This is a genomic window from Cytobacillus gottheilii (assembly GCF_001636345.1).
GTDB lineage: Bacteria > Bacillota > Bacilli > Bacillales > Cytobacillaceae > Cytobacillus > Cytobacillus gottheilii.
The window spans coordinates 1,012,317-1,127,659 of sequence record NZ_KV440945.1 but is presented as its reverse complement, the minus strand read 5'-3'; the positions used below and the strand labels follow the sequence as shown (position 1 = coordinate 1,127,659).

At 39.3% G+C, this 115,343-nt stretch carries 118 protein-coding genes, 2 riboswitches and 1 other annotated feature (1 of these 121 only partly in view); of the genes, 41 read left to right on the top strand and 77 right to left on the bottom strand.

Features of this window, described 5'->3' with window-relative positions; all coding sequences use genetic code 11:
* Positions 1-295: the 5' portion of an EAL domain-containing protein gene (locus A6754_RS05345; RefSeq protein ID WP_066442864.1), read on the bottom strand. 572 nt of this gene lie to the left of the window's left edge; 295 of the gene's 867 nt are visible here — the first part of the coding sequence; the start codon lies at positions 293-295; its stop codon lies off the left edge, out of view.
* 243 nt (positions 296-538) lie between these two features.
* Here A6754_RS05345 and A6754_RS23090 point away from each other — a divergent pair, with 243 nt between their 5' ends.
* Positions 539-2,212: a collagen-like domain-containing protein gene (locus tag A6754_RS23090; RefSeq protein WP_082851614.1), complete on the top strand. Its 1,674-nt coding sequence runs from the start codon at positions 539-541 to the stop codon at positions 2,210-2,212.
* A gap of 223 nt (positions 2,213-2,435) precedes the next feature.
* Here A6754_RS23090 and ribH read toward each other — a convergent pair whose 3' ends face one another.
* From ribH to A6754_RS05315, 5 genes are all read right to left on the bottom strand, one after another.
* Positions 2,436-2,900: a 6,7-dimethyl-8-ribityllumazine synthase gene (gene ribH / locus A6754_RS05335; RefSeq protein WP_066442863.1), complete on the bottom strand. Its 465-nt coding sequence runs from the start codon at positions 2,898-2,900 to the stop codon at positions 2,436-2,438.
* A gap of 46 nt (positions 2,901-2,946) precedes the next feature.
* Entirely contained in the window at positions 2,947-4,134 is a 1,188-nt protein-coding gene (locus tag A6754_RS05330; RefSeq protein WP_066442862.1) for a bifunctional 3,4-dihydroxy-2-butanone-4-phosphate synthase/GTP cyclohydrolase II, read from the bottom strand.
* Positions 4,135-4,150: 16 nt separating this feature from the next.
* Positions 4,151-4,795 (bottom strand): riboflavin synthase, encoded by a 645-nt coding sequence (ribE, locus tag A6754_RS05325; RefSeq protein WP_066442861.1) that lies wholly within the window; start codon positions 4,793-4,795, stop codon positions 4,151-4,153.
* Positions 4,780-5,883 (bottom strand): bifunctional diaminohydroxyphosphoribosylaminopyrimidine deaminase/5-amino-6-(5-phosphoribosylamino)uracil reductase RibD, encoded by a 1,104-nt coding sequence (gene ribD / locus A6754_RS05320; protein ID WP_066442860.1) that lies wholly within the window; start codon positions 5,881-5,883, stop codon positions 4,780-4,782. The genes ribE and ribD overlap by 16 nt, the downstream gene beginning before the upstream one ends.
* A gap of 287 nt (positions 5,884-6,170) precedes the next feature.
* Positions 6,171-6,317, bottom strand: a riboswitch (FMN riboswitch).
* A 162-nt stretch (positions 6,318-6,479) separates the two neighbouring features.
* The gene (locus A6754_RS05315) at positions 6,480-7,340 is read right to left on the bottom strand and encodes a manganese catalase (protein WP_066442859.1); all 861 of its coding nucleotides are present in this window, start codon (positions 7,338-7,340) and stop codon (positions 6,480-6,482) included.
* Positions 7,341-7,603: 263 nt separating this feature from the next.
* Here A6754_RS05315 and A6754_RS22685 point away from each other — a divergent pair, with 263 nt between their 5' ends.
* Positions 7,604-7,750, top strand: a complete 147-nt coding sequence (locus A6754_RS22685) for a hypothetical protein (RefSeq protein WP_156495706.1) — start codon at positions 7,604-7,606, stop codon at positions 7,748-7,750.
* A 107-nt stretch (positions 7,751-7,857) separates the two neighbouring features.
* On the opposite strand, the gene A6754_RS05310 is transcribed toward A6754_RS22685, so the two are convergent.
* The 5 genes from A6754_RS05310 to A6754_RS05290 all read right to left on the bottom strand — a co-directional run bounded on the left by A6754_RS05310 (position 7,858) and on the right by A6754_RS05290 (position 14,316).
* On the bottom strand, positions 7,858-8,700 hold the full coding sequence (locus A6754_RS05310) for a glucosaminidase domain-containing protein (protein WP_066442858.1): 843 nt from the start codon (positions 8,698-8,700) through the stop codon (positions 7,858-7,860).
* Positions 8,701-8,911: 211 nt separating this feature from the next.
* Positions 8,912-10,051 carry a mannitol-1-phosphate 5-dehydrogenase gene (locus A6754_RS05305; protein ID WP_066442857.1) on the bottom strand — a complete coding sequence of 380 codons (1,140 nt, stop codon included), beginning with the start codon at positions 10,049-10,051 and terminating at the stop codon, positions 8,912-8,914.
* A 1-nt stretch (position 10,052) separates the two neighbouring features.
* Positions 10,053-10,487, bottom strand: a complete 435-nt coding sequence (locus A6754_RS05300; RefSeq protein ID WP_066442856.1) for a PTS mannitol transporter subunit IIA — start codon at positions 10,485-10,487, stop codon at positions 10,053-10,055.
* A gap of 23 nt (positions 10,488-10,510) precedes the next feature.
* Positions 10,511-12,610 carry a BglG family transcription antiterminator gene (locus A6754_RS05295; RefSeq protein WP_066442855.1) on the bottom strand — a complete coding sequence of 700 codons (2,100 nt, stop codon included), beginning with the start codon at positions 12,608-12,610 and terminating at the stop codon, positions 10,511-10,513.
* A 269-nt stretch (positions 12,611-12,879) separates the two neighbouring features.
* Positions 12,880-14,316 (bottom strand): PTS mannitol transporter subunit IIBC, encoded by a 1,437-nt coding sequence (locus tag A6754_RS05290; protein ID WP_066442854.1) that lies wholly within the window; start codon positions 14,314-14,316, stop codon positions 12,880-12,882.
* 352 nt (positions 14,317-14,668) lie between these two features.
* On the opposite strand from A6754_RS05290, the gene A6754_RS05285 reads away from it, so the two are divergent.
* Positions 14,669-15,517 (top strand): STAS domain-containing protein, encoded by an 849-nt coding sequence (locus A6754_RS05285; RefSeq protein WP_066442853.1) that lies wholly within the window; start codon positions 14,669-14,671, stop codon positions 15,515-15,517.
* Between the two features lie 93 nt (positions 15,518-15,610).
* Here A6754_RS05285 and A6754_RS05280 read toward each other — a convergent pair whose 3' ends face one another.
* Positions 15,611-16,033, bottom strand: a complete 423-nt coding sequence (locus A6754_RS05280) for a hypothetical protein (protein WP_066442852.1) — start codon at positions 16,031-16,033, stop codon at positions 15,611-15,613.
* Positions 16,034-16,186: 153 nt separating this feature from the next.
* Between A6754_RS05280 and A6754_RS05275 the strand changes: the two genes are divergently transcribed.
* From A6754_RS05275 to A6754_RS05265, 3 genes are all read left to right on the top strand, one after another.
* Positions 16,187-17,548 (top strand): sigma-70 family RNA polymerase sigma factor, encoded by a 1,362-nt coding sequence (locus tag A6754_RS05275; RefSeq protein WP_066442851.1) that lies wholly within the window; start codon positions 16,187-16,189, stop codon positions 17,546-17,548.
* Between the two features lie 264 nt (positions 17,549-17,812).
* Complete coding sequence (locus tag A6754_RS05270) at positions 17,813-19,090, top strand: methyl-accepting chemotaxis protein (RefSeq protein WP_066442850.1); 1,278 nt, start codon at positions 17,813-17,815, stop codon at positions 19,088-19,090.
* 117 nt (positions 19,091-19,207) lie between these two features.
* Complete coding sequence (locus A6754_RS05265; protein ID WP_066442849.1) at positions 19,208-19,999, top strand: formate/nitrite transporter family protein; 792 nt, start codon at positions 19,208-19,210, stop codon at positions 19,997-19,999.
* A 93-nt stretch (positions 20,000-20,092) separates the two neighbouring features.
* On the opposite strand, the gene A6754_RS05260 is transcribed toward A6754_RS05265, so the two are convergent.
* Positions 20,093-20,740, bottom strand: a complete 648-nt coding sequence (locus A6754_RS05260) for an SDR family oxidoreductase (protein WP_066442848.1) — start codon at positions 20,738-20,740, stop codon at positions 20,093-20,095.
* Between the two features lie 167 nt (positions 20,741-20,907).
* On the opposite strand from A6754_RS05260, the gene A6754_RS22680 reads away from it, so the two are divergent.
* Positions 20,908-21,054 (top strand): hypothetical protein, encoded by a 147-nt coding sequence (locus A6754_RS22680; protein ID WP_156495704.1) that lies wholly within the window; start codon positions 20,908-20,910, stop codon positions 21,052-21,054.
* A 132-nt stretch (positions 21,055-21,186) separates the two neighbouring features.
* A complete protein-coding gene (locus tag A6754_RS05255) occupies positions 21,187-22,179 on the top strand; it encodes a potassium channel family protein (RefSeq protein ID WP_066442847.1) in 993 nt (330 codons plus the stop codon).
* Here the strand turns inward: A6754_RS05255 and A6754_RS05250 are convergent.
* The 3 genes from A6754_RS05250 to A6754_RS05235 all read right to left on the bottom strand — a co-directional run bounded on the left by A6754_RS05250 (position 22,176) and on the right by A6754_RS05235 (position 25,511).
* Positions 22,176-22,586, bottom strand: coding sequence for a YugN-like family protein (locus tag A6754_RS05250; RefSeq protein ID WP_066442846.1), 411 nt, complete (start codon positions 22,584-22,586; stop codon positions 22,176-22,178). The two genes, A6754_RS05255 and A6754_RS05250, sit on opposite strands and share 4 nt — an antisense overlap.
* A 219-nt stretch (positions 22,587-22,805) precedes the next feature.
* Positions 22,806-24,152: a glucose-6-phosphate isomerase gene (locus tag A6754_RS05245; protein WP_066442845.1), complete on the bottom strand. Its 1,347-nt coding sequence runs from the start codon at positions 24,150-24,152 to the stop codon at positions 22,806-22,808.
* Between the two features lie 195 nt (positions 24,153-24,347).
* Entirely contained in the window at positions 24,348-25,511 is a 1,164-nt protein-coding gene (locus A6754_RS05235; protein ID WP_066442843.1) for an iron-containing alcohol dehydrogenase, read from the bottom strand.
* A gap of 146 nt (positions 25,512-25,657) precedes the next feature.
* Here A6754_RS05235 and A6754_RS05230 point away from each other — a divergent pair, with 146 nt between their 5' ends.
* Positions 25,658-25,894 carry a DUF378 domain-containing protein gene (locus A6754_RS05230; RefSeq protein WP_066442842.1) on the top strand — a complete coding sequence of 79 codons (237 nt, stop codon included), beginning with the start codon at positions 25,658-25,660 and terminating at the stop codon, positions 25,892-25,894.
* Between the two features lie 85 nt (positions 25,895-25,979).
* Here A6754_RS05230 and ltrA (A6754_RS05225) read toward each other — a convergent pair whose 3' ends face one another.
* The 4 genes from ltrA (A6754_RS05225) to yugI form a co-directional block, all read right to left on the bottom strand.
* Positions 25,980-27,242 (bottom strand): group II intron reverse transcriptase/maturase, encoded by a 1,263-nt coding sequence (ltrA, locus tag A6754_RS05225; protein WP_066441994.1) that lies wholly within the window; start codon positions 27,240-27,242, stop codon positions 25,980-25,982.
* A 583-nt stretch (positions 27,243-27,825) separates the two neighbouring features.
* Positions 27,826-29,028, bottom strand: a complete 1,203-nt coding sequence (locus A6754_RS05220; protein ID WP_371806956.1) for an ornithine--oxo-acid transaminase — start codon at positions 29,026-29,028, stop codon at positions 27,826-27,828.
* A gap of 231 nt (positions 29,029-29,259) precedes the next feature.
* Complete coding sequence (gene ltrA / locus A6754_RS05215; protein ID WP_066442417.1) at positions 29,260-30,522, bottom strand: group II intron reverse transcriptase/maturase; 1,263 nt, start codon at positions 30,520-30,522, stop codon at positions 29,260-29,262.
* 586 nt (positions 30,523-31,108) lie between these two features.
* Positions 31,109-31,510, bottom strand: a complete 402-nt coding sequence (gene yugI, locus A6754_RS05210) for a S1 domain-containing post-transcriptional regulator GSP13 (protein WP_066442841.1) — start codon at positions 31,508-31,510, stop codon at positions 31,109-31,111.
* A 198-nt stretch (positions 31,511-31,708) separates the two neighbouring features.
* On the opposite strand from yugI, the gene A6754_RS05205 reads away from it, so the two are divergent.
* Both A6754_RS05205 and A6754_RS05200 read left to right on the top strand, forming a co-directional pair.
* Positions 31,709-32,071 (top strand): helix-turn-helix domain-containing protein, encoded by a 363-nt coding sequence (locus tag A6754_RS05205; protein ID WP_066442840.1) that lies wholly within the window; start codon positions 31,709-31,711, stop codon positions 32,069-32,071.
* Between the two features lie 213 nt (positions 32,072-32,284).
* Entirely contained in the window at positions 32,285-33,121 is an 837-nt protein-coding gene (locus A6754_RS05200; RefSeq protein ID WP_066442839.1) for an alpha/beta fold hydrolase, read from the top strand.
* Positions 33,122-33,186: 65 nt separating this feature from the next.
* Here A6754_RS05200 and A6754_RS05195 read toward each other — a convergent pair whose 3' ends face one another.
* Positions 33,187-33,456, bottom strand: a complete 270-nt coding sequence (locus tag A6754_RS05195) for a DUF1871 family protein (protein WP_306806915.1) — start codon at positions 33,454-33,456, stop codon at positions 33,187-33,189.
* Between the two features lie 76 nt (positions 33,457-33,532).
* On the opposite strand from A6754_RS05195, the gene A6754_RS05190 reads away from it, so the two are divergent.
* On the top strand, positions 33,533-34,702 hold the full coding sequence (locus A6754_RS05190) for a MalY/PatB family protein (protein ID WP_066442837.1): 1,170 nt from the start codon (positions 33,533-33,535) through the stop codon (positions 34,700-34,702).
* A 75-nt stretch (positions 34,703-34,777) separates the two neighbouring features.
* Here the strand turns inward: A6754_RS05190 and A6754_RS05185 are convergent, their stop codons facing one another.
* The 3 genes from A6754_RS05185 to A6754_RS05175 form a co-directional block, all read right to left on the bottom strand.
* Entirely contained in the window at positions 34,778-35,341 is a 564-nt protein-coding gene (locus A6754_RS05185; RefSeq protein WP_066442836.1) for a superoxide dismutase family protein, read from the bottom strand.
* Between the two features lie 163 nt (positions 35,342-35,504).
* Positions 35,505-35,720 carry a hypothetical protein gene (locus tag A6754_RS05180; protein ID WP_066442835.1) on the bottom strand — a complete coding sequence of 72 codons (216 nt, stop codon included), beginning with the start codon at positions 35,718-35,720 and terminating at the stop codon, positions 35,505-35,507.
* Between the two features lie 123 nt (positions 35,721-35,843).
* On the bottom strand, positions 35,844-36,593 hold the full coding sequence (locus A6754_RS05175) for a peptidylprolyl isomerase (RefSeq protein ID WP_066442834.1): 750 nt from the start codon (positions 36,591-36,593) through the stop codon (positions 35,844-35,846).
* 93 nt (positions 36,594-36,686) lie between these two features.
* Between A6754_RS05175 and kapB the strand changes: the two genes are divergently transcribed.
* Complete coding sequence (gene kapB / locus A6754_RS05170; protein ID WP_066442833.1) at positions 36,687-37,070, top strand: kinase-associated lipoprotein KapB; 384 nt, start codon at positions 36,687-36,689, stop codon at positions 37,068-37,070.
* Between the two features lie 75 nt (positions 37,071-37,145).
* Here the strand turns inward: kapB and kapD are convergent, their stop codons facing one another.
* Complete coding sequence (gene kapD / locus A6754_RS05165; RefSeq protein ID WP_066442832.1) at positions 37,146-37,763, bottom strand: 3'-5' exonuclease KapD; 618 nt, start codon at positions 37,761-37,763, stop codon at positions 37,146-37,148.
* A gap of 200 nt (positions 37,764-37,963) precedes the next feature.
* Positions 37,964-38,194, bottom strand: coding sequence for a hypothetical protein (locus tag A6754_RS05160; protein WP_066442831.1), 231 nt, complete (start codon positions 38,192-38,194; stop codon positions 37,964-37,966).
* Positions 38,195-38,633: 439 nt separating this feature from the next.
* On the opposite strand from A6754_RS05160, the gene A6754_RS05155 reads away from it, so the two are divergent.
* The 7 genes from A6754_RS05155 to mnhG are packed head-to-tail and all read left to right on the top strand — an operon-like array spanning position 38,634 to position 44,387.
* A complete protein-coding gene (locus tag A6754_RS05155) occupies positions 38,634-41,015 on the top strand; it encodes a Na+/H+ antiporter subunit A (RefSeq protein WP_066442830.1) in 2,382 nt (793 codons plus the stop codon).
* A 1-nt stretch (position 41,016) separates the two neighbouring features.
* Complete coding sequence (locus tag A6754_RS05150) at positions 41,017-41,439, top strand: Na(+)/H(+) antiporter subunit B (RefSeq protein WP_066442829.1); 423 nt, start codon at positions 41,017-41,019, stop codon at positions 41,437-41,439.
* Positions 41,439-41,780: a Na(+)/H(+) antiporter subunit C gene (locus A6754_RS05145; protein ID WP_066442828.1), complete on the top strand. Its 342-nt coding sequence runs from the start codon at positions 41,439-41,441 to the stop codon at positions 41,778-41,780. The genes A6754_RS05150 and A6754_RS05145 overlap by 1 nt, the downstream gene beginning before the upstream one ends.
* On the top strand, positions 41,773-43,263 hold the full coding sequence (locus tag A6754_RS05140) for a Na+/H+ antiporter subunit D (RefSeq protein ID WP_066442827.1): 1,491 nt from the start codon (positions 41,773-41,775) through the stop codon (positions 43,261-43,263). The genes A6754_RS05145 and A6754_RS05140 overlap by 8 nt, the downstream gene beginning before the upstream one ends.
* Positions 43,264-43,268: 5 nt before the next feature.
* The gene (locus A6754_RS05135; RefSeq protein WP_066442826.1) at positions 43,269-43,745 is read left to right on the top strand and encodes a Na+/H+ antiporter subunit E; all 477 of its coding nucleotides are present in this window, start codon (positions 43,269-43,271) and stop codon (positions 43,743-43,745) included.
* Positions 43,745-44,029, top strand: coding sequence for a Na(+)/H(+) antiporter subunit F1 (locus tag A6754_RS05130; RefSeq protein WP_066442825.1), 285 nt, complete (start codon positions 43,745-43,747; stop codon positions 44,027-44,029). Before A6754_RS05135 ends, A6754_RS05130 begins: the two co-directional genes overlap by 1 nt.
* On the top strand, positions 44,013-44,387 hold the full coding sequence (gene mnhG, locus A6754_RS05125) for a monovalent cation/H(+) antiporter subunit G (RefSeq protein ID WP_066442824.1): 375 nt from the start codon (positions 44,013-44,015) through the stop codon (positions 44,385-44,387). Before A6754_RS05130 ends, mnhG begins: the two co-directional genes overlap by 17 nt.
* Positions 44,388-44,427: 40 nt before the next feature.
* On the opposite strand, the gene A6754_RS05120 is transcribed toward mnhG, so the two are convergent.
* Together A6754_RS05120 and A6754_RS05115 are read right to left on the bottom strand one after the other, a co-directional pair.
* Positions 44,428-44,814 carry a hotdog fold thioesterase gene (locus A6754_RS05120; RefSeq protein ID WP_066442823.1) on the bottom strand — a complete coding sequence of 129 codons (387 nt, stop codon included), beginning with the start codon at positions 44,812-44,814 and terminating at the stop codon, positions 44,428-44,430.
* 33 nt (positions 44,815-44,847) lie between these two features.
* Positions 44,848-45,453, bottom strand: a complete 606-nt coding sequence (locus tag A6754_RS05115; RefSeq protein WP_066442822.1) for a DedA family protein — start codon at positions 45,451-45,453, stop codon at positions 44,848-44,850.
* 238 nt (positions 45,454-45,691) lie between these two features.
* Between A6754_RS05115 and A6754_RS05110 the strand changes: the two genes are divergently transcribed.
* Positions 45,692-46,099, top strand: coding sequence for a YuzC family spore coat inner layer protein (locus tag A6754_RS05110; RefSeq protein WP_082851613.1), 408 nt, complete (start codon positions 45,692-45,694; stop codon positions 46,097-46,099).
* Positions 46,100-46,157: 58 nt separating this feature from the next.
* Here A6754_RS05110 and A6754_RS05105 read toward each other — a convergent pair whose 3' ends face one another.
* The 7 genes from A6754_RS05105 to A6754_RS05075 all read right to left on the bottom strand — a co-directional run bounded on the left by A6754_RS05105 (position 46,158) and on the right by A6754_RS05075 (position 53,185).
* A complete protein-coding gene (locus tag A6754_RS05105) occupies positions 46,158-46,391 on the bottom strand; it encodes a hypothetical protein (RefSeq protein WP_066442821.1) in 234 nt (77 codons plus the stop codon).
* 239 nt (positions 46,392-46,630) lie between these two features.
* On the bottom strand, positions 46,631-47,215 hold the full coding sequence (gene clpP / locus A6754_RS05100; RefSeq protein ID WP_066442820.1) for an ATP-dependent Clp endopeptidase proteolytic subunit ClpP: 585 nt from the start codon (positions 47,213-47,215) through the stop codon (positions 46,631-46,633).
* A 26-nt stretch (positions 47,216-47,241) separates the two neighbouring features.
* Complete coding sequence (locus A6754_RS05095) at positions 47,242-47,919, bottom strand: sigma-70 family RNA polymerase sigma factor (RefSeq protein WP_066442819.1); 678 nt, start codon at positions 47,917-47,919, stop codon at positions 47,242-47,244.
* A gap of 86 nt (positions 47,920-48,005) precedes the next feature.
* Positions 48,006-49,436: a proline--tRNA ligase gene (proS, locus tag A6754_RS05090; protein WP_066442818.1), complete on the bottom strand. Its 1,431-nt coding sequence runs from the start codon at positions 49,434-49,436 to the stop codon at positions 48,006-48,008.
* Positions 49,437-49,816: 380 nt separating this feature from the next.
* Positions 49,817-50,033, bottom strand: a binding site (T-box leader).
* A gap of 61 nt (positions 50,034-50,094) precedes the next feature.
* Entirely contained in the window at positions 50,095-50,466 is a 372-nt protein-coding gene (locus A6754_RS05085; protein ID WP_066442817.1) for an iron chaperone, read from the bottom strand.
* A gap of 220 nt (positions 50,467-50,686) precedes the next feature.
* Positions 50,687-51,817 (bottom strand): alanine dehydrogenase, encoded by a 1,131-nt coding sequence (gene ald, locus A6754_RS05080; RefSeq protein WP_066442816.1) that lies wholly within the window; start codon positions 51,815-51,817, stop codon positions 50,687-50,689.
* 111 nt (positions 51,818-51,928) lie between these two features.
* Positions 51,929-53,185 carry a PucR family transcriptional regulator gene (locus A6754_RS05075; RefSeq protein WP_066442815.1) on the bottom strand — a complete coding sequence of 419 codons (1,257 nt, stop codon included), beginning with the start codon at positions 53,183-53,185 and terminating at the stop codon, positions 51,929-51,931.
* Between the two features lie 313 nt (positions 53,186-53,498).
* Between A6754_RS05075 and A6754_RS05070 the strand changes: the two genes are divergently transcribed.
* Positions 53,499-54,896: an alanine/glycine:cation symporter family protein gene (locus A6754_RS05070; protein WP_257297415.1), complete on the top strand. Its 1,398-nt coding sequence runs from the start codon at positions 53,499-53,501 to the stop codon at positions 54,894-54,896.
* Positions 54,897-54,951: 55 nt separating this feature from the next.
* On the opposite strand, the gene A6754_RS05065 is transcribed toward A6754_RS05070, so the two are convergent.
* Positions 54,952-55,203 (bottom strand): hypothetical protein, encoded by a 252-nt coding sequence (locus tag A6754_RS05065; RefSeq protein WP_066442814.1) that lies wholly within the window; start codon positions 55,201-55,203, stop codon positions 54,952-54,954.
* Between the two features lie 237 nt (positions 55,204-55,440).
* Between A6754_RS05065 and A6754_RS05060 the strand changes: the two genes are divergently transcribed.
* The 4 genes from A6754_RS05060 to A6754_RS05045 all read left to right on the top strand — a co-directional run bounded on the left by A6754_RS05060 (position 55,441) and on the right by A6754_RS05045 (position 58,479).
* Positions 55,441-56,217 carry a glucose 1-dehydrogenase gene (locus A6754_RS05060; RefSeq protein WP_066442813.1) on the top strand — a complete coding sequence of 259 codons (777 nt, stop codon included), beginning with the start codon at positions 55,441-55,443 and terminating at the stop codon, positions 56,215-56,217.
* Between the two features lie 49 nt (positions 56,218-56,266).
* Complete coding sequence (locus A6754_RS05055; RefSeq protein WP_066442812.1) at positions 56,267-56,623, top strand: hypothetical protein; 357 nt, start codon at positions 56,267-56,269, stop codon at positions 56,621-56,623.
* 1 nt (position 56,624) lies between these two features.
* Complete coding sequence (locus tag A6754_RS05050; RefSeq protein ID WP_257297414.1) at positions 56,625-57,671, top strand: alpha/beta fold hydrolase; 1,047 nt, start codon at positions 56,625-56,627, stop codon at positions 57,669-57,671.
* 283 nt (positions 57,672-57,954) lie between these two features.
* A complete protein-coding gene (locus A6754_RS05045) occupies positions 57,955-58,479 on the top strand; it encodes a MerR family transcriptional regulator (RefSeq protein ID WP_066442811.1) in 525 nt (174 codons plus the stop codon).
* A gap of 110 nt (positions 58,480-58,589) precedes the next feature.
* Here the strand turns inward: A6754_RS05045 and A6754_RS05040 are convergent, their stop codons facing one another.
* From A6754_RS05040 to A6754_RS05025, 4 genes are all read right to left on the bottom strand, one after another.
* Positions 58,590-59,345, bottom strand: a complete 756-nt coding sequence (locus tag A6754_RS05040) for a DeoR/GlpR family DNA-binding transcription regulator (RefSeq protein WP_066442810.1) — start codon at positions 59,343-59,345, stop codon at positions 58,590-58,592.
* A 90-nt stretch (positions 59,346-59,435) separates the two neighbouring features.
* A complete protein-coding gene (locus A6754_RS05035) occupies positions 59,436-60,029 on the bottom strand; it encodes a sulfite oxidase-like oxidoreductase (protein ID WP_066442809.1) in 594 nt (197 codons plus the stop codon).
* Positions 60,030-60,157: 128 nt separating this feature from the next.
* Positions 60,158-61,468, bottom strand: coding sequence for a Na+/H+ antiporter family protein (locus A6754_RS05030; protein ID WP_066442808.1), 1,311 nt, complete (start codon positions 61,466-61,468; stop codon positions 60,158-60,160).
* Positions 61,469-61,660: 192 nt separating this feature from the next.
* Entirely contained in the window at positions 61,661-62,821 is a 1,161-nt protein-coding gene (locus A6754_RS05025; protein WP_066442807.1) for a TIGR04053 family radical SAM/SPASM domain-containing protein, read from the bottom strand.
* A 197-nt stretch (positions 62,822-63,018) separates the two neighbouring features.
* On the opposite strand from A6754_RS05025, the gene A6754_RS05020 reads away from it, so the two are divergent.
* The 3 genes from A6754_RS05020 (at position 63,019) to A6754_RS05010 (ending at position 64,893) form a co-directional block, all read left to right on the top strand.
* Positions 63,019-63,489: a CBO0543 family protein gene (locus A6754_RS05020; protein ID WP_066442806.1), complete on the top strand. Its 471-nt coding sequence runs from the start codon at positions 63,019-63,021 to the stop codon at positions 63,487-63,489.
* Between the two features lie 232 nt (positions 63,490-63,721).
* The gene (locus tag A6754_RS05015) at positions 63,722-64,258 is read left to right on the top strand and encodes a GrpB family protein (RefSeq protein ID WP_066442805.1); all 537 of its coding nucleotides are present in this window, start codon (positions 63,722-63,724) and stop codon (positions 64,256-64,258) included.
* 74 nt (positions 64,259-64,332) lie between these two features.
* On the top strand, positions 64,333-64,893 hold the full coding sequence (locus A6754_RS05010; RefSeq protein ID WP_066442804.1) for a GNAT family N-acetyltransferase: 561 nt from the start codon (positions 64,333-64,335) through the stop codon (positions 64,891-64,893).
* A 39-nt stretch (positions 64,894-64,932) separates the two neighbouring features.
* On the opposite strand, the gene A6754_RS05005 is transcribed toward A6754_RS05010, so the two are convergent.
* Entirely contained in the window at positions 64,933-66,438 is a 1,506-nt protein-coding gene (locus A6754_RS05005; RefSeq protein WP_066442803.1) for a leucyl aminopeptidase, read from the bottom strand.
* 244 nt (positions 66,439-66,682) lie between these two features.
* Between A6754_RS05005 and A6754_RS05000 the strand changes: the two genes are divergently transcribed.
* Positions 66,683-67,162: a divergent PAP2 family protein gene (locus tag A6754_RS05000; RefSeq protein WP_066442802.1), complete on the top strand. Its 480-nt coding sequence runs from the start codon at positions 66,683-66,685 to the stop codon at positions 67,160-67,162.
* 69 nt (positions 67,163-67,231) lie between these two features.
* Here A6754_RS05000 and spsC read toward each other — a convergent pair whose 3' ends face one another.
* The 5 genes from spsC to A6754_RS04980 all read right to left on the bottom strand — a co-directional run bounded on the left by spsC (position 67,232) and on the right by A6754_RS04980 (position 71,132).
* Positions 67,232-67,936, bottom strand: coding sequence for a stationary phase survival protein SpsC (gene spsC, locus A6754_RS04995; RefSeq protein ID WP_066442801.1), 705 nt, complete (start codon positions 67,934-67,936; stop codon positions 67,232-67,234).
* Positions 67,937-68,091: 155 nt separating this feature from the next.
* The gene (locus A6754_RS04990) at positions 68,092-68,415 is read right to left on the bottom strand and encodes a YuiB family protein (protein WP_066442800.1); all 324 of its coding nucleotides are present in this window, start codon (positions 68,413-68,415) and stop codon (positions 68,092-68,094) included.
* A 179-nt stretch (positions 68,416-68,594) separates the two neighbouring features.
* Entirely contained in the window at positions 68,595-68,720 is a 126-nt protein-coding gene (locus tag A6754_RS22900; RefSeq protein ID WP_161598880.1) for a YuiA family protein, read from the bottom strand.
* A 155-nt stretch (positions 68,721-68,875) separates the two neighbouring features.
* Entirely contained in the window at positions 68,876-69,358 is a 483-nt protein-coding gene (locus tag A6754_RS04985; protein WP_066442799.1) for an NUDIX domain-containing protein, read from the bottom strand.
* Between the two features lie 559 nt (positions 69,359-69,917).
* A complete protein-coding gene (locus A6754_RS04980) occupies positions 69,918-71,132 on the bottom strand; it encodes an NAD(P)/FAD-dependent oxidoreductase (RefSeq protein WP_066442798.1) in 1,215 nt (404 codons plus the stop codon).
* A gap of 326 nt (positions 71,133-71,458) precedes the next feature.
* Here A6754_RS04980 and A6754_RS04975 point away from each other — a divergent pair, with 326 nt between their 5' ends.
* Positions 71,459-72,457: an NAD(P)/FAD-dependent oxidoreductase gene (locus A6754_RS04975; protein ID WP_066442797.1), complete on the top strand. Its 999-nt coding sequence runs from the start codon at positions 71,459-71,461 to the stop codon at positions 72,455-72,457.
* 50 nt (positions 72,458-72,507) lie between these two features.
* Here A6754_RS04975 and A6754_RS04970 read toward each other — a convergent pair whose 3' ends face one another.
* On the bottom strand, positions 72,508-72,714 hold the full coding sequence (locus tag A6754_RS04970) for a hypothetical protein (RefSeq protein ID WP_066442796.1): 207 nt from the start codon (positions 72,712-72,714) through the stop codon (positions 72,508-72,510).
* A gap of 107 nt (positions 72,715-72,821) precedes the next feature.
* Positions 72,822-77,990 (bottom strand): AAA family ATPase, encoded by a 5,169-nt coding sequence (locus A6754_RS04965; RefSeq protein WP_066442795.1) that lies wholly within the window; start codon positions 77,988-77,990, stop codon positions 72,822-72,824.
* Between the two features lie 107 nt (positions 77,991-78,097).
* On the opposite strand from A6754_RS04965, the gene A6754_RS22285 reads away from it, so the two are divergent.
* Positions 78,098-78,247: an anti-repressor SinI family protein gene (locus tag A6754_RS22285; protein WP_082851611.1), complete on the top strand. Its 150-nt coding sequence runs from the start codon at positions 78,098-78,100 to the stop codon at positions 78,245-78,247.
* Here the strand turns inward: A6754_RS22285 and A6754_RS04960 are convergent.
* Positions 78,231-78,947 carry a response regulator transcription factor gene (locus A6754_RS04960; protein WP_066442794.1) on the bottom strand — a complete coding sequence of 239 codons (717 nt, stop codon included), beginning with the start codon at positions 78,945-78,947 and terminating at the stop codon, positions 78,231-78,233. The genes A6754_RS22285 and A6754_RS04960 overlap by 17 nt on opposite strands.
* Before the next feature lie 404 nt (positions 78,948-79,351).
* Between A6754_RS04960 and A6754_RS22280 the strand changes: the two genes are divergently transcribed.
* Positions 79,352-80,712 (top strand): IS3 family transposase gene (locus A6754_RS22280; RefSeq protein ID WP_371806953.1). Its coding sequence is split into 2 segments (ribosomal slippage): positions 79,352-79,817 and positions 79,817-80,712, totalling 1,362 coding nucleotides; the frame shifts between segments, so codons are not numbered across the junction.
* 232 nt (positions 80,713-80,944) lie between these two features.
* Here the strand turns inward: A6754_RS22280 and A6754_RS04945 are convergent.
* Positions 80,945-81,307 carry a HesB/IscA family protein gene (locus A6754_RS04945; protein WP_066442793.1) on the bottom strand — a complete coding sequence of 121 codons (363 nt, stop codon included), beginning with the start codon at positions 81,305-81,307 and terminating at the stop codon, positions 80,945-80,947.
* Positions 81,308-81,582: 275 nt separating this feature from the next.
* Here A6754_RS04945 and A6754_RS04940 point away from each other — a divergent pair, with 275 nt between their 5' ends.
* The gene (locus A6754_RS04940) at positions 81,583-82,269 is read left to right on the top strand and encodes a DUF2225 domain-containing protein (protein ID WP_066442792.1); all 687 of its coding nucleotides are present in this window, start codon (positions 81,583-81,585) and stop codon (positions 82,267-82,269) included.
* A 101-nt stretch (positions 82,270-82,370) separates the two neighbouring features.
* Here A6754_RS04940 and A6754_RS04935 read toward each other — a convergent pair whose 3' ends face one another.
* Positions 82,371-82,610, bottom strand: a complete 240-nt coding sequence (locus tag A6754_RS04935) for a YuzB family protein (protein WP_066442791.1) — start codon at positions 82,608-82,610, stop codon at positions 82,371-82,373.
* 377 nt (positions 82,611-82,987) lie between these two features.
* On the opposite strand from A6754_RS04935, the gene A6754_RS04930 reads away from it, so the two are divergent.
* Positions 82,988-84,055: an NAD(P)/FAD-dependent oxidoreductase gene (locus A6754_RS04930; RefSeq protein WP_066442790.1), complete on the top strand. Its 1,068-nt coding sequence runs from the start codon at positions 82,988-82,990 to the stop codon at positions 84,053-84,055.
* 535 nt (positions 84,056-84,590) lie between these two features.
* Here the strand turns inward: A6754_RS04930 and A6754_RS04925 are convergent.
* Complete coding sequence (locus A6754_RS04925) at positions 84,591-85,241, bottom strand: DUF4309 domain-containing protein (RefSeq protein ID WP_066442789.1); 651 nt, start codon at positions 85,239-85,241, stop codon at positions 84,591-84,593.
* A 178-nt stretch (positions 85,242-85,419) separates the two neighbouring features.
* Positions 85,420-85,743, bottom strand: coding sequence for a YuzD family protein (locus A6754_RS04920; protein WP_066442788.1), 324 nt, complete (start codon positions 85,741-85,743; stop codon positions 85,420-85,422).
* A gap of 150 nt (positions 85,744-85,893) precedes the next feature.
* On the opposite strand from A6754_RS04920, the gene A6754_RS04915 reads away from it, so the two are divergent.
* Positions 85,894-86,133, top strand: a complete 240-nt coding sequence (locus A6754_RS04915) for a NifU family protein (protein WP_066442787.1) — start codon at positions 85,894-85,896, stop codon at positions 86,131-86,133.
* Between the two features lie 16 nt (positions 86,134-86,149).
* Here A6754_RS04915 and thrB read toward each other — a convergent pair whose 3' ends face one another.
* From thrB to yutH, 4 genes are all read right to left on the bottom strand, one after another.
* Positions 86,150-87,076 carry a homoserine kinase gene (gene thrB, locus A6754_RS04910; protein ID WP_066442786.1) on the bottom strand — a complete coding sequence of 309 codons (927 nt, stop codon included), beginning with the start codon at positions 87,074-87,076 and terminating at the stop codon, positions 86,150-86,152.
* Positions 87,073-88,134 carry a threonine synthase gene (thrC, locus tag A6754_RS04905; protein WP_066442785.1) on the bottom strand — a complete coding sequence of 354 codons (1,062 nt, stop codon included), beginning with the start codon at positions 88,132-88,134 and terminating at the stop codon, positions 87,073-87,075. Before thrC ends, thrB begins: the two co-directional genes overlap by 4 nt.
* Positions 88,131-89,429: a homoserine dehydrogenase gene (locus A6754_RS04900; RefSeq protein ID WP_066442784.1), complete on the bottom strand. Its 1,299-nt coding sequence runs from the start codon at positions 89,427-89,429 to the stop codon at positions 88,131-88,133. The genes thrC and A6754_RS04900 overlap by 4 nt, the downstream gene beginning before the upstream one ends.
* A gap of 190 nt (positions 89,430-89,619) precedes the next feature.
* A complete protein-coding gene (yutH, locus tag A6754_RS04895; protein WP_066442783.1) occupies positions 89,620-90,627 on the bottom strand; it encodes a spore coat putative kinase YutH in 1,008 nt (335 codons plus the stop codon).
* Positions 90,628-90,825: 198 nt separating this feature from the next.
* Between yutH and A6754_RS04890 the strand changes: the two genes are divergently transcribed.
* The gene (locus A6754_RS04890) at positions 90,826-91,326 is read left to right on the top strand and encodes a phosphatidylglycerophosphatase A family protein (protein ID WP_066442782.1); all 501 of its coding nucleotides are present in this window, start codon (positions 90,826-90,828) and stop codon (positions 91,324-91,326) included.
* 54 nt (positions 91,327-91,380) lie between these two features.
* On the opposite strand, the gene A6754_RS04885 is transcribed toward A6754_RS04890, so the two are convergent.
* From A6754_RS04885 to A6754_RS04875, 3 genes are read right to left on the bottom strand one after another with little or no spacing between them, the layout of a single operon-like run.
* The gene (locus A6754_RS04885; protein ID WP_066442781.1) at positions 91,381-92,145 is read right to left on the bottom strand and encodes a TIGR01457 family HAD-type hydrolase; all 765 of its coding nucleotides are present in this window, start codon (positions 92,143-92,145) and stop codon (positions 91,381-91,383) included.
* Between the two features lie 29 nt (positions 92,146-92,174).
* Positions 92,175-92,612, bottom strand: a complete 438-nt coding sequence (locus tag A6754_RS04880) for a DUF86 domain-containing protein (RefSeq protein WP_066442780.1) — start codon at positions 92,610-92,612, stop codon at positions 92,175-92,177.
* A gap of 17 nt (positions 92,613-92,629) precedes the next feature.
* On the bottom strand, positions 92,630-93,937 hold the full coding sequence (locus A6754_RS04875; protein ID WP_066442779.1) for an EAL domain-containing protein: 1,308 nt from the start codon (positions 93,935-93,937) through the stop codon (positions 92,630-92,632).
* Positions 93,938-94,121: 184 nt separating this feature from the next.
* Here A6754_RS04875 and A6754_RS04870 point away from each other — a divergent pair, with 184 nt between their 5' ends.
* Together A6754_RS04870 and A6754_RS04865 are read left to right on the top strand one after the other, a co-directional pair.
* Positions 94,122-94,388, top strand: coding sequence for a DUF3055 domain-containing protein (locus A6754_RS04870; protein ID WP_066442778.1), 267 nt, complete (start codon positions 94,122-94,124; stop codon positions 94,386-94,388).
* A gap of 80 nt (positions 94,389-94,468) precedes the next feature.
* On the top strand, positions 94,469-94,756 hold the full coding sequence (locus A6754_RS04865; RefSeq protein WP_066451382.1) for a cytosolic protein: 288 nt from the start codon (positions 94,469-94,471) through the stop codon (positions 94,754-94,756).
* Positions 94,757-94,847: 91 nt separating this feature from the next.
* Here A6754_RS04865 and A6754_RS04860 read toward each other — a convergent pair whose 3' ends face one another.
* On the bottom strand, positions 94,848-95,123 hold the full coding sequence (locus tag A6754_RS04860; protein ID WP_066442777.1) for a YutD family protein: 276 nt from the start codon (positions 95,121-95,123) through the stop codon (positions 94,848-94,850).
* Between the two features lie 125 nt (positions 95,124-95,248).
* On the opposite strand from A6754_RS04860, the gene A6754_RS04855 reads away from it, so the two are divergent.
* Positions 95,249-95,869 (top strand): YhcN/YlaJ family sporulation lipoprotein, encoded by a 621-nt coding sequence (locus A6754_RS04855; protein ID WP_066442776.1) that lies wholly within the window; start codon positions 95,249-95,251, stop codon positions 95,867-95,869.
* A gap of 48 nt (positions 95,870-95,917) precedes the next feature.
* On the opposite strand, the gene lipA is transcribed toward A6754_RS04855, so the two are convergent.
* Complete coding sequence (gene lipA / locus A6754_RS04850; protein ID WP_066442775.1) at positions 95,918-96,835, bottom strand: lipoyl synthase; 918 nt, start codon at positions 96,833-96,835, stop codon at positions 95,918-95,920.
* A 254-nt stretch (positions 96,836-97,089) separates the two neighbouring features.
* Between lipA and A6754_RS04845 the strand changes: the two genes are divergently transcribed.
* The gene (locus A6754_RS04845) at positions 97,090-98,016 is read left to right on the top strand and encodes a M23 family metallopeptidase (protein WP_257299086.1); all 927 of its coding nucleotides are present in this window, start codon (positions 97,090-97,092) and stop codon (positions 98,014-98,016) included.
* A gap of 103 nt (positions 98,017-98,119) precedes the next feature.
* On the opposite strand, the gene A6754_RS22675 is transcribed toward A6754_RS04845, so the two are convergent.
* The 15 genes from A6754_RS22675 to ltrA (A6754_RS04780) all read right to left on the bottom strand — a co-directional run bounded on the left by A6754_RS22675 (position 98,120) and on the right by ltrA (A6754_RS04780) (position 115,322).
* Complete coding sequence (locus tag A6754_RS22675) at positions 98,120-98,227, bottom strand: MetS family NSS transporter small subunit (protein ID WP_151574298.1); 108 nt, start codon at positions 98,225-98,227, stop codon at positions 98,120-98,122.
* Positions 98,227-99,738, bottom strand: coding sequence for a sodium-dependent transporter (locus tag A6754_RS04840; protein ID WP_066442774.1), 1,512 nt, complete (start codon positions 99,736-99,738; stop codon positions 98,227-98,229). The genes A6754_RS22675 and A6754_RS04840 overlap by 1 nt, the downstream gene beginning before the upstream one ends.
* Before the next feature lie 333 nt (positions 99,739-100,071).
* Positions 100,072-101,646, bottom strand: coding sequence for a Na+/H+ antiporter NhaC family protein (locus A6754_RS04835; protein WP_066442773.1), 1,575 nt, complete (start codon positions 101,644-101,646; stop codon positions 100,072-100,074).
* 117 nt (positions 101,647-101,763) lie between these two features.
* A riboswitch (Lysine riboswitch) is annotated at positions 101,764-101,985 on the bottom strand.
* A gap of 84 nt (positions 101,986-102,069) precedes the next feature.
* Complete coding sequence (locus tag A6754_RS04830) at positions 102,070-103,161, bottom strand: HD-GYP domain-containing protein (protein WP_066442772.1); 1,092 nt, start codon at positions 103,159-103,161, stop codon at positions 102,070-102,072.
* Between the two features lie 278 nt (positions 103,162-103,439).
* Positions 103,440-103,742: a YunC family protein gene (locus A6754_RS04825; protein WP_066442771.1), complete on the bottom strand. Its 303-nt coding sequence runs from the start codon at positions 103,740-103,742 to the stop codon at positions 103,440-103,442.
* 93 nt (positions 103,743-103,835) lie between these two features.
* Positions 103,836-104,681 carry a DUF72 domain-containing protein gene (locus A6754_RS04820; protein WP_066442770.1) on the bottom strand — a complete coding sequence of 282 codons (846 nt, stop codon included), beginning with the start codon at positions 104,679-104,681 and terminating at the stop codon, positions 103,836-103,838.
* A 186-nt stretch (positions 104,682-104,867) separates the two neighbouring features.
* Positions 104,868-106,994 (bottom strand): heavy metal translocating P-type ATPase, encoded by a 2,127-nt coding sequence (locus A6754_RS04815; RefSeq protein ID WP_156495698.1) that lies wholly within the window; start codon positions 106,992-106,994, stop codon positions 104,868-104,870.
* Positions 106,987-107,355, bottom strand: coding sequence for an ArsR/SmtB family transcription factor (locus A6754_RS04810; RefSeq protein ID WP_066442769.1), 369 nt, complete (start codon positions 107,353-107,355; stop codon positions 106,987-106,989). The genes A6754_RS04815 and A6754_RS04810 overlap by 8 nt, the downstream gene beginning before the upstream one ends.
* Before the next feature lie 291 nt (positions 107,356-107,646).
* Positions 107,647-109,044, bottom strand: a complete 1,398-nt coding sequence (sufB, locus tag A6754_RS04805; protein WP_066442768.1) for a Fe-S cluster assembly protein SufB — start codon at positions 109,042-109,044, stop codon at positions 107,647-107,649.
* A 71-nt stretch (positions 109,045-109,115) separates the two neighbouring features.
* The gene (gene sufU / locus A6754_RS04800) at positions 109,116-109,547 is read right to left on the bottom strand and encodes a Fe-S cluster assembly sulfur transfer protein SufU (RefSeq protein ID WP_066442767.1); all 432 of its coding nucleotides are present in this window, start codon (positions 109,545-109,547) and stop codon (positions 109,116-109,118) included.
* Complete coding sequence (locus tag A6754_RS04795) at positions 109,537-110,766, bottom strand: cysteine desulfurase (RefSeq protein WP_066442766.1); 1,230 nt, start codon at positions 110,764-110,766, stop codon at positions 109,537-109,539. Before A6754_RS04795 ends, sufU begins: the two co-directional genes overlap by 11 nt.
* On the bottom strand, positions 110,766-112,076 hold the full coding sequence (gene sufD / locus A6754_RS04790; protein ID WP_066442765.1) for a Fe-S cluster assembly protein SufD: 1,311 nt from the start codon (positions 112,074-112,076) through the stop codon (positions 110,766-110,768). The genes A6754_RS04795 and sufD overlap by 1 nt, the downstream gene beginning before the upstream one ends.
* A 17-nt stretch (positions 112,077-112,093) precedes the next feature.
* Entirely contained in the window at positions 112,094-112,879 is a 786-nt protein-coding gene (gene sufC / locus A6754_RS04785; RefSeq protein WP_066442764.1) for a Fe-S cluster assembly ATPase SufC, read from the bottom strand.
* Between the two features lie 410 nt (positions 112,880-113,289).
* Complete coding sequence (locus tag A6754_RS22895; protein WP_180320177.1) at positions 113,290-113,430, bottom strand: YuzK family famiily protein; 141 nt, start codon at positions 113,428-113,430, stop codon at positions 113,290-113,292.
* Between the two features lie 629 nt (positions 113,431-114,059).
* Positions 114,060-115,322, bottom strand: coding sequence for a group II intron reverse transcriptase/maturase (gene ltrA / locus A6754_RS04780; protein ID WP_066441994.1), 1,263 nt, complete (start codon positions 115,320-115,322; stop codon positions 114,060-114,062).
* Positions 115,323-115,343: the final 21 nt, after the last annotated feature.

The window sequence follows — 115,343 nt, the reverse complement described above, 5'->3', positions numbered from 1 at the left end:
ACTCAAATAGAAACACTTGATCAGTCTGTCCAATGAATTCGTAAAAACTTTCAGTAGTCGAAAAAAATTTAGATTGTTCTGGACGATTCAGCGTTTCATACCCGATTGTATTTCCTGTTTTCAAATTCAAGATAGGCTGAAAGAAAGTATGTATTAATTCATTGTTATTTAAGAATTTTTTAGACTCCCTAAATCTCCTATAATATAGAACCTCTTTTTTCCATCTGCTATTTACATATTTTAAGTATGAGGATATAGTGCCAGATTCCATTTTAAATAATAATTGCTCATTCATTTGGTGCACCTTCTTTTAATTATAGGAATTATCTCCTATATTAAGCTTCGTTTGTTAAGTAATCGTTAAAAATAGACTAATTTTTTGTAAGGAAGATCTATTTAGTTCTCCTTGATATAGGTCTATTTATCCCTATATAAGGAACGTCAATGTCTTCTCAAGAATAGAGTAAATTGATGAACTTTTATTGATTATACTTTTATTTACTGCTTAATACGTTTATTGAGAAAGGAGTATGGCAAGATGTCTGACTCTAATTCTCCTAATAGACCCCCTAATCAGCCAAAATCATTAGACGATGCAATTGATTTACTAATAACCTCTATTTTAAATGAAGAGATAGGTGATCAGCCCCCTCAAGCCTCTGGAAACTTATCTAATCCTCCATCAACAGCATTTGTTCAGGATATTATTAATATGGCAGAAAGTATTCAAGAACCGCTGAACAGGACAACTAAGCATAATCATTTTTTCATAAAGCAGTTAGATCAACTTCTTCGTTACCGTTTAAATATATATTTTCCGTTTATTGCATTTTTTTCTTTAGGAAGTGTTGGGCCTACAGGTGCTACAGGTAGTATCGGACCTGTTGGACCGACTGGAATTACCGGCGCCACGGGCAGCATTGGACCCATCGGGCCGACTGGGGTTACTGGAGCTACAGGCAGCATCGGACCCGTTGGACCAACCGGGGTTACTGGAGCCACGGGTAGTATTGGGCCCGTCGGACCGACTGGGGTTACCGGCGCTACGGGCAGTATCGGACCTATTGGACATACCGGCAGCACTGGAGCCACAGGCAGCATCGGACCCATTGGACCGACTGGCATCACTGGAGCTACAGGCAGCATCGGACCCATTGGACCGACTGGCATCACTGGAGCTACAGGCAGCAACGGACCCATTGGACCGACTGGGGTCACTGGAGCTACAGGCGGCATCGGCGGCATCGGACCCATTGGGCCAACTGGGGTCACTGGAGCTACAGGTGGAACCGGATCCATTGGGCCGACGGGTGTTACTGGAGCAACGGGTAGTATCGGACCCATTGGACCTACCGGGTTCACCGGAGCTACAGGCAGTATTGGACCCGTTGGACCTGCTGGGGTTACTGGAGCCACAGGAAGCACCGGGCCCGTTGGACCGACTGGGATCACCGGCGCCACGGGCAGCATTGGACCCATTGGACCTACCGGCATTACTGGCCCCACGGGCAGTATCGGACCCGTTGGACCGACTGGCGTCACCGGTGCCACGGGCAGTATTGGAGCTGTTGGACCTACCGGCGTTACTGGCGCCACAGGTAGCATCGGACCCGTCGGACCGACTGGGGTTACCGGCGCTACGGGCAGCATCGGACCTATTGGACCTACCGGCATCACTGGAGCCACAGGCAGCATCGGACCCGTTGGACCGACTGGTGCCACTGGACCAATTCTTGCTACACAAGGCTTTTCAGCTCTCACGTCAGCAACGGGAGTAAACTCTTCAAGGCAGATTGGCAGCTGGACAGTAGCTGCACCTTATTTTGGAGATCCAAATTTCAATCCTGCAACTGGTACTTTCACAGTCCCTGCAACAGGTAGATATTCCATATCAGCTACAATAAATTATCAAACTACAGCTGCACTATCTGTAAGTCTTGGTACAGGGGTTAATCCAGCATTTTCTGTTGTCAGAATTAATACTAGTACCAGCTTGATAACAGGATTATTCCCTATCGTAAACTTAAGCCTAGTGCTACTTTCCATACGTACCATTTTAGGAAACGGCACTGTGACCCTAACAGGAGAAGTACAACTAAACGCGGGTGATACAATTGGATTATTTTATTTAGCAAACGGGTTAACACTGGGATTAAACTTGGGAGAGGCTTCTGGGGCTGGTATTGTCTTCTCAATGATCCGAATTACTTGATTAATACTGTAGAGCATTACTATATTCTATCCTTTGATTACTGCTAAATTCTACTATTTGTGGATATTAAAAGAGCATTGAATAAGCCTTCAATGCTCTTTTTTCTGTAAGTATTACTGGCTAAAACCTGTTATTAATTCCTTCTCTAAAACCAGGTAAATTCAAGAAAAATTGATGTGTTCAATCTTTTAACCTCATTTTCCTTTTTACATCTATTTCTCCCTTAAAAATTCTTCATTAAATTCGCCATTTCAATAGCTGCTGTTGCCGAATCCCATCCTTTATTTCCTGCTTTTGTTCCTGCTCTTTCAATCGCTTGCTCAATGGTATTCGTTGTTAGTACACCAAAAATAACTGGTATGCCCTCTTGCATATTGATTGCAGCAACTCCTTTAGATACCTCACTGCAAACATAATCAAAATGAGGAGTAGCTCCGCGAATAACTGTTCCGAGTGTTACGATGGCATCATATTTCTGAGATGCTGCCATTTTCTTTGCAACCAATGGTATTTCATACGCTCCAGGCACCCATGCCACCTCAATATTATCATCACTTACGCCATGTCTCTTTAAAGCATCTTCAGCTGCTCCCAGCAATTTACTTGTAATAAATTCATTAAACCTAGAAACTACAATTCCTATTTTAAGATCCGTACCTATTAAATTACCTTCATGTATAATTGTCATTTATATTCTCCTCGAATTTTATTTTTTATGTTCAAATATATTATCTTTAAAAAAGATGCCCCATTTTTTCTTTCTTCACTTGCATATAAAATGCATTCTCTTCTCTAACCGGCATCTGAATAGGCATACGGTCCGTTACCTTCAATCCATGCCCTTCAATTCCTGCAATTTTTCTTGGATTATTCGTTAAAAGGCGAATGGATGAAAGTCCTAAATCACGTAAAATTTGAGCACCTATTCCATAGTCGCGCAGATCAGGAGCAAAGCCAAGCTTTTCGTTTGCTTGAACCGTATCATACCCTTCTTCCTGAAGCTTATATGCCTTCATTTTATTGACGAGGCCGATCCCTCTGCCTTCCTGCCTCATATAAAGAAGAACTCCTTGACCCTCCGCTTCAATTTGAGCCATTGCAGCGTGAAGCTGCGGCCCGCAGTCACAGCGAAAAGAGCCAAACACATCACCAGTCAGGCATTCAGAATGTACTCTAACCAGGACATCTGACTTTCCTTTGACCTCTCCTTTGACAAGTGCAATATGCTCTTGGCCAGTCAGAACTTCAGTAAATGTCACCGCTCTGAACAAACCGAAATCGGTTGGCAAAGAAATCTCCACCACTTTTTCAATTAACTGCTCTTTTTGACGGCGATAAGCGATCAATTCTTTAATTGTTAAAATCACCAAATCAAACTTCTCAGCCATATCTTTAAGCTGTGGTCCTCTCGCCATCGTGCCATCACTATTCATAATTTCGCAAATAACACCAACAGGTTCAGAGCCGGCTAATCTGGCTAAATCAACAGCGGCCTCTGTGTGCCCTGCCCGTTTTAATACGCCTCCTGTTTGGGCAATAAGCGGGAAAATATGACCTGGTTTTTTAAAATCTTTCGCCGCAGCAGAGGTTTCCATCATTTTTTGAACAGTTTCAGAACGTTCAAATGCAGAAATGCCTGTATGGCTGGAAGAATGATCAATGCTAATTGTAAAGGCTGTTCCATGAGAATCTGTATTTTGTGCTGTCATTAAAGGCAATTCAAGCTGCTCTGCCTTTTCTTCAGTAATTGGAACACAGATAAGCCCTTTGCCCTCCGTTGCCATAAAATTTATCATTTCAGGTGTTGCAAATTCTCCAAGTGCGATAAAATCACCTTCATTCTCGCGCTGTTCATCGTCCACGACAATGATGGCCTTCCCCTTCTTTAGCTCTTCTATTGCTTTTTCCACTGAAGCATACATGCGTCCGCACTCCTTTTTATAAAAAGCCATTTCTTGTCAGCATTTCAGCTGTCAGATTAGTAGTTGTTGTATTTTCATAACGAAGCAGTTTTTCCGTATATTTGGCTAACATATCACATTCAATATTTACAAGGTCACCCACTTGCTTAGATCCTAATATAGAGTCCATCTGTGTTGTTGGTATAAGGGAAATAACAAAGTGGTCTTCATGCACATCAAATACGGTTAGGGATGTACCGTCAACAGCAACCGAACCTTTTAGTATGAAGTAACGCTGCCATTGTTTTGCAATTCCAATTTCCAAATATAGAGCATTACCTCTGTGATTAATTCTATTAATTTTTCCAGTTGCATCGATATGACCTGATACAATATGACCGCCAAATCGGCTGTTCGCTAGCATTGCTCGTTCGAGATTCACTCTATTGCCATCATATAAGGTATGAAGAGCGGTAGATTTTAACGTTTCAGGCATAAGATCGGCAGTGAAAGAATTGGTTTCATATGACGCAACCGTTAAGCAAACTCCGTTTACGGCAATACTGTCACCAATCTTTACATCTTCAAGCACCTTCTCACATTGAACGGTGAGTTTCATTGCGTCCTCTTCATGATGTATGCCTGAAATTATACCGATTTCTTCTATTATTCCAGTAAACAAGAAGCAGATTCCTCCCTTTGAAACTGTGCATGCAGACGTAAATCTAGTCCGAATGTTTGCATATCCAAAATATGCAAATTCTCACTATCTTTCATCCAGTTTCTTTTTTCGCTGCTAAAAAAGGATATTCCATTCCCAATAAGTTTTGGTGCAAGATATAAGTAAAGTTCGTCCGCCAGGTTTTCATCAATAAAACTTGAATGAACACGGCTTCCCCCTTCTACCAATAATGTCATCACACCAATACCGCCTAAACACTTTAATACTGACGGTAAAAAAGCCTGCGACATCGGAATAACTTCTATATGAACAAAATGAGAGTCGTATTGCTTAATTTGCTTTTCCAAAGGAACTTGCGTAAAAATAATCGTCTTTGCAGCTTCGTCAGTTACGACATTTGCTGTATTTGGCGTCTTTAGGCGCCGGTCTAAAACAATTCGAATGGGATTCTTTCCACCATGGGGCAAACGGGTGGTGAGGAAAGGGTTATCAGCAATAACGGTTTGTGCACCTACTAGGATGGCATCATGGATATGGCGAAGATAATGGACATCTTCCCTAGCTTCTCTGGAAGTGATCCATTTGCTGTCTCCTGATGATGCAGCAATCCGGCCATCGAGAGTGGCGGCTGCTTTTAAGGTGACATATGGAGTACCGTATTGGATATAGTGAAAAAATGCTCGGTTTAAAAATGCTGCCTCTTTTTCTAAAACGCCTGTGACTATTTCAATTCCTGCTTGTTTCAGCTGGGATATTCCTCTTCCTTTTACTAAAGGGTTCGGATCCGTACAGGCAATTACAACACGGCGAATACCACTATTTATAATGAGATTTGTACAAGGAGGTGTTTTGCCTCTATGTGCACACGGTTCAAGGGTGACATAAAGATCTGCTCCTTTTGCACGATCATGCGCCATTGTAATGGCATGGACTTCTGCATGTGGCGTCCCGGCTTTTAGATGCGCACCAGTACCTATAATCTGGCCGTCTTTCACACAAACAGCACCAACAAGAGGGTTTGGAGATGTTTGACCCTCAGCAGCTATCGCTAGTTCAAGCGCTATTCTCATATAATATTCATCATTCAATCGCACCCCTCCTTTTAGAAACGGCAAGCATAAATTAGAACAAGGACATACTGAAGAAACCTCTTGCAGGAAGAATGACACTTCCTTTTCTTCTGCAAAAGATAAACTAATCAGCAAATAGAAACAACTTTTAAAAAAACTTAGAAAGTTGTTTAACTAGTCCCATGATCTCTTGGCCAGCCTCTGCAAATAACATATAGCAAATAAAAACTTGATCTTATATCCATTCGGAAAAGACAAGCTTCTCTAAAAGAGGGCAGATTTCACCTGAGCATTGTACATATAAAAGACAACTTCTCCCATCCAGACTTTCACTGTCGGTGCCGGATTTACACCAGCTCCACCGAATCCAAAGGAATCCGGGTCACGGACTAACGAGGCATGCACGCTCGATCACCGCCGGTAAGGATTTCCACCTTGCCCCGAAGTGTTTTCTATGTACGTTTATAATTTAGCACATATATTCACTAAATCATATTTTTTTACTCACTTTGCTAACTATCAGAATATTCCCTCGCACTTGGGATCTCATCTGAACTTCGAATAATAAATACACAAAAAAACCGCCATCTGCAATTAGGCGGTCATCTCTTACTTTAGATTAAATTTGGCGGAATCTGTTCATCTCTTCCTTTTACAACCGCTGGAGGTGTGTCAAATATATATTCTGGAGCAGGCTTTAACTTTGGTTTATTCGCAAGAGGGACCGGGTTTTCTACATAATTAAATGTTCCAAGTCCATCCATGCTCTTACCGTGTGCCCAACGCCCTGTTGCACTTTCGTTTCCTTCTGAGAAGTTAAATAATGTATAAGCAACTTCCTGCTTTTCTAATTCACGCGGGAATGTACTAGGTACGACAACATTTTCTTTTGCTTCTAATTCTTTAATAGCTGCAATCCATTGATTTTGGTGCATCGTATCACGAGCAATTAACCAGGATAGCATATCTTTAACTCCGCGATCATTCGTAGCAGCATAAAGTCTTGAAACCTGCAGACGGCCTTGAGACTCTGCTGTTAAATTCATTCTAAAGTCAGCCAGTAAGTTACCGCTTGCAATAATATAATTTGCTGTCCAGCGGTTACCCATAGCATCTGCAGGCATGGCACCTAACCCAGAAACGATGGCATGCTGCGGGTTCATACCGCCTAAAATAGCACCAATAACCGGATCTTTGGCAGCAGTTTCTAAATCGCCAACAGGCGCTCCATCCAAAAGGCGTGCGATCATTGTTGCAAGCATTTCAATATGTGCAAGCTCTTCTGCACCAGTATCCATTAATAAGTCTTTATATTTTCCATTACCTCTTAAATTCCATCCCTGAAATAAATATTGCATGGCTACAGAGATTTCACCCCATTGACCGCCTAGCACTTCCTGAAGCTGACGAGCAAAAATCGGATCAGGTCTTTCCGGCTTTGCATGATATTGCAGTTCTTTTTTATGAAAAAACATAGACACACCCCTATTTATTTGTCTTAACAGAAGCAGTATATTGTAGCATTTAAATGGATGTGTATGTCCCGGGGAAACAAACCTTCTGAATCATTCAATTTCTTCATAATTATTCCTAAAGTTATAATTTTATAGAAAAACTGAGTATTTTCGTCATAAGTTGCTGTTTTCCACGAAAATTCGACTTAAACGGCCTCTGCTAATTTTTTTGCAGGAATATAAAATGAATAGAAAGACCTATAAAAGTGGAGGAAATCTTCAATATGACTGTTGAACATGTTGAATACAATGGAGAGAAATACGAGGTACTCTTTAAATATCAATCTGGATACTGGGAACTGCTGGACCACCAGACCGGACAGGTGATCCTTGTTCATCATTCCGAAATAAAAGGAACTCATCTAAAGTGATAAGCTCCGTAAGATTTAATACATTATATATTTTTAAGAAAACAAAAGAATCTGCCCTGTTTCTTGTAAGGTAAAAGCGCGTAAATCGAGTGAGATCAGTTCAGCGATTACTTTATTCTTAATTTTTGCCCTATATAAATGGTATTCACGTTTTTCAGCGTATTCAGAGCACTAATAGCCTGAATAGAAGTTCCATATTTTACAGCAAGTTCTGAAAGTGTTTCACCTGCTGCAACAAGATGATAAACAGCCTGTTTGTCTATAGGTGCATGATCGTTGGGATTAATCCAGGAACCGGGTACCCCTTTTGTCATAGTAATATTAATCATCCCTTGGCTTTCATTAAAAACAATATATGTTCCTTCCTTAATGACCGTCCTTTGACTTGTACGTGATTTGGCATTGTCAGCTGTGAAGTAACCGGGGATAGCTTGTACAACTTTATAATATTTTTGAGATTGTGAAGCTGGCGTCTGAATCTGAGAAGGATGAATGGCAAGGTCATATTTTGTAAGGTTATGAGATTCGATAATGGTAATCAGCTTTTGTGCATAGTCAGGATCTGTAGCATAACCTGCAGATTGAACAGCGTTGGCAGCAGTACGATAATTACTCTCCCCAATAATGAGTTTATATTTATGTCGATCCCAGGATACTCCTTTTAAATAGAGATTGGCCAGATCTTGAAACGACTTATACCAGCTTGGATACTTTCTGAACGCAGCCAGTATTTCTACCTTTTGCCCTTTGACTACTTCCCAAGTTGGCATTTCCACAGACTGGCCGTTGTATGATCCCTTAATGCCGAATAAGTTCTTCCCTTCTTGTGCAAGCTTACTCTTTCCCCACGCGGATTCTAAAATAGCCTGGGAAATCAGCAAAGAAGCTAAGATATTGGATTCCTCTTGTACTCTCTTGGCATACGGAGCAATTTCTGCTATAAATGTCATTCAAAAACCTCCTTTAATTCTATAATATGAAAATTAAGTGAAAACAGACAGGGTAATTAGGAAGGCATTTTGCCTCTTTATATTAAAAAACGAAATGAAACCCTTTCATTTTAATATAATCCTACTTCAAAAGAAAAAGCCGCTTCAAAGCTTAATGAGTTCAGCTTTAAAGCGGCTTATTATTATTTTACAAATTATAGGTATCTCTTTTTTACTTTAAGTTCTTTAATACTAGCTCTACTAACGGATGATCCTTTGATAGACCACATACCTGAACCATTGTTTCTTCATAACCATTTGCTTTGATCTTTTCCTGAAGCTCCACTGCTTCTGGATCTTCCTGAACATCATACTTTAGGGCAGCAGCGATTACTTTCGCTAAGTTTTCAGGATTCTTTTCTAGGTATTGAATATGCTGAACAGCAGGGCTCACAAGTCTGTCATTTCGGCCTAGCTTGCGGAGCGGACCTCTTGCCACACGAGTAATATCATCATTAATATGCGGATTCTTAAATCTGCCCACAATTTTATTGATATATTGCTGGTGTTCTTCAGAGTTGAATCCGTACTTTTCTACTAATACGGCACCAGTTTCCTGAAGCGTGTTTCTTACTGCTTCAAGTACGTGATCGTCTTCCATTGCATCTTTAATTGTTTTTAGACCAGCCTCATATCCTAAATATGCTGCTGCAGCATGACCTGTATTCACAGTAAACAATTTGCGTTCGATATATGGACTTAAATCATCGACAAAGGTAACTCCTTCAATAGCTGGAACCTCTCCGATCATCATCGATTGATCTACAGCCCACTCGTAAAATGGTTCAACAAGCACCATTAGCTTATCTTCATTTGTTTGAATAGGGACAATACGGTCAACAGCCGCATTAGGAAAAGCAAACAATTGATCAAATTTTTCAACTTGATCTGTATTGAGTGATTCATATACCTTCTCTTTTAAGAAGCTGCTGCCGCCAATCATATTCTCACAAGCAATAATGTTTAATGAATTAGAGCCTGCTTCTGCTCTCATTTTTAAACCATCACGAATTAAATTTGCAATAATTCCAAGCACAGTAGGTCCAACTGCCGTTGTCACTAGGTCTGCCTTCGCGATTGCTGAAATAACCTCATCACTGTTTGTTTTGCTATTGATCGCTCTCACATTTTTTACAATCGTTTCTTCGCTTTGATCAGCAGCGAGTACCACTTTGTATTCTCTTTTTTCATTTAAAAGGTCCACTATTTCATCATTAACATCAACGAAAACGACTTCATAGCCTGCATCAGATAAAAGCTTTCCAATAAAGCCGCGTCCAATATTTCCTCCGCCAAAATGTACGGCTAACATATTAGTTCACCTCATCAAATAAGGATAGAATCTCTTCAGCAGATGCAGCTTTAACAATTTTTTCTACGTTTTCTTCTTCAGAACATACAATTGCAATTTGTGAAAGGATTTCAAGATGTGCTCCATCTTTTCCGGCAATTCCAATTAATACTTTCACAATATTTCCGCCACCGAAATCCACACCGTCCGGAACCTGTACAATGGCTAAACCAGAAGTATTGACAGATTTTTTCGCATCGTCTGTACCATGTGGGATTGCAACGAAATTCCCCATAAATGTAGAAGAAAGTTCTTCTCTCTCAAGCATTTTTTCAACATACTCCTGATCGACATATCCTTTGTCTACTAGAATTTGTCCCGTAAATTTAATCGCTTCTTCTTTATTCGTAAATCCTTTGTTTAAAATAATATTGTCTGCAGTTAAAATGTTTGTCATGTTTGACACTCCTTTAAAAATTTCTATACTTGGCTATATTTATTTTCAAAAACAAGCTGCAGTTCATCTGCCAGTAAATTAGCAATATCTAGACTGCTTCCTGTTTGAAACACTGAAATAGAATGTTCATCTCTAATGATTAACGAACTGATTGCACTCAGCAGTTCTAATGCTTCTTCTGATTCATCCAATGGTGAAAGCAAAAGTAAAATGGTATCAGCCTTCATGTCAGAACCATCCATCCCTTTTATAGAGAGTGGCTTTTTTACCCTCCGCACCATAAAACATGGACTTTTTACAAATTCGCTTCTGGTATGATAAAGCGCAAGCTTGGTATCAGGAATTCCAAGTCCGCCTAATTCTTCTCTTTTCAGCAAATCCTCAGTGACTCTTTTAGAGTCTGTAATCACACCTTGCTGAAATAATTCAGTGCATATTTTATGCAGGATGCTTGGAATCACTTGATCTTCATCAATAAAGGATAGAGAAAAATGCTCTAAGAGTAATTCAATTGCTGCCGCACTTCTTTTAACCTTTGAAATTCTGATTCGGAAGTCATCATAAGATTGTCTTTGTTTCAAGCGAATTGATTGCTTTACTTGATGTCCAGCTTCTTGATGAAGGGCAAAGGATTGTTTGATTTTTTCAATATCACTACCTGTTAAAAGGGGGCTGACAAGCAGGTAGTCCCGATTAAAGTTTTTTAACGGAATAGTAGAGATTACAGCATCGAAACCATGTATATCCAGTTGATCCAGATCAAAAATTGATGCATTAATTGTAGACAAGCCAGGGAGCTCCTGTTCCAGTTTTGTTGATAAGATTTTGGAAGTGCCAATCCCGCTGGAGCAAATAACAAGAGCTTTCTTTGGACTAGTTTCTTCACTATTCAGCAAAGCCGAGGCAAAATGCATGACTAGATATCCAATCTCTTCTCTGGGAACCTTCAATTCTGGAAGGACACTCGCCATACCATGCTGCAAAATAATAAACAGTTCCTTATAATCCTGCTCTATTCTTTCCAATAAAGGATTAGAAATACCCATATTTTGTTTGATTCTATGCAGAGCCGGTCTTAAATGCGCAACAAGTCCCTGGAACAGAGAATTATTCGTCGTTAAATCGATATCAAGCTTACGGCTGACAAATGTCATTAAGTTTTGTGCAAGAACCCCTGCATGCAAACTTGTTTCTCCAAGCAAGTCATCATGATCATTTCTCAATTTGGCTCCCATCAGGTGCATTGTAATATACCCGATTTCACCTTGGGAAATGTTTATTTTAAATACTTCTTCTAAACCTAAAACAATTTTTTCGGCTGCCTTGTATTCTCGCGTGCCTTTTAAACTGTTCAGATAGTCCTCTTCAAAATTAATTTCCTCTCCCTGCTGAATTCGTTCGATCGCCAATGCCAGATGAACGACTAATCCGATATAGGCACTGTCAGCTATGGCATAAGGAAGATCCTCTTTAATATCTTCTATTTGTTTTTCTATAATTAGCAGCTTTGTCTTGTCAACTAATCCAAGCAATCGGTCTGTTACCGTATCAACCACTTGTGCTGAGCGTTTTTGAATATTTTCTTTTATTAAAGAAAGGAACTCAAATTCATCAATATTTTCTATGATGATCTTGCTCATAGCCTTTCTTTTAGAATTCTCTGTCCCAATCAATTCAACACCGTAGCCACGCTTTCTTAGCAGTGTTAAATCAAAAGGGGTAAGACGCTCTTCTACTTTATTAAGATCATTACTGACAGTTGCAATAGTGACATTTAAATCATTGGCCAGCGAAACTAATTTAACTGGCTCCGCTGCATCCAAAAGAGCAGATAAAATCATCGTCTGCCGTTCCTCAGGCGTATATTCATTATGAGAAAGGTTAAAAAGAAAGAGACGAAGCATCTCCTTTTTCTCTTCTTCACCATTAACAGCTATGCCGATGCCTGATTTTTTGTTAAGTTCTAACCCGTACTCCTTTAAAATCTCTTCGACTCCTTTTAAGTCGCGATGAATCGTACGAGAACTTACCTCTAATTCTTTTGCTATTTCCTTTACCGTTGTTTCTCCCGGCTGTAATAGCAATAATTCAAGTATTTTTCTTTCCCTCGCTGATATGTACATTCACATCACTCCACAGCATTGGCATTCACCATGACATATTATGAGCAAAGTTTATGACAAATATGAAATACAGCACCCTATTCTTTCATTTTAATAATAAGAAATGATACTCTCAACTAAAGAATAATGTATTTTCGTCATGAAAGTTGTTGCCAGTATTTAATTATCCTAATTTATTTAAAGAAAACCCTAAACATATTCTGCTGGTACATTTTAATTGAAAAACTATAAATAAGACTGGTTCACAAAGGGAACCAGCCTTTTTTTATTTACTTCAGCTTTTCAATCAATTCATCATATTTAGGGCTATTTAAGAAGTTTTCAACCGAAATATGATGTGCAGTAGGCAGTTTGTCTTTCGCACGTGGTGTTAAATCTTTATGTGTAATAACCACGTCTGCATCTGCTGGAAGATTGTTAATCGCTGTGTTAGTAATATCGATATCCAAGCCTGCTTTTTTCGCTTTATTCTTAAGAATGGATGCACCCATTGCACTGGATCCCATTCCTGCGTCACAGGCAAAGATGATTTTGTTAACATTTTCAGGATTGAAGCCTTCAGCAACAGGAACTTTTGATTCAAAGTTGCCTGCTACAGAGCTCTTTTTCCCTTTCATTTCTTGCATTTTTGCTGCTGCTTCTGAAATATCTTCTTCTTCGTTTTTCTTACTTGTTTTTAAGATTAGAGATGCAATTGCGAATGAAACTGCCGTTGCCACAAGAACCCCTAGAATAACACCTAAGTGATTTCCGCCTTTTGGCGTCATAGCCATTAAAGCAAAGATGCTTCCTGGTGATGGCGGTGCTACTAATCCAACATTTAATAAGCTGAATGTGAACATACCACTTACGCCACCAGCGATTGCAGCAAGAATTAACGTTGGTTTCATTAAGATGTACGGGAAGTAGATCTCATGAATTCCTCCGAAGAAATGGATAATCGCTGCTCCTGGTGATGTTTGCTTCGCAGAACCTTTTCCAAAGAACATGAATGCAAGTAAGATTCCAAGTCCTGGTCCAGGGTTTGTTTCAATAAGGAATAGAATTGATTTTCCAGCTTCTGCTGCTTGCTCTGCTCCAAGTGGAGAAAGAATGCCATGGTTAATGGCATTATTTAAGAATAGAATTTTTGCTGGTTCAATCAGGATGTTTACTAATGGAAGTAATCCTGCATTAATAATTGCTTCAACACCTGTTGATAAGATATTCGTTAATCCTTCAACTAATGGCCCAATACCCAGTAATGCTACGATGGCTAAAATAGCTGCAAGAATACCTGCTGAGAAGTTGTTGACAAGCATTTCAAATCCTTGTTTGATTCTTGGCTGAAGTACTCCATCAAGCTTTTTAATAGCCCATCCGGCAAGAGGACCAACGATCATTGCGCCAAGGAACATTGGAATGTCCGATCCGGCAATAACACCCATTGTTGCTACCGCACCGACGATACCTCCGCGGTCTCCTCCATAAATCATTTTACCGCCTGTAAAACCAATTAGGATCGGCAGTAAATAGTTGATCATCGGACCCACTAGCAGAGCTAGATCTTCATTTGGCAGCCAGCCGTCTGGAATGAATAATGCAGTAATAATACCCCAAGCAATAAATGCACCGATGTTTGGCATAATCATGCCGCTTAAACTGCTTCCAAATCTCTGAAGTTTTACACGAAAACCAGATTTTTCAGCCTGTGTAGAATTTGACATGTTATTTTCCCCTTCCTCTGTTTTTATCTTTAAAAGTTATTGTATGACTTTCTATTTTTATAATACGTTCAATGTAAAGCGGTTTCAATTCAAAGAAAAACGCATTTTGTCACTTCTAATGTTGTCATGATTGTAATAACTGTTTTTGCCATGTTTAATATTGGTTTAGGTGTATGTTATCACCTAATAGACATTTTCTACCGCCTGTTTTCAATTCTACTAGTACTTGCCGCCCTTCAGACTGCTTTCAGCCTCGTATGGCAAGGAGTAGGCAGTTTTTCTTTACAAGACTTTTCTGCATATTTCAGTTAAAATATTTATTAATATCAAATTTATATTAGGGGGGATACGATTGCATCGGAATCAAGAGCTTCATACATTTTTAGTAGAAAAAGCAAAGAATTTAACCGAAGAATGGTATAAATCACTTGATAAAAGTGATCCAAAAGGAGTCTATTCTTCAAGCATTCCTGAAGAAATTCAAAAATTGAAGCAGCAAAATTATGATTTTCATTTACATTTATGTAAAGTTTTTGTGCAAGAAGAAAAACAATTTTCGCAGGAATTTGAAGAATGGATTAATCAAATTGCTAAAGATGAGCAACATCTTAATACCCCTGTACAATACATACTGCGGGAGTTTTTTCACGTACAGGAACAATACCTTTGCTATATCGATGAATTTGCTTCTATTCATAAAGGTAAATATTCACACGAGAAGGTTCAGCTTTGGCAAAGAATCATCATTCGAGCCTTTAAAGAAGTTATTCTTAGATTTGTACAGGAAAATCAGATCTACTCAGAGAAGAAGCTGCTGGCACAGCAAGAAATTATCATGGAGCTCAGCTCTCCTGTCATTACAATCAATAAGGGAGCTGCATTGCTTCCCCTTGTCGGCGATATTGACACAACACGGGCAAAATTTATTCTTGAGCATTCTCTAAATGAATGTTCGAACAAGGGGATTAATCACCTTTATATCGACCTTTCAGGCGTGGTCATGATTGATACGATGGTTGCACATCAGATTTTCCAGTTGATCAGCGCCTTAAAAATGATTGGTGTACAAACTACTTTATCAGGTTTAAGGCCTGAAGTTGCTCAAACTACTGTTCAACTTGGACTTTCGTTTGAAGAAGTCGTGATAAGATCAGATTTGGCTGCTGCACTTTCTGCAAATGAAATAGATTCCGTAAAGTAGACTGGGCAATAGTCCCTTTTAAAAGTTCATTCAATATTTGCTGTCATTCTATTAACTTTCCATAATTAAAGGGATCACATCACGTGATCCCTTTTACTGCCCATATAATTCTTTATATGCAACAACTTTTAAAGCCAGGATTTCTTCCTCAGTCAAACTGGCTTCCATTTGTGAGATGACTTGCTCTTTTGATACAGTGCCTTCCTGAGCCTGAACCCGCAAATCATTTAATTCTGTTAAACCAACCTTTTGGATCAGCACTCTTGTCGCTTCTTCCTTAGTAGTAAAAGGCAGGCTTTCTGGGTCTGCTGCCTCAGCTTCAGCAACAAAAGCCATTAATTCCGGGTCACTTTCAATCGCAGACTTAATATTTTCCAATTCCCCGCTATTCTCCAGCTCAGTGGAAATGGTTTCCATTACTTTTTCAGCAGCCATGTTTGTGCCAAAATAGTAAATAGCAAAACCAAGTCCTCCTATAACTACTAGCACAACAATAAGGATTTTAAAAAACTTCACTTTTTCCACTCCCAGAAAATTTCTTTTGTACACATCATACTATAGAAGCTGTCAGAAAGATATACTTACACTATTTGGAAATTATTAAAAATAAACTTATTAAAATGGAACGTCGTCTAATGTATAAAAGTAAAAAAAAGAGGTGAATTCCACTTGCAAAGTCATGAGGTAATTACAGATTTAATGGACCGCCATGGCACATCCATTTTGCAGCTTGCCTATTCATTTGTCCGCAATAAGCAAACTGCTGAAGATCTGACTCAAGAAATATTTATTAAATGTTATGAAAAGCTCGATACCTTTGAAGGAAATTCGAGCATGCATACATGGTTATACAGAATTGCAATCAACCATTGCAAAGATCATGTTAAGAGCTGGAACTATCGAAAAGTTCATGTCAGTCAGCATATCAGCAAATGGTTTACCAGTCACCAAGAAAGTCCAGAATCCAAAATGATTCATAAAAGCGAAAGTGAGCAGCTATTTAATGAAATACTGACACTGCCGCCAAAATACCGTGAAATTATATTTTTATACTATTTCCAGGAACTCCAGTTAAAAGAAATTAGTGAAATCTGCCAGATCAATCTCAGCACAGTAAAATCAAGAATGACGCGGGCCAAACAATTATTAAAAAATGCAATGACAGAAGGGGTGCAGAAGATGGACAACAAACTGATGAAGACGAAAGAAGATCTGTTAAAGGGTGAGATGCAGGGCCTGGTCTTTACCGAAGAAATGAAGAGAAACGTATTAGCAGAAATCAGTCAAAGACCATCCATGTCCAGACAAAAGAAAAAAGCAAAAAACAAAACGGTACCTGCAGCCCTGAGCTTTGCAGCCATGACAGCCTTCGCCATTGGCATGTACTATATTATTTCAAATGGACTATTTGAAGAACCTAATGCTGACAAACCGCCAGAAGAGACAGAGATCATTTCTCCGATTGAGGAAGAAGATGTTAAAGAGAACGACAATGAGATAGAAGAGGAAACGGAAGAAAACCTGCCTGAAGATACGGTGGAAGAGGAACCAGATTCAGACCCTGATAAAGAACAAATAGAGACAGATACAGATCAGGAAATAAATGACGATCAAAAACAAGATGAACCTGTGGTTGTGGAGCCGACGAAGGAGGAATTAGGCGCAATCTTGTTTGAAATTAATGAAATAAGAGAAGATCTAGATGAAATTCTTAAGACCAGATCTGATGAATACACAACAGATGAAATATATAATCATTATACTCACCTTGCAAATCGCGAAACACTAGAATATATATTTACTCATGCTTACGATGATCAGATGGGAACTTATCTTACACCAATAGTTCGTTTTTCTAAATATACTGCTGATGAACCTGCTGAAATAAAGAAGATAAATAATAATCAATATCAATTAATACAAAAACTTTCAATAGACCATTATGGTAATTTTACTAATATCCATACATTTTCAAGGGAAGGGAATAATTGGAAGGTTGTTAATTATGAGCATATTGATCATGGATATTAATATATGGTTCCTAACAATAATGCCTGCTAAAAAGCAGGCATTATTGTTATTTCCAAACTTGAAATAGGTCTTCAAGTTGGAGAATTCACATGAGATGAACACAAGACAGCTGTTGAAACAAGGAAAGAACCAACAGATGAACCTCTTATGAAAGCAAGTGTTCTAAGCAAAAAGAATAAATATGAAATAAATTACTCTAAATAGGTTTTTCATCATAAAAAACGGGTATAAACAACCATCTCTCATACGAAAGGACTATGTAAAATGTCACAAAATACCACAACAAGCCGCTTTATTAGCATCAAAGTCATTCTCGTCATCGCCATTGTGATTTCTAGTCTGATCTCATCACCGATTTCAGGTTTTTTAAACCAGGTTATTGCAGATTTAGGGGTATTGAGTGCAGGTGTCAAAACAGCTGTCACCTTTATCATTAATATTCTCATCAGCCCAATTTTGATTATCCTATTTACACGCTTTTTTATCCTAAAAAAAATAACTCTTATCAATAAGAAGCTTGAAGATATACAGCGCGGAGACTTTAGTTCATTGGATTTTCAGTTGAATGACGAATTCAGCCAAATTGCACATAACATTAACAATTTGTCACAAAGTCTGGAACAATATATTCAAACTGCAAATCAACAGTCTGCCGCGGTGAGTAAACAAAGCAATTACCTATTTCAATCTTTATCAAATGTTTCTCAATCAACTGAAAAGCAAAAGCAGCTGCTTCGAAATGTAGAAGATGAAAATAAGAGAATCGTTACTTCTATAGAAGAATCACATGCAACCTTAACTGAATTGGCTTCATCTATTGACGGGGTCACAAGTGCTACACATACCATTAATGAAAAAACAGCTGAGGCTTCAGGCATCTCAGAGAATGTGAAACAGATGCTCACATTAGTAGATCAAAAGTTTACATATGTTCAGCAAAACTCAGAAGAATCTGTTCAGTCTATTGAGCATTTGAAAGAAAAAGGAGTAGAAATCGGGAATATCATCTCCATTATCACTGGCATTAGCGGGCAAACCAATTTACTGGCTTTAAATGCTACGATTGAAGCTGCACGTGCCGGAGAACACGGAAAGGGATTTGCCGTGGTTGCCTCAGAGGTGCGCAAGCTTGCGGATGAATCTCTGAAAGCAGCCAACGATATTAAGGAAATTATAGATTCATTTACTGAGGATGTTGAAAAGGCAGTTGCCCTCATTTTAAATGGAAAAGAGCATGTTCTGGATGGCCAAAAGTCCTTTAAGGAAGCTGACAGTGAAGTGGATGGCATCGTCCAATCGATTAGGCTGCTGGCAGATGAAGTAAACACCATTTATGCTTCGATGGAAGAAATGAATGCTGGAATTAAAGACATTACCATACAAATCGATCAGACCGTGGAATCAGCCGAGAATAACAATTCACTGCTGGAAACCTATACTCAGCTTCAGTCAGAAATTGATCAAATTATACATAATGAAAAGGACAGCGCTAAGCATTTATCTTCAAGTGCAACTTCTTTAGAGGGGATTTATCAAGGATAGGTTAGCTCTATTGTTTTAGGGTAAAGGAGTTATTGGTATCTTTCTAAAAAGAATCCTTCACATACTTTTTTCACTTCCTGGAAAACTAGTAAAAGAATACAGCAGGAGGAGAGTTGATTGGAAGTAAAACCCTTATTAGAGGTTGAAAAACTGGCACTGAAAAAATATAAAATATATCAAACCAGTGTGCTTCACTATATTTTAAGAGCGGCGCTAGCCAGTATGTTTATTGGCTTCGGAGTCATTGTTGCCTTTAAATCTGGCGGGTATTTTTACAATGTTCACTCTCCTGCAGCATATCCAATGGCTGCTTTTACATTTGGTGCTGCAATTATATTAATTGCTTATGGAGGCGGAGATCTCTTTACTGGAAATACATTCTATTATACGTTTGCTGCACTCCGCAAGAAAATGCAGTGGAGCAGTGTAGTGAAACTCTGGACACTTAGTTATGCCGGCAATATAATCGGTGCCATTGTATTTGCACTGCTCATTTACACCACCCAGCTTTTCTCTGATGCAAGCGTAAATCAATTTCTGCTAAGTGTAGTGGAGCACAAAATGACAGCTCCGACTTTAGAGTTATTTTTCCGGGGGATCTTATGTAACTGGCTTGTTTGTTTAGCATTTTTTATACCAATGACATTAAAGGGTGATGGAGCAAAGCTATTTGTCATGGTTCTCTTTGTTTTTTGTTTCTTTATTTCTGGTTATGAACATAGCATTGCCAATATGTGCACATTTGCGATTGCCATGGTATTAGATCATCCTGGAACCATTTCTTTTAGTGGCATCATTCATAATCTTGTTCCTGTTACGATCGGAAACTTAATTGGAGGAAGTCTTCTGATGGGCTGGATGTACTTTTATGTTAATAAACCTTATTTGGATGAAGAGGATCAAGGGTAAGAATCGCCATGCATTAGTATATAGATTATAAAAAAGTTCACAAACCAAAACGCAGGCTATCCATACCAAATTGGATCACCTGCGTTTTGCCATTTAACCGATATTATTCAGCGCATCCTCAATCGTATCTACACCGCTAATCAAATCAAAAGAACGCTTAATCAATTGATTCTTCTCTAAGGCTGCCACAATGACAGACGCGACATCCTCTCGAGGAATCATTCCTCCATGAATATTTTCCGCAGCCGTGATTTTCCCTGTGGCCTCCTCATTTGTAAGCCCGCCAGGACGAATAATTGTATAGTCCAGCCCGCTCGCCTCCAAATGCTTATCTGCGTAATACTTCGCAACGTAATAAGGCTTTATCTGTTCATTCCAATTCTCGCGATTATGAGCCTGCAGTGCACTCACCATGATAAAACGTTTAATGCCGGCCTTTTCAGCCGCTTCGATTGTTTTCACAGCTCCATCCAAATCAATGAGCAATGTTTGATCGAAGCCTGTTTGTCCACCTGACCCAGCTGTAAATACGATGGCATCACAGCCTTCTGCTGCGTCCGCAATATGTTCGACACTGCCATGCAGACTGGCAAGGACAGGTTCTGCCCCTAGCTTGCTCAGCTCTTCTTTCTGCTCTTCTTTTCTAACCATAGCTTTCACTGAAAAGTTGGGATGTTCTGCTAGCTTCTTCACAACGAATTGTCCAATTTGTCCGTGTGCTCCTACAACTAAAACGTTCATAACCACATTCCCTTCTTTATGAGATACTGTTCATTATTTCAAAATCAAGTTTATATTTCAAATGGTCTGCTTTAACCTAGCAGTATGCCAAAGGAACCATATGGTGGTTTTAAATTGCGATAACTTGGGTATATAATCATTGATCTCAAATCGTAAGGAGCATGATGATGACGAAAGAATTTGAACAGCTTATCTTGACGAAACAATTGTCCTTGATGACTTGGGAATATAAAAGATGTGAAATTAAAGAGGTAAAACAGCAAATTCTAACCGATATAAAATTGCTAATTAAAGCTCTGGATTATTTAATATAAATATAGATTATTCACATTTTCTCCCCAGCCCCCTTAACCTCGGAGCGTTCATATACACCCCTTATGAAACCTATAAAACATGTCCATAATGGAATTAGTACAGCACACTACTTCAAGGGGTGTTTTTATTTTATGCCGCATTTTTTAATGTCTAGATTTATCCGTTTACCGCTTGTTCTTCGAATTTTAACTATTGCACTCTTAGCTATTTTTATTTTTGGCTGGTTAGTTCACATAATTGAACCTCATAACTTTCCCAAATTAGCCGATGGAATCTGGTGGGCGATCATTACAGCATCTACCGTCGGATATGGAGACTTTGTGCCTGAAACTGCTCTTGGCCGTTTTACTGGAGTTGTTTTAATTATGACTGGGGCTGGTTTTCTGGCGAGTTATTTTGTTGCTTTAACAACTGCAGCTGTAACAAGGCAAAATGATTTTCTAGAAGGGAAAGTTGCTTATAAAGGAGCTGACCATATTATTGTGATTGGCTGGAATGAACGGTCTCGGGAAATTTTAAATACGATTTGCAGCAGTAAATCAAATCATTATGTCACGCTGATTGATGAAACTCTCGAATATAATCCTTTACCGCATAAGAATCTCCACTTCATACAAGGGCGCGCTAATCGTGACGATGTATTATTGAAGGCAAATATCCATTCTGCCCGAAAGGTCATTATTACAGCAGATCAAAATAAAAATGAATTACATGCAGACATGAACTCAATTTTGACACTTCTAGCTGTAAAGGGATTAAACCCCAAGCTTCCTTGTATTGTTGAAATCCTTACAGCTGAACAATCTGAGAATGCCAGAAGAGCAGGTGCGGATGAAATCATTCAAACTAACTTGTTAACAAGCTTTGTTATGATCAACAGCATCACCTCTCAGGAACTGGTTAACTCATTCTTAGGATTGCTGAATCAGCTTGATAAGCGAAAATTAACCTTTCAGCCTGCATCAGAGGAAATCATTAATCAGTCATTTCAACACTTAAGTCAGATGTTTATCGTTGAAGGGATTTTACTATTAGGGATAAAAAGGGGAGAAGAAACCATTGTAAATCCTCCCCATCCTTTTATCGTCGCAGGTGAAGATCAGCTCATTGTCATCATGAATTAATCTGGCAATAGATTCGATTCCAGCTCCTGTACAAGTGCTTTTCCTGCAACTACATATTCATCCGGCACCATTCCATCTTTATCCACTGGCTCTGAAAACTGGTCAAATGATGCAGTGAAATTTGATGTGTATGCATGATCATCTAAACCGATTTGATAGATGTGCGACAGGATAAACGGATTGCCGCATTCAACAGTGCAATTTCGCGAATCAAGCTGGCCATCAATGGCTTTAATGGGAATGCGCAAAAAATGGTACCCTTTGTTTTCAGCATCCATTTTATAATCAAAGTAGCCATGATCATAATCCCAATTGCCTCCGATCATATAGCCCATTGGCTCTAACTGCTGCTCTAGTTTGTATAGATTAAAATGTGCTCCCTTAACCTTTGAAGGTATTTCAACCATTTTGTCATAGCCCCTTTGTTTATGATTTACTTTTAGCTTTTACAAAAAGGGCACAAATCATGAGTAAAGAAAACTTGCTGATGCAGTCCAAAAGGCGAACGAATGGACTTAATTTCACTTATGCTTTCTTTCCAGGTTAGCAGCAGTACTACCAGCCGTTCTATACCATGAGGATAAAAAAAGAAGAAGCACCTGATCGGCACTCCCTCCATTTCTTCTTTACAGTCTTTTTTCAAGTTCAGCTTTTTTCTCTTCAAAGCCAGGTTTTCCAAGCAGCGCAAACATATTCACCTTATACGCTTCAACACCAGGCTGATCGAACGGATTGACACCAAGTAAATATCCGCTCATCGCACATGCTTTTTCAAAGAAGTAAGCAAGATATCCGAATGTATAAGCATCCATTTTAGGAATGGTTACAATTAAGTTTGGCACTCCACCGTCAGTATGAGCAAGAAGTGTACCCTGGAAAGCCTTGTCATTGACAAAGTCAACTGATTTTCCAGCTAAGTAGTTTAAGCCATCAAGATCGGATTCAGCTTCCTCAATAGTCAACTCATGACGTGGCTCGTCCACTTTAATAATCGTTTCAAACAAATCTCTTCTTCCTTCTTGAACATATTGTCCAAGTGAGTGAAGATCTGTTGAGAAGTTTGCAGAAGCCGGGAAAATTCCTTTTTGGTCTTTTCCTTCACTCTCACCAAATAGCTGCTTCCACCACTCAGAGAAGTATTGAAGCCCTGGCTCGTAATTGATAAGCATTTCAATCGTTTTTCCTTTATTATAGAGAACATTACGGACAGCCGCATATTGGTAAGCTGCATTCTCTCCTAATTCAGATGTGCCAAAGTCACCGCGCGCCTCAGCTGCACCTTTCATCATCTCTTCGATATTAACGCCTGCAGCTGCAATTGGAAGAAGACCAACAGCCGTAAGAACAGAATATCTTCCGCCTACATCGTCAGGAATAATAAATGATTCATACCCCTCTTCAGCAGCTAGTGTTTTAAGTGCTCCTCTTGCCTTGTCAGTCGTAGCATAGATTCGTTCCCGCGCACCTTCTTTGCCGTATTTCTCTTCTAGCATTTTGCGGAAGATACGGAAAGCAATTGCAGGTTCAGTCGTTGTACCGGATTTAGAAATAACATTAACCGAGAAATCCTTCCCTTCTAGAAGGTCCATAAGGTCTTTCATATAAGAAGAACTGATGTTGTTCCCGGCAAAGATGATTTGTGGAGTCTTTCTTTGTTCAGCAGATAGTGCATTATAAAAACTGTGCTGAAGCATTTCAATCGCTGCACGTGCACCAAGATATGAACCGCCGATTCCGATGACGATTAAAACATCAGAATCACTTTTGATTTTTTCTGCAGATTTTTGGATACGTGCAAATTCTTCTTTATCATAATCTACGGGCAGATCAATCCAGCCTAGATAGTCGTTTCCTGCTCCTGTTTTTTCGTGTAAAGAATGGTGGGCAACCTTTACCGCATCCTGTAAGTATGTAAGTTCGTGCTCGCCAAAAAAGCTGAGTGCTTTTGAATAATCAAATTGGATATGGGTCATAGCGAAACCTCCTAAGTATTTATATTATCCGTACTCAATATCACTTTATCGAAATGCTTAAACTTAATCAAGAAACAACCCATCTTGAAAACGTAATCATTTTTACATATTTTCAAACTTGAGGTGTATTTGCATTTATGAATAAAGTTTTTAGAAAAATAGAAAGCCTGGAGCTTGTCAGCTCCAGGTTTCCATTTATAAAGAAGCCCTATAAATAGCCATAACATCCTCTTTATTCAGTTTTGCAAAATTGCCGAATTCTCCATTGATAACCGCTTTATCCGCCATCACTTCAATGCTTGATTCATCAATATTGTAATCAGCTAACGTCGCAGGTGCTCCAATGCTGTTCCAGAAATCTCTTAGTTTTGCAATTCCCTCAAGCGCTGCCTCTTCATCTGATTTCCCTTCTGGATCTACGCCAAATACACGAACAGCTAGCTTTTTAAAGCGTTCTGGCTTTACATGCAAATTATGCTTCATCCAATTAGGGAAAAGGATAGCAAGACCGCCCCCGTGCGGTATATCATGAACAGCTGAAACAGCATGCTCAATATTATGAGTAGCCCAGTCACCGCGGTAGCCCATAGATAACATTCCATTTAAAGCCATTGTTCCGCAGTATAAAATGGTCGCTCGATGCTCATAATTTTCTAAATCCTGAAGCAGCTTCGGCGCTGTTTCCATAACCGTTAATAATAATGATTCACACATACGATCCTGGAACTCTGTGTGCTCTGTTAAGTGGAAATAATGCTCGAATACATGTGACATCATATCAACAATTCCATAGATGGTTTGATCCTTTGGAACACTGTATGTATGAACTGGATCTAAAATTGAAAACTTCGGAAATACAGCTGGACTGCCCCATCCATATTTTTCATTAGTTTCCCAGTTTGTAATAACAGAACCCGCATTCATTTCCGAGCCAGTTGCCGCTAATGTCAAAACAGTACCAAATGGCAGTGCGTCTTGAGCGAAAGCTTTTTTAATAACTAAATCCCAAGCATCTCCATCGTATTTAGCACCAGCAGCGATTAGTTTCGTGCAATCGATGACACTTCCTCCGCCTACTGCAAGCAATAAATCAATATTTTCCTGCTTGCATATGTCTACACCCTTGCGGACGGTGGAAATACGGGGATTAGGTTCAACTCCCGATAATTCAAAAACACTGCATTCCAATTCATTCAATAGGTTCATAACTTGATCGTACAGACCATTGCGTTTGATGCTCCCGCCGCCATATACCACTAAAACTCTTTTTCCATATTGCGGAACTTCTGTTTTAAGCTGTTGAAGCTCCCCTTTTCCAAATATTAATTTAGTTGGATTCCAAAATGTAAATTGATCCATTGATATCAACTCCTCTATTGTTTATTATCATGCAAACTGAGTTGTTAATGCAAAAACTATGATCTCTTTTTTATTTTAATTTGATTGCATAATATCGAATATGGAGCAAAAACTACAGAATGTAAAACCTATAAGGAGGTTACATCATGAGTACAATTCAACGTATTGCACTAGTTCTTACCATTATCGGTGCCATCAACTGGGGACTAATCGGTTTCTTTCAATTTGACCTTGTGGCTGCCATTTTCGGAGGACAAAATGCTGCTCTTTCCAGAATCATCTATGGATTAGTTGGTATTGCAGGATTAATCAATTTAGGATTGCTCTTTAAACCGAGTGAAGAAGCTGAGAGAGCTCCTGTTACAGATTCAAACAATAGATAATAAAATTGAGATAGGGGGAGGCGATTAACCTCCATTTATCCCTCTCACACCACCGTACGTACGGTTCCGTATACGGCGGTTCCGATTAAGTCGAACGCTGTAAGTCATATCTAGCAGAAATACTTTTTAACCCAAGGGAAAGCCAGTAGGCTTTCCCTAATGTTTTATGAAGAATTGGACTTTTGGATATCCTCCAATAAGCCTTTCTTGTATTTCCCCATTCATATGCTTTCCCTTTCGAAACACCTAGTTTAATAAGTTTCTTGACCTTCGTTTGGGGAAGTTTCCATTCCTTCCATCGAATCATTCTTAACCTTCGATTAAGCCATCCTTCGAGTTTTGCGATTACTGAACGGGTATCTGCTAAATGATAATAATTAACCCATCCCACTAGATATTGGTTAAGGTTATGAATCCTATCTTCCATGGCAATTGACCTTCGTCTGCTTGTAAGCTTTCTTATTTTATCTTTAAACCGTTTAACTGATTGGGGAGATATTCTCACCTTCGGTTTTAGATTACTTGTAAAACTGAACCCAAGAAATTTCCTTTTCCAAGGGCGGTCTACAGCACTTTTATCCTTGTTAACCTTCAGTTTAAGATTCCTCTCGATAAAATGGGTCATTGCCTTCATAACTCTTTCTCCAGCTCTTTTAGATTTCACATAGATATTACAATCATCGGCGTAGCGGACAAAGCGATGTCCTCTGCGCTCCAGTTCTTTATCCAGTTCATCCAACACAATATTCGAAAGTAAAGGGCTTAAAGGTCCACCTTGCGGTGTCCCCTCAAGGTTAGGACTGACAAGTCCGCCTTCCATAACACCAGAGGTTAAGAACCGTCTTATTAGTTTGAGGAGAGTACTATCCTTTATCCTCATGGCTAATTTACTCATTAATCTATCGTGGTTAACCTTGTCAAAGAACTTTTCAAGGTCAATGTCGACTACCCATCGATAACCCTCTTCTATATAGCTTTGGGCTAATTTAACAGCCTGGTGCGCTCGCCTGTTAGGGCGAAAGCCGAAGCTACATTCAGAGAAACTAGGGTCATACATTCTGGTAAGCACTTGGGTGATTGCTTGTTGAATGAAACGGTCTGTCACGGTTGGGATTCCCAGTTTCCTCTTCCCTTTGCCGTCTGGTTTCGGGATTTCGACTCGACGGACGGGGGATGGGATATAGGTTCCCTCGAAGAGGGATTTTCGCAGTTCGCTCCAGTTGAGCATAATATGTCCACGAAGAGCAGTGACGGGCATTTCGTCCACTCCATGTTTTCCCTTATTCTTTTCTACTCTTTTAATCGCATTAAGTAGGTTTTCCCGTGACATGATTCGTTCCATTAACATTGATATAACCTCCCGCGTAAATAGGTGTTCTGTTTGTGTCCTTTTCATTCTCCACCCTGTTTAATGACCCCCGCGGATTCACCGTTTCTTTCATTAAACAGGTACTATGTTTTCTGTTTCATCGAATGGAAAGATACGCCTAGTTCCTATTTTCCATAACCGGTTCAGCCCTTCCTTATCCTCTTAAGCGAATAAGTACTATGGCTTCTGCTGACGCCTGTCGTTCAACTTATCCTCACGGATAGGCTTACCGCATGAGTACGGCATATCGACAGGTTCTCCCCGGGTAAGAGTACAGACTTTCCTTCCATGTCTCCGCCTCATTTACTATGTGACACCTTTGGCAGTATGGACTTTGTCTTGTATTGCAGACTCACCCAATGTCATCTAGCCTCATATGAGATTCGTGTTCCTCAGAGCGGAAGTTTGCCGCCGACTTCCTTCAGATAGGAGGGTCACCCCGCATATCCTTGTCTTAAGCTACGGCTACTACTGCCTTCGCCGTTCGGGACTCGCACCCTAGAGCCTGCACCCATGCCGGGCACACAATAAAAATCCTTGCCATTGCCGGCAAGGATTTTTATTATGAAAGGACCTTTTTCACCTTTTCAATCGCCCAGTCCAAATCTTCTTTACTGATAATGAGAGGCGGAGCGAAACGGATGACTGTATCATGTGTTTCTTTACAAAGCAATCCTTCTTGTTTCAGCTGTTCGCAAAACGGGCGGGCTGCTTCGGTTAACTCAACACCAATAAACAAACCTCGTCCTCTTACTTCTTTAATAATTGGGTTATTAATTTCAGTCAGCTTTTGCATAAAGTACTCGCCAAGCTCAAGAGACCGTTCAGCAAGCTTTTCATTTTTCAAAACATCAATAGAAGCTATGGACACTGCACATGCCATCGGATTACCACCAAAAGTGGAGCCATGTGATCCTGGATTAAACACTCCCAGAACCTCTTTGCCTGCGGTTACACAAGAGATTGGGAATACTCCGCCCCCCAATGCTTTCCCCAGAATATACATATCCGGTTGAATATCTTCCCACTCACATGCAAGCATTTTTCCTGTTCTGGCTAAGCCTGCCTGAATCTCATCGGCAATGAATAAAACATTCTTCTCTTTACAAAGATCGTATGCTTTTTTCATAAAGCCTTCTGGAGGGATAATGATCCCAGCTTCACCTTGGATTGGTTCGATTAAAAAAGCTGCCGTATTTTCTGTTATAGCTTCCTGTAACGCCTCGAGATCACCATATGGAACTAATTTAATCCCTGGCAGCATTGGTCCGAATCCTCGCTTATACTCCTCTTCTGAAGAAAGAGAAACCGCTGTCATTGTACGTCCATGAAAATTCCCGACACAGGCAATTATTTCAGCTTGGTTTTCTGCCACACCTTTGACATCATATGCCCAGCGACGTGCAGCCTTCACGGCTGTCTCAACCGCTTCCGCCCCCGTATTCATCGGTAAAGCCATATCCATGCCTGTTAATTCGCAAATCATTTCATACCAAGGGCCAAGCTGGTCATTATGGAATGCTCTTGAAGTAAGTGTAACTCGGTCTGCCTGCTCTTTTAGGGCCTGAATGATCTTTGGATGGCGATGCCCTTGGTTGACAGCAGAGTAAGCGCTTAACATATCCATATATTTATTTCCTTCTGGATCCTCTACCCATACACCTTCTGCTTTTGCTATGACAATCGGAAGGGGATGATAATTATGTGCACCATATTTTTCAGTTTGTTCAATAAGTGTTTTCGATTTCGTCGTCTCTTTACTCAAGCTCATTCCTCCCATTCAAAATTCTACTTTCTATTTTAACGTTTATTGTCCCGCCTTAAAACTAAATAGAGCGATTTTTTTGAAAAGAAAAGAAAAATCTTTTAAATGAGCTGCACGGCTGGACTGTTTTATAGATCTATTCCTTAAACAATTGAGATAGGGGGAGGCGATTAACCTCCATTTATCCCTCTCACACCACCGTACGTACGGTTCCGTATACGGCGGTTCCGATTAAGTCGAACGCAGTAAGTCATATCTAGCAGAAATACTTTTTAACCCAAGGGAAAGCCAGTAGGCTTTCCCTAATGTTTTATGAAGAATTGGACTTTTGGATATCCTCCAATAAGCCTTTCTTGTATTTCCCCATTCATATGCTTTCCCTTTCGAAACACCTAGTTTAATAAGTTTCTTGACCTTCGTTTGGGGAAGTTTCCATTCCTTCCATCGAATCATTCTTAACCTTCGATTAAGCCATCCTTCGAGTTTTGCGATTACTGAACGGGTATCTGCTAAATGATAATAATTAACCCATCCCACTAGATATTGGTTAAGGTTATGAATCCTATCTTCCATGGCAATTGACCTTCGTCTGCTTGTAAGCTTTCTTATTTTATCTTTAAACCGTTTAACTGATTGGGGAGATATTCTCACCTTCGGTTTTAGATTACTTGTAAAACTGAACCCAAGAAATTTCCTTTTCCAAGGGCGGTCTACAGCACTTTTATCCTTGTTAACCTTCAGTTTAAGATTCCTCTCGATAAAATGGGTCATTGCCTTCATAACTCTTTCTCCAGCTCTTTTAGATTTCACATAGATATTACAATCATCGGCGTAGCGGACAAAGCGATGTCCTCTGCGCTCCAGTTCTTTATCCAGTTCATCCAACACAATATTCGAAAGTAAAGGGCTTAAAGGTCCACCTTGCGGTGTCCCCTCAAGGTTAGGACTGACAAGTCCGCCTTCCATAACACCAGAGGTTAAGAACCGTCTTATTAGTTTGAGGAGAGTACTATCCTTTATCCTCATGGCTAATTTACTCATTAATCTATCGTGGTTAACCTTGTCAAAGAACTTTTCAAGGTCAATGTCGACTACCCATCGATAACCCTCTTCTATATAGCTTTGGGCTAATTTAACAGCCTGGTGCGCTCGCCTGTTAGGGCGAAAGCCGAAGCTACATTCAGAGAAACTAGGGTCATACATTCTGGTAAGCACTTGGGTGATTGCTTGTTGAATGAAACGGTCTGTCACGGTTGGGATTCCCAGTTTCCTCTTCCCTTTGCCGTCTGGTTTCGGGATTTCGACTCGACGGACGGGGGATGGGATATAGGTTCCCTCGAAGAGGGATTTTCGCAGTTCGCTCCAGTTGAGCATAATATGTCCACGAAGAGCAGTGACGGGCATTTCGTCCACTCCATGTTTTCCCTTATTCTTTTCTACTCTTTTAATCGCATTAAGTAGGTTTTCCCGTGACATGATTCGTTCCATTAACATTGATATAACCTCCCGCGTAAATAGGTGTTCTGTTTGTGTCCTTTTCATTCTCCACCCTGTTTAATGACCCCCGCGGATTCACCGTTTCTTTCATTAAACAGGTACTATGTTTTCTGTTTCATCGAATGGAAAGATACGCCTAGTTCCTATTTTCCATAACCGGTTCAGCCCTTCCTTATCCTCTTAAGCGAATAAGTACTATGGCTTCTGCTGACGCCTGTCGTTCAACTTATCCTCACGGATAGGCTTACCGCATGAGTACGGCATATCGACAGGTTCTCCCCGGGTAAGAGTACAGACTTTCCTTCCATGTCTCCGCCTCATTTACTCTGTGACACCTTTGGCAGTATGGACTTTGTCTTGTATTGCAGACTCACCCAATGTCATCTAGCCTCATATGAGATTCGTGTTCCTCAGAGCGGAAGTTTGCCGCCGACTTCCTTCAGATAGGAGGGTCACCCCGCATATCCTTGTCTTAAGCTACGACTACTACTGCCTTCGCCGTTCGGGACTCGCACCCTAGAGCCTGCACCCATGCCGGGCACACAACAAAAAAAGCCAGGCATTTGCCTGACTTTACTCTATATTACTTTTTAATTAGATCATCACGTTCAGACTGGTCAATCCACTCTTGAAGTTTATCTTTTAAAGTGTTAAATCCTTGAGCTGATTCATCTTCAAACTTAATTGGTGCCGCTTGGCGCTTGCGTGGCTTCTTTGGTTTGCTTTCCGCTTGCGCAGGTGCTTCTTCTGTTGCACGAATAGAAAGACCAATTTTTCCAGCTTGCTCGTCGATAGATAAAACTTTTACGTTTACCTCATCACCAACTTTTAAATGTTCGTTGATATCTTTTACAAATCCGTGTGTAACCTCTGAAATATGCACAAGACCTTGTGTATTTTCATCTAAAGCCACAAATGCTCCATATGGCTGAATACCTGTTACTTTCCCTGTAATTACACTTCCAACTTCAACTTTCTCTGACATGAAAACACTCCTAATTGATTAAATTTATACGTTAATTATTCGCAATAAATAATTATAACATAAGGTGATGCACATTACAAAAATAAGCAAAGAATACGTTTTATTGCAAACGGAAACAATTTTTACAAGCGAACTGGATTTAATCACCCTAATGCGTGTTAAAATAAAGATAGTAGAATAAAAAAAGAGGTGGGAACATTGTCTTATTTAAGTGAAAATTTAAAGCTTGCACGGCAAAGAGCAAAGTTATCACAATCTGAATTAGCTATGAAAATCAGAGTTGGTACTGCAACAATCGAGAAGTATGAAAAAGGTGAACAAATACCGGATACCAATACCGTTTTAAAAATCTCCACAGTACTGGATATTCCCGCATCAGAGCTGCTGGAGCAGGAACTTCATACAGAAAATAATGGCATTGACAAAGAAATTGAACAGCTGGTTCAGGAGATCGGACTAAAAAAGGCTAAGCTAATCCTCCGAAAAGCGAAGGAATTTCGGGAAGAAGATTTCCTTCGAGTGATGCAAATGCTCTATGAAGTTAAATATGAATCTCAATAAAGAAGTATAAAGGCATGCAGAATTGGACATGATAGTTTTATAAGCTTTCTAGTATTCCCCCCTTTTTGAAGTGACAATCTAATTTTAGATTGTCCTTTTTTTGTTCAGATTCTCCTCTGATAAAAAGGTGATTTTTTCTTTTTTTATGTGTAAAAGGTTGGCATAACGGCAAAATAAACATAGTAAACTTTGACATGTAAAAGGAGGAGCACTGTGAAAAGCAAGTTCTATTCTGGCATCGAAAATATTAACGGCAATGAGTTTTATTACGAATATTTTAAGCATCCATCAGCAAGTCCTACGATTATTATGCTGCATGGCTTCCTCTCCTCAGCATTCAGTTTTCGCAAGCTTATTCCACATTTGCAGGAAGAATATAATATCTTAGCAGTCGATATTCCTCCTTTCGGAAAGAGCGGAAAGTCAAAGCGATTTCTTTATTCTTATCAAAACATGGCAAGTTCGATATTTGAACTTACTGATCGCCTGCAGATTTCCAATATGATACTGGCCGGACACTCTATGGGCGGACAAATTGTCATGAATATGCTTCTGCAGCGGCCTGCAGCAGCTAGCAGTGCACTGCTCCTATGCAGTTCTGCTTATCTGCCCAAATCACATCAATCTTTAGTCTATACAAGCTATATTCCTTTTTTTCACCTGTATGTTAAACGCCATCTTGCAAAATCTGGACTAGAAAAAAACTTAAAGAATGTCGTTTATAATCAGGCAATGATTGATGAAGATATGAGAAAAGGATATATGTCTCCTTTCCTTAATAACTCCATTTTCCAAGGTTTAACACGAATGATACGCCACCGGGAAGGTGATTTAACGGAAGAGGATATAAAACGAATTCATACACCATGCCTGCTTATTTGGGGTGAGCATGACCGTGTAGTTCCTCTTTCAAAAGGAAAGAGACTGCACAAAAATTTGCCTAATTCAAAATTGATCATTTTAAAAGAGACAGGCCATCTCGTTCCTGAAGAGAGGCCAGAAGAAATTGTAGCAGAAATGAAAGGATTTTTACCTGCTGTGAGCGTGTAAAGCTTTGAGAAACCTCATAGCTGTATAATAAAAAATACGGCATGCCAGCAGGCGTGCCGTATTTTTTATATGCTGCATGAACTATCATTTTTAATAGAAAGCAATTGTACAGCCATTGTATAACAATGCTTTAGAGGAAGCACTTCTTCAAAGGAAAACTCAAAGATTGCTTGTATTTTCCTTGAAAGCTGCTCAGCATCGTTCAGATCTTGTACAGCCTGCAGGATATCCGCAATTTCCGTATCATAGCTTCCAGACCCGATCTGAAAGGGATCCCAGCTGTTTAACGTATCAACAAGCCTTAGATTCATTTCTTGACTTTGCAATCTGCTCACCTTTTATTTTCATTTTTAGTCTTCATATCTTATCATAGAAAGGGAAAAGTGCAAATCTAAAAAAGGCGGTGCTAAAATGACGAATTATGATTTTCACACACCAATTAATCGCGAGCAGACGAATTCGGTTAAATGGGGATTAAGAAAAGATCTATTTGGTTCAGATGAAGTTTTGCCAATGTGGGTGGCTGACATGGAATTTATGCCCCCAAATGAAGTTATAGAGGCACTTGAAAAGAGAGTTCAGCATAAAATCTATGGATATACATATGCATCAGCCTCAACCACTAATGCGATTACGGAGTGGCAAAAAAAGCGCCATAACTGGGAAGTATCAAAAAATGCGGTATTATTTAGCCTTGGTGTTGTCCCTTCAATTGCTGCAGCTATTCTGGCGTTTACCGAAAAAGGCGATAAAGTTATGCTTCAATCTCCCGTATACACTCCATTTTTCAGCATGATTGAAGGAAATGAAAGAGTAGTTGTCAATTCACCTCTGATATTAAAAGATGATCAATATGAGATTGATTTTGTTGACTTTGAAGAGAGGCTTAAAGAGGGGGTAAAACTGTTTCTTTTATGTAACCCTCATAATCCCGGCGGCCGTGTGTGGACAAAAGATGAGCTAAAAAAGATTGGCGATCTATGCTGCCAATATAATTGTTATATTCTTTCAGACGAAATTCACGCAGATTTAGTTTATACTCCACATCAACATCTTCCGATTGCTTCATTGGACCAGCGTTTTAAAGAAATAACCATCACTTGTATTGCACCGACAAAAACATTTAATTTAGCAGGTCTGCAGGCTTCAGCCGTCTTAATTGAAAATGAACAGCTGCGAAAACGGTTTAGTGATCTTCAAGCAAAACAAGGGTTCTTCACATTATCAACTTTTGGATTAACAGGTATGGAAGCAGCCTATCGCTTTGGAGATACATGGCTAAATGAATTGTTGCATTACCTAGAAGAAAATCGAAGAATATCCATTCAATTTATCGAGGAAAACCTTCCTGAGATAAAAGCAATAGAGCCGGAAGGAACTTATTTGTTATGGCTTGATTGCCGTAAGCTTGAACTGCCAGATGATGAAATACAGGAGCGTCTGTTAAAAAAAGGAAAGGTAGCTCTTGAACCTGGCAATAAATACGGACCAGGCGGCGAAGGGTTTGTACGTTTAAATTTTGCCTGCTCTCAAACGGTCTTGCTGGACGGACTAAATCGAGTTAAACACGCCTTCTCTTAAATATCTTTTTTAATGATTGACCTAACCTAAAGTAAACCCAAGAAGGACTAATGGCCTCTTGGGTTTATTGTTCATTTACTCTTCTTTTCCTGTATCATCTTGTGCACTTTTCGTGTTTTTTTCATCTTTATCCTTTGATATTCTGCCGCAGGCAATTCTTTCTCCTGAATCCCCAGAAGGCTGGGTCATTCCATCATCTATTCCCTCATCGATGACAATCGTTGTTCCGTCTTTTGTAAAAAGGGAGGTTTTATCCTCTTTTAATGATACTTGCGGCGCCATTAGTTCTGCCTTTACTTTCCCATCATCTTCTACAATAATATTCGGTAGATCACCTGCGTGCGCTCCTTTTGGATGAAGCAAGCCATGCTCTTTATCATCCGGATTAAAATGGTTGCCTGCGGACTTAAAGTCAGGCGGTTCACATTCACCTTTTTCATGAATATGCAGGGCATGCTCTCCTGGAGGCAAGCCTTCTAAATCAAGCTCCAGTTTCACGCCTTGTGTTTGCTGACCAAGCTTGATTGTCCCCAGCGAATCGCCTACCGCATTATGCATTTCAACATCTACGTTCGTTATGTTTTCTTCGCCGCATCCTGCTAAAATTAAGACAGCCAGTGCCGCAACTAGTTTTTTCACTGTAGAATACCCCCAAGCACTATGTTTTCCATATAAGCTAACTATTAACCATTTGTGAAAAGGACATGCTATATTGTTTCCTATTTGCATGCTGAATATCCGTCACCAGCATCGGTGTTAAACGACTGCAGACCTCTCAATAAACATAAAAAAGAGAACAGTTTTAACTGTTCTCTTTTTGCTGACTTGCCATCTGGCGGTTTATACGCTCTTCTAATTCTTTTGTTTTTTCGCCTTCACGTTTTGAAACATGTATAATAAATTTCATTGTTAACGCAGCGGCTATGAGGAAAATAATGCACCAAATTGCTGCAGGTATATATTCTGTCTTATCTTCTGGAAAATACAAAAATAAAGAAAATATGAACCATTGAGCCATTAACATCCATCCTTTCTGCAACTGTCATGGTCAATGCCTAATTATAACAGATTTCTCAATAAAAAGCTGTCTAGAGTGAAAGGTTACTATGCGCAATTGAACAGTCATTTTGGACCTAGAGCACTATTCAATAACAGTTATCTTTTCGATCACAATATCTTCAAGCGGTTTATCATTTTCCGCTTCAGCAGCCGCAATTTCATCTACTATGTCCATGCCTTCTATAACTTGTCCAAATACAGTGTGCTTACCATCCAGCCATGGTGTTCCACCTGCTTCGTAGGCTGTCACAGCTTCATCAGGATATTCTGCATCCTGCATTTGTTTTGTGAGACTCGGATCAAGGTTTTTATTTTGAACTATAAAGAATTGGCTGCCATTAGTATTGGCACCAGAGTTGGCCATAGCTAAAGCTCCTCTAAAATGAAAAAGATCGCTGGAAAACTCATCTTCAAATGGTTCTCCAAAAATACTTTCACCGCCCATTCCCGTTCCTTGTGGATCACCAGTTTGAATCATAAAATCTTGTATGACACGGTGAAATATAATTCCTTCATAATAACCGTCTTTACTATGTGTAATAAAGTTTTCAACTGCTTTTGGAGCCTGCTCAGGAAATAGCTTCATTTTAATGACTCCTAATGAGGTTGTCATCTCCACGAGCTTTTCATTATTGCTGACTTCTTCACTCAGCTGAGGCAAACTTGATTGGACAGCTTCAGTTTCATTGGATTCAGAAGAGTCAGTTCCATTGGATTCAGAAGAGTCAGTTCCATTGGATTCAGAAGGTTCAGCCGAATCCTCCGTATTTGTTCCACAAGCTGTCAGTACCAGGAGCAGAATAGTCAATACTGCCAATAAACGTTTTTTCATCATTAGTCCTCCATTCGATATGTATATGGAAATTATAATTTGATTTTGCACTTTAGACAAACCATAATAGTAATGAAAGGAGGGTATAAAAAAATGGCAGAATTTCAAATCGGCGACAAGGTGACAGGAATTTATAAAACAGGTAAATATATTGGGGAGATTACAGACATCCGCCCTATGCATTACGTGATGCGTGTGCTAGCTGTGGCCAAACACCCAATGCAGGGAGATTTACATAACCCTAAACAAGCAGATGTGATGATATTTCATGAGAGAAAAGCATTATCATTCCGGGAGCAAACCAATATCCCAAAACAAATGGTCCGAGCGTACGAAGGCGAAATCCCTTCGTATACAGACTCACTTAAAGAGGTTTTGGATCAAATGAAAGAAGACCTTTTGAAAACGGATAACGAATGGGCACAAAAAAGCCTGGATAATATCCGTATATTAGAGGGTACTTACTTTAAAGATTAAAACTGCTGCACTGACTGCGGCAGTTTTTTTACATTTTACCCCTTATTGTATAAGTCCCTAGCAGCTCTATTTTAACTAGGCGAATTTATTAAAGAGCTCCGCCAAATCTACTCGATCCCCGATTGTAGTAGGCTCATGTTTTTGTAAATATTGTTTGTCCTTCTCGACAAGCTTAAAGATCTTATAGGTTGTTAATGCATCATCCAATGCCCGGTGATGCAAACCAACACCATCTTTGCCGTATTCTTGAACAGCCTTCCATAAACCAGTTTGATTTTTGTCACCAAAAAAGCGCTTATACTCCATTGACAGGTCTACCTCTTTCCCTGAAAAAGGAAAATGCAGCCCTGCCTTTTCACAGTTAGAACGCAGAACCTTCATATCAGTATTTCCCCAGGTTACAATGGTATATGAATGTTCTCCCGTCATTTCCTTAAGCTTTTGAACAAGTTCTGAAAAAGCAATCCCATCATCAACCTGCTGCTGCGAGATGTTTAGAAAGGATTTACACCGTTTCGATAATTTCGGATATTGGATTGGTGTTACATAAGAGGAGAATTCTTCGAAGATTTGATTATTGATGACTGATACGACACCCACTTCAATGATTTCCGGATAAAATCCTTTATATTGTTTGCCTTTATCAGGCATTGTAAATTCAAAATCAATAAATAAATGCTGCCTAACTTCCATCTGAATCACCTGCCCCGGCTACTTTCTTCCATTATATCATGAGAGAATTCCATTTACTGCTGAAAAACGCAATTTTTCGTTAATTGTAAGTTAACGGATCAGAATACCCTAAGATACTTTTAATTGCCGGTGCCTTTAGCTTTAATTCCAATTTATACTATCTCAAAGCACAAAAAAGAACGAGATCTCTCTCGTCCTTTTTAAGAAGCTTTTTTAATTCGCACATATTCCCTTGATTGAAAGGCTTCAATCTTTTGGTTCTCCAAAGGAGCCTGCATGATATTCTCAACTGATTCCACTGGCATCATTTCAACTATTTCGTCAGCTTCACCAGGAATATAAAATTCTCGTTTTCCATTTTCGTTAACGAGCCATGCTCCGGAAAACAGTACGACAAAAATGGATACTGCAGCAATAATTTTTGCCCTCAACCATAACACCACCCTATTTATAAGTGTGGGAATAAGAGCGGATTTTTATTCAAAGGAGATTATTTCAAAATATTTTTTTATATTTTTTTCCGTGTTTCTACATATTTAATAAGAAAGATAGAAACCCACTTATATAAAGGTTTTAGAGCATGCATGCAACAAAATTTTAGGTTATAATTTGGTTTGATATGCTTTTTGGAACAGGTGTAAGGTCGTATTTTTTATTTTTTGGGTAAATAAATAAACATAACTTTGTACATAAGGTGTGGATACTATGTACAGGCACCCCCTGAAATACATACTTATATCCATTCTAAAAGAAGTGGGACTGCAGTTTTCATATGCCCCATGCTTCAAAAATCTTTTAGAAAAAATAAAAAAGGCTGCTATAACAGCTCGCCGATTATTACATTCTTAGAACAATAAAGGAGGTCTTGTTTTGTCTCTGCTTCATTTGGCTATTATTTCACCATTCCTTCTGGCGGTGCTCGTACCTATTCTGTACAAGCTCTTTAAGAAGGTTCATACAGGCTGGTTTATCCTGCCATTGCCGCTTGTATTGTTTGTTTATTTTGTCTCTTTTGTTTCAGCCACTTCAACTTCACAGCCGATCATCGAATCGTTTACATGGATTGAAGCATTAGGGATTGAGTTTACTGCTAAGATTGATGGACTTGGTTTGCTTTTTGCCCTGCTTATTACGGGGATTGGAACCTTAGTCATTCTTTACTCCATTTATTATTTATCGAAGGATAAAGAAAAGTTAAATACATTCTATGTGTATTTGCTTCTTTTTATGGGGGCTATGCTTGGAGTTGTCCTATCGGATAACTTAATTGTTCTATACGCTTTTTGGGAATTAACAAGCTTTTCTTCTTTTCTGCTAATTGGATATTGGTATGATCGTGAGAAGTCTCGTTATGGTGCTCAAAAGTCGATGCTGATTACCGTTTTTGGCGGTCTATCCATGCTTGGAGGCATTATCCTCTTATACATAATGACTGGAACCTTTAGCATATCTGAAATTATTGCACAATCAGATGTGATCTTTACACATCCGTTGTTTGTTCCTGCCTTGCTTTGTATTTTGCTTGGCGCCTTTACAAAATCAGCTCAATTTCCGTTTCACATCTGGCTGCCAGACGCAATGGAGGCACCAACGCCTGTCAGTGCATATCTCCATTCAGCCACAATGGTAAAAGCAGGTATCTACCTCGTTGCGAGAATGAGCCCTGTATTTGCTGACCATGCGCTTTGGCTATGGCTCATCGCTGGTTTTGGAATCGTTACCTTGTTCTGGGGATCTTTTTCTGCTGTGAAACAAACAGATCTAAAGGCAATCCTTGCGTTTTCAACGATCAGTCAGCTTGGTATGATCATGTCATTGCTGGGAATAGGTGCTGCTGCACTGCATTTTGATGGCATTGATGACAAATACCATACAATTGCTACAACTGCCGCAGTCTTTCACTTAATCAATCATGCGACCTTCAAAGGAAGTTTGTTTATGGTTGTCGGGATTGTCGATCATGAAACAGGAACACGTGATATACGGAGACTTGGCGGTTTAATGCAGCTGATGCCTATTACATTCACATTAGCGATTATTGGCTCATTTTCTATGGCCGGTCTTCCGCCATTTAATGGATTCCTGAGTAAGGAAATGTTCTTTACTGCGATGACCCATATTATAGATTTCAATGTATTCCAATTAGATACATGGGGTATTCTGTTCCCTGTCATTGCTTGGATTGCTAGTGTATTCACATTTATTTACAGCATGATCCTTGTTTTCAAAACGTTCACAGGCAAACTTCAGCCTGAAAAACTGGAGAAAAAACCTCACGAAGCACCGATTGGCATGTTAATTTCACCAATCATCCTTGCTTCTTTAGTGATAATTATTGGCTTTTTCCCAAATATTTTATCAGTCAATATTATTGAACCTGCACTATCAGCGATTATGCCTGAATTTTTATTCGAAGTTCATATCTCTTTCTGGCATGGCTTTAATTTGGAGTTATGGATGACCATAGGCGTTATCGTATTAGGAACATTGCTTTACCTCTCTTTAGCGAAATGGAGAAAAATTTATGGTCTATTCCCTGAGAAACTTGCACTAAATAAGGCTTATGATCAAGGGCTGCTATTTGCACAAAACGGCTCTTTTAAAATGACAAAAATGTATATGAATGGTTCAATCCGAAGCTATCTTATTTATATTTTTGCATTTTTCATCGCCATTTTATCGTCTGTTTTGTTCTCGCAAAATGCCTTTAAGATTGATCTCGAACATGCAGCAGATGTACGTTATTACGAAGTACTGCTGGTTGCCGTTATTGTGATTGCATCAGTGGCCATTTTATTCGTTAAATCAAGACTGACATCCGTTATTCTGCTTGGTACAGTTGGTTATACGGTTGCATTGTTTTTCGTTAACTTCCGGGCACCGGACTTGGCGTTGACACAATTGGTTATCGAAACGATATCCGTTTCCTTGTTCCTTCTATGTTTTTACCACTTGCCAAAGAAACGGAATGAGGAACGAATGGCTTTTAAAGCAACCAATTTAGTCATCTCTATTGGTGTGGGAGCAGTTGTAACACTAATTGCACTATCAGCGCATAGTACAAAACTGTTTGAATCCATTTCACAATATTATGTGGAGAATACTTATACCGAAGCGGCTGGGAAAAACATGGTAAACGTTATTCTTGTTGACTTCCGCGGATTTGATACGTTATTTGAAATTGTGGTGCTTGCCATTGCATCTATTGGAATCTACGCCATGATAAAACTTAGAATGAAAGGGGCGAAATAGCATGAAAACGAATGATCTTATCCTTCAGACAGCAACCAAAATCGTGCTGTTTATTATCGTCCTTTTCTCGATCTATATCTTTTTTGCCGGTCACTATACTCCGGGAGGCGGCTTTGTCGGCGGATTGCTTACAGCAGGAGCCATTATCCTGCTTCTGCTTGCCTTTGACATGAAAACAGTCGCTAAGATCCTGCCGATTAATTATATGACCATGACAGCGGTTGGGCTTTTGTTCGCAATCGGAACAGCCGCTGGCGCTTTATTGTTTAATGTTCCATTTTTAACACATGCTTTTGGTGATGTTCACCTGCCTATTTTAGGTGAAATGGCCCTGCATACGGCTACTATATTTGACTTAGGTGTATTTCTGGTAGTAGTAGGTGTAACTATGACCATTATTCAAACGATTGGAGGAGATGAATAATGGAAATACTAATGGCTTTTGTTATCGGGATTTTATTTATGTGTGCTACCTATTTAATACTCTCAAAAAGCTTGCTGCGAATTATCATCGGTACTGGACTTTTAAGTCACGGCGCTCACCTTTTATTATTAACAATGGGAGGTCTTAAAAAAGGAGCTGCACCGCTTCTTGGCGAAGAAGCCCCTTCTTATACAGATCCCCTTCCGCAGGCACTTATTCTAACAGCAATCGTTATTAGTTTTGGTGTAACTGCCTTTTTCCTTGTGCTAGCTTATCGCGCATACAAGGAGCTTGGGACAGATAATATGGAGAAACTGAGAGGAACTGAAGGAAATGATTAACTTTTTATTACTGCCGATTCTGATTCCGCTTATTACTGGGGTCCTTCTCATGTTTATCAATAAACATGTTATGCTGCAAAGGTGGGTTGCAAGTATTTCAGCATTTGTAACAGTGATCATTGCGGCTATGCTCGCTCATAAAGTACATACAGAAGGCATTCAAACACTTAATTTATCAAACTGGGATGCTCCATTCGGCATCACACTCGTTTCAGATATGCTATCTGCTTTGCTTGTGCTAACAACGAGTATTATCTCTTTTGCTTGTATCATCTTCTCTTTTCGGGGGATTGGACAAGAGCGTGAAAAGTTTAACTATTATGCTTCGATGAGCTTTTTGATTGTAGGAGTCAATGGAGCATTTACTACAGGGGATATTTTCAATCTCTTTGTATTTTTTGAAGTCATGCTGATGTCTTCTTATGTGTTAATTGTTCTGGGAGGCACAAAGATTCAGCTGCGCGAATCAATCAAATATCTCTTAGTGAACGTGATCTCTTCTGCTTTATTTGTCATTGCGGTAGGTTACTTATATTCTGTAACCGGCACCTTAAACATGGCTCACTTATCTGAACGGATCGCTTCCATTAGTGCAGATGGGCAGCTTGGGATCATAACAGTAATTGGTGTTTTATTTATGATTGTGTTTGGCTTAAAAGGAGCCGTTTTTCCGCTATTTTTCTGGCTTCCAGGTTCCTATTATGCGCCTCCAGCTCCGGTAATGGCTATTTTCGGGGCATTGCTGACAAAGGTTGGAGTTTATTCCATCACGAGAACATACTCACTTTTATTTTATCATGAAGGCGGGACGATTCAGACCCTTTTAGGTGTAATGGCAGTACTCTCAATCATCCTCGGAGTCATTGGAGCTATTGCTTATTGGGATATAAAGAAGATTATCATTTACAATATTATTACAGCAGTAGGGGTTATACTTGCTGGTGTTGCCTCCATGAATGAGGACGCATTAGCAGGTTCTGTCTTTTACATTATTCATGACATGATCGTCAAGGCTGCTCTCTTCCTGCTGGTTGGCATTATGATTGCTATTACAGGAACAAGCAATCTTAAGCAAATAAGCGGTTTAATTAAAAATTATCCTGGGCTTGCCTGGACATTCTTCATTGCTTCACTGGCATTAGCAGGCATTCCGCCGCTAAGCGGATTTGTCGGAAAACTGCTTTTGATAAAAGGAGTTTTTGATGCTGAACATTATTGGACTGGCGCTATTGTCCTAATGTCTAGCTTGTTCGTCTTATTCTCAGTCATGAAGATTTTTATTAACGGATTTTGGGGAAAACCTCTTACATACAAAGGTGAGGAAAAAGCTCCTGTGCGCCAGCTGATGGCAGCGCCAGTGATCTTAGTCATATTAGCTGTTGTTTATGGAGTTGGTGCAGATTTTGTTTTCCCATACATTTCACAGGCCGCCAATATACTAGTGAACCCTGATCTTTATATTGACGCTGTTCTAAAGGAGTGATGAGCATGGCATTTCAAATATTATTAAACATGTTTCTCGGCTTTACTTGGATGTTCTTAACCGCAAGCTATGAACCTATAGCGTTTTTGAAAGGTTACTTTTTTGGTCTGCTCATTATCTTTGCGTTTAGGCGGTTTTTTCCATCTCGGTTCTATTTGCTAAGAGTGTTTGCGATTATCAGTCTAATCCTGCTATTTTTGAAAGAGCTCGTCTTGTCAAATGTAGCAGTTGTAAAATCCGTCTTAAAACCAAAATTGGATATGAAGCCTGGCATTTTTGCACTTCCGACTGTTCTGGAAAGAGATTGGGAAATCACGACACTTGCAAATCTGATTACATTAACTCCGGGAACATTGGTTATTGATGTATCAGATGACAAAAAAATCTTATATGTTCATGCAATGGACATAGAGGACGCCAACGAAGCAATTGATTCCATTAAAAACACCTTTGAAAAAGCCATTCTGGAGGTGAGCAAATAATGATTCATACGGTTGTAATGATTTCCATCATCTGTATTGCTGCGGCCATATTAGCGCTCACTTATCGAGTTATTAAAGGGCCTTCAACTCCCGATCGTGTTATTGCTCTAGATGCAATTGGAATTAATTTAGTCGCCTTGATTGCACTTATTTCAATTGGGTTAGATACAAATGCATTTCTTGAAGTAATTTTACTTCTTGGGATTCTGGCATTTATCGGCACTGTTGCCTTCTCTAAATACCTGGAGAAGGGAGTCATCATTGAACATGATCGAGATCGCTAATATTCTAATAGTAGTATTTTTATTAATTGGTGCATTTTTAAGTCTTGTAGCTGCCTTTGGCGTTATTCGGCTGCCGGATGTTTACACAAGGAACCATGCTGCTTCTAAGTCAGCGACACTTGGTGTTATGTGTATTTTAATTGGTGCCTTACTTTACTTTTACTTCATTGACGGATACTTTAATCCGCGAATCGTACTTGGGATTGTATTCATCTTTTTAACCTCACCTGTAGCTGGGCATTTAATTGGGCGTGCAGCATATAACTCTGGTGTAAAACTTTGGGATCAAAGTGTAAGAGATGACTATAAAGAAGTTTCCGAAAAGAAGAAAAAGCTTGCTGAAAAAGTAAGCCGCTGATTAAGTGAAAAACCTCCAGAATCTATCTGGAGGTTTTTGCTTACTTTCTTTTTATGACAGCCATTGTACATCTGGAAACACATATCAAATTATCTTGTTCATCCGTTATTTTTACATCCCATACCATCGTACTTTTTCCTTGATGAAGGACGGTTGCATTTGCAGTAACTATGCCTTCTTTTACACCTCTAATATGATTGGCATTAATCTCAAGTCCAACAGCCGCTTCTGTTTCTTGATCAATCAGTTCGAATGCTCCCACACTTGCAGCCGTTTCGGCGAGTGCAACGGAAGCACCTCCATGAAGCAGACCAAAAGGCTGCCTTGTTCTTTCGTCAACAGGCATGGTTGCCACGACATGTCCTTTTTCCAGCAAGGTAATTTCAATGCCTAATGATTCCATTAAAGTGTTTTTTAGACTTGTCATTCCAGTTCCCCCATACACTATATTCTTTCTCTTCTATGTCATCTTTTCTCTCTTTTTCATTCTTTTCCTTCTAATTAGCTTAAATGAAACAAAAAACACTAGGATAAACCCTAACATGACAAAAATTTCCTGTTCATGAGCAACAATGGTTTCAATATGGTCTCCAAATAGCAGTCCGAGCGGAAAGACTATGGATAACCATAATAAAGCGCCGCTATAGGCAAACAAAGCAAATGTCTTATATGGCAATTTGCTGAAGCCATAGAGAAAGGGAAGAAAGTTTCTGACTCCCGGTATAAAATAGCTGATTGATAACGAGAGTGCATGATACTGATCCATTATTTTCATTGACTTTTGTATAGGCTTTGAAAAGCGTTCTCTTCTTTCAAAATATGAAAGCAGTGGTCTGCCAATTACCCTCCCAAGTGTATATGCAGTTGTAAGCGCAGCTACTATTCCCCCATAAACGGCGGCAAACGCTCCGGCAGGGTGCAGGACTCCCAATGAACTTGCCAAACCTACAGTCATCGTAATCACTTCGTTGGGAACTGGAAAGACAAATACACCAATCCAAAGCCAAATAAAGAGGCCTATGTATCCATTATTTTCAATCATATCTAATATGACTTCCAGTTCCATCGCGTCCGCCCCTTTTATAAATGCCTCAAAATTATGGAAGTTTAATTAAGTGCAAACCTATGCCCAAATAGTTTTCTTTATTTTAGCAAGTTCCCCTTAAAAATGCTCTTATAAAGTCATCATTCTGCCTTTTTAATTTTGTCAGCTGTTTTCGTTTGGGAATCTAACATATTTTATAAATCAGAAACATATAGTGTAATTGGTATTTTTAACATTGAATATGAAAGGGGATGTCAGCATGAATTATTATTATGTTTATTACCCAACTAGAACCCCTTACCACCCTCCTGTAAGATATCTTCCTTATGTACATAGAAACCCTCTCACTGGACCGCACAGACAGTTTCCAACTGTTGATCCTGGGATGTTTATGAACTCAGCGAAGGAGCTTGAGGTCATGATGCAAAGCGCGAGTGTACTGCTTAGTAAAATGGCACAATCTAGATCGTTTTCCTTTGAACTTATGTCAGCAGCACAGGAATCTAAAATGGAGAAAGTCCAATCCCTCATTAAAACAACTGGAATTACCCTGCTTCCAAAGGTGGAATATACACCTAGCGGACTTCGACTAACATTTGAATCATCAGCTGACAGCAATGCTGCCGCAAATTGCTGCCAGCTGGCTCTTAAATTACGATGGAGCTGAGCACATGCTGAAAAATAAAAAGCTCTCCTTTGGATGAGGAGAGCTTAACAATTGATTATTAATAAGGATATCCGTACGGTCCTGGACCGTATGGTACTGGTCCGTATGGTACTGGTCCGTATGGCGCTGGCCCATAAAATGGACCTGGATATGGGCGTGGTCCGTAGAATGGACGCGGACCAAGAATAGCACTTCCTACTAAACCTCCAAGTAAACCGCCGACGAAAGGTCCTGCAAAGAAAAAGCGGCTATCATTTCTTGGAGCATGATAAGGGCTTCGATATGGCATCATCTGTATAACCTCCTTCTATTTTATGCCTACACTAAAACATATGCAAATACCCCTATTTGTGAGTGGGCTTCGAATTCTGGCAGCAGACATTGCCACTAAAAATCAGGTCCCAATTGTGTACTCTTTCTTTAAAATGACAATAAAAAGGATGCCCTGCACTTTACCGTTTTGGCCGCAGGGACATCCTTTTTATATTTGTATATGCTTCATAGTACTCTTAAATTTCAAGACCTAACTCATCATTTTTTCGGAATCAAAATTTCGTCGATTATCCCATAATCCTTCGCTTCTTGTGCATTCATAAAATAATCCCGGTCAGAATCCTGAGCCACTTTCTCCACGCTTTGTCCTGTCCGCTCTGAGATAATCTGATTTATGTCCTCGCGAAGCTTCAGAATTCTCCGCGCCGAAATTTCAATTTCCGATGCCTGCCCTCTTGCACCGCCAAGCGGCTGATGAATCATAATCTCACTGTTTGGAAGAGCATATCGCTTTCCTTTTGTTCCAGCTAAAAGAAGCATCGCTCCAAAGGATGCTGCCATCCCTGTGCATATCGTCCGAACATCCGGCTGAATATATTGCATGGTATCAAAAATAGCAAAACCAGCAGAGGTCGATCCTCCTGGCGAATTAATGTAAATGGAAATATCCTTATCAGGTGCTTCTGCTGCTAAAAATAACAATTGTGCAACCACCGTGTTGGCCAGAGCATCTGTAATTTCTTCACCAATCATAATAATACGATCCTTCAAAAGGCGTGAATAAATATCATAGGAACGTTCCCCTCTGCTTGTTTGTTCAACAACATAAGGTATGGTAGTCATTGTTACTCCTCCGCTTCGTTATACGGCTAAGCCGCCATGTAAAGGGAAAAGGATGGTGAGCTTTTTTTCTGATGATTTGCAGGCAATCCAAATGTTTTGTTCCTCTGCTCCTGAATAACAGCTGCTCTTTCAATTAATAACGATGGATTTTCAAGCATTAAGGATCTTTTCAGTAGAATTGAAAATTCATCCCTATCTTCTTCATTCCAATAGTTTTCAGCAAATGATTCTTCCTTTTTCAACCGCTCTTTTGCTCGATGCAAACTACTCTTAACCGCAGTTTCAGATATTCCAGTCAGCTCTGCTATCTCAGTCAGTTTGTACTGAAATCCTTCCTTTAGGGTAAACATAATTGCCTGTTTGGGAGTCAATTTTTCAACTACAGTCTCGACTGTTTCAAGTATAAGATGGTCTTTGGCAGTGCCTTCCTCCAGAAGGAGGGCTACATGCTCTTTTTGTCTACTCCGCAGCATATCAATCCAGTGGTGATAGGCAATTTTATGGAGCAGCGCCTTAGTGATTTGTGCACCTTCACCATAGTGCTTGATTGCTTTGAGCATGGTTTCTTGAGTCAAATCGTTTCCATCCCATTCATTTTTCGAAAGAAAGCAGCAGTACCGTTTTAAATCTGGATATAGTTCCACAAGCTGTTTCTCATTAGCCGAAGACCGTTTCATTTGGATTTTTTTTACCTTGCCGTACATGTTCTCACTCCTTTAGCACCTTTCTGTTAGTAAACGGAGAAAAGATTCAAAAAGATACGGGTACAAAAATTTTATTTATTTTTTATTTAGTAAGCTTTGGCCCAGTATACAAGCTGCTGTGCTTCTTTTCCACAGCATACACATGTTTTTGCAATGCTTTCTGCGTCAAACGGAATGCAGCGGGAAGTTGCTCCTGTTTCCTCTTTTATACGATCTTCACAGCTGCGGTCGCCACACCACATAGCTTTTACAAAGCCTGTTTTAGCCGCAAAAATTTCTTTAAGTTCATTAAATTCAAATGCCTGATATGTTTTCTCTTCACGATGATTTTTTGCTTTTTCAAATAAACTATGCTGAATATCTTCTAAAATACCAGGCAGCTTCTGCTCCAGTTCGGATGCAGCTACGGTTATTTTTTCACCTGTATCCCGTCTTGCTAAAATGACCTGTCCTTTTTCTATATCCTTAGGACCAACCTCAAGACGCAAAGGCACACCCTTCATTTCGTATTCATTGAATTTCCAGCCTGGTTTCTTATCACTTGCATCAATGCCGACACGAGCAATCTTTGAGAGTTTTTCCTTTAGATCATAGGCATAGTCCAGCACGCCTTCCTTGTGCTGTGCAATTGGCACGATCATTACCTGTGTTGGCGCAGCCTTTGGCGGAATAACCAAACCGCGGTCATCACCATGCACCATAATCATCGCTCCAATAATTCTTGTCGTGAATCCCCAAGATGTTTGCTGTACGTATTGCAGCTTTCCTTCCTGATCGGTAAACTGAATGCCAAAAGCTTTGGCAAAGCCATCGCCCAGGTGGTGGGAGGTGCCTGATTGCAGTGCCTTTCCATCATGCATAAGACTCTCAATGGTATACGTGAATTTCGCTCCAGCGAACTTTTCTTTTTCTGTTTTTTTTCCTTTAATGACCGGAATAGCGAGGATATTTTCACAAAGCTCTGCGTACACATTAAGCATTTTAACGGTCTCTTCAAGTGCCTCTTCATCAGTGGCATGGCAAGTATGTCCCTCCTGCCATAAAAATTCCAGTGTGCGCAGAAATGGTCTTGTTGTTTTTTCCCAACGCACGACATTCGCCCATTGATTGTAGAGTTTTGGCAAATCCCGATAAGAATGAATGATATTTTTATAGTGCTCGCCAAATAATACTTCAGAGGTCGGACGGACACATAGACGTTCCTGTAGCTCTTCTTCTCCTCCGTGTGTAACCCAAGCCACTTCAGGTGCAAATCCTTCAATATGATCTTTCTCCTTTTGCAGCAGGCTTTCTGGTATGAAGAGAGGCATATAGACATTTTCATGACCTGTTTCTTTAATGCGCCGATCCAGCTCATCTTTAATATTTTCCCATAATGCATAGCCGTATGGCCGAATGATCATCGATCCTCTCACACTGGAGTAATCAACTAAATCTGCCTTTTTCACAACATCTGTATACCATTGCGCAAAATCTTCATCCATTGCTGTTATCTCTTTTACAAATTCCTTGCCCATTTTGGGTCACCTCAATGTTTTTATAGTTATTTTTGCTGCTTTGTTCCCGTCAGTTTTTGGATTTTTGAGTGACGGGCACTTTGTTAGTGCTTTAGTTCCTGTTGGCTTTGGGTTTTTAATCTGACGGGCACTTTGATCACACTTTAGTTCCCTTCAGCTCCGCTTTTTCCAGCTAAAGGGCACTTACCTGCTACTTTACTTCCCGTCAGCGCTTAGTTTTACGCCTGACGGGCACTTCCTTCTCACTCTACTTCCCGTCAGCACTACATTTCTCTCTAGACGGGCACTTTTATCCTTTTTCCATTGCTAAATGCTGCTGTTAAAACGGCTATTAGAACAACCCACCTTCCTATAACCAAACAAAAAAAAGCACTGCTTTGTATAGGGACCAAACATGGCGGTACCACCCTATTTCAAAGCAATGCTTTACACTCAACATGATAACGGACTTGCATCCGCAGCATTTTCATATCACAAGACATCCAATGCAGAACTCAGGGAGCAGGTTCTAATGTTCGTTTATAGGAACCTTGCAGCATATGGCTCCCTCTCTGTTATAAACATCTTCACTATACTAATCTCCATCAACGTTTCCTATTCATTTTTCAAGATTATATAAATTATTATGATGAAAGTCAATTGTGAATATCATCTATATCTATTTTCTCCAAAAAGTAGAACAATCAGCCTTGTCCAAGATATTAAACTGGATCATCTTTTCCAGTAATTTATAATCGACGGGTTCTTTCCATTTAAAGCGCACTAACTCCTTCGTATGATCATGTCCTGCCTGTTCAATGTCCTCTAATACATGATTCATGCCTGCTTGTTCAGGAGCAACACTCATATGGTTTTTCGCTGCACTGAAACCAATAATAAACGTATCGTGATCTGTAAACATTGGCTGCTTCCATTTAATGATAGGCATCAAAGTGGGAAATGTACTTTTTATCCATTTAAAAATTTCTTCCATACGCACACGATGCTCTGGAGTCTTTAAACTTGCTAAATACTCTTCAAAAACTTCCATCTTGTTCACCCCTGCTTAACATTATATTTAATAGAACCTGCACTAACCACGCTGTAAAATACTTAATTCTATCTTTTTTTAACTATATATTCTAAGAGAAAATTAGTCAAAATACCGATTAGGATCTTTTGTTATCTCAAATTGCGTCACTCAGCCTTGTATCCTTTTGCTTTTGCAGCAAAAAAAATCCCCCCTCTTGCACGAAAAGGGGGGAATGCTATTATTTTGAAACCTCTGCATTTTCAAATGCTTCCGCAACAGGCACATATGGGTAGCCAAGATCTCTTGCTACAGCTTCATAAGTGACCTTTCCGTTCACAGCGTTAACACCAAGCTTGAGTGCAGCATTTTCTGCAACAGCTAATTCAACGCCTTTATTTGCTATCTGCATTGCATAAGGAATCGTTACATTTGTTAAAGCGAGTGTTGACGTTCTAGGTACTGCTCCAGGCATATTAGCTACCGCATAGTGAACAACACCATGTTTCTCATATGTCGGAAAATCATGAGTTGTTACATGATCAACGGTCTCAAAGATTCCACCTTGGTCAACCGCAACATCAATGACAACAGATCCTGGCTTCATTGTTTTGATCATATCTTCTGTCACAAGCTTTGGTGCTTTTGCTCCTGGAATCAGAACAGCGCCAATAACAAGATCTGCTTCTTTTACGCTCTCAGCAATATTGAATGGATTGGACATGAGCGTTTGAATATTATTGCCAAAAATATCGTCAAGCTGACGAAGACGCTCTGGACTTAAGTCGATGATTGTTACCTCTGCTCCAAGACCAATCGCCATTTTCGCAGCATTGATGCCTACTACGCCACCGCCGATGATCGTTACTTTCCCGCGTGATACGCCAGGAACTCCTGCAAGCAGAATCCCTTTTCCGCCATTTGTTTTCTGCAGGAACTGTGCACCAATTTGTGATGCCATGCGCCCTGCTACTTCACTCATTGGTGTTAGTAAAGGCAATGTGCGGTTTAATTCAACTGTTTCATATGCAATTGCTGTTACTCCGCTCTCGGTTAATGCTTTTGCAAGTTCTGGCTCTGCTGCCAGATGCAGATATGTGAATAACACTAACCCTTTGCGGAAATATCCGTATTCAGATGAAAGCGGCTCTTTTACTTTCATGACCATGTCCGCATTCCAAGCTTCCGCAGCTGTATTAACAATTTTTGCACCTGCTTGTACGTAGACAGCATCCTCAAAACCGCTGCCCTCGCCTGCGTTTGTTTCAATCAGCACTTCGTGGCCTGCTTTAACCAGTGCATCAACCCCAGCAGGTGTCATCGCAACACGATTTTCATTATTTTTTACTTCTCTAGGTACCCCAATGATCATGTAAATTCCCCTTTCATCTTAACAAAGTAAACGTTATCAACAGTATAATAATTTAAACACTTTTTGGCATTGTCGATATATGAAAATAAAAAAAGCATCGTTTGTGAAATTCTACAAACGACGCTTTTTATTTTCTAACCTTCTCATTTTCAATTCAAGGAACAGACTCACTTTCTGGTTTGTATTTTTCAAATCAATACCACTAATCTCAGTAATTCTTTTTAATCTGTAGGTTAATGTATTTACATGAACATGAAGCTTTTTAGCCGTATCATTTACATTACTATCGTAATTAATATAGCTTTCAAGTGTTTGAAGCAGCATGGTTTTATGTTCTTGATCATAGTTTTGCAATTCTTCCAGTGCTGGATGCACAAAAGGATCCTGCCGCCTTTTTTCCATTAACAGTTCAATATAGCGGAAAATCCCCAGTTGCCTATGACTGTTAATATCGTCCATCTCATCTTTAAACTGCTCTTTTAAACGAACAACCTCCTGTGCTTCCTGATAGCTTGCTTCTACCTTATCATATGTATCGTATAATCCGCCGCAGCCACCGATCATTCCATCCACTTGAAAGCGGGATTTCATTTCTCCTATGAAAAAATTCAGAAACTCAATAATAGGTGCTTCAGAATTTTCCTGTGCTGGCGGTGAGGCAAGCACGATGAATTCATTGCCCATTGCAGCGTGAAAAGAAATATTAATCTTTTGGCTCGTTGTCATTAAATAAATGATATTTTGTGTGATTTTCTCTGTGATATTTTCAGTGAATTGGAATACAAGCACAATAAATGGCGACGGCGGCTTAATATTCAATTCTTCAAATTTATTCTTTATTTCTTCATGATTTCGATCGCTTCCCGTAAGAAGCTGCCAAAAAAAGTCCTGATAGCTCTCTACTCGTTTTTTCTTTTGCACATTTAGTTTTAACAATTCCGTTCTAGCAGCTGCTGCGGCCTGTTTTAAAAGATTCAGCTTTTGCTCGGTTAATTTCACTTCTCCTTCAACAACCCATATGTATCCAAGCACTTCATTATGATTGCGAATTGAAATGGCTACTCGATCTCCTAATCCTATTTCCTTCATTTCATGTATTCTTAAAGGCTCACCGCTTTGCATCAATTGCGGAATAATCCTTGCTTTCCATAGTGAATTAATTACCTTTTCAGGCACCTTTCGGCTGATGATGGTTGCAATTCTAGCGGAGTCCGTTGTGTCATCGTGTGTGCTATAAGCAAGAAGCCGATGGGTGGCATCTTCAATTGTAACTGGACATTCTAAAACATCCCAAATCTTATCCACAAGATCCTCTAAATTCAGAAATGCATGTTTAAACGGATCTTTACCAGCACGCATATCGTCCATCGCATAAACCTCCTTGCTTTTTGCCTCAAAATATACGAAACTTATTTCTTTACTTTATTATAACGGATTTTAAAAATCTGGACATTTTCATTAATACATTTAATTTTCTAAATAATATATCTTTTTATACTTCGCTTGATGTTCCTACCCCTTGATCTTACAATAGAAAATATTCAAAATACTATTTCAAGATAAAGTTTCATTCTTCTACAATGAGTGAGATCAGTAATTTGCACCTGCATTAGTAACTGCCAAATGAAGAAACACTGTAATGGAGAAATGGTCACTTCACAGACGAAAAGGGGTTAACATCTTGGATATTTTAGAAATATTGAATGAAATAAACAGTGTTCTGTGGGGAACACCCAGCCTGCTATTGTTATTTGGGACTGGAGTCCTCCTCACATTATTGTTAAAAGGAATTCAATTTTCAAGGTTAATGTATGCTTTTAAGCTTGCATTTACGCGAGAAGGACGAGCTACAGATGATTCTGAAGGGGACGTAAGTAATTTTAAAGCCTTAATGACCGGACTTGCTGCTACAATTGGAAACGGAAATATTGCAGGAATTGCTACTGCCATTACACTCGGAGGTCCTGGAGCTATTTTCTGGATGTGGATTGTCGGGTTACTGGGCATGGCTACCAAGTATGCAGAAGCTCTTCTGGCGATGAAGTACCGCAAGAAAAATGCACATGGCGAATATTCAAGCGGTCCAATGTATTATATAGAATATGGATTAGGCAGAAAGTTTAAATGGCTCGCCATTTTATTTGCTATCTTTGGTGCTTTTGCAGCATTTGGAATTGGCAATAGTGTGCAGTCAAATACAATTGCCTCTGTGATGAAGGATTCATTTGGTGTGAATGAAATTGTGACTGGCGTAATTCTTGCCGCCTTAACCGCTCTCATTGTGTTCGGGGGTATTCAGAGAATAAGTACAGTAGCAAGCTTCTTTGTGCCCATTATGGCCTTTCTATATATCGCTGGCTCCTTAATCATTCTTTTTATCAATTATGATCAAATTATTCCAGCATTTGAAACCATCTTTCATTATGCATTCAACCCTGTCGCCGCTGCAGGCGGATTCGCAGGTATTCTAGTGATGGATGCCATAAAAAATGGTGTTGCCCGTGGAATTTTCTCAAATGAAGCTGGGTTAGGAACTGCAGCATTAATTGCCGGAAATGCGAAAACCGATCATCCGGTTAAACAAGCATTGGTTGCCATGACTGGAACGTTTATCGTTACGATTATTGTCTGTACAATGACAGGACTTGTTCTTATTATTACAGGCTTCTGGGATACAACAGGCGGATTGCTTTCCGGAGTTGCACATGATCCCGCTTTAGAAGGCGGAGCTTTAACAAGTGCAGCGTTCGCTTCTGTATTAGGAACAGCTGGAGAATATATTGTTGCCTTCTCTGTTATTTTCTTTGGCTTTTCGACTATTGTCGGCTGGTATGTGTATGGCGAAAAATGCTTTGAGTATATCGTTGGCACAAAAGGCATTATGAGCTACAGAGCGATCTATATTTTAGCCTGCGGAATTGGAGCAGCAGCTAACCTCACAACCGTATGGGCATTTGCTGATATGGCGAATGCTTTAATGATGATTCCAAACTTGATAGGTCTAATCCTTCTAAGAAAAGTGATTGTCGCAGATACAGAGGATTTCTTTGCAAATCATTATAAAAAGACCGTAAAGTAATTAGAGAGTATACAAAAGGTGAGGTTCCCAAGCTTGGGACCTCACCTTTTCCACTTTAAAAATGATACCGTGACATATCATGATATTGATGCATATTTTTAAATATTCGAAAATGATAGAGGAAGTCATCCATAAACAATGCTTGCTCTTCATCAAACCCGTATACCTGCAGAAAAAGCTCTAAGATGTGCAATTCCTCCTCACTCCAATGCTGATAAATCCACAGCTTGCTTCCGATCCTCTCATATAAGTGAGCACGACCTGCAAACGTAAAGACCTGCTCAAAATTCACTTCATCATTTTGCACACTCTCACTCCTTCTCTTATCATATCTAACCATCATTCCCAAAACTTATACTTCAGCAAAACAGGCAGCAGGCAAATCACACAATTTGAGCACCATCACCCATGCTTGTCTATATGATATAAGAAAAGTGAAAATCTTTTATTTGGCCATACGAAATATGATGAGCAGCAGCATCAGTGTTTCGTTATGCTGACATTTGACTTACAGGTGATGATAAAGAGGGAAGGTGTCATTGAATTGGAATTAGCAGATTTGTTTGATTTAAAAGGAAAAACAGCCATTGTCACTGGCGGCGGCAGAGGTCTGGGGAGGCAAATGGCTCATGCACTTGCAGAAGCTGGAGCTAATATCGTCATTTGCTCCCGAAAGCTGGAGCAATGTGAGAAGACCTGTGAAGAAATACAAGAGCTTTATAACGTAAAAGCCATAGCCTTAGCCTGTGATATCAGAAATGCAGAAGAGATACATCAGGTCGTGAAAGAAACAATTAAGCAGTTTGGTACATTAGACATTCTGATCAACAACAGCGGTGCTTCTTGGATTGGCGATGCTCTTACATTACCGGAGGATAAGTGGCAAAAGGTCATGGATGTCAATGTAAAAGGAACATTCTTATTCTCACAAGCAGCAGCGACGATCATGAAGCAGCAGGGTTCAGGAAAAATCATTAACATCACTTCCGTTACAGGCATGTACGGAGCACCGGCAGCATTCTTAGATGCGATTGCCTATAGTACGAGCAAAGGCGCTGTCATTTCTTTTACAAAAGATTTAGCTGTTAAACTTGCTCCCTTTAATATACAAGTAAATGCCCTTTCTCCTGGCCTTTTCCCTACAAAAATTACTGCAGCAATGGAGCATGCTAAACCTGGCATCTTAAGAAAAATTCCAGCAGCGCGGTTTGGAGATGAAAAGGATCTTAAGGGTGCTGCTCTCTTTTTATCCTCCAAAGCTTCTGATTACATGACAGGTCAAGTCATGGTACTGGACGGGGGACTGACAGCCTCTCTGTAATAAACCTTTGTATACTAAAACACTTAACAATAGAAAGGAATAAAACAAAATGGATATAACACAACAGTTTTTTAACATATTAACTAGATCGGGTTTTCAAGTAGAGCAAATGATCAATCGCTCTATTCAGAACCACTTAAATAAACCTGCATTCGTGAATTTTGCCTCACAGCGTGCAAATGGGATGGCTAAAGGAATGAGCAGCCTCCAAAATACAATGGAAATGCTTTCCGTTCCATTTAATTTTCCTACTAAAAATGATTTGGCAAATACGACAAACATGGTTGTTCAGTCTGAGGAAAAAATTGATAATCTTGAATATCAAATGATCTCCTTAATAAATGCTATTCAAGATTTACAGACAAATATCCTTTCAGCCAATCAAACACAAAGGGATAACCGTTGAAATGGCTTCTGAAATGGATGAGCTCTTTAATAACAGATTGATTAATGTCTTTAAAACAGTCACTAGTCCAGCTCCTGAAGTTGGCCTAACTCCCAGACAAGCGGTTTGGAAAAAGAATAAAGCCACCCTCTGGTACTATCCAGCACAGCAAAAAAAATATGATACTCCTTTGTATTTTATTTATTCACTGATTAACCAGCCTTTCATCTTAGACTTAGGTCCAGGATATAGCTTAATTCAATTTTTTAACGAAAAAGGCTATGATATCTATCTGCTGGATTTCGGTATTCCAACTTACGCAGATAAGGGCCTTACAATGGCTGATTATATTCTTCGCTATATTAAAAAAGGCGTGCAGCGCGCCTTAGTTCACAGCGGAGCATCACATATTTCTGTCATAGGCTTCTGCATGGGCGGCACTTTTGCTTCAATCTATGCCGCCATTGCCGATGAACCCATCCAAAATCTTGTTCTGGCTGTTGCTCCTATAGACTTTTCCCATTTCCCTATATTTGATGAATGGCAGAATAGTCTTCGAAATGGAGAAATAGATTTTGATGCCATTTTAGATACAGTAGGAGTGGTACCACCTGACTTAATGAGAATTGGACTTAGAGTTGTCGCCTCTCCTGTCTATGTATCTCCTTATTTATCACTATTAAGAAAAGGGAATGATGAAGAATATGCACTAAAATGGAAAAGGTTTAATTTTTGGGCTGATTCGCATATTCCTTTTTCAGGAGCGGCACTAAAACAAATGATTCAGACCCTTGGAATTGAAAATGGATTAATCAATGAGACATTATTAATCGATGGGGAACCTGTCAAATTATCAAACATAAATGCAAACTTGCTTGCTGTTGGCTCAAATGTTGATCGCCTGGTACCCAAGGAACAAGTTCAGCCAGTTATGGATCTTGTATCGAGTAAAGACAAAACATTTTATGCTCTAAAAGGCGGGCACGCCACACTGGCAAGCAATAGAGAAGTACAGGAATTTTTAAACAGCTGGTTATCGGTTCGTTCAAATCCGATCAGACTAGGTTAGAATACAACACCAGTAAATAATTCTGAGAGGAGGTAGTGTAAGTGACAGGTGTTTTATCTCAAGAAACTGCGTTTGATTTTCATCATACTCACATGTGTTATTTAGGCTTCGCTGCCTTTGTTTTTAAGGAATATCTCAATTCCTTATATCAATAAACCGACATTTCCCTCTAAAAATTGTTAGAATATCACCTTCTTTGTCTAATAAGAACTTCTTTTGTCAACCATACAGGAAAAAAAAGAGAGAAGTTGAATTTTTATATACAGTAAAGGAGGGAATGTTCATGAATACAACAAATGTCGCGCAATTGCTTAATGTATCAAAAAGTACAGTTCAGCGCTGGGTGAAGCAGCTTGATCTGCAGATGAAACGCAATGAGTTAGGCCATTATTCGTTTTCCGAAAATGATGTTGCATTACTGACGCAAGTCCATGAACAGCTGCAGGCAGGAAAGAATCTTCAGGAAATCAGCGTAATGAGCAAAAAGCGAAGAAATGGCATCGTGAAAAAAGAAGAAAAAGACCACCGTACAATCGAGCTTCTAAAGAGAATTGACGAGCTGGAGCTCCGGATTAATCGTAAAGCAGATGATGTTGTGTCCTATCAGCTTTTACAGCATCGTCAAGAAATGGAAGAATTGCAAAAACAAATTACGTCACTCAACGAACGAATGTCTGCTCTTGAAGCCACAGCCAGCACTCTGCAAAAGTTCCCGCCGCGTCCCCAGGATACACTCCTGCTTTTAGATCAGGAGATACCAGAGAAAAAATTAAAAAGAAAAAGCTTTTTCACCATGCTTTTTGGATAAAAAAACAAGCTAAATAGCGTTACAGCAGATGCTGTAACGCTTTTATTTAAAGTGGACCAAACATAAAATAATCTGTCACGCCCTAATTGAATAGGTTACGCCGACCATCACTATGCGATAAGAAGCTCCACATTAAATCGCTCTAACAATTTCACAAATTCATGATCTGGCATCTGATCTGTAATAAGCAAATCAATTTCGTCCAGTCCGGCTATGCAGAAAAAGTCGGTAACACCAAGCTTTGTATGGTCCGCTAAAACGATGGTCTGACTCGCCTGCTGAATCATTTTCCTTTTCACCATACCATCCTCTTCATGCGCCAAAGTAATTCCAGCTTCGGAAACACCAACAACGCCGATAAATGCACGATCAACACGATAATGGCTGAGCTTTTCTATCACAGAAGAACCATACAAGAAACGATGCTCCTTATGAAGCATGCCTCCAAGCAGAATAATATCCACTTGCTTAAGATGAGATAAGATTTCAGCCTCATTGATGGAATTTGTAATGATCGTACAGGGAATATCATTCAACTGTTCGGCACAGGACTGCACCGTTGTCGATGCATCCAATATCACTTTATCTCCTTCGCCAATAAGCGAAGCTGCCCTTTTGCCGATACTCTTCTTTTCTTTTGATACCGTAATCAGCCTTTTCTCATAATTTTTTATTTCATGATGAGATGACGGCAAAATCGCACCGCCTCGGGTTCGAATAATCACACGGTCTTCTTCAAGTCTAACAAGATCCCTTCGTGCGGTATCACGTGAGACATCAAAAAGATGGCAAATTTGATCAATGGAAATCGAGTTGTTTTCCTTTAAATAATGCATGATCCGAATAATTCGTTCTTCTTGGTACATTTGATCAGCTACTTTTTAAGTAATTGTAAGTATTTCTAGTTAATTTTAAGTCATTATTTAAGTGAATTCAAGTAATTTAATGAATTTACGTCAATCCCATGTAAAGCGCTGCTCCTTAAAGGGGTCACCATAATTATGATAGCCGTTTCTCTCCCAAAATCCTGGTGTATCCACTGCTGAAAATTCAATGCCTCTTAGCCACTTGGCACTTTTCCAAAAATACAGATGCGGAAAAACGGCACGCAATGGAAAACCATGCTCAGGAGTCAGCTTTTCATGGTTGTAGGAATGAGCAAGCAAACTGCTTTCTTTCATAAAATCCTCTATCGGAATATTGGTGCTCCAATCCTCCTCCGCATGTAAAATGACGTAGCGAGCATTCTCTTTTACTTTTACACGCTGTGCAATAGACCTGCAGGATATACCTGTCCATACCGTATCAAGCTTCGACCAGCCCGTGACACAATGAATATCATTTTGATACTCTTTCTGCTCCAGCTTTAATACTTCATCATATCCTAATGTTATAGGGTAGTGTACCTCTCCGAAGATCTGCAGCGACCATTGACTCATGTCAGAGTAATAAGGAACATTGCCATGGTGAAGAACTGGAAAAGTTGTTGTGACATTCTGATTCGGCGGAACTCTGGAGGAAGTATGTTTTTTTATTTTTCCGAAATACATATGAACCACTCCTTTGTTTTTACTTTTATCATACCCTAATACCTGATTCATAAGGATAGTGATATATTTTACATTCTAAAATGCCTATATAATAAAAAAAGTGCCCAAGCAAATGGACACTCTCTCATTTATAGAATCATTGCTGCAATCCAGCCAAAAGCGATAAGCGGGATATTGTAGTGAAGAAATGTTGGAACACATGTATCCCAGATGTGGTTATGCTGACCGTCTGCATTTAATCCAGATGTCGGTCCGAGGGTACTATCAGACGCTGGTGAACCTGCATCCCCAAGGGCAGCTGCTGTTCCAACAAGTGCGATCGTTGCCATTGGGCTAAAGCCAAGTTCAAGTGCAAGCGGAACAAAGATCGTTGTAATAATTGGAATAGTTGAAAACGAAGAACCAATTCCCATCGTCACCAGCAAACCAACAACAAGCATCAGCAAGGCAGCCATTGCCTTATTCCCAGCTACTGCATCTGCCGCAAGCTGAACGAGTGACTCTACGTCACCAGTTGCCTTCATTACTTCTGCAAAACCAAACGCTGCCAGCATGACAAATCCAATAAAGGCCATCATTTTCATTCCATCTGTTAAAAGTTGATCAGCTTCCTTCCACTTAACAGCTCCGCTGATATACAGAACAATTAGTCCTGATACAGCACCTATAATCATAGAATCCGTAACAATTTGAACAATAAGAGCTGCAGCAATGGCTGCGAGTCCGAAAAGGATATCCTTTTTTCGATAAGAGATTTTTTCTTGATCGACAACACTAATATCTGAATAGCTTCTATTTTTTCTATATGATATAAACGCAATAGCCAAACCAACTGCCATCCCGCCTACCGGAATCAGCATTGCTACCGGAATATCATTCATATTTATAGCAAGTCCGCTATTATTCATGTTCTCTGCAAGGATCTCATGAAAGATCTGTCCGAACCCAGCAGGAATCAGCATATACGGAGCCGTTAACCCGAAAGTCAGCACTGCTGCAATCAGTCTGCGATCTATTTGCAGTTCATTCATAATCTTTAAAAGCGGCGGAATCAAAATCGGTATAAAGGCAATATGAATGGGAATAACATTCTGTGACATGCAGGCCATTAATAAAATAGCAAAAATCATAAAAGCCTTCGACAGTGTTTTTCCTCGGCCTTCTCCATTCGCAGCTACCTTGCCCAGCACCCAGTCTACTAATACATTCGGAAGACCTGTGCTTGAGATTGCAACCGCAAATCCGCCAAGCAGTGCATAGCTTAAAGCAACTTCTGCACTTCCGCCAAGACCGCCTGAAAAAACTTCAATCGTTTCTGTTAGATTAAGGCCACCCGTTAAGCCTCCGATTACAGCACCTGTGATTAACGCGAGAACAACATTTACTCTGAATAAGCTAAGTAATAGCATAATTAATACAGCAATGATGACTGAATTCATAATAGTAAACCCCTTTTGCTTTATTACGATAAATTGGTAGAGAACTAAAATACGATTATAAAATTATCATATTATTGCAGTGCATGTCAATCATTTTATTTTAGTTCGCTAGTGTGATAAAGAGTATGGAGTTCTTTTTGTTGCGTTAATAATAAAACAGAAGCCAGAGAAATAAATCTCCGGCTTCTACTTTTACAATACTGCCTTCTTCCCTCTTAATTCTTTCGGAATGTATACACAATATGGTTCACTCTCAAGGTAATCGCCTGTAACAGCATAGCTTCTAGAGCGGGATCCTCCGCAAACGAATCGATATTCACATACACCGCATTTGCCTTTATAAAGATCTGGATTACGCAATTCCTTTAAGACCGGGGCATTTCGATATATGTCCTTTAGTGGTTTTTCACGCACATTTCCAACTCTAATTGGGAGAAGTCCGCTTGGCAATACGTCCCCTGTATGTGATACAAATATAAAGCCATTTCCATCATTGACGCCTTTTGGAGCACGGCTCAATCCGTCGATGCCTGATGCAGAGTCTCTCACAATTGTGTCCTCGTACTCAATTTTATCCCCAGCTACAAGCTTGTCCTTCACTTTCTGCTGCAAAACAACACGGCGGTAATGCTGAGCAGCAGTTGTTTTAATATCAAAAGGAGCTGTTTTGCCTAATTCATAAAGCCATTTAAACACTTTTTCGTGTTCAAGTGGTGTCAAGCATGCATCCTGCTGCCCTCTTCCTGTAGGAACAAGCAAAAAGATATACCACATCACTGCTTTTAAATCTTTAACCAGTTCTGCCATTTGCTCAAGGTGGTCATAGTTGTAGCGTGAAATAACAGTATTAATTTGCAGCGGCATGTTCAGTTGATTTAGATAGTGGATTTTTTCAACCGTTAAATCAAAAGAGCCAGATGTTCCCCTGAAGTGATCATGAATTTCTGGAGTTGGTCCATCCAAACTAAGTCCCCAGCGGGAAAGCCCGACACTTTTGGCGCGCTCCATTTTCTCTTTTGTGACATTTGCTGTTGCACTTGGCGTCATAGACACACGCATACCTTTTTGCACCGCATATTCAGCAAGTTCAAACAAATCTTCCCTCATCATGCAATCTCCGCCGGTAAAGACAAGCATTGGTTTATTCATTTCATATATCTGATCAATTAATTCAAAACCTTCTTTTGTTGTCAGTTCATTAGGATCACGCCTTAACTGTGCGTCGGCTCTGCAGTGAACACATTTCAATTCACATGCTCTAGTTACTTCCCAAATAACGATAAAAGGGTTTTCATTAAAGTCCATTGACGACCTGTTCATATGTCCGGGATGTCCTCCCATTTTGCCATGCATGTTATCACCATTTTCCCATTTATTATTGTTCAAAGTCAGTATATCGAGGATTGATTTGACAAGCTGTGGTATTTGTTACATTTAGCTATTATAAATTCGAAAATTTGTTCACATTCAAACAATCTAAAAAGACGATTAACGAATAATTCATGAGTAGATATTTAAATTTGAAACAAAATAATAAAGAGGTGGGCAAAATGAAAAATCAGAAATCATCTAAATTATTTTTAGTCGGCATCAGTGTCATTGGACTTGTTCTATTGCCATTTGCCATATTCAAACGTTCAACAAAGGATTGGGTCATTATTTACCTTGTAGCAGTGATTGGCAATTCCTTTATCGATAAATATTTAGTGCTAAAAGGTTTTTTAAAATATCCGCACCGGTTATTTCCGAAGTATGTCATTCATCTGCCTTTTGACTTTATTCTTTATCCACTGCTGCTGCTTTACTATAATCAATGGACGGTCGACAGTAAGCCTCTTGGCCTTATTCTAAAGTTGTTTCCTTTTATAATCCCTCAAGTCATAATCGAAACCTTTGCCGAAAGGAAAACTAAATTGATTACATGGAAAAGGGGATGGGATTGGCATCACTCCCTTATTAGCTTGGCTTTAAAACTGTTAGTATGCCGCGGCATTATTGCTTTCATTAGAAGAATAGACTAAATGCAAATCAGATTGATGGATTTCTGCTGGGGAAAGCTTAGTCCCTTTCCCAGACGGCGGGGGCTCAGCCTTCTCCGACGGATCAATCGTCTTTCTTCCATCCCCTCTTCTTTAAAAACCTTAACGAGCATGTAATTCTAGCTAAGACTACTTAGCATAGTTCCCCTGCTAAATTTTTGAATTTTATGATAATATTACTTAAAAGTCTTTTCAACACAAAGGAGCTGAATTTGTGCAGTTAGGATTAAAGAGAGATGAAATCAGGTTGGTGGGTTACAATCCAGAATGGACAAAAGAGTTTAGTAGAGTGAGAGATCATCTTCTGCAAAACATTCAACTGAACGAGAATTGGATCCAGCATATTGGCAGCACAGCTATAAAAGGAATGCCTGCAAAGCCTATTTTGGATATTTTAGTTGGAGTAAATGATTTGAATAACGCAGACAGCAGCTTATTTACCAGTTTAAAGAATTGCGGATTTTTACGGCTAAAGGTTGAACGGCCAGGAGAAATAGTATTGGCTAAATTCACTGACCAAACTTATGAAGTAAAAACACATTATATACATCTAACTGAATATAGAAGCGAACTTTGGAATAATTTGATTTTCTTTAGAGACTATCTAAATTCAAACGAAACAGCTAGACAAAGATATTTAGAGATTAAAAAAGAGTACTTAGAGAAATCATCAACTGGAATTAATGAATATACCGATTATAAAGAGGAGTTTGTAAAGTACATTTATAGCAAGAGGACCAGCCAAAACTAGTGCATCTTGGTTTTCTATTTCAACTTGTGGAAGCAAAGACGTTTTCGTCTGCTCTACTGAAAGGAGAATTTTGAATGACCTATAATCCAGCCACTCAAACAATCAAAACCAGCAGGTTACTATTAAGATTATTTACTAATGATGATGCATCACGGGTTGCCGAGCTATGCAATAATGACAATATTTATAAAAATACTTTATACCTTCCCTTTCCATACAAAATGGAAGATGCTTTATCGTGGATCAGACTTCATTCACACTATTTTAATGAAAATAAGAAATATGAATTTGCCATAACAGATAAGGTTTCGGGTGAGTTATACGGAGCAATTGCGTTATCTAACAATCATCTTTTTAATCATGGAGAACTTGCCTACTGGGTTGGAGAAGAATATTGGGGAAAAGGCTATGGTACAGAAGCAGCTAAAGCCGTCATTGACTTTGCTTTCAAAGAGAAACAGTATCAAAAAGTATTTGCTCGCTGCTTTTTATCAAATCCAGCATCAGGAAGAGTGTTAGAAAAGGTAGGAATGAAAAAAGAGGGAATCTTAAGACAGCATGTAAAGAAAGAGAATGAATATATTGATCTTGTATGTTATGGTATTCTCTCACATGAAGCTGCTCCTTCGCCATAAAATAAGAGAGGCTCCCAAGGGAAGCCTCTCATAAATTAATTATTTAAGTGTTTCAAACCGTTCAACAAACAATGCAAGTGTTCGAGCCATTACACCTGTTGCTCCGGAAGGTCCTAGGTCATAGGCTTGAATCGTTGTTGCTGTACCCGCAATATCCAAATGAACCCAAGGTGTATTTTCCGCAAATTCCCCAACAAATGCTCCGCCCATAATGGCGTGTCCTTCACGGCCTGGTGAATTATTGAGATCAGCAATTTTACTGCTTCTTACTCTCTTTTTATCCTTTTCAAATAACGGCAGCTGCCATACAGGTTCGTCAGCTTCATGGGAAGCTTCTAAAATCTGTTCAAACAAAGCTTCATTATTCGTCAATGCACCAGTTGTATTTGTCCCAAGCGCAACAATTACTCCGCCTGTTAAGGTTGCTACATCTACTAAATAGTTAGCTCCATGATGCTTTGCATATGTCACTGCATCTGCTAATGCAAGTCTGCCTTCTGCATCCGTATTTAACACTTCAATGGTTTTACCGCTCATTGATGTAATGACATCATCCGGTTTAAGAGCAGCTCCGCTAATCATGTTATCAGTAGAAGGAATAACAGCTACAACATTTTGTTCAGGCTTTAGTTCACCGATGATTTCCATGGCACCTAAAACGGCTGCTGCTCCTCCCATATCACTTTTCATTCCGACGATCCCATCTTTCGGTTTAATCGAATATCCGCCTGTGTCAAAAGTGATCCCTTTTCCAACCAAGCCGATGACATCTTCCCACTCATCCTTGCCTTGATATTTCAACACAATCATTTTTGGCGGCTCTACAGAACCTTGGTTAACAGCCAATAAAGCACCCATGCCAAGCTTAATCATATCTTCTTTTTCTAAGATTTCTGTTTCAAATTCATAGCGTGCACCCAGTTCTTTGGCATATTCAGCCATATCTGTTGCAGTAAGCATATTGCCTGGAAGATTCACAAGTGTTCTGGCAGAATTCGTCCCCATCCCATATGCATAACCAACTGTTAAAGAAGCTTTTATTTCTTCTGCATCAGTCTCAGAACCGTATACAAAAAGGTGCTCTATTTTTTTCTCTGGTTCATTTGATTTCTCTTTATAGCCTTCAAATTGATATGTTGCTAAAGCAAATGACTCTGTTACAGCGTGTGCAGCATCAATAGAGTCAAGAGAATCTGCAGTAAGTGAATCCAGATAAACTGCTGCTTCGGTCATCTTCGCAGCCTGAACTTGTTTAAACGCTGCTCCTAATGCTTCTCTTAAAAGATCAAAAGTGTATTCCTTTTCTTTTCCCAGACCTACAAAAATGAAGCGTTTGCTTCCAACCTTTTGAAATGTATGTATTTTTGAAATAGCTTTAGGCTTAGCCGAAATGTCTCCATTTTTAACAAGCTCTGTTAGTGCGCCATCAAATGCTTCATCAATACGAGCTAATTTGCCTTCAAATTTCTGTGGCTGATCAAAAAGCCCAATAATTAAGCATTCGTGTTCTGCAGCTAAATTTAATTCTGATTGTACTGTAAACATGTTAACACCCCCAATATTGATAATATTATTATACATAATTATCTGATTTATTTCGACTTCCTAACCATCCAGTTTCAAGAAATCTTTTTTAGCTAGTGTAATTCTGCTCTCATAGTGTCTTTTTGGCTTCAATATAATTTCATATTTTTGTATAAAATAAAAAAGAGTTGATTTATTTGCATGAAGAGAAATAATATTGAAGAATAGTAACTAGAGCAGTGTAAATTTTTCAAAGGTGGTTTTTATGGAATTATTTATGAACTTCCCGTTTTGGTCAGCACTAGCTGCCATCTTCTTTGCCCAATTTGTAAAGGTGCCAATCACATTTATTGCTACAAAAAGATTAGATTGGTCATTGCTGACGAGTACGGGGGGAATGCCAAGTTCACATTCTGCCGCGGTCACCGCATTATCAACTGGTGTCGCACTGGAAGCTGGACTAGATTCCGCTCTGTTCGCTGTATCCGCTGTGTTTGCAATCATCACGATGTTTGATGCTACTGGCGTACGCCGCCAAGCTGGCGAACAGGCTATTGTGCTTAATAAGCTTGTTGCCGATTTTCAAAGGTTTTTAGATGAAGCAAAGGATTGGCAAAAAAAACCTGAACAAGAGAAAAGACAGGAGTTAAAAGAGCTTCTTGGCCATAAGCCGATTGAAGTCCTATTCGGCGGATTAACTGGGGTCTTGCTAACGCTTGTCCTCTATTATTTTTTCGTCATATAGAAAAGATATCCGGCAACAACAAAAAAAGACAGGGAGTTCCTGTCTTTTTTGTTTAGAAATGTACATGTATTATTCTTCTGCAGATTTAATATAAGCTTGACGGAATACCTGCATGGATTCATTTTCATTCAGTGCAGTCAGTTCCTCTTCTGTTAAAGAACCATCGCCCATTTTCACAACATAGACATCTAGCGTCTTCTTTCCCCAATGTTGGTAAACTTCATCAACGGTTTCATAGTAAAGATCCAGTTTATTTCCTTTAATGGCTCCACCTTTATCGGCAACTACCCCATAACCATAGTCAGGGATAAATAAAATGGTTCCAATCGGGAATACATTTAGATCAGCAGCCACTGTTGAATATAAATCACGTTTTACTTTAACACCTGAGTATGTAATACCAAATCCTGGGTGATTAGGATGTTTTCCTGTTGATTCATAATAAGCAGTATAACCTGTAGCAACAACATTTTTTCGCTGATATTGTGACCAATCAATCGACTCTTCCAAAGTTGGAGGCTCTCCAACCACAGGCTCACTTGAAGAGATTTGGGATTCCCCTACTGTTGCTAATTGCAACTTCTTAAAAGCTACTCCAACCGTTTTAAATGTATGTGTTACCTTCTCCATAAGGGAAAATTCATTATTTTCAGCTGCCACTTCAGCAATTTCTCGAGCTTTTACTCCTGAGATCGATTCAAACGTCGTTAATGTTGCACCCATAACTAAAATGGTCATCACAATACGTCTTGTCCAATTTTTTAATGTATTCATACTAAATTTCACTCCTCCCAACCATATTCATTTCCCATCTGAACAGAAAATATTCATAAGTTAAGAGAATAAGCGAAAAAATTTACTATTTTCAAATTATTGAACAATAAGAAAATTCATTAAAAAAAGCTCTGCGCTTTTTGAAAGCAGAGCTATTAAAACATTCGATATCCTTTTTTGCGCAGCAGTTTAATGGTAATGCCAGCTACAATGGCACCTGCCAATCCGCTGCTTAAAATTAAAATATCTGCCATTGCCAAGCTTGATAATTCTGTACCAAGATCTGAAAAAGCAAATCCTGTGTTTGTAAAATATTCTATAAATCGCACCTGATCAATTATTAAAATGGCTATAACTGGATAAATTATTGCCATGATCCAGGACATTCTTAAAAGCATATTCAAAATAAAACCGATTCCAAAAAATAAAACAAAAAATAAAAGCATGGAAATTGGCAACACAAATATGGTCATCTGCATTAGTATTTGTCCCCCTTAGCACATCAATATTTAGTGTACTGAAAAAAATAGAGTTTCGTCAACTAAAATTGGGAGGAAAGGGAGATTTCTCTAACTTAGAAGTGAGAATCCATCATGAACTCGAAACAAAAAGCCCTCAATTTGAGAGCTTTATTAAACGCAACTAACTATCGCTACTGTTAACTTTTTTTCTTTCCTGACCCTCCGCAGCAGGAGCATGTTTCTGACCCGCCAAGCAAGAGTTGAAAATAACCCTTTCCTGAACAATATGGACAATTTTTTGTATCATAGCTGTTTGATTTCATTGCGTTGTCATCTCCTCTTACTACTGAATTTTCTGATAATATATCAAGGATCAGACCATTTGGAAAGGCTTAATTTTAACTGAAAACCTTTACTGTAAACGCATACAACTACTTATTGCATTGTTTTTCTTTTATTATCGTAATATTTCGGAAAATTATAAAAATAATTTATATGCCGTATATGAAAACTGATTTCCTGGATTTATGTTTTCAATTGCCTGCTGCATGATCTCTTCTGATCGGTTTAATAAATGCTTTAGCATAATGGAGGATTCAGTTTGATTAACAATGTAATCAGGTTTTATAAACGTTGCTTCTTCTATTTCTTTTTCCTGAATTGTAATATTTTTTTCTGCTATGGGCTCCAATAAAAAGATCAGCATATTATCACTAATTTCCTCTTTTATAACCCCTGTTCTTAAACCAATCATTCCTTTTACCTTGCAGGCAATTCCAGTTTCCTCGAAAACCTCTCTCACTGCAGCAGCATCTGCTGTTTCTCCTTCATGGACAAAGCCAGCTGGGATCGACCACATCCCTTTTAGACCGCCATATTTTTTCTTTACTACAAGCCATTCTCCTTGCTCCGAAATGACTAAACCAGCTGCTGCAAGCCAAACCTTCCCCCTCTTGCTCATCTATATTCCTCCCTGACTGCAATTTTTCATCTTCTTTAATAAACAGTTTAACATAGATAAAAATAGTAATTTACAGTTGAAATAATATGAGATCACAGGTCAATTTATAGGTAGTTTTATTTCTTGATATATATTTACTGGATATTAGTGATATAGCTGTATATTTTTTTAAATGGGAAATTAGGGTAGACACAGAGCAAGATGTGATTGCTTATTCTAGATATTGGTTATTAAGATGGATTTGAGACGAAGCTGGACCTTCTTATCCAGATATTGGTGGTACATGGCGTGATTTGAGCAGAAACACGACTCTGTTATCCAGATATTGGTGTTTCGTGACGTGATTAAAGTGAAAACCTAGATTTTGCTTCCACACAGAGCGATTATCTCCAAAACTAGACTCTTTTTCAAAGATTCAAGCCAAACACAGCCTATTAGAGCCTAACCACCCTACCCAAAAACTATAACATACAGCTCACACCATCTCTCACCTAATCCACCGAGAACTCTCCCAACAAAAAAAAGAGCAGACCATGCACAGTCTGCTCTCCCTCATTTATTATAAAAAGTTAAATTTACCTTTTTTCAATACAAGGCCTGCTCCGCCGATCATGTAAAGTGAGCGGTTATCAACCACTTTTTTCATGAAGGAAGCTTTTTTCCCTACTAATTTTTTGCCGAAAACAACACCAATTGCATCGTTTTCTCCTAAAGAACAAACTGTACCTTTAATATCTGGCTTGAAGTTTTCTAAAGGCTTGTTATGAATAAGTGCAGCAATATTTTTTGCACAAGTCTCACCTTGCTGCATCGCAATTTGTGCAGTAGGAGGATATGGGCGATTAATTTCTTCATTAATCATTAGTGAGCAGTCACCGATGACAAAGATATTCTCATGCTCTGGTACTCGCAGATCAAGATTTACTTTTACACGGCCGCGCATTGCTTCGATACCTGATTTCTCAATAATCCCGTTACCACGGATACCAGCTGCCCATACAACTGTACCAGCTTTAATCTCCTCAGGCTCTTCTTCACCTTTAGCAACGATAATTCCTTCAGGAGTAGCTTCTTTAATCGCTGTGCCGATACGGAATTCAACACCCTTTTTCTCAAGGTGTGCTACTGCATATTCCACTAGATCCGGATCAAATCCTGGAAGAACCATTGGTGCAGCTTCGACACAGATGATTTTTACTTTGTGAATATCAATATCATACTCATGGCATAGCTCAGGAATACGGTTTCCTAACTCACCAAGGAATTCAATTCCAGTAAAGCCAGCTCCGCCTACTACGATTGTAAGGCGTTCGTCTTTTTTCTCTTCTTCTGTATGGTATGTTGCAAATTGCAGTTCAATATGCTCACGGATTTGGCGTGCAGCATTTACATTTATAATGGAAAATGCATACTCTTTTAAGCCTTTAATGCCAAATGTTTCAGATTCTCCGCCTAGTGCAACTACTAAATAGTCATACTCTACTTCGCCGTTTTCAAGCAATACTTTCTTTTCTTCTTTCTTGATTTCTACGGCAGTTCCTTGAATAAACTCAACCTTGTTTCGGTCAATTACACCCGAAATATCATATCTTACACGATCATGATGAAGTGTTCCTGCTGATGCTTCATGCAGCCACGTCGTTTCATAATGGTAATCATTTTTATTTATTAATACGATGTCAGCTTCATTTGTCCCTACAGCCTTTTGAAGGCGAGTAGCAGTCATTAATCCGCCGTAACCTGCACCTAGAATTACTATTTTTGGCTTTCTCAAGTCTATCACTTCCACCTTTTAATTTTTTGCGTAACATTATGTTCCGCAATTTTATACTATTTTATTTTACAAAAAACAGAAAAAGATTGTGATCCAATTCACGAACATGGACAAAAAAATGTTCCAAAATTGTCACAGAAAATTAACATTAATACTCCCATTTCATATTATGCTACTTTCAAATGTTTTTCAAGATAAAATCATACTTTATTAATTTTTAGACTAATCAGAAAAGATTGTGTTACAAGATTAAGAAATGGTGAGCAAAAGACGTATTTATGGTAATATTAATGAAAGTGAAAAATACATATTTGGAGGGATTAACTTTGAGTGAAGATCTAAAAGTTTATGATATAACCATTATTGGCGGAGGACCAACAGGACTTTTCACTGCTTTTTACGGCGGTATGAGACAGGCATCCGTTAAAATTATTGAAAGCTTGCCGCAGCTTGGCGGACAATTAAGTGCACTATATCCTGAAAAATATATCTATGATGTTGCCGGCTTTCCAAAAGTTCGTGCACAAGAACTAGTAGATAATTTAAAAGAACAAATGGCAAAGTTTGAACCAACTATTTGCTTAGAAGAAGCTGTTGAGCAGCTTGAAAAGCAGGCTGATGGTACCTTTAAATTAACAACAGATAAAGATGTGCATTATACAAAAGCTATTATCATTACTGCCGGAAATGGTGCGTTCCAGCCTCGCAGACTTGAATTAGAAAGTGCGAAGGAATATGAAGGAAAAAATCTTCATTACTTTATTGATGATCTTAATTCGTTTGCCGGCAAAAAGGTTGTTGTATTCGGCGGCGGAGATTCGGCTGTTGACTGGGCTTTAATGCTTGAACCAATTGCTGAAAAAGTAACCATTGTACACCGTCGTGACAAGTTCCGCGCTCATGAGCACAGTGTTGAAAACCTTCATAATTCAAAAGTTGAAGTAAAAACACCATATGTGCCGTCTGAACTAATTGGAAATGATGAAGGTGTTCATCAGGTCGTGTTAGAGAATGTAACAAGCAAAGAAAAAGAAGTTTTCGATGTGGATGCTGTCATTGTAAACTACGGTTTCGTCTCTTCCTTAGGTCCAATCAAAGAGTGGGGATTAAATATTGAAAAGAATTCCATCGTTGTTAATTCAAAAATGGAGACAAACATCGAAGGTATTTATGCTGCAGGTGACATCTCAACTTATGATGGGAAAGTGAAACTAATTGCAAGCGGATTTGGTGAGGCACCAACAGCGGTAAATAACGCGAAATCATATATTGATCCAAAAGCAAGAGTACAGCCATTACACAGTACTTCTTTATTTGATAAATAATTTTCATATAAAAAACTCCGAAAGGCTAAGCCTTCCGGAGTTTTTTTCGATTAGATCCAAGATCTTCTGCGCTTATGGCAGCAGCAGTCTCTATCATCATCGTTGTTGTCATCCTCTGCACCAGCGACAAGGTCATTGATTAAGCAGCGGCGAACAGCACGGCAAAGATCTTCGCCATCAATATGAGCATGCACCTTCACCTTAAAATTATCGTCAAAAGCTCCTGCAACATTTCCGTTATTATTACGGCATCCCATAATAACAACTCCCTTCCTCTTATTTTGTTTTACAATGTATCTTATGTAAGAGGAGGACAAGCTGCAAAGGCTAGCATCCAGCAAACGTAAAAATGTGCTTGTACATATTAATTTTCTAAAGAAAATTGAAAAAGCGGGAGAGTAATATAAAAAGTAGTTCCCTCACCTTCTTGGCTTTCTGCCCAGATTATTCCTTTATGGACCGTAATAATCTCCTTGCAGATGCTTAAGCCTAGACCATGACCTTTCTTTTTGTTGTCCCCGTAGCTATTTGTATAATCACGGTCAAAAATAAAGGGAAGAACATCAGCCGGTATACCCTGACCGCTATCACGAATCATTATTAATAATTCATTAACTCCTTGTAATCTAAATGACAGGATAATTTCACCAGACCCAGTATACTTTTTGGCATTGTTTATAATATTTGCAAATACTTGCCGTATTCTTTCAGGATCCACACCGATCATATAGTCTTCTATCTCTTCATTTATGAGTACATTCTCTATACGAAAAGCTAAATGTTCTCCGAGCTGCTCATTCTTATATCTATTTTTAATATAAGCAATAAATTGCGATAGCGGGATATAGTCAATATCAAATTGTAAGCGGCCAGACTCTGCCTGCGACAATTCAAATAAATCCTGAATAAGCTCCTCCAATTCATTAGACCTTTCGAGTGCCTTGCCAATTAGAAAGTTCTTTTCCTGCTCATCCCTGGCAAGTCCGTTCATGACTGCTTCTAAATAGCCGCTGATGACGTTTACTGGCGTGCGAAGATCATGAGATATGTTCGCTAGAAAATGTTTTCTCTTTTGCTCAACTTCCTCTAGCTTCATGTTAATTTTTTCTAACGACTGATTTGCATTCAGTAATTGCTCCGTTTTCTCAGCTACAGCTTTTTCCATTCTTTCATAGACATAAGCATTTTCAATTGAAATGGATAATTGAGTTGCCAAAATTGAAAGCAGTTTCGTCTTTTCCTCTGTAAAAACATGTGATGCATGCCTGTTTTCTAAATATAAGACACCGATCACTTCACCCTTTCGCATAATGGGATTGCAGAATAGTGATTTCGTTTGAGATTCTTTAATATATGGATCTTTTATAAATAATCCTTCTGCCGCTGCATGATGAAGAACCACGTAATCGCTGCTTGCTTTCACATAAGCCACAACCTTTTCAGCCAGCAGATTCTTTCCTGTAATCGGCAGATCACGGTAACGTTCAGCTTCAGTTTCATTTACGTTTTTGCATTCTCCGACAAAGAAAGTATCCTTTCTTCTGTATAAGATAAAACCTCGATCAGCACCGGCATATTCCATAGCAACGCCAAGTAGCTTGGAGGCAAGCTTTGACATAGTCATTTCATTGGAAATGCTTTGTGCTGCACCCTGCAATGCTGCATGGACATCGTAATAGGCTTGAGGCTCTACCTGAATAGGGACAGATATCCTTTTAGAATCAACATCTAATTGCTGTCTCTTAAATCCTGCTCCCCATTTTTCATAAAGATTGACAGCACCTTCGAAATAAGGCTGTGCGAGTTTTACATAGCCTAATTCTTTAAGATAATAGCCGGCACATTCATTGGCAATCGCACCATCTTGAATGAATCCATTCTCCTCTGCAAGCCGAATGCTTTCATCATACAACGCAAGTAATTTCGTACTAATGCCACCATCTGTTATTCTCTGTTTTTCTGCCTTCATTAATAAGAGTTTATGCTTATAGTTCTGAGGGGATAGCTTTGCCCATCTTTCAAGCTTTTTTAAACTCTTTCGCCATTCTCCCTTATATGCTCTGCCTATTTCAGAATCCTTTGTACACCACAAGGCGAGATAATAATAATACTCGGGCACTATGACAAGCGTAAGCCGATTGCTGACTAGTGGACTTAGCTCTTGTAAAATGGCTGCCGCATAATCCCTTTGATGGAATAGATACGCCATTTGCAGGCGAATCGTATAATGCATAATTTTAGCAGAGTCATCCTCTAAGACAGGCTGCATTTCCCAATGATAATGGGGATGATTACTTTGCAGCATGCTTGTCCAATGTTTTATTTCATTTAAAAAACCAATTGAAATGGGATATTGTATTGTATTGATAAATTGAATCTGCTGATTAACACGAGTTAAAACGGTGTCCAGCTGTGCTCCCTGGATGAGCATGGATACGACTATAAAGGAACTGTTTGCTCCTGCGAGATGCATGTTTCCCGCATCAAGACAATAGCGCTGGGAGCTTTCCATGTATGTAACATTTTTGCTTATATGGGAATGCCATTGATTCACAAAGCTTCCATATACAAAGTGAACACGGCCTTTAATTCCCACATCGCCAAAATACTCTGATAGTTCTAAAGCAAGCTTGCCATACAGTACACTTCCTTGAAAGTCTTTAAATCCGGAACTCAGAATGAGCGCATAATTATTGATGACAAGGGCGCTAATATTGGCAATTCCATGCTTAAGCGTATAACGGACAGCCCTCAGCATTAAAAGGGCAGCTAAATTCTGGTTGATATGATAGGCAGCCGAATTCATGGTGATCAACGTATTCAGCACTTGTTTTTCATCATTATTAAGTTCCGGTAGTTTTAGTATTTGCTCCCTTTTTCGCTTGCTGAGCGCCAGACGAACCAGCAAAAACTCTTTGGCTACATCTCCTTTTGTCAGTTTCTCTGGAAACGTTATCCCATAAAGCTTTAATCCTTCTAATCCTGCCTGAATCGACTCCTCGACTCGATGCATATGTGTATACAATATCATTTTAGAATTATATATTTCGAGCTGATCTGCTTTCTTTTTTGTATAACTCAGCAGTTCGTTGAAGGTTTGCTCCGCCTCAGAAAATTGGCTTGTTACGTACTGGCATTCTCCCAATCCCTTCATGAGTCTATAGGTTAAGTGATCATCATTGCCTGAAGAGGCCTCATTAAATAAATGCTGTGCGTATTCATAATAAGCAAGTGCTTCTGAATGCGCCGATGCATTTTTAGCCTTTTCTGCCGCAATAATGTTCCACTCTCTTAATTGTTGTTTTTCATGTGAAGTTAGTTTATCTTGAACTCTATTTAAGTGGTTAACCACTGTGAAAATATCGTTTTTAATGGAGGATTTATGCTTACAGAGCAGTCGCCCAATAGTAAGATGTGCTGCTTCTTTTTCGTCATTTGTCATCATTTCATAGAATGCCTGCTGAACTCGGTCATGCAAGAAAGTGTAATAGAGGGGTTCTTCTTCAACCATTGCTTCAGCTTCTTCACGATAAATCCATTTATACGATACACTGGTCGGCAAAACCATCCCAGCTTCAAGGGTATCCCATACCTGCTCAGCTGTTACTTCCAGCGATGCTCCAGAAATAATAGATAATGTTTTTAGGTCAAAACGATTTCCAATACAAGAAGCCAACTGTAATATATTTTGAACATGCGAAGGCAGCATCTCAATTCGCCCAATTAAGAAGGATAGGATATTTTCATCAACGTAGCTATCTTTATACTTCTCATCAATACGCCATTTCCGCTGCTCTGGAAGAAGTGTAATGAGTCCATCATCCTCATAGGATTTCAATAGCTGTCTGATATAAAATGGATTTCCTTGTGTGATCCGATAAATATGAACAGATAATTCCTCAATATGTGTTCCCTTGTCACAGAAGGACTCTTCCAGCCATAATGTCACCTGATTTTGGGCAAGGTTTCTAACTGGGATACTAGAGAAAAGGATATTTTTTTCCTTTAATAGATTCATTGTTTTATTAAAAGGATGCTGTTCACTTATCTCATTTTCACGAAAAGCAGCAATGATCATAAAATATCTGCAATCTGACTGTGTCAGCATATATTCAATCCATTCCAGCGATGCAATATCTGCCCATTGCAAATCATCAAGAAATAAGACGAGTGGATGATCCTTCGTTGCACAGATATTTATAAATTGCTGAAAAGTATATAGCTGCAGACGCTGTGTATCAAGTAATGATCGATTATAGGCAGTACCCGACTTTCCAATCAGCCAGGCAAGTTCTGGCAAAATAGCTGTGAGAGAAGCAGAGTGTACAGACAATCCTTCTGTTATTTTCCGCTTCCAGATCTCAACTTGTTCATTATTCTCGGTCAGAAACTGGCGAATGAGTGATTGAAAGGCAGAAAGGATTGGCGCAAAAGGAACTGTTCTATTCATTTGCTCAAATTTTCCTGAAATAAAATATCCTTTTTCTTTAATCAATGGTTTATGAATCTCATTTACGAGTGCTGTCTTCCCAATCCCAGCCTCTCCTGGAATAAGCAATAGGCTTCTTCCGCCATTTGCTACATGCGCAAAAGCTCTATGAATTTGTGAAATTTCTTTTTCCCGTCCATATAATCGACCAGCCTTTTCAAAAACGAGCCCATGGTCATGTTGTCCAATCGCAATACTTGGAATGTTTCCGAATGCATGATATTGGCTAATGGCATATCCTAAATCTTCCCTCAGACCCCAAGCGCTTTTATAGCGATTGTCTGGTGTCTTTTCTAATAATTTTAAAATAATTTCTCCAATTATTTCAGGTAAATCAGGAAGCTGCAGACTTGGATGTTTAGGTCTTTTGGCAAGGTGTGCATGAACAAGCTGGCTATGCTCAGCCATATTGAAAGGCAATTGACCGGTAAACAGCTCGTATAACACCACCCCTAAGGAATACAGGTCAGATCGATAATCAATGGGCTTATTCATTCTCCCTGTCTGCTCTGGAGACATATACAAAGGATGATTTTCAAATACTTGATGCTGGCTAGAGATGGCATAGCTTTCTTGTTTTAAAAAGGTGGCATATGTTAAACCTGTTATTTTAACTTCTAATGTGGATTCTGAAAGAAGAATCTGCATGGAATTTATATTTTTATGAATCATTCCATACCGATGCAGTGCAGAGAGGGCATTTGCTAAATGGTATGAGATCTTCAGTTTTTCAAGCAGAGGCAGCTTTGTTTGTTTTAATATTTCTGCTAAGGGGATGCCTTGGAAATATTCATATATAAAATAGTAGACCGAATGATGCTGCAGGATCTCAATTGGCCGCAGGATCATTTCCGGGATTTTTTCACTCATATGAAATTCATGAAGGGATGCAGCAATTTCCTTCTTATCTGGAAATTCCTTTTTGAAGGTTTTGATTAAAACCTGCTTCCCTTTATTTGATAGCCCTTTAAAAAAGACGCTATCATACAGTTCAATTTCAATCTCCAGCAGCTGATAGTCGCCAATACGGTTCTTTTTGTCCAAATACGTACACCTCATGTTTAGAAGAACTTTAATATCACTTTAACTAAACTTTAACTTTCAACTTTATAATATAGATACAATGAAAACATTTTCAATGGAGGCTTAAGATGGCAAATTTGATGAAATCTGATCACACTGAAATGTCTAAAGAGCAATTTGAAGAATGGTATATACTCCTTCTTGAAGCCAAAAAAATGGGATTGACTATTGAGGATATACGCAAATTTTTCAGAACATCGATCACTGGTCTCCGCTGAATTTATAGCCCAAACCTCTTACAGTTAAAATAAACTCCGGTTTACTGGGATCCTTTTCTATTTTCTTTCTCAGATTACTGATATGTACCATTACAGTACGATAGTCACCTAAGCTTTCTTCACCCCATATTTTGTCAAATATCCGTTCTAGACTGAATACTCGATTGGGATTTTCAGCTAAGAAGCATAACAGCAAGAATTCCTTAGTTGATAATGTAATTTCTTTTCCGCCTTTTTTCACTGTACATTGTTCTTTTTCAATAATTAAATCCCCAAACATAAGAACATGCTGTAATTCTTGTACACTTGAATCCTTAGGCACGCTTGTTAATTCGCGATAACGGCGCAAATGTGCCTTTACTTTCGCCACAAGAACACTTGGATTAAAAGGCTTATAAATATAGTCATCACCGCCAATGCGATGTCCCAAAATCGTATCCACATCATCACTTCTGCCTGTGACAAACAAAATTGGAACTTTTGTATATTGTCTTAAGCTCTGGCAAACTTCAAACCCATCCAAATCTGGCAAGTTAACATCTAAAATAATCAGACCGGGCTGTTGTTCTGCTGCGATCTTTAATGCTTCTTTGCCTGAATTGGCAAAATGCAGCCTGAAACCTTCTTTTTGGAGATAAAGTCTTTGCAGATTTTGAATGTCTTGATCATCATCAACAAGAAGTATGGTCTCTTTCGTCATCTATGGCTTTCGTCCTTTCTTCACCCTGCTTTAAACCCTTTATTTCCCACAATTATATAATATTTGGATATACTTCTCATTATTTTTTACGTTATTTTCATATGCTTTTTCTCTGTATGGAGGAACCTATAAATCTATTATTCCATATCCAGGAGTTAATTCCTTCCTAGTTAGAAATGTTGTTCCATTAATTGAATGAATCTCTAATAAAAAAAGAGACTGGGACAAAACGAATAAACCTTTCTAAAACACGAACTTTCGATATCTTGGTTTGGGTATTTAAACAAGTCCGCTCCATTGCGCTGCGGACCCTCGCTTTCCGTGGGGAGGAAGCTGAGCCTCCTCGGCACGCTGCACTGCCCCCCTATTGTTGGACACTCCAACAATAGGAGGCGAACTCATAAATGACTCATCTTACCAAGGAAAAGAAACTTCAAATTGCTAAACGTTATTTAAACGAAATGATTAGTTATCGAGAACTAGCGAATCAGGTGGGCGTAGATCATTCCACTCTCCGTTACTGGGTGCTGCTCGTTCGTTACCATGGGGATCAGGCTTTTTCCTTTCCCTATACAAACTATCCTTCTGCCTTTAAAATGAGGGTAATTCAATTTATCACGGAAAAGAATTACTCCATTCGAGAGGCATCCGCGATTTTCCATCTCCCTGATCCATCTATGCTTCGCAAGTGGAAGAAAACGTGGGAGACAGCTGGAGTAGGTGCCCTTGAACCAAAAGAAAAGGGGCTTTCTATTATGACATCTAATCAGAGGAAAAATAAGGACAAGAGTAACTCTCAGAATCCATCGGTAGAAGAGCTGATAGAAGAACTGGAATACCTTCGTATGGAGAACGCGTATTTAAAAAAGCTGAAAGCCTTAGTTCAGAAAGAACAATCACCAACCAATATAAAGCGAAAGTAATATATGAACTAAGGAAGGACTTCCCGGTGATTAAAATGATCAAAATAGCCAAGATGCCTAGAAGCACTTACTACAGCTTCATAAAAAAGTGGAATCAACCAGATCCTGACCGCAAATGGAAAAGAAGAATTTCATTCATTTACCGCAAACACTCAGGTCGGTTTGGATATCGCCGCATTACGGACGTGCTTCAGGAAAAAGGATATCAGATCAACAAAAAGAAAGTACTTCGAATAATGAGAGATCTAGGGCTTAAATGCATGGTGCGTATGAAAAAGTATAAATCGTATAAAGGGGAAGTTGGAAAAGCAGCTCCAAACATCCTTAACCGTGACTTCCGTGCCCAGAAACCGAACCAAAAGTGGGTGACGGACATTACAGAATTTAAAGTGTTTGGAGAGAAGCTTTATCTTTCTCCCATTTTAGATCTATTTAATAGCGAGGTCATCACCTATACACTCCAATCAAGGCCGACGTTTGATTTGGTCGATAGGATGTTGGCCCAAGGATTAAAATACGTAAAAGAAGGCGATGAGCTCTTACTACATTCCGACCAGGGATGGCACTATCGAATGCCCAAATACCGAAGGACGCTAAAAGAACATAAGATTACACAAAGCATGTCTAGAAAAGGAAACTGTCTTGACAATTCTGTCATGGAAAACTTTTTTGGGATCTTAAAATCAGAGTTTCTTTATTTACAAGAGTTTGAAAGTATCGAGCATTTTAAAGCCGAGTTAGAAAAATACATCTATTACTACAACCACTTGAGAATTAAATCAAGATTAAATCGGAAAAGTCCAGTAGCTTATCGGGTTAGTACTGAAGTAGTAGCTGCTTAAGCTTAAATATAAGTGTCCAATTTTATGGGTCCAGTGCACACGCCTGCGGGGTCTCACCCTTTCCTCTATTGCCCACTGGAGTCGAGTGTCCTCCGCTCCATTTCACTCATGCTAATAAAATACATTTTATAATCGTAAAAAAAACCGAATGGTTAGAAAGATGACTTCCTAACCATTCGGTTCTATGAGAGTGTTAAATACTTATGTCCCAGCTTCTTTTTGGTGTTCATTATTAACATTCCTCGGGGGTTCCAGTGTTTGCTGCTGTTCTAAATGATGAACCACAGCCGCAATTTGCGATTGCGTTTGGATTTTCAATGGTAAACCCGCCGCCCATCATACTTTGTTTGAAATCAATTTTTGTACCATTTAAAATCGGTGCATCCTCTGAACTTACTACGACAGGAATGCCAAATTGCTCAAAGAAAAGATCCTTTTCCTCTTGTTCATGAGTGAAGCCCATGCCGTAGGATAAACCACTGCATCCTCCGCCTTTTACCGCAACACGCAGAAAAGCGTTCTCCTCCTCATTATGTTTCATCATGTCTTTTATATGAAGAGCAGCGGCTTCCGTTAAAATGACAACATCATTCATCGTAAACCCTCCTTAAAAATAAATGCCTTTCCCTTTAGTATATACAGTATTTTTATGTTCCTCAACTAATCTTGTTTATTGCAGAAAGAATAAATTTTTGAATCCATCATTCACACACACCAATCTATGTTTCATATACAAATCCAGGTGTATTTTATTGGGTATAAATTACTACTTTTTTCACATGAAAAACAAACACTTTTTTCTCTCATCACTTCATTTATATGATACGATAGAACTATAATTCACATGCCGGAAAACAGGAGGAAAGACATATGAATCAAATCGAACCTACATATGATAAACAATACAAATGCATTAAGTGCCAGCAGGTTTTTACGAGTAAAAGGGTGCGTTCACGGTTTATTAAAGTTGATGGGTATGATTCAGACTTTCTTCCCCGCTATTCTGCCGGCTCAAGTAACCCGCTGCTTTATTATATTCAAACATGCCCATTCTGCGGCTTTTCGTACTCAGAGGATTTTGTTTCTTTATTCCCGCCAGGAACAGAAGTCAAAATCCAAACAGAAGTGTGTGACCGTTGGGCGGAAAGAAGCTATAGCGGCCTTAGAACGGCTGAAGAAGCGATTTCCACATATAAACTGGCTATTTATTGTGCGATTTTAAAGCAAGAGAAGAGGATTACAATTGCCGGTCTTAACATGAGACTTGCCTGGCTATATCGATTAGAGGCTAATGAAGAGCAGGAACAGCGTTTTTTAAAGCTTGCGATTGACAATTACCTTGCTTCCTATACAAATGAGGATTTTAGAGGATCAAAAATCTCCGAAATACGTGTTTTATATCTAATTGCAGAGTTAGCAAGAAGAACGAACCAGAATGAGCTTGCCATTCAATACTTTTCAAAAGTATTAGAACAGCAAAAAAGAAGCACTGAACCTAAAATCATAGAAATGGCGCGTGAGCAGTGGCAAACCATGCGGATGAAAGAAAAAATCTAGGGTCATCTATACTAGAAGATTGACTTCTTAAGTTAGTTCCATAATTTTTGAGCATGCAAAGAAAAGCTGGGTCCGCTAAAGGGAACCAGCTTTTCATCTATTTAAAACATTGGATTCTCTTCCAAAAATTGATATATATTGCTTACAAGCTCCTCAGCTGTATCTCCTGTGACTACTTCACCATTCACCAGCGCAAACATATGCTCAGAGCATTTTCCGCAATAACCAAGACAGCCGTATTCAATCACATCAAGATCATAATCTTTCTCAAGCTCTTCCAGAGCTTTGTATGAACCACTTGCCAGATTACTGACACAGAATTCAATAATAGGCTTAATCATGTTCCTCACCTCACTACAATCTTTAATCTACCTTTTTTAATGAACATGTTCAAGCTTTTGAGTTCAATCGCTGGCGACATTATTTTAAAAAAGCATAACCTAAATAAGCAGGTTAAAAAATTTGCAGCTTATAGAAAGCGTTTTATGCTTCCTAATATGAATAATACACCGATATATGTTGTGATTTAACCGTAATTTCGTTATACTTTTTATTGAATTATGTTTCATAATATTATATATAATCCGAACTGCTTAATAGCAGAATTGTTGCCAAAGAGAGCATACATGGCACTTATTCATTCTGCCTCTCATTTTTCTGTAAAAACATTAAATAGTAATCTGACAATTTCTTTAGTACGGACAAAGGGGTAATTTCCATGAAAAATCTCGTGATTTTAGGGGGAGGTTATGGAGGCATGCGGGTACTCGCTCGTCTACTTCCAAATCAGCTTCCCGATGATGTGACAATCACATTAATTGACCGTGTACCTTATCATTGTTTAAAAACTGAGTATTATGCATTGGCAGCTGGAACAATTTCAGACCAGCATGTACGCGTTGCCTACCCGGAGCATCCTAGGCTGCGCATTCAGTACGGAGAAATAACGAATATTAATCTAGCAGAGAAAAAGGTATATTTGCAGGAAGAAAAGCCAGTTTCATATGATGATTTAATCATAGGTCTTGGCTGCGAGGATAAATACCACAATGTTCCTGGCGCCGATATTTATACAGATAGCATCCAGACCATTGAAAAATCGCGAAGAACCTATCAAAAGCTGAACAATCTTGCTCCAGGGTCAGTTGTTTCTATTGTCGGAGCAGGTTTAAGCGGAGTTGAACTCGCTTCTGAGCTATATGAAAGCCGCCCGGATCTGCATGTTAAGTTATTTGACCGCGGAAAACATATCCTTTCTGCCTTTCCTGAGCGTCTGAGCACCTATGTTGAAAATTGGTTCCTTGAACATGGGGTGGAAATTGTCAGTGGGTCCAATATTACCAAGGTAGAGGACAATGTATTATACAATCATGATGAACCGGTTCATTCGGACGCAATCGTTTGGACAGCAGGCATTCAGCCTAATAAAATTGTCCGTGCTCTAGAAGTTGAAAAAGATCAGCAGGGCCGCGTCGTGCTTACTAAGCATCACAACCTGCCTGAAGATGAGCATGTTTATGTGGTTGGTGACTGTGCAAGTCTCCCTCATGCGCCTAGTGCACAACTTGCAGAAGGGCAGGCAGAGCAAATCGTCCAGATCCTAGTCAAGCGCTGGAAGGGTGAAGAGCTTCCAGAATCACTTCCGACGATTAAACTGAAAGGTGTGCTTGGATCCCTCGGTAAAAAACACGGATTTGGCCTAGTTGCCGACCGTGCCATCACAGGCCGGGTTGCACGTCTTTTGAAATCAGGGATTTTGTGGATGTATAAGTATCATAACGGATAAATTTTCACCCAATAATATTTAGTTATATAGAATGTTGATTTAGCAATCTTTATTTATATTTGAAATAAGAAAAGTGCAATCAAAAACAGCAGATTGCACTTTTTTTGTTGGATTTTTATATCACACTGCCAATTTCCTTAAGTACATCCAATAACAGTAGCATTATTTGAATCCAATACGGTACATGAGCAGCAGCTGTTCTCTTGAGATAGCTCTTGCTTACATATTGTTACACACGTTAAAATAAGGTAAGGGCGGTGGGGACAACGTATGATATCTAAATTCAAAAAGTTTCCGACGAGAAACAAAATTACAATAATAATTGGAATCGTTATCGTTTTAGTCGGTGTTATTATGACAATCATCGAAAAGGTATGAGGCGAACAAGCGACGCCAATGTTATTAGGTGCGTCGAATTACATAATTAGTAAGGATCTTTGAAAATACAGATAAAAAAAGTGCAATCTCTAATTAAAATAGATTGCACTTTTCTCTTTTTTTAAATAATCTTAAGATTACTCAAAAATAATCCTCTTTAAGAAGCCGTGTCCACCAATTGATCATCAATCAGCCATATCGTTTGAACAGCTTTAGATGCTGGATGAAAATAAACTAAGAGACGATATTCACCTATTGAGTATGAATAAGCTGTATAATCGTCGTGTTCAACCCATATGCTTCCTTCGCCTAATTCATTTACGATATCCTCAAGTGCAAATGGAAATAATGTATCCGTTACTTTAATGCTATGAACCTTTTCAGCATGATTAGCGATCACTGTAAAATCCTGATAATGATAATAATCGCCTTCCATATAATTCTCTGTACGTAACGGTTCACCATACGTTTGCTTTACATCATCCATCTGTGATGCAAGCTGGACATCGACTCCATCCAGAACCCCATTTTGCGCTTGCTCTAGCCACTGATCGAGATTCATCTCTGTCTCTTGCTCAGAGGTTTGGTCTTCTGTTTCTTTATCATCGTGTTGAACCGCAGCATTATCTTCGTTCTGTTTAATATCGTCACCGGATTCTTGCCCTTTCTGTACTTCATTAGTTGCTAATTCTTCTGCAGATTGGGTTGCAACTGCCTGTTCCCGCTCATCTTGGTTATTCAAAAAAAATATCGCACCGCCGGCTGCCAATAGAAATAGAAATCCATATAAATACCATTTTTTCTTCAAAATAGTTCCCTCCTCAATTACTTTCATACATTAGACGACTGAGAAATGAGAAAGTCTCAATATTTTACAAAAATATTTCATTTTGATTACAAAAAATGATCTTCTATTAGCATAATTCCACTGTATTGAATGAATAAACGCTGTTAAAAAAGATTGCAGAACATGTCTGCAATCTTTTTTATGCCGGTGTATAGCCGTATTTCTCCATTTCAGCGTAAATCGTTTTTAGCTTCGGATTTCCTTCTCCAACAATTTCTTCTTCAATTAAGACAACTGGATAAAACATATCCTCTTCAATCACTCTTTGAGCAAACTGCTGTTTTTCTTGGTTTTCGGGCGGCTGATGAATATCAACATAGGATATTGTAAATGGCTGTTCCGGGTATTTACGCGATATAGCAGCCTCCAGCCATTCATATGTTTCCTTTGATGAAGGCAAGTTTACACAGCTTGGGCACAGCACCTCTGCTCCATAGATCGTTACTTCTACTTTACGGTTCATCTTTCTGCCTCCTTTTTTCTACTTCCTATTTTACAATATGTCGATATAGGAAACATATGAAAAAGTTACAAGGAGCGGAATTTCGTGTTTGAGAATAGATTTTTGCTAAGCATTTGATTATAATATAGGTAGGAAAGGAGTCGATTTCATATGGCAGAACAAACAACTATGAATGAACAAGTACAGGAAGTATTAGATAAATTACGTCCGTTCCTTCTTCGTGATGGCGGCGATTGTGAACTCGTTGATGTAGAGGATGGTATTGTTAAGCTTCGCTTGCTAGGCGCATGCGGCACATGCCCAAGTTCAACAATTACGTTAAAAGCTGGTATTGAACGCGCTCTTTTAGAAGAGGTTCCAGGCGTAGTAGAAGTAGAACAAGTATTTTAATAACAAAAGCGATGTCTTAGGACATCGCTTTTTTATTTCCATTTGACATGACCACTGTGCTGCCGCCATGATCTATTTGCAATGATTTAAAATCCAGGAACGGCATCTCTTCTTTCAGCTTTCTCACTAAGTCCGCTGAATAACCAGAACGAGTAAAGCATAAAACGGATGGACCAGCGCCGCTTAGAGCTACACCAAATGCTCCGTACTTTATTGCTTTCTCCTCTAAATCGGCTAAATGTGGAATAAGCTCTTTACGATAAGGCTGGTGATACAAATCACTCTTCATCATTTTCCCAGCCAGCTCGAATTGTCCATTTGCCAAAGCAGCAACAAAAACATTGCCAACTGCTCCCGCTTTTACGGCTTCATTGAACTTTAAGTGGCTAGGAAGAACCTTTCGTGATTCTTTTGTCAGCAATTCTTCCTGTGGAATCGCAGCGACGACTTCACAATCCAAGTCATGTAGAACAACTGCATCTGTATAACTCTCCATCATAACTCCGATGACAAGTCCGCCATACAGTGAGGCTCCTGCATTATCAGGATGTCCCTCATATGCAGAAGCTAAGCCAAACTTATCCTGTTTGCTTAATTTTAACCCGCATAAAGCATCAGCCAGCTCAATGCCAGCAACGATTGCAGCAGCACTGGAGCCAAGCCCGCGTGCCAGTGGAATTTCACTTGATATTTCCATTGTACACGTTGGCAGAACCTTCCCATATGCTTTTGCTGTGTTCATGGCTATTTGAAAGATAAAATGGCTCTTATCTGTCGGAAAGTCTGTTAACTGGCTTGTAAGCGGGACGACTTTCCACGTTTCTGAATGTGTTACCTCCAGCTTTAAATATAAATTAAGCGCTAATCCAATTGAATCAAAACCTGGCCCTAAATTAGCTGAGCTGGCAGGTACTTCAATGGTCAGCATTTCCCCTTCCATCATACATGGACAGCTCCTTTAATATGTGCAGCAACAATATCTTCATCATTCGGAAGATGTACAGGCTGAATCAGACTGGCTGTCATTGCTGTGTCCGGATCTTTTAATCCATTGCCTGTTAATACAGCAACTATTTGTGTCTTATGGGCAATTTCGCCATTGCGAAGCTGTTTATAAACTCCTGCCAGTGATGCACATGAAGCCGGCTCTGCAAAAATACCTTCTGTTGAAGCAAGCTTCCGGTACATGGAAAGAATCTCTTCGTCACTTACTTCATCAATCTTTCCATTGGATTCTTGTAATGCATTGGAAGCCAAATCCCAGCTGGCTGGATTTCCTATACGGATCGCAGTAGCAATTGTTTCTGGATTTTCAAAAACTCGATTGTGAACAATTGCTGCAGCCCCTGCAGCCTGCATCCCATGCATTTTCGGGAGCCCTGTAGAATTTACGTGATGGTATTCTTTAAAACCTTTCCAATAGGCACTGATATTCCCGGCATTGCCTACAGGTAATGCTAATACATCAGGTGCGCCACCTAATCCGTCGCATATTTCAAAAGCGGCCGTCTTCTGTCCTTCAAGCCGGTACGGATTAACAGAGTTAACAAGTGTCACTTGTCCCTCTTTTGCGATATTTCGAACAATGGATAGTGCTTCATCAAAGTTACCATCAATTGAAATGACCTCAGCACCGTACATGACGGCCTGTGCCAGCTTTCCTGCTGCTATTTTCCCTTCAGGAATAACGACGATACAGCGCAATCCCGCTCTTGCTGCATAAGCAGCAGCTGCAGCAGAAGTGTTTCCTGTTGAAGCGCAAATAATCGCCTCACTGCCCTCTTCCTTTGCTTTTGCAACAGCCATAACCATGCCTCTGTCCTTGAAGGAGCCAGTCGGATTCGCTCCCTCCGTTTTTACATATAAATCCACTCCCCAGTCTCTAGAAAGCTTATCCAAGCGGATGAGAGGGGTATTGCCTTCATTTAAGGTCAGCAGCGGCGTTTCCTCATTGACCGGCAAATATTGTTTGTATGTTTTTAGCAAGCCTTCCCATCTCATGCCTTTACACTTCCTTCTACTCGGTAAGAGCTTTTAATTGTATGAACTGGTTCTAAATCCCGCAGTTGTACGAGGATATTTTCATAATCGCTTAATGCTGCCTTATGTGTAACAACGACTATTTCTGCCATTCCCTCTTCTTCAAGGGGAAGCTGCAGAATTTTTTCGAAGCTGACATGATAATCAGAAAAAATGCTTGTAATGTTAGCAAAAACGCCAACCTGGTCTTTTACATGAATGCGCATAAAGTATTTAGAAAAAATTTCATCAGCACTCTTTAATTTTTTCTCATATTGAGGTGTCACTGCACTTTTGCCATTTACCCCTAGACGCATATTTTTCATAACACCAACAACATCAGAAACAACTGCTGTTGCAGTTGGCATACTGCCTGCACCTGGTCCGTAAAACATCGTTTCGCCAACCGCCTCTCCATATACATACACTGCATTGTATTCATCTTGCACAGATGCCAGCGGATGTGATTTGGCTAACAATGTAGGCTGAACACTTACCTCTACCTTTTCACCATCTCGTTCGGCAATGCCGATCAGTTTCATGCAATAGCCAAATTGCTTTCCATATGCCAGATCTTCTTCCGTAATACTTGAAATGCCTTTAACCTTTACATCATCCAAATCAATATTCATCGAGAAGCCGAGAGTAGATAGAATGGCCATTTTCCTTGCTGCATCAAGTCCTTCTACATCAGCAGTTGGATCACTCTCCGCGTAGCCAAGTTCCTGGGCTTCTTTAAGCACATCTTCATAGGCTAATCCTTGCTGGCTCATCTTTGTTAGGATAAAATTGGTCGTTCCATTGACAATACCCATCATTTTTGTAATACGATCTGAGGAAAGTCCATCGGCAAGCCCTCTTAAGATCGGGATTCCGCCTGCCACGCTTGCTTCATAAAACAAATCACAGCCATATTGTGATGCAACAGCAAGTAATTCTGGTCCATAAACGGCCATTAAATCTTTATTTGCTGTCACTACATGCTTCCGATTTTTTAAGGCAGTCAGCAAATACTCCTTTGTTTCTTCGACACCGCCCATAACTTCAATAATGACATCAATATCTGCATCATTGATCACCTCATCTGGATCTGTTGTGACCAGTGAAGAATCAACCTCTACTGCGCGCTGTTTATGTACATCTTTAACAAGAATCTTCTTAATGGAAACAGGGCAGCCAACTTGATGCATCAGTTTATCCTGATGATTTTTTATAATTTTTACGACACCTGAACCTACTGTTCCAAGTCCTAATAATCCGATCGAGATTCCGTTCATCGAGTCTTCTCCCCTTTAAATGTTCACCTTAAAAGAACAATTGTTTTTCTATAGTAGACATTATAATATTGAATAACTGACATTACAATAAGAATTTTAAGAAAACTTTTGTCTAATTGAGGAAAAAACAGTTCAATTCTTATAAAAAATCAGCAATCAAAAAATAAAAGCAGAGGAAATTCCCCTGCTTTTACACATACAGCCATTCTGGTACAGCAATATTCCATTGTTTACGCGGAACCTCTGCTAACTCAAAAAATCCAGCCAGAAAGCGTTCATGGTCAACTGACTGCTGCAGATACTTTTCCAGGCGTTCCTCGAGCATATGTTTTTCCTGTTCTGAACTGGAGCTATAATAGGCTTCAACGCATTCAAAATAATGAAGCGGGAAAAACAGCCGAGAGTAATATAATCTCCATGAGAACGAAGAAAGAGGGCTAATTGATTGATATTCCTTTAAAAATTGCTTTAGCTCAGGTTCATATGTTTTGATGTTATAAAAATATCTTTCACGGGTCCATTCGGCAAGGTCGCGTGTGCTATGATCAAAAACCCACTCAAATGGGTTCTTTAAGTAATAAGCCCCTGACCATGTTTTTGAGGTGAAGCGCCCATGACATACTGTACCACTGTCATTCATCGTTGGCTCGTCATCAAATTCGGAATCCACAAGAAACTGAATGGCATTTTCACAGATGCCCATATAATAGGGAAATGATTCTAGGAAAAGACGATCAAAATCACTTTCTGGTTCTTGAAATAACATTTCATTCCAAACCTTTTCCATTTGATCTAATCGAGTCTCCCACATCTGTTTCCACTGACCAATACGGCTTAGCTTTTTAACAGGAAAAGAAACAGACCTTCCTCTGTAATGAAATTTTGCCAGCTTTCTGCCGCATTTCATTCCCTTCCTTCTTTCCAGCTGCTGATTGACCAGAACACAATATTTCGCTTGTTCCCAATTACTGAATTCTCTTCCTTCTTTTGTTTTTAAAAATGTACTGACATGCCGTTCTCCATTATTGACGAGATGTGCTGCAATTTGATCCAGCTCCATAATTTCATCTTCCTGTAAATGATCAGCAGGCACCAGCATATAATATTGATTATTAAATCTGCATGCAGCGTAATTTCCAATTCTCATCTCTTCCTCAGCTTTTATTCCGTACATTTCGTTTAATAGCCTTGTAATCATATTATTGTCCCCTTTCACGTATGATAGTTATATGTATGATTCAAATTGCAGAATCTTTCTTTATGACTTGTATAAGTACATTCAACAGGGAAAAGATGAAAATGAGGTATTTCCGGCAGCAATATAATTTGCTATTTAAGTGTATTACTGGAAAAATGGGTATATAGATGAAGAATATAAATAGAAAAGGTGACAGCAATGAGTAAAGAAAAAGAAATTTCATTAACCGAGAAGACAGCTCGAAAATGGCTGCATGAAAGAGGAGTAGAAATTAATGACATCGCTGAACTTGTCTTCTTTCTCCAGGAAAAATATCATCCAAACCTCCAAATGGATACGTGTGTAGATAATGTACAACGCGTCTTATCTAAAAGAGAAGTACAAAATGCGATTCTAACAGGGATCCAGCTCGATATGCTTGCAGAACAGAAGAAACTGCTTGATCCGCTGCAAACCATTATTGAAATTGATGAAGGATTATATGGTGTGGATGAAGTATTGGCCTTATCTATTGTGAATGTATATGGATCCATTGGATTAACCAATTTTGGTTATATCGATAAGTTAAAGCCAGGGATTTTAAAAGAACTTAATGATAAAAATTCAGACAGATGCCATACATTTTTAGATGATATTGTCGGCGCTATTGCCGCTGCTGCGTCAAGCAGACTTGCACATAGTGCTAAAGGCGAGAAATAAATAAGAGGTTAACTAAAAAAAGATGGAGCGGTTTAGGCTCCATCTTTTCTTATATTAAAACTCCCATTGTGCAAGTGAATCCAATACATAGGTTGGTTTCTTTTCATAGCCGAGCAGGAGTTCCTTTGTGGTAACCCCAGTATGCACAAGCAATGTATCCATTCCTGCATTCATGCCTGCTAAGATGTCGGTATCATAGTTGTCTCCAACCATTATAGTATCTTCCAGGCTTGTCCCTAACACTTTTAAAGCCTGTTCCATGATAATCGATTCAGGTTTGCCGATAAAAGTTGGTTTAGTCTGTGTGGAAACCGTTATAACAGATGTGATGGAACCATTTCCAGGAAGCAGCCCTCTTTCAGTCGGGAGCGCAATATCGCCGTTTGTAGAAATAAATTGAGCTCCATTCCTTACAGCCAAACAGGCTGTTGCCAGCTTCTCATAAGAAATCGCTCGATCAATGCCTACAACAACATACTCAGCATCTTCCTCAGCAGAACGTAAATTCTGCTCGGCAATCGCTGTTCTGATGCCTTCTTCTCCAATCACATAAACAGATGCATCTTTCTTCTTTTCGGCAATATAATTGGCAGTTGCCATACTTGTTGTAAATACTTGATCTTTATGAGCAGCAATGCTGAAATCATTTAGCTTTTCCGCAACCTGCTCAGGAGTTTTAGAAGAATTGTTTGTGACAAACAAATAAGGTATATTCCGCTCTTTCAGCTTCTGCACAAAATCAGCTGCTTCTTGAATTAATTCAGTACCTCTATACATCGTACCGTCTAAATCAATCATATAGCCTTTGTAGTTTTTCACGATTACAGCCTCCTAACGATGTCGAAATCCTATTCTTTGAATGCAGAAACAGGTCCGAGTTCATTTGTTAAGTAATTCCTGATTTTCTCAGGGAATATCTCTAAAATATGTAAGTTGTTTTTGGTTATAGTCAGCAGCTGCTGATGGTCTATATTTATGTAGTCTTGCACAAGTATTTTACGGTAGGATATGAATTCCTTCATTCCGCTGCTCATTGTATCTTCGATAACCTTTTCATCTTCAAGGATGTCGATAATATCATCATAGCTTCCAGGATCCCGCATAATAAAACCATCAATCATGGCATTTCCTGTGTCCAGAATCGCTTCAATCATAATATGTGTGACTCTTTCCAGTGCCGCCTTTTCAATCGGAGTTGTCCATTCAGACTGCTGCTTGAATAGCAGGAGCTGGCTATTATAATGCTGTAGTGTGTCCTCTATCTTGTTGCGATCAACAAAGTACATTTATCTCACCTATCCTTTTAATCCATTGCGATTTCTAAAGATCTGTTAAGTACACCCGGACGCGCATACAAGTAGCCTTGTGCAAGGTCTACCTTATTCCGTGCAAGGACGGATTCCTCTTCTTTGCTCTCAATTCCTTCTGCTACTACAATTGAACCTGTTTCTTTTGCAACCAGCAGCAGTCCTTTCAGCAAGGATTCTTTTACTGTATTTTTGTCAATATCCTGAATAACAGCACGGTCAATTTTTATAATATCCGGCAAAATTTCACTGATCGAATTTAAACTCGCATATCCCGCACCAGTATCGTCAATAGCAATTCTAAAGCCTAGAGTACGAAGCACTTTTATATTGTAAATAAAATGGTCCATCCCTTCAATTGAATCGCGTTCAGTAATTTCAAAAATCATTTGCTTTGGAGAAATTTCGCTATGTCTTTGAAGCGTCTCCTTTATATCTCTGACAAATCGCTGATTCCCCAGTGTAATTGGAGTGAAATTAATGAAAATTTCCTGTGTGCAGCCTGTAGCAATAATTTGCTGCAGTATTTTTTCGAAAACAATCATTTCCAGATTGTATAGCATTCCAGTTTGTCTCGCAACGGAGAAAAGCTGAAGCGGATTCTCTAATGTTGTTCCCTTCGGACCTCTTGTAAGCATTTCCCATGCTCTAACTTCCCCTGTGGCAAGGGTAATAATCGGCTGTGCCAGGATATGTATATCTTTTTGGGAAATAATTTTGCTGATGGAATATACCATTTCATTAAATTCTGTTTTTACTCTTTTTTCTGCCATTGCTACTGCCTGCTGATGGGCTTTGTAAATTGATTCTTGTATAGAATAGTGCTTTCGCTGAATAAACATGTATCCAGTTTCGAATTTAGGCTTTATTTGCCCTAATTCAGGAAACATCATTTTTTCAGATTCACGCAATATTTTTTTCATTGTGCTGTCAATATCAGACACGCTATGTATATTATGATTTACTCTAATAAATAAGGCTAATCCATCACTATAATAGTCATGCAATGCAATTAAATCGTCATTTACCTCCTGTGCAATTACCTTTTGAAAGGTCTTTTTCATTAAGCTAATGAAACGGACATATTCTGTTTCACCAAGCTGATCGGATAGCTCCTGCAGATTCTTAATATTATAGACGATCACCGCAGTTTCAAAATCCATTTTAAAAGCTTTTTTTACACCTTCTGCAATCGGATCACGAATTACAAACCTTGGTGGAAAATAGCGCAGCTGATTTAGCGGAAGAAGAATTTTCCCCCATTGAAAAAGCGCTTTTACTTTTTTTATTATTTGACCAGCCATTGTCCCATTCCTCTCAGAAGCAAACATCGATTTATTTTGATTCAATTGTATCATAATATGCATACTTTAGCGGTTTTTTCCATTAAAAATACGGTGTTTTCTTCCGCTTACCCGTTAAAATGCAACAAATCTGTTAAGATATAGAATGAGATGAGCAATTATGAGAATTAAAGGAGATTTTGAAATGTCTGAACGTTTTTTTCTTTATGATGATCTTGAGGATACAAAAACCAGATTCATTAGTTTTATGGGTGAAAATAAGCGCTTCGACTTAGCGTTAATCCGTTCAAACCGGTTTTATGGAAAACAGCTTGTCCTTGACCTGCAAGGCAGCCGTTTTGCGATTATCGGAAGCGATGACCTAGAGGAAGAGGGATATCTTGAATCCATTTACCAGCTTTCAGAGGAAGATGCTGCAGAGCTGCGTACGTTTCTTTATGAGGTAATTTAAGACTGAATATATGTTTGTAAAGCCGCAAATGCTATTAATGCGGAACTTCTTCGCTACTTTTTCATTGGAGTGATGTCATGATGTCTGACAAAGAACAAGAAGCATATACAGACTTTTCCAATGCAGAAACACAGAAAAATTTTATTATCCCGGAAGATTTACCAGAAGGACCGTACGGGTCTCCAATTAATGCCACTGAACCTGTCCAGAATAAAAGCACACCATGGGAAGAGGGACAGCGCCCTTATAGTGCTTTTAATTATGAATTTAAGTCGCTTCATCAAAATTTGCCCAGACAAATGGATGGCGCCCACCCAACACATGATGATCCAGATGTAAATGAAGAGCAGCCATATACGGAAACCTAAGGATAAAAAGAATATTCTTAAAAAGCCCAAGAATTTAATAAAATTCTTGGGCTTTAATTTAAGAACAAAGAAATCAAAGTGATTACATATGTTATTTACTTATCTTTTTAACCACAAAATAAGGACAGCCAAAATTACAATACTCATATAAGTATTCCGTAAGCGTGCTTATTTTTGTATCGAAGGTTGCTTTATGGTTTTGATCATCAAAAAAACCTCTTAACCGCAGCTGCCCATAGCCCCAATCCCCAACGATATAATCATATCGGGCTAAAATTTCACTAAATCTGCCCTTGAAAGCTTCCTCATTAAAGCCATCGCGCTGCTCTTCAACCACTTCATAGCATAAATTATTAATGCAAATCATACTTTCACCTCTTTGGAAGCAAGTTCAATTGTTTTCGTTAATTAAATTATAACTGATTCTCCATCAATTACTAAGAGAAAAAAATAAAACATAAGGCAATTCTAATAGTACTGGAGGTGTTTATGATGAAAAAAACATTTATTTTTCTTTGTCTTTGTGGATTAACTGCCCTAACAGGCTGTCAAAATGATAGTGCCCAAAATGATCTTTATCAGGAAAGCGGCAACACTATTAATGTAAACGACCAGCGAGCTGAATTGTATCATCAAGGAAACGATGGCGACCGTGATGATGTCAGTGAAGACTTTGGTTATGTACGTCACCAGCGCAGTCCTGTTCTCGGAGAAAGTGTTGCCAATGAGCATTATGCAGCAATTGATCGCGAACAATTGGCTGATATAATCAGTAAATATTCAACAGAGGTGCCAAACGTCGATGATGTATCTACTTTGGTTACAGATGAAGAAGTCATTATTATTTATGACGCAGATACAGAGGATCGAAACTATACAGCGGATCAGGTCAAACGAATGGCCTTGTCAGTTGTTCCGAGCTGGTATCACATATATGTAAGTGATAATACAAATTTGCGTAAAACAGTAGAAAGCTATGCCACCATGGATTCCAATAGTGAAAATGCAGATTACGGCATCAGTCAGCTTATTAAGGAACTGCAGAAATCTCCTCAGGGTGTAAAGAAAAAGGGAGACCCGGATCAGGGAACAATGGATGAAAATAATCTTTAAATTCATGAAAAAATCAAGAGGCTGCCTGCCTCTTGATTTTCTTTAATATTATGCTTGTTGAACCTGCTTATCACCCATAGCTTGTCTTTGTTTTGCAGCAGCATTAACTTGTTCGTCAGCATGGTAGGAAGAACGGACAAGTGGACCCGCTTCACAATGGCTGAATCCTTTTTCCATTGCAATTTCCTTTAATTCATTGAACTCTTCTGGTGAATAATACTTAAGAACTTTCAGATGTTTTTTAGATGGCTGTAAATACTGTCCAATTGTCATAATATCAACATCATGTGCTCTTAAATCATCCATTGTCGCAATGATTTCCTCTTTTGTTTCTCCTAAACCAATCATTAAGCTGGACTTGGTAGGAATTTCAGGCTGCATTTCTTTGGCTTGCTTTAGAAAATCCAAAGAACGTTGATATTTCGCACGAGCACGGACTCTTGGAGTTAATCTTTCAACCGTTTCAATATTATGGTTCAAAATATCCGGCTTAGCATCCATTACAAGTTTTAAATTCTCGGTTGCGCCGCCAAGATCAGAAGGCAATACTTCCACAGTGGTAAAAGGGCTTTTCCTGCGGATCGCTCTTATGGTTTCTGCCAAAACAGCTGCTCCGCCATCCTTTTGATCATCTCTGGCTACCATTGTAATAACAGCATGTTTTAAATTCATCAGGGCAACTGAATCAGCTACTCTTTCTGGCTCTTGAAGATCCAGTTCAGTTGGCAAACCTGTTTTCACAGCGCAAAAGCGGCAGGCGCGCGTACATACAGATCCTAAAATCATAAATGTAGCCGTTCTTCTGACTGCCCAGCATTCGTGAATATTCGGACATTTTGCTTCCTCACAAACTGTGTGCAAGCTGTTTTCCCGCATCATTTTTTTAAGACCAGTGTAATTTTCATTCGTGTTCAACTTTATTTTAAGCCATTCAGGCTTGCGCAAATACTCTTCCTTTTTGCTCAAAACACTCACTCCATCCTGAGAAATTACTAAATCCGCAATTTTCAATATGTAATGTCAAAATACTCTTTCACTTGTCACTGTATCATATGCATCCATCAAGGACAAGTAGTACAGTTTTTTCATTACCAAAATTTATGATCTATTGTTTTTGTCTTTTTTCATAAACTAACTAGGAAAGAAAAAGTGAAAGGAGGTTCAATGTGCGTCTTTTTAACATTATTCTTTATACTGTCTTATGTTTTGCTGCATTTCAACTGAATGTATTTGCTGAATCAAATGAAAATGAATACGTTAAAAGGATGGAGCTTTATACACGAACGGAAGCTGTGACAAACATACCGTGGTACTATTTAGCGGCCATTGATCAATATGAAAGAAATGTTCGTCAAGCTCGCCGGGATATTCCTAAGGCAGAAGGTTTGACTGGTATATACTTTAAAGAGGAACAATGGACGGGCGTTTTAAATCCAAATAAACAAGATGAGAATCCTAAAACGATAGCCTTATTTAACGGATTAGGCACAGATGGGGATGGAGATGGGAAAGCGAGTCTAAAGAGCGATGAAGATGTTCTATTTTCTTTCGCTAAGCTTCTTCTTGCATATGGAACAGATCATGATAATTTAAAAATTGGCTTATGGAATTACTATAAAAGAGATAAAGCAGTCAGAATTATAATTGGGAAAGCAGATATTTATAAGCATTACGGGCGTCTAAATTTAGATGAGCATGCCTTTCCAGTCCCTCTTAACAGCACATACAGCTATCGAAATACTTGGGGCGATGCACGCGGATGGGGCGGACGCAGAATACATGAAGGAACAGATATCTTTGCTGGATACGGTGTCCCAGTCAGAGCCACTTCCTATGGAATTGTGGAAATGAAAGGCTGGAACAAGTATGGCGGATGGCGTGTGGGCATTCGTGACATCAACAATAACTATCACTACTATGCTCATTTAAGCGGCTTTGCAAAGGATCTTAAAGTTGGACAGATTGTTGAACCCGGCATGATGATTGGCGGTGTCGGAAGCTCTGGATATGGACCTCCTGGAACATCAGGGAAATTCCCTCCACATCTGCATTATGGAATGTACAAAGACAACGGTATATCAGAATGGTCCTATGACCCATATCCACACTTAAAGCTATGGGAACGGCAGGAAAGGAAAAGGAAATAAAGTTATTATCAGCATCCAGTCTAAGACAGGAGCTGTTCTAATTTCACACAAAAAAGGAGAGTCAATTGCCGCAGCATGGCCAATTGACTCTCCCCTATTTACTTTATTTACTTTTCTTTGCTTTGGAAATGGCATTGCCTATACTTGCAGCAAGTCCTCCCCAGATAATAAGCATCCCAATGATCATTACTGTAATGGATACACCAGACATTATTGAGATACCTCCTTGTTTTCTGGAACATCAAGCTCTGTTCCTTTATTCCACTTAAGAGCCATAAAGACGAACCCAAGAATAATAGCCAATACGGCAACAGCCCATCCAGACCAGATTAAGAATCCTGTAGGGTAGCCTTCATAGTTCTCTTTAATGTTTGTGTAAATGTTTTGAATCATCATGTAACCAAGGACGATTGGTGTAATAAAACCTAAGCATAGTTTCCACCAGCCGCCTAATTGAATATCAGACATGCTGTTTGCATGTTTTTGAAGGTTTGATAATTCTCTCATTACCCATACAACGATAATAACCTCAACCAAACCAGCTAATGCAACTCCAAAGTTATTGATAAAATAGTCAGCTGCATCTAAGAAGTTTAGTCCGCCTCGTGTAGCAAAAACGAGTGAAACTAAAGCTGCTAAGCCGCCGCCTACCAATACAGCTTTTGTACGGGAAACTTTAAACTTATCTTCAATACCAGCAACAAATGTTTCAACAATCGACATTAAGGATGTTAAACCAGCAAGCGTTAAGCAGATAAAGAATGCTGCTCCAAACGCTCCGCTAAGTGCAGGCATTTCACTAATAATTTGTGGAAATACCATAAATGCCAGGCCAACTCCACTAGAAACAACCTCACTTACATCCACGCCAGATTGCGCAGCCATAAATCCTAATGCTGCAAACACCCCAATTCCGGCTAATAGCTCAACACTGGAGTTTGCAAATCCTGTTATAAAGGCATTGTTTGTAATGTCAGTCTTTCTAGGAAGATAGCTTGAATACGTAATCATGATGGCAAAAGCAATTGATAAGCTGAAAAAGATTTGACCATAAGCCGCTACCCATACAGTCGGACTGGCAATCTGACTCCAGTCAGGTGTAAAGAAGGCTTCTAATCCAGCTGCTGCTCCATCTAATGTTATAGCTCTGACAACGATAAATAAGAATAAAATAATTAGTGCAGGAATAAAAATTCTGTTTGCTGCTTCGATCCCTTTCTTAACACCTTTGAATAGGATACCGAGTGTAATAACCCATACGATTATTAGTGGTATAAGCACTCCTGGAACCATTCCGCCAAATTCGCCTGGATTTGCAACTTGAAGATATTCTCCAACCAGGAATGATGTTGGATCATCTCCCCATTTTAAATTCAATGAGAAAAGTGCATAAGACATGGCCCAAGCGATGATAACTGCATAATATGTGGCAATAACAAATGAGATAGCAACCTGCCACCAGCCAAGCCATTCATACTTTTTATTCATTCTCGCATACGATAAAGGAGCAGAGCCGCGATATTTCTGACCGATGGTGAATTCCATAATCAATAAAGGAATCCCAGCGGTTAGAAGAGCAAATAAATAAGGAATAAAAAATGCTCCTCCTCCATTGTCATATGCTACTGTCGGGAATCGCCAGATATTTCCCAAACCAACAGCTGAACCTACAGCCGCCAAAATGAATCCAGCTCTCGTACCCCACTGAGGACGATTTTCCATAGTCTATTATACCCCCTACAATAGCCCGTATTAAATTTTCCGCAAGTTGGAAATTTTTATATTTTCAGACTATTTAATTTAATATAAATTTAGTATATATACTTTTACTACCACTGTCAAAACATTATTTGGGACATAATATTTATTTATTTTTCGTTACTAGAAAAGCAATTGCGCTCACCTTCTCTTATTCCCGGCAGTCCCAGTCCCTCCTCCTCTCAATCTATATGTATGCATATAAGAGAATTTCTTTCTGTATATTTCAGAAAATTTTAAAAATACAATAAAAAAGAAGAGCCCTCCCGCTATAGACGAGAAGACTCATGATCATGATTATTTCATCTGTGTCATGTCTAACTTGAATTTCCAAGAGCCGACAAAAGTAAATACAATCAGTAATAGAGCAATGGTGGCCAAACTTAAGATCGTACTGTCTGTAAAACCAAGGACTAGGAATCCGACACCCGATATTGCTGCTGATATTAAGGCATATGGCAGCTGTGTAAGAACATGGTCGATATGATTGCATCCTGCTCCTGTTGACGAAAGAATCGTTGTATCTGATATAGGAGAACAATGATCGCCAAAAACAGCTCCAGCTAGTACAGCTGCCATTGCAGGCAGCAGCAGGTTTATATCTGTTGCTGCAGCAATATCACCTGCAATCGGAAGTAATATTCCAAAAGAGCCCCATGAAGTTCCTGTACTGAACGCCATTACTCCCGCAATGATAAATAGAAGGAAAGGCAAAAAGGATATCTCCATATTTGAATTTTCAACAAGTCCAGCCAGGTAGGCACCTGTTTCCAGCTGACCAATTAAATCAACAATTCCCCAGGCAAATAGAAGAATATAAATAGCCGGGAGCATGGATTTGATACCGCTCCACATTCCTCTGAAAACAATCGAGCCTTCAATTCCTTTTTTTACGGTTACTTGTCTTGTAAAGAACAGCAATGTCACAATTAATCCAAATACACCACCGAGTACAAGAGATTTAGAGACATCTGTATTCTCAAATATCGTTAAAATGGTCGCATTTCCCTTTACAGCCTGATAACCAGTCCAGATCATTGCCCCAACGGTACCTGCTACTAGGGCGATAATGGGCCAGACTAAATCGCCAACTGTTCCTTTTGTACTAACCGGTAAATCTTCTTCTAATTTTCCAGGTGCAGGCTTCTCAGGGTCCATTACCTGATTATCTCTTACAGCCCGAATCTCATGCTTTTTCATTGGCCCGATCTCAAATCCTTTGATCGCTACGATAAAAACGATGGCCAGCGTTGTCCACACATATAAATTCATAGGAATCATCTGCAAAAATACCGAAAAGGCTGTATAGTCCGTTAAATTATGAGATGCAAGAATGGTACCGATTAAAGCAATAATATACGCCCCCCAGCTTGAAACAGGTGATACAACACAGACAGGAGCAGATGTCGAATCAATTAAATAAGCAAGCTTTGCTCTTGAAACCTTTTGCCGATCCGTAATCGGCCGTGAAATCTGACCAACTGCAAGTGCATTAAAATAATCATCTATAAAGATAATTACCCCTAGTATGGCACCGATCATTTGTGCACCTGCCCGGGTTTTTACCCGTTTCATTGCCCATTCACCAAAAGCCCTGCTTCCTCCAGATATAGAGATGAATGCTGTAATAACCCCTAATATCAATAGGAATAAAACTATATACATATTCCATGTATTAATGCTTCCACCATCAATAAAAATTCCTTTTACGGTTTCCCATAATATAGATCCAGCTTCAAGAAAGTCCATTTCAGCAAGTATAATTGTTGCTGTAATAATCCCTACTCCTAGCGAAAGCAGCACTCTTCTCGTTAAAATAACAAGAAGTATTGCAACAAGCGGCGGAAGCAGAGAAAATATTGTATTTTCCATTATATTTTAATCCTCCTAGAAATCAATTCGGCAGAGGCATAGCAAAAGAGCACAAAATAAAAAGAGCAATGGCAGAGAATCTCTATCATCACTCTTGATAATCTATTCTTCTCCATTACGATCTGTAGCTCCCCATTGCAAGGGTCAACGAAAAGAATGCAATAAAAACTGCAAAGACTCTTCTAATCTTGCAATGACAGTGTTACCTCTCTTAAAGGTAACCCCAGCGAAATAGCCGATGACATCAGCTATCCACTTCGGCAGTATTCCCTTTCAGCTGCTCTCTTTGTTGTCATCCTCAAACAGCTTACTAATGAATATTGCACCTCTACCCCATCGGATATGATAAGGTTCATATTCAATTAGAATAATTATATCAAAATAATAAGCATTCGACAATGGAGGTCTTTTCCTCCATAAACACTAGTTCTGCCATGTTGTATCACAGCCGCTTATCATGATTGATAAGTCTTGCTTTAAATCTAGTTCATAGGCCTCAACCCTTAAACCGCTCTCTTCAAGAATCCGCACAATAGGGCGATCGCACATTCCTACATTTTGATGAATCACAACACCTTTTCTTCCATCGTTTAACTCAACAGTCATCCCGACTGGATATAAAGCAACAGATTGCCGAAAGCTTTCAATCAGTTTTGCATCGAATAATGTGCCAGACCCTGCATATAAGATTTCCATACCTTCATGCGGAAGCATAGCTTGACGATAAATCCGATTAGATGTGACTGCATCAAAAACATCTGCGACAGCGATAATTTTGGCAAAGGGATGGATGTCTTCTCCAGAAATACCTCGTGGATATCCGCTTCCATTCAAACGCTCATGATGCTGATAGGCGCAATGAGCCACGATTAATGAGACACTATGTACTCCACGTAATAAGTCGAACCCTGCTTCAGCATGCTTCTTGATTTGAAGAAACTCTTCCTCCGTTAATCTGCCGGGCTTTAACAGTATGTTCTCAGGTATCTGCATTTTCCCAACATCATGCAATATCGCCCCCATACCCAGTAGTTCTAAATCCTTTTGGGAGAAGTTAAGCTGTAAACCAATCGCTAAGGAATAAAGTGTAACATTTAAAGAATGAGAGAAAATATAATGATCATATGTATACACGTCAGACATTATTGAAATGAGGTTTTGATCTCCTTTTATCTCATCCAAGAGCGTGCTGATCAGCTTGGAGAAACTTTTTGACGCCTTATCTATAACGAAGGATTTATCTAAATTCTGGTCATTTGCTGATTGCCGAAACGTATCTTCAATCGTAAGAATTGCTTCTCGGCGCAATTTTTCCGGCAATGTGGATTTATAAACAATATCCTTCATTCTCTCGTCCACTACATATATATATGTAATCCCCATTTTCTGCAGCCTGGATAACATTCTTCCGTCAAGCTTTACTCCTCTATTTAAAAGGATTTTGCCTTTATCATTATATATGGATTTCCCTAGTATACTGCCAATTTTGGCAGATTTTGTTGACACTAATCTCATGAAAAAACCTCTTTTTCATCTATAAGTTATCCATTCTAATTCTACTTTTCGCTTATATCATCAATATTTTACATGTTTGCCCATATTATTCAAGTTTGAGCATTCCAAAGCAGGAATTTAGTCTTAATCATATATTATCATTCCTCCAGCAGCTAGCAAAAGAAAATTTATAAATTATCTGTTTTTCTCTTCGCATGGAGATTGATTCTTAATTATCAGTATATAGCCTGCTAAAAAAGCTGAGACTGCATATAGCAATCTCAGCTTCTAAATATTATTTATATCATTTTTAAAAGAGCGTCTCTGCCTGTCATGCCTTTCTTAATTCCAAGTGTTTCAGCTTCAAATGTGACAGATTCAAGCGGCGCTTCAATTAATTGTTCTATCGTTTTTACACCAACAGCTCTTCCTGCAATCACTTTTCGATCTTTTAGCTTTTCATTTAGAAGTGCCACATCTAATGCTCCGCACATGATATATCCTTTATCATTTGTAACTACAAGTAGATTTGTTTTAGGAAGTTCCACCGATACACTTAAGAATGTATGGCCATCAATCTCTATAGGACTTAAATTCATCATATCTTGCCCCACTCCTTTCCTTACACCATATGATGGTACAAGAAAAAAAGTGTAGAACCTGGGAAATCTCTTATGAAGGCTGCTTAAAAGCCACTAAAATAAATCGAGCTGTCTTGGTGCTAAGCAGCTATATTCAATGCCAAGCATATCAATGAACTGTTTAGCATTGTCAGCAGCATCTCCGCCGGAGTTATTATTAAACAATACATAAATTTGCTCACACTTCTGTTCTAGTGTTCGAATATACTCAGCCCATTGTGCAAGCTCTTCTTTATTATAGTTATACAAATAACGCACCTCACGCCAATTGTCATGATTTTTCTTTTGCCAGCCATGGACATTACGGCCGTGAAAACGAACAAGAAGCTTATCAGATCGAGGGGCTGCGAGTACGATCGGGATCGATCCTTCTCCTGCCTGCGGTTCATCACATATTGTATGAATCCAATCTTCATCCTTTATAAATTGCAACGTCTTCTCCCTAAAGTGTTCCTTAAACCATGACTGATGACGGAACTCCAGTGCACATGGGATATCTCCCATCTGTGCCTTGCACCATCGCAGATAGTCTACATTCTTTTTTTGGCAATCAAACCATGGTGGGAATTGAAAAAGAACCATCGCCAGTTTATTACGATCTATATAAGGCTGAAGTGATTCTTTAAATGCTGAAAACATTTCTTCCTTGCTTTCAAAGGGAATCTTACCTCGTTCATGCCCTGTCATCCCCTGGTACGCTTTGACAACAAACTGAAAACCATCTGGGGTATCCTCTGTCCACCTTTTCGCATTTCGTACAGGCTGAACAGCGTAAAACGCTGAATCAACTTCTACGACTGGAAAATGGGCGCTATATTCCTTCAGCTTATCGCGTGCAGCTACATTGCCAGTATATAATTGATCATGATCTCCCCACCCAGTTACACCTATAGTGATCATCGAATATCCCCCTCTCTATTTATAATGAATATATCCCAATTTGGTGTATTTTACGCAAAATGCAAGATATAGAGCTTTATAGTTCATAATCCATTTATAGCACATTTATTACTGGTAAGCATGGCCGTCAGTTTCATGCTTTTAATTCAGTTCATACAGAGTTTCCCTAGATAGCGAACCTCAAATCTATTTATCCTTCACCCTCAGCAGCCTTAACCCATTCAATGTAACAATTAATGTTGCACCCATATCTGCAAATATCGCAATCCACAGTGTAAGCCAGCCTGGTACAACCAGCAGCAAAGCCAATAGTTTAATACCTAAGGAAAATATAATATTTTGTTTAATAATGGTTAATGTTCTTCTGCTCAACTTAACTGCAAAAGGCAGTTTTTCAAGATCATCCGCCATTAATGCAATGTCAGCTGTTTCCAAAGCCGTATCTGTTCCAGCACCGCCCATTGCAATACCAACTGTAGAGGCTGCTAAAGCGGGAGCATCATTGACACCATCCCCAACCATAGCCACTCGGCCATATTCGCTTCGCAGACCTTTAATAAACGTTAATTTATCCTGCGGCAGCAAATCTGCCTTTAGATCCGAAACACCTGCCTGTTGGCCGATTGCATTTGCAGTGCCAGCATTATCTCCTGTCAGCATAATGGTCTTTTGAATTCCTAATGAATGTAACTTTTGAATAACCTCTTTACTATTTGTTCTTAATTCATCAGCAACAGCAATCAGCCCTAAAACTTTAGAAGATGTTCCGGCAGCCATGACCGTTTTGCCCTGCTCTTGAAGCTGCGAGATCGTTTCCTTCTGCTCATTTGATAATCCATTTTCTAATATTTCTTCAAATAGACTTGGACTGCCGACATAATAGGTTATGCCATGTATTGAGCCTGTAACTCCTTTTCCTGTTATTGATAAGAATTTTTCAATCGATATACTTTTGTATTTTAAATCTTCTTCATCAGCTTTTTTTATAATGGCAGAAGCCAGCGGATGCTGTGAACCATTTTCCAAAGCTGCAACAATAGTCAGCAGTTCATCAGAATCAATATCTGTATTTGGAAGGTAATCCGTTACCACAGGAACTCCTTTTGTTAAGGTCCCTGTTTTATCGAAGGCAATTGCTTTAATTCCTCCCATTTCTTCAAGATGAATGCCGCCTTTGATCAGAACACCATTACGTGCTGCATTCCCAATTGCCGTTACAATGGATACGGGTGTGGAAATAACAAGGGCACATGGACAGCCGACTACTAAAACAGCTAATCCCTGGTAAATCCATTTCTCCCAATCTCCATCGAAGAATAAAGGAGGTACAACAGCTGCGGCAAGTGCAACCAGCATGATGATTGGGGTATAGTACCTGGCAAAGCGATCTACAAATGCCTGTGATGGTGCCCGTTCTGCCTGAGCTTCTTCAACTAATTGTATGATCTTTGCAATGGTTGTATCATCCACAAGTTTTGTAACTCTTACCTCTAGCAGGCCCTCTTCATTTAACGTTCCTGCGAAAACTTCATCTTCAATTGATTTTGAAACAGGTACTGATTCACCCGTAATAGCTGCTTGATTGACTGTTGATACTCCTTTTAAAACGATTCCGTCCATTGCTATTTTTTGCCCAGGTTTAACGATCATAATATCGTCAACTTGAATATCATCTACATTAATAAAGCGTTCTTCATTTCCTCTTCTGATTAAAGCTTCTTTAGGAGCAATGTCCATCAATGATCGTATTGATTGGCGTGCTTTATCCATGGAGTATGTTTCAAGGGCTTCACTGATCGCAAACAAGATAACAACTGTTGCACCCTCACCCCATTCACCAATAACAGCAGCACCAATAACTGCAATGGTCATTAAAGTTTTCATATCAAACTCTAAACGGAATAAATTCATAACTCCTGTTTTAAAGAGCCGATAACCGCCCACTAAAATAGAACTGGCATATGCCAGTATAGAAACCATGCTATTTTCACCTGATATTTCTGCAGCCAACCAGCCTATTAACAGGAATATAAGCGATGCAATGACTGTCCCATGTTTTTGGAAAAATGGAATCTTTTTCTCTTCAACTTTTTGCTTTTCAGGATACAGTTTTAAGTTTTCAAAGGCTCCTGCTTTTTCGAGTTCTTCAATCGTTGTCTCACCATAAACAGTAAGCTTAGATGCACCAAAATTAACATTTGCATTAGAAACACCATCCAGGTGTTTGACGTTCTTTTCGAACTTTGTCGCACAGCCTGCTCAGGTGAAGCCTTGAACGCGGTAAACACTTTTCTGCAATTCGGAGTTATTCATGAAGCTTTCCCTCCTGCTGATGTGCAAAGGCTATTTGAATCAATTGTCTGACATGCTCGTCATCCAAGGAATAATACACGAGTTTACCTCGTTTCTGATACTTTGCCAGACCAAGATTTTTAAGATGACGTAAATGGTGAGACGCAGTAGCCATTGTGCTGCCAACAATATTAGCAACATCACATACACATAGTTCATCTTCTTCACATAATGCAAAAGCGATTCTAATCCTTGTGTCATCAGAGAGAGCTTTAAATATTTGTGCCACTGACATTGTATCCTTCTGCTGGATAGAATTTTTCACTCGATTTACTTTTACCTCATCCACACAGCTCACTTCGCAAATATCATCGTGTTTCAAAATATCCCCTCCTCATTCAAACATTCATTTGATTATTAGTATATGCAAGATTATTCTAATGGTCAAATGATTGTTTGAATAATTGATAGATCTTTTAAGATCTAGTCTAATACACAAAAAGTACTTCCTCTAAAAGGAAGCGGGATGATGATTTAAACAGGTTATTCGCCGTAAAAAAAATATATTCGCCGTTAAATTCATATTTTCGCCAAGATCACCTATTTATTCGCCAAACTCAACAAATGGATTAAAAAAAGACGAACCACGAAGGTTCGTCTTTTATCTGCAGGATTATCCAATAGAACCTTCCATCTCAAACTTGATAAGACGGTTCATTTCTACTGCATATTCCATTGGAAGTTCTTTTGTAAATGGTTCAATGAAGCCCATTACGATCATTTCTGTTGCTTCTTCTTCAGAGATTCCGCGGCTCATTAGGTAGAACAGCTGCTCTTCAGATACTTTAGAAACTTTCGCTTCGTGCTCAAGTGAGATGTTATCATTTAAGATTTCGTTATATGGAATGGTATCAGATGTTGATTGATTATCCATGATTAACGTATCACACTCAATGTTTGCACGTGCTCCATCTGCTTTGCGTCCAAATTGAACGATTCCGCGGTATGTTACTTTTCCGCCTTGTTTAGAGATGGATTTCGAAACGATTGTTGAAGACGTGTTTGGTGCAAGGTGAATCATTTTTGCACCTGCGTCCTGGTGCTGACCTTTACCTGCTAATGCAATGGAAAGAGTCATTCCGCGCGCGCCTTCTCCTTTTAAAATAACAGCTGGGTATTTCATTGTTAATTTAGAACCGATATTTCCATCGATCCATTCCATTGTTGCGTTTGCGTCACAAACTGCACGCTTAGTAACAAGGTTATAAACATTGTTTGCCCAGTTTTGGATTGTTGTATAACGGCAATATGCATCCTTTTTAATGATGATTTCTACAACCGCACTATGAAGTGAGTTTGTTGTATAAACAGGAGCTGTACAGCCTTCTACATAGTGCACATGTGCGCCTTCATCAACGATGATCAGCGTACGTTCGAATTGCCCCATGTTCTCAGAGTTAATACGGAAGTATGCTTGCAGTGGTGTTTCAACTTTGATCCCTTTTGGAACATAGATGAAAGAACCGCCTGACCATACAGCAGAGTTTAAGGCCGCAAACTTATTATCTGTTGGCGGAATAACCTTTGCCCAGTGCTCTTTGAAGATCTCTTCGTTTTCACGAAGTGCAGAGTCTGTATCTTTAAATACGATCCCCATTGCTTCAAGATCTTCCTGCATGTTATGGTAAACAACCTCTGATTCGTATTGAGCAGATACACCTGCTAAATACTTCTGCTCTGCTTCAGGAATTCCAAGCTTATCAAATGTTTGCTTGATTTCATCTGGAACTTCATCCCAAGAACGCTCAGTCTTTTCAGAAGGTTTTACATAATAAGTGATTTCATCAAAATTTAATGACGCTAAATCTCCGCCCCATTGCGGCATTGGCATGTTGTAGAAGTGCTCTAATGATTTTAAGCGGAAGTCCAGCATCCATTGAGGCTCTTCCTTCATTTTTGAAATTTCTTCAACAATCTCTTTTGTTAAACCGCGTTTTGATCGGAAAATGGAAACGTCTTTATCGGCAAATCCGTACTTGTAATCGCCAATGTCAGGCATCTTTTTTGCCATCGTCGTATTCCTCCATTCTTTGCCTCAGGAATCATCCTTTGGCTATATTTTATCCCAAAATTGTTTTATGGTTATGATTCATTAATACCCTTTTCCATTGCCTTCCATGGCAAGGTAGCACATTTAATTCGGGCAGGGAATTTAGAAACTCCTTGCAGTGCTTCAATATCACCAAGATCAATCTCATCGTCATAATCCTTGCCTTGCATCATATCAGAAAAGATCTTCGATAACTTAACCGCATCTTCAAAGGTTTTTCCCTTTATAGCCTGAGTCATCATAGAAGCAGAGGACATTGAAATGGAGCAGCCTTCACCGTCAAACTTTGCGTCTGCTACGATGCCGTCTTCCACTTTCATTGTCAATTGAATTCTGTCTCCGCAAGTTGGGTTATTCATATGAATGGTTAAACTGTCATCTTCTAAAATCCCTTTATTGCGCGGGTTTTTATAATGATCCATAATGACTTGACGGTAAAGGGTATCTAAGTTATTAAAAGACATCGCTAAAATACTCCTTTGTTTTGACAAGCCCTTGAACGAGCCGATCAATATCTTCCTCTGAATTATACAGATAGAAGCTTGCCCGGGCAGTTGATGATACCTTCAGCCATTTCATAAGCGGCTGTGCACAATGATGTCCGGCTCTGACAGCAATTCCATCAGCATCCAGTACCGTTGCCACATCGTGAGGATGAACTTCATCAATGTTAAAGGTAACAACACCTGCTTTTTTCGAAGCATCTTTTGGTCCAAAGATGGTCATGCCTTCTATAGCAGACATCTGCTCCATCGCATACGCAGCAAGCTTATGCTCATGCGCCTCGATGTTGTCACGTCCAATTTCCTCTAAAAAGTCGATCGCTGCTCCCAGACCAATTGCACCTGCAATGATAGGAGTTCCGCCTTCAAACTTCCAAGGAAGCTCTTTCCAAGTTGATTCCTGTAAACCAACAAAGTCAATCATCTCACCGCCAAATTCAATTGGCTCCATGTTTTCCAAAAGCTGCTTCTTCCCGTATAAAATACCGATACCTGTTGGCCCGCACATTTTGTGGCCTGACATGGCGAAAAAGTCGCAGTCCAGATCTTGGACATCAACCTTCATATGCGGTGCACTTTGCGCCCCATCTACAACCATTACAGCTCCATGCTGATGAGCAATCTGTGCAATTTCTTTAATCGGGTTAATGACACCAAGAACATTGGATACATGCATAATTGATACAATCTTTGTCTGGTCTGTAACTGTATTCTTCACATCTTCAAGAGAAATCGTTCCATCTTCTTGAAGCGGCAGATATTTTAGTATTGCTCCTGTTGCTTTTGCAACCTGCTGCCACGGAATGATATTACTGTGATGCTCCATATAGGAGATGACAATTTCATCACCCTCCTGCAGATTTGCACGGGCATAGCTTGCAGCTACTGTATTCAGAGAAGTAGTAGTTCCTCGGGTAAAGATCACTTCTTCAGTTGATTTTGCATTGATGAACTTACGGACTTTTTCACGTGCACCTTCATAGCCATCAGTCGCCTTTGTCCCTAGGGTATGAACACCTCTATGAACATTGGAGTTATATTGTCGATAATAGCTGTCAATCGCTTCAATAACCTGAATCGGCTTTTGTGACGTTGCCGCACTGTCCAAATAGACTAACGGACTGCCGTTAACCTCCTGATGCAGGATCGGAAACATTTGGCGAATGTCCATTATATTCATTATTTTACTTTCCTTTCAATTACCTCTGTTAATTGCGCTTTAACTCCTTCAATTGGAAGGGCATTAACAACAGGTGCCAAGAAGCCATGGATTACAAGTCGCTCTGCTTCTGTCTGTGAAATACCGCGGCTCATTAAATAATAAAGCTGAAGCGGATCCACACGGCCAACTGATGCAGCATGACCAGCTGTAACATCATCTTCATCAATAAGCAGGATCGGGTTTGCATCCCCGCGTGCTTTTTCACTCAGCATAAGAACTCTGGATTCCTGTTCTGCATTTGACTTAGATGCACCATGCTCAATTTTTCCGATGCCATTAAAGATGGAAGTTGCAGAATCTTTCATAACTCCATGCTTTAAGATATAGCCTTCGGAATTTTTCCCAAAGTGAACAATACTTGTAGTAAAGTTTTGTGTTTGTTCACCGCGTCCAACGACTACTGACTTCGTATCACCAAACGAACCGTCACCGATCAGGTTCGTGATATTTTCAGAAATAGTATTCCCGTCATTCATTAATCCTAGCGCCCATTCAATACGTGCATCTCTGCCCGCTTTTCCGCGGCGATTAACATAAACGGTTGTGCCTTTAGCAAGTGTATCCACTGCTCCATATTGAACCTTTGCATTTGCGCCAGCAATTACCTCTGTCACAATATTAAAGATTCCATCTGCTTCAGCAACAGTCGATACGTAGTTTTCAACATACGTAACTGAGCTATTGTCATCGGCTACGATTAAAACATGGTTGAACAAGTTTGCTTCCTTGTCATCATGAATATAAACAGCTTGGATTGGCTCAGTGATCTCAACATTTTTCGGAATATATAAGAACGCTCCGCCGTTTAGCAATGCTGCGTGTAAAGCAGTCAGCTTATGCTCGTTCACTTTCACTGCATCTGTCATAAAGTACTTCTGCAGCAGGTCGCCATGCTTTCTTGCAGCTGTAAAGATATCTGTAAAAATAACACCTTTTTCCTGCATCTCTTTCGTTACTGAAAGATATGTCGGTCTGTTATTACGCTGAATATAAAGGCTTTGTTCTTGTGCCTCTAAATTAATCAAGCTTCTAACATCCTCAGGCAGCTCGTTTAAAGAGGTATAATCTTCACTTGCTACAAGATGTTTTGTAAATTGCGTAAAATTCCATTTATCTATTTTTGTTTTATCAGGCTTGGGCATTGGCAGGTTTTCCGCATCAGCAAGAGCTGTAGTACGAAGTTCAGTCAGCCAAGCCGGTTCGCCCATATCTTTTGAAAAGGAGCTTACATACTCCTTGTCAAATGGTAATTTGATTTCAGTTGACATAGTGATCCTCCTAACTGTTACGCTTCTTGCCCAACTGTTTCGTCTTCGATGCCAAGTTCCTTTTTAATCCAGTCATATCCTTCTGCCTCTAAACGCTGTGCCAGCTCAGGGCCACCGGATTTTACAATGCGGCCTTGCATCATTACGTGTACATGGTCAGGCGTAATGTAGTTAAGAAGACGCTGATAGTGAGTAATAATTAAGCAGCCAAACTCTTCGCCGCGCATTTCATTGATTCCTTTTGAAACAACTTTTAATGCATCGATATCTAATCCAGAATCAATTTCATCAAGGATTGCAATTTTTGGTTCAAGCATCATTAATTGAAGGATTTCGTTACGTTTTTTCTCTCCGCCAGAGAATCCTTCATTTAGGTAACGCTGTGCCATGTCAACGTCCATTTCTAAAAATTCCATTTTGCTATCCATTTGACGGATAAACTTCATTAATGAAATTTCATTGCCTTCACCGCGGCGGCTGTTCATTGCAGAACGCAAGAAGTCAGCATTTGTTACACCGCTAATCTCGCTTGGATATTGCATAGCAAGGAATAGACCTGCTTGAGCACGCTCATCTACTTCCATTTCTAACACATCTTCACCATCCATTACGATGCTGCCAGATGTAACTTCATATTTCGGGTGACCCATAATCGCAGAGGATAATGTTGATTTCCCTGTTCCGTTTGGTCCCATGATTGCGTGAATCTCTCCGCCTTTAACTTCAAGATTAACACCTTTTAATATCTCTTTGCCTTCAATTTCAACATGAAGGTCTTTAATTGTTAAAGTTGATGCTGCCATAATAATACCTCCGTCAATTATGAAAGATTTGTATAAATCGGCTTTGCCGCAAACCTCTTAGTTTAATTCTCATTTTATTCTCATTACAATCTTATAACAAATGAAAAGTGATATCAACTCTTTCAGAACATTCGTCTATGGAATAAGAGAATATGTCTAATTATAGAGTTTTTTTCCGTCTTTTTAAACTTTTTAGTATATGTATGCTCTAAAGTTATTCTCTCCTTTCTGAAAGGCTCAAATTCAGTGCAGAATCCTATTTAACTATTTTCTGCGACTAACTTGGATTGTATGTGAAAATAGCCTGAAATAAAGATCGTGAAAGACTTAATTTTATTTCCTTTATGATCACTGCAAAAGAAAAAACCAGCTCAATACAGATGAGCCGGTTTCTTCCTATATATATAACATTAAGAATGTACTTTTCTTTCTAAATCGGCAACCATACGCTGGCTTTCTACATATTCCTTTTGCCGCTTTTCTTCAACTTCCATTCGCACATCATGCTTTCGGCTGTAAACCTCATATCCGACTCCATGGGCTCCACGCATGGCCTTTTCCATTTCACTCGTATAATTTAGGTTTAGCTGGTTAATAACGAACCATTCCTTTCAAATTTCCGCTGTGCGGATTATTTACTATAAAATCGTATCATTGACTGTATACCCGACACAATAACGGTAAAACCTGATATTTCTTAATATAGAATGATGGTTCCGACTAAGGAAGCATTACATGACTCAGCCTTAGTAATGCTGGGAAATCGTCATGATCTTAGCAATGTTCGAAATTAGCCTTCCTTTTATCTAAAAGGAACTTGTTCCCTTACCGATAGGCTGAATTATCGAGGAAATTAGAGAAGATTTATAATTAGAATTATTTTATTTCATTGTTATATGTGAAATTTCAAGTCAGTTGCTGATAATGTTCCACTTTTCTAGTTGGATATTTTAAAAAGAGGATATCGGAGTCGCGATTAAGCTGTGCTATCTAACCCAAATAGTGGATTTTACACTCATCATTAACCTGGTGATCCGTCGTTAATTTAAAATATCCGCAAAACTCCAATTCATGACACAATCGGCTTAGCACATTTTTAATTGAGATAGGGGGAGGCGATTAACCTCCATTTATCCCTCTCACACCACCGTACGTACGGTTCCGTATACGGCGGTTCCGATTAAGTCGAACGCTGTAAGTCATATCTAGCAGAAATACTTTTTAACCCAAGGGAAAGCCAGTAGGCTTTCCCTAATGTTTTATGAAGAATTGGACTTTTGGATATCCTCCAATAAGCCTTTCTTGTATTTCCCCATTCATATGCTTTCCCTTTCGAAACACCTAGTTTAATAAGTTTCTTGACCTTCGTTTGGGGAAGTTTCCATTCCTTCCATCGAATCATTCTTAACCTTCGATTAAGCCATCCTTCGAGTTTTGCGATTACTGAACGGGTATCTGCTAAATGATAATAATTAACCCATCCCACTAGATATTGGTTAAGGTTATGAATCCTATCTTCCATGGCAATTGACCTTCGTCTGCTTGTAAGCTTTCTTATTTTATCTTTAAACCGTTTAACTGATTGGGGAGATATTCTCACCTTCGGTTTTAGATTACTTGTAAAACTGAACCCAAGAAATTTCCTTTTCCAAGGGCGGTCTACAGCACTTTTATCCTTGTTAACCTTCAGTTTAAGATTCCTCTCGATAAAATGGGTCATTGCCTTCATAACTCTTTCTCCAGCTCTTTTAGATTTCACATAGATATTACAATCATCGGCGTAGCGGACAAAGCGATGTCCTCTGCGCTCCAGTTCTTTATCCAGTTCATCCAACACAATATTCGAAAGTAAAGGGCTTAAAGGTCCACCTTGCGGTGTCCCCTCAAGGTTAGGACTGACAAGTCCGCCTTCCATAACACCAGAGGTTAAGAACCGTCTTATTAGTTTGAGGAGAGTACTATCCTTTATCCTCATGGCTAATTTACTCATTAATCTATCGTGGTTAACCTTGTCAAAGAACTTTTCAAGGTCAATGTCGACTACCCATCGATAACCCTCTTCTATATAGCTTTGGGCTAATTTAACAGCCTGGTGCGCTCGCCTGTTAGGGCGAAAGCCGAAGCTACATTCAGAGAAACTAGGGTCATACATTCTGGTAAGCACTTGGGTGATTGCTTGTTGAATGAAACGGTCTGTCACGGTTGGGATTCCCAGTTTCCTCTTCCCTTTGCCGTCTGGTTTCGGGATTTCGACTCGACGGACGGGGGATGGGATATAGGTTCCCTCGAAGAGGGATTTTCGCAGTTCGCTCCAGTTGAGCATAATATGTCCACGAAGAGCAGTGACGGGCATTTCGTCCACTCCATGTTTTCCCTTATTCTTTTCTACTCTTTTAATCGCATTAAGTAGGTTTTCCCGTGACATGATTCGTTCCATTAACATTGATATAACCTCCCGCGTAAA

What these genes read in the sequence shown, in the direction of transcription:
- A6754_RS23090 (WP_082851614.1), top strand. Translation starts at nt 539, where the DNA reads ATGTCTGACTCTAATTCTCCTAATAGACCCCCTAATCAGCCAAAATCA.
- ribH (WP_066442863.1), bottom strand. Translation starts at nt 2,900, where the DNA reads ATGACAATTATACATGAAGGTAATTTAATAGGTACGGATCTTAAAATA.
- A6754_RS05330 (WP_066442862.1), bottom strand. Translation starts at nt 4,134, where the DNA reads ATGTATGCTTCAGTGGAAAAAGCAATAGAAGAGCTAAAGAAGGGGAAG.
- A6754_RS05315 (WP_066442859.1), bottom strand. Translation starts at nt 7,340, where the DNA reads ATGTTTTTTCATAAAAAAGAACTGCAATATCATGCAAAGCCGGAAAGA.
- A6754_RS22685 (WP_156495706.1), top strand. Translation starts at nt 7,604, where the DNA reads ATGACTGTTGAACATGTTGAATACAATGGAGAGAAATACGAGGTACTC.
- A6754_RS05310 (WP_066442858.1), bottom strand. Translation starts at nt 8,700, where the DNA reads ATGACATTTATAGCAGAAATTGCTCCGTATGCCAAGAGAGTACAAGAG.
- A6754_RS05305 (WP_066442857.1), bottom strand. Translation starts at nt 10,051, where the DNA reads ATGTTAGCCGTACATTTTGGCGGAGGAAATATTGGACGCGGCTTTATT.
- A6754_RS05300 (WP_066442856.1), bottom strand. Translation starts at nt 10,487, where the DNA reads ATGACAAACATTTTAACTGCAGACAATATTATTTTAAACAAAGGATTT.
- A6754_RS05295 (WP_066442855.1), bottom strand. Translation starts at nt 12,610, where the DNA reads ATGTACATATCAGCGAGGGAAAGAAAAATACTTGAATTATTGCTATTA.
- A6754_RS05290 (WP_066442854.1), bottom strand. Translation starts at nt 14,316, where the DNA reads ATGTCAAATTCTACACAGGCTGAAAAATCTGGTTTTCGTGTAAAACTT.
- A6754_RS05270 (WP_066442850.1), top strand. Translation starts at nt 17,813, where the DNA reads ATGTCACAAAATACCACAACAAGCCGCTTTATTAGCATCAAAGTCATT.
- A6754_RS05260 (WP_066442848.1), bottom strand. Translation starts at nt 20,740, where the DNA reads ATGAACGTTTTAGTTGTAGGAGCACACGGACAAATTGGACAATTCGTT.
- A6754_RS22680 (WP_156495704.1), top strand. Translation starts at nt 20,908, where the DNA reads ATGACGAAAGAATTTGAACAGCTTATCTTGACGAAACAATTGTCCTTG.
- A6754_RS05255 (WP_066442847.1), top strand. Translation starts at nt 21,187, where the DNA reads ATGCCGCATTTTTTAATGTCTAGATTTATCCGTTTACCGCTTGTTCTT.
- A6754_RS05250 (WP_066442846.1), bottom strand. Translation starts at nt 22,586, where the DNA reads ATGGTTGAAATACCTTCAAAGGTTAAGGGAGCACATTTTAATCTATAC.
- A6754_RS05245 (WP_066442845.1), bottom strand. Translation starts at nt 24,152, where the DNA reads ATGACCCATATCCAATTTGATTATTCAAAAGCACTCAGCTTTTTTGGC.
- A6754_RS05235 (WP_066442843.1), bottom strand. Translation starts at nt 25,511, where the DNA reads ATGGATCAATTTACATTTTGGAATCCAACTAAATTAATATTTGGAAAA.
- A6754_RS05230 (WP_066442842.1), top strand. Translation starts at nt 25,658, where the DNA reads ATGAGTACAATTCAACGTATTGCACTAGTTCTTACCATTATCGGTGCC.
- ltrA (WP_066441994.1), bottom strand. Translation starts at nt 27,242, where the DNA reads ATGTTAATGGAACGAATCATGTCACGGGAAAACCTACTTAATGCGATT.
- ltrA (WP_066442417.1), bottom strand. Translation starts at nt 30,522, where the DNA reads ATGTTAATGGAACGAATCATGTCACGGGAAAACCTACTTAATGCGATT.
- yugI (WP_066442841.1), bottom strand. Translation starts at nt 31,510, where the DNA reads ATGTCAGAGAAAGTTGAAGTTGGAAGTGTAATTACAGGGAAAGTAACA.
- A6754_RS05190 (WP_066442837.1), top strand. Translation starts at nt 33,533, where the DNA reads ATGACGAATTATGATTTTCACACACCAATTAATCGCGAGCAGACGAAT.
- A6754_RS05180 (WP_066442835.1), bottom strand. Translation starts at nt 35,720, where the DNA reads ATGGCTCAATGGTTCATATTTTCTTTATTTTTGTATTTTCCAGAAGAT.
- A6754_RS05175 (WP_066442834.1), bottom strand. Translation starts at nt 36,593, where the DNA reads ATGAAAAAACGTTTATTGGCAGTATTGACTATTCTGCTCCTGGTACTG.
- kapB (WP_066442833.1), top strand. Translation starts at nt 36,687, where the DNA reads ATGGCAGAATTTCAAATCGGCGACAAGGTGACAGGAATTTATAAAACA.
- kapD (WP_066442832.1), bottom strand. Translation starts at nt 37,763, where the DNA reads ATGGAAGTTAGGCAGCATTTATTTATTGATTTTGAATTTACAATGCCT.
- A6754_RS05150 (WP_066442829.1), top strand. Translation starts at nt 41,017, where the DNA reads ATGAAAACGAATGATCTTATCCTTCAGACAGCAACCAAAATCGTGCTG.
- A6754_RS05145 (WP_066442828.1), top strand. Translation starts at nt 41,439, where the DNA reads ATGGAAATACTAATGGCTTTTGTTATCGGGATTTTATTTATGTGTGCT.
- A6754_RS05140 (WP_066442827.1), top strand. Translation starts at nt 41,773, where the DNA reads ATGATTAACTTTTTATTACTGCCGATTCTGATTCCGCTTATTACTGGG.
- A6754_RS05135 (WP_066442826.1), top strand. Translation starts at nt 43,269, where the DNA reads ATGGCATTTCAAATATTATTAAACATGTTTCTCGGCTTTACTTGGATG.
- A6754_RS05130 (WP_066442825.1), top strand. Translation starts at nt 43,745, where the DNA reads ATGATTCATACGGTTGTAATGATTTCCATCATCTGTATTGCTGCGGCC.
- mnhG (WP_066442824.1), top strand. Translation starts at nt 44,013, where the DNA reads ATGATCGAGATCGCTAATATTCTAATAGTAGTATTTTTATTAATTGGT.
- A6754_RS05120 (WP_066442823.1), bottom strand. Translation starts at nt 44,814, where the DNA reads ATGACAAGTCTAAAAAACACTTTAATGGAATCATTAGGCATTGAAATT.
- A6754_RS05115 (WP_066442822.1), bottom strand. Translation starts at nt 45,453, where the DNA reads ATGGAACTGGAAGTCATATTAGATATGATTGAAAATAATGGATACATA.
- A6754_RS05110 (WP_082851613.1), top strand. Translation starts at nt 45,692, where the DNA reads ATGAATTATTATTATGTTTATTACCCAACTAGAACCCCTTACCACCCT.
- A6754_RS05105 (WP_066442821.1), bottom strand. Translation starts at nt 46,391, where the DNA reads ATGATGCCATATCGAAGCCCTTATCATGCTCCAAGAAATGATAGCCGC.
- clpP (WP_066442820.1), bottom strand. Translation starts at nt 47,215, where the DNA reads ATGACTACCATACCTTATGTTGTTGAACAAACAAGCAGAGGGGAACGT.
- A6754_RS05095 (WP_066442819.1), bottom strand. Translation starts at nt 47,919, where the DNA reads ATGTACGGCAAGGTAAAAAAAATCCAAATGAAACGGTCTTCGGCTAAT.
- proS (WP_066442818.1), bottom strand. Translation starts at nt 49,436, where the DNA reads ATGGGCAAGGAATTTGTAAAAGAGATAACAGCAATGGATGAAGATTTT.
- A6754_RS05085 (WP_066442817.1), bottom strand. Translation starts at nt 50,466, where the DNA reads ATGGAAGTTTTTGAAGAGTATTTAGCAAGTTTAAAGACTCCAGAGCAT.
- ald (WP_066442816.1), bottom strand. Translation starts at nt 51,817, where the DNA reads ATGATCATTGGGGTACCTAGAGAAGTAAAAAATAATGAAAATCGTGTT.
- A6754_RS05075 (WP_066442815.1), bottom strand. Translation starts at nt 53,185, where the DNA reads ATGGACGATATGCGTGCTGGTAAAGATCCGTTTAAACATGCATTTCTG.
- A6754_RS05055 (WP_066442812.1), top strand. Translation starts at nt 56,267, where the DNA reads ATGGATATAACACAACAGTTTTTTAACATATTAACTAGATCGGGTTTT.
- A6754_RS05050 (WP_257297414.1), top strand. Translation starts at nt 56,625, where the DNA reads ATGGCTTCTGAAATGGATGAGCTCTTTAATAACAGATTGATTAATGTC.
- A6754_RS05045 (WP_066442811.1), top strand. Translation starts at nt 57,955, where the DNA reads ATGAATACAACAAATGTCGCGCAATTGCTTAATGTATCAAAAAGTACA.
- A6754_RS05040 (WP_066442810.1), bottom strand. Translation starts at nt 59,345, where the DNA reads ATGTACCAAGAAGAACGAATTATTCGGATCATGCATTATTTAAAGGAA.
- A6754_RS05035 (WP_066442809.1), bottom strand. Translation starts at nt 60,029, where the DNA reads ATGTATTTCGGAAAAATAAAAAAACATACTTCCTCCAGAGTTCCGCCG.
- A6754_RS05030 (WP_066442808.1), bottom strand. Translation starts at nt 61,468, where the DNA reads ATGAATTCAGTCATCATTGCTGTATTAATTATGCTATTACTTAGCTTA.
- A6754_RS05025 (WP_066442807.1), bottom strand. Translation starts at nt 62,821, where the DNA reads ATGCATGGCAAAATGGGAGGACATCCCGGACATATGAACAGGTCGTCA.
- A6754_RS05020 (WP_066442806.1), top strand. Translation starts at nt 63,019, where the DNA reads ATGAAAAATCAGAAATCATCTAAATTATTTTTAGTCGGCATCAGTGTC.
- A6754_RS05010 (WP_066442804.1), top strand. Translation starts at nt 64,333, where the DNA reads ATGACCTATAATCCAGCCACTCAAACAATCAAAACCAGCAGGTTACTA.
- A6754_RS05005 (WP_066442803.1), bottom strand. Translation starts at nt 66,438, where the DNA reads ATGTTTACAGTACAATCAGAATTAAATTTAGCTGCAGAACACGAATGC.
- A6754_RS05000 (WP_066442802.1), top strand. Translation starts at nt 66,683, where the DNA reads ATGGAATTATTTATGAACTTCCCGTTTTGGTCAGCACTAGCTGCCATC.
- spsC (WP_066442801.1), bottom strand. Translation starts at nt 67,936, where the DNA reads ATGAATACATTAAAAAATTGGACAAGACGTATTGTGATGACCATTTTA.
- A6754_RS04990 (WP_066442800.1), bottom strand. Translation starts at nt 68,415, where the DNA reads ATGCAGATGACCATATTTGTGTTGCCAATTTCCATGCTTTTATTTTTT.
- A6754_RS22900 (WP_161598880.1), bottom strand. Translation starts at nt 68,720, where the DNA reads ATGAAATCAAACAGCTATGATACAAAAAATTGTCCATATTGTTCAGGA.
- A6754_RS04985 (WP_066442799.1), bottom strand. Translation starts at nt 69,358, where the DNA reads ATGAGCAAGAGGGGGAAGGTTTGGCTTGCAGCAGCTGGTTTAGTCATT.
- A6754_RS04970 (WP_066442796.1), bottom strand. Translation starts at nt 72,714, where the DNA reads ATGGGATGCCGTAATAATAACGGAAATGTTGCAGGAGCTTTTGACGAT.
- A6754_RS22285 (WP_082851611.1), top strand. Translation starts at nt 78,098, where the DNA reads ATGGCAAATTTGATGAAATCTGATCACACTGAAATGTCTAAAGAGCAA.
- A6754_RS04960 (WP_066442794.1), bottom strand. Translation starts at nt 78,947, where the DNA reads ATGACGAAAGAGACCATACTTCTTGTTGATGATGATCAAGACATTCAA.
- A6754_RS04945 (WP_066442793.1), bottom strand. Translation starts at nt 81,307, where the DNA reads ATGAATGATGTTGTCATTTTAACGGAAGCCGCTGCTCTTCATATAAAA.
- A6754_RS04940 (WP_066442792.1), top strand. Translation starts at nt 81,583, where the DNA reads ATGAATCAAATCGAACCTACATATGATAAACAATACAAATGCATTAAG.
- A6754_RS04935 (WP_066442791.1), bottom strand. Translation starts at nt 82,610, where the DNA reads ATGATTAAGCCTATTATTGAATTCTGTGTCAGTAATCTGGCAAGTGGT.
- A6754_RS04930 (WP_066442790.1), top strand. Translation starts at nt 82,988, where the DNA reads ATGAAAAATCTCGTGATTTTAGGGGGAGGTTATGGAGGCATGCGGGTA.
- A6754_RS04920 (WP_066442788.1), bottom strand. Translation starts at nt 85,743, where the DNA reads ATGAACCGTAAAGTAGAAGTAACGATCTATGGAGCAGAGGTGCTGTGC.
- A6754_RS04915 (WP_066442787.1), top strand. Translation starts at nt 85,894, where the DNA reads ATGGCAGAACAAACAACTATGAATGAACAAGTACAGGAAGTATTAGAT.
- thrB (WP_066442786.1), bottom strand. Translation starts at nt 87,076, where the DNA reads ATGATGGAAGGGGAAATGCTGACCATTGAAGTACCTGCCAGCTCAGCT.
- thrC (WP_066442785.1), bottom strand. Translation starts at nt 88,134, where the DNA reads ATGAGATGGGAAGGCTTGCTAAAAACATACAAACAATATTTGCCGGTC.
- A6754_RS04900 (WP_066442784.1), bottom strand. Translation starts at nt 89,429, where the DNA reads ATGAACGGAATCTCGATCGGATTATTAGGACTTGGAACAGTAGGTTCA.
- yutH (WP_066442783.1), bottom strand. Translation starts at nt 90,627, where the DNA reads ATGATTACAAGGCTATTAAACGAAATGTACGGAATAAAAGCTGAGGAA.
- A6754_RS04890 (WP_066442782.1), top strand. Translation starts at nt 90,826, where the DNA reads ATGAGTAAAGAAAAAGAAATTTCATTAACCGAGAAGACAGCTCGAAAA.
- A6754_RS04880 (WP_066442780.1), bottom strand. Translation starts at nt 92,612, where the DNA reads ATGTACTTTGTTGATCGCAACAAGATAGAGGACACACTACAGCATTAT.
- A6754_RS04875 (WP_066442779.1), bottom strand. Translation starts at nt 93,937, where the DNA reads ATGGCTGGTCAAATAATAAAAAAAGTAAAAGCGCTTTTTCAATGGGGG.
- A6754_RS04870 (WP_066442778.1), top strand. Translation starts at nt 94,122, where the DNA reads ATGTCTGAACGTTTTTTTCTTTATGATGATCTTGAGGATACAAAAACC.
- A6754_RS04865 (WP_066451382.1), top strand. Translation starts at nt 94,469, where the DNA reads ATGTCTGACAAAGAACAAGAAGCATATACAGACTTTTCCAATGCAGAA.
- A6754_RS04860 (WP_066442777.1), bottom strand. Translation starts at nt 95,123, where the DNA reads ATGATTTGCATTAATAATTTATGCTATGAAGTGGTTGAAGAGCAGCGC.
- A6754_RS04855 (WP_066442776.1), top strand. Translation starts at nt 95,249, where the DNA reads ATGAAAAAAACATTTATTTTTCTTTGTCTTTGTGGATTAACTGCCCTA.
- A6754_RS22675 (WP_151574298.1), bottom strand. Translation starts at nt 98,227, where the DNA reads ATGTCTGGTGTATCCATTACAGTAATGATCATTGGGATGCTTATTATC.
- A6754_RS04840 (WP_066442774.1), bottom strand. Translation starts at nt 99,738, where the DNA reads ATGGAAAATCGTCCTCAGTGGGGTACGAGAGCTGGATTCATTTTGGCG.
- A6754_RS04835 (WP_066442773.1), bottom strand. Translation starts at nt 101,646, where the DNA reads ATGGAAAATACAATATTTTCTCTGCTTCCGCCGCTTGTTGCAATACTT.
- A6754_RS04830 (WP_066442772.1), bottom strand. Translation starts at nt 103,161, where the DNA reads ATGAGATTAGTGTCAACAAAATCTGCCAAAATTGGCAGTATACTAGGG.
- A6754_RS04825 (WP_066442771.1), bottom strand. Translation starts at nt 103,742, where the DNA reads ATGATGAATTTAAGTCCTATAGAGATTGATGGCCATACATTCTTAAGT.
- A6754_RS04820 (WP_066442770.1), bottom strand. Translation starts at nt 104,681, where the DNA reads ATGATCACTATAGGTGTAACTGGGTGGGGAGATCATGATCAATTATAT.
- sufB (WP_066442768.1), bottom strand. Translation starts at nt 109,044, where the DNA reads ATGGCAAAAAAGATGCCTGACATTGGCGATTACAAGTACGGATTTGCC.
- sufU (WP_066442767.1), bottom strand. Translation starts at nt 109,547, where the DNA reads ATGTCTTTTAATAACTTAGATACCCTTTACCGTCAAGTCATTATGGAT.
- A6754_RS04795 (WP_066442766.1), bottom strand. Translation starts at nt 110,766, where the DNA reads ATGAATATAATGGACATTCGCCAAATGTTTCCGATCCTGCATCAGGAG.
- sufD (WP_066442765.1), bottom strand. Translation starts at nt 112,076, where the DNA reads ATGTCAACTGAAATCAAATTACCATTTGACAAGGAGTATGTAAGCTCC.
- sufC (WP_066442764.1), bottom strand. Translation starts at nt 112,879, where the DNA reads ATGGCAGCATCAACTTTAACAATTAAAGACCTTCATGTTGAAATTGAA.
- A6754_RS22895 (WP_180320177.1), bottom strand. Translation starts at nt 113,430, where the DNA reads ATGCGTGGAGCCCATGGAGTCGGATATGAGGTTTACAGCCGAAAGCAT.
- ltrA (WP_066441994.1), bottom strand. Translation starts at nt 115,322, where the DNA reads ATGTTAATGGAACGAATCATGTCACGGGAAAACCTACTTAATGCGATT.